Below are 81,188 nucleotides of genomic sequence, written 5' to 3'. Positions count from 1 at the left end.
AAAAAATCATCAATGGCAGCCTCAACCTGCAGTCTGGCTGGAGTGTGGACGGGGCACAAAGTGGCACCGCTGGTTTTGGCAGCTGGTCGGTGAACACCGATGGCACCTTCAGCTACACCCTGACCCAGGCAACGACGGACGTGGATGGCGTCGCAGAGACCGACAGTTTCAGCTACACCGCCACCGACGGCTTCGGCAACACGGTGACCAACACCGTGGTCATCACCATTGTGGATGACGAGCCGAATGTTTCTGCCCAAAATCTGACCATTGCCAATGTTGAAGGTGTGTATACGGTGGATTATCAGCTGCAGACTGGTGCAGATGAAAGTGGTGGTATAACCCTCTCCGGAGTGTCTCCTGATGGACTTACTTATAATGTCGTCTCCCAAACTGATGGAAGTCAGCAGCTGACAGCGACACTTGATGGCAGTGATGACATTTATTTTATTTTGACGGTGTATGAGAGTGGTCACTATGAATTTGAGCTGGTCAACCCTGAACCAGTTGTTGCTTTTACAAAAGAGTTGGTAGATCTGACGCCTGGTGGCCCGCAGCCCAGTGTTGTCCTGCCTATTAATGGCATTACAGCCACCTTTTCGGAGTTGTTGCCTACTCCAGACGAAGGCGGAGTTAATTCATCGTCTCCGGGGATGGGGGTGGATAATAATCACATTAACGATGATAACCTGATGAAAGTTTCATTTAGTGAGCCAGTTTATAATGTAAGCTTTAAAGTCAATAATCTTCGTTCTGGTGATATTTTGCTCTGGACTGTGCTTGGTGCCAGCGGCGATGTTATTGCCGAAGGTACCTGGACACCCCCATCAGGTACCAATCAAAATGAAAAAGTAAGTTTCAATATCCTTGATCCTATTGACGGCTCAGTACTTACTTATACAAGTGGTTCGGCTGATGACATTAAAGATGAAGGTATTTATGCATTAGAACTGGGCGCAGGTGAAGGAGACAAATACCGTCTTCTTGATATTACAGTTTATGAGCAAGTGTTACCCGAAGACAATGAACTCATATTCAACCTGGATGCTGAAGACGGTGACGGTGACACTGTTTCAACCAGTTTCACTGTTTTTGTAGAAGGTGGAGGCACCGTTGAAGATGGGTTTACGCTGACAGGTACCGACAGCGACGAGGTTCTATGGGGTAGTTCAGGTAATGACACCCTGCTTGGCGGAGCCGGAAACGATATTCTGAATGGCGGCCTTGGTGATAATATTCTGACCGGAGGTGAGGGTATAGATACCTTCCAGTTTACGGATGTAGATATAAACTCTGTTAATAAAATAACGGACTTTAATATTGGCGAGCAGGATGTAGTTGATATTAGTGAATTGTTAAGCGGTGCTGATAATACTAACCTGAACAGTTATCTGGAGTTCAGTCTGGACGGTAGCGATACGGTACTGACAGTTACCCCATCAGGTGCAGGAAGCGATACCCAGGAAATTCGTTTTGAAGGTGTTGACTTGCTGAACGGAATGTCCAGTGCAGATTTGATCCAGTCGATGGTGGATGATAATACGCTGCAGGTTGATAAAACCTGATTGGAGATAAGCCATGGCCAAAGTAACCACGGTAATGCTGCAGGGAATAAGTTATCACTGGAATGGTGAAGATATTCTGGTGGATGACGGCATCAGCTTGCCGTGGTCTCTGGCAGGTTCGGCGTTGGAACAAATAGAACTTTACAACGATGAGGGGGATTCATCGGGATCTTTTAGCATCGATTTTGAACAGCAAAACTGGCTGCTGCAAGGGGATAGTGCGCCGGGTGATGTGATTTTACTGGACGATAACGGCGCGGCGTTGGCTGCACTTTCTTCATTTTTGAGCAGTGAATTGACAGCAGGAGTCCAGCATTTGCCCGACAACCACCCTTTGCCGGTTAATATTGATGATATTCTGCTGGGAAGTGATGTGGCAGAACTTTATCCGGTTGCGACCATTGCTGACACACCTGCACTTGATACAGAGCTGATTGACGATGTGATCAATTGGCTCTCGGTGTATAGTCCTCCTGAGTAAATTTCATTTTGGAGGAGCGTCATGCGCCTGTTTCCTTTGTCAGCTTTGTGCAGCCTGCCGTTATTGTTCAGCTCTGCTTCCTTTGCCATTGCCGTGCCTGATGCGCCTCATCTGGTAACCGAAGGGGAGGCCAGTATCAGCGTGGTGCCCGATATGGCAACCCTGTCCCTGTTGGTAACCGCGGTCAAAGACGACAGCAGTGATGCAAAAACAGAGGTCGATACCAAAGTGGCGGCACTGTTCAGCGATCTGAACGGCCTGGGTATTAAAAAAGCAGATATAGACAGTGGTAATCTGGTGACCCGGCCTGATTATCACTACCCGAACAATGGTAAACGTGAGCTGAACGGCTACATGGCCGAGCGCACAGTTACTATTCGTTTATACCAGCTCGACAGCCTGAGCAAAGTGATTGATGCCGCACTGGGGCAAGGCCTGCAAAATGTACAAAACATTGTGTATGGTGTGCGTGAATCCGAGGAATATCAGCAAAAGGCCCGTCAGGCCGCTATAAAACGTGCCGCCGAGTTGGCCAGCGAGCTGGCAGCCGGCTTTGAACAGACGCTGAATGATGTTTATGCCATTGAATATGCTGAAAAGTCACCTGTACATCCTCGTCCTTTCGGCATGGCCAAAATGATGACAGCCGAGAGTGCGGCGGAAAGCTATCAGCAAAACGAGATAGAATTTACTGACAGGGTGCAGGTTGTTTACACCCTTAAATAAGCATGATTCGTCATACCGGGGCTGAACCGGCCTTGTTTGAAATCTCGCTTGCATTCCGTCCCTGAGCTTCGTTCAGGGCCGGAATGCCGGGCTTTTTCCTTCCTTGTCATGCTGTTTGTCTTCCACCCTCGTATTAAAAAAAAATTTATAAGTTAAAAAAACGTGACTTTGATGGCAAAAATTCCCTAAAGTCGATGTTTTTGGTACTTTATGAAAAACCCTAACGCAGTAGTCATAAAGGACCGGTAATGGCCAACTATTCTCTAGATAAAGATAAAATCAAAATTTTGTTGCTGGAAGGCGTGCATCAGGGCACGGTTGATTCCTTTAAAGCCGCCGGCTACGACAATATTGATTACCTCAAAACCTCTCTGGCCGAGGATGAGCTGAAAGAGCGCATTAAAGACGTTCATTTTGTCGGTCTTCGTTCCCGCACCCAGCTGACAGAGTCAGTTCTGGATGCGGCCGAGAAGCTGGTGGCCATTGGCTGTTTCTGCATTGGCACTAACCAGGTGGATCTGAACGCTGCGCAAATTCGTGGTATTCCGGTATTTAATGCGCCTTTCTCCAATACCCGCAGTGTTGCTGAGCTGGTGCTGGGTGAGCTGCTGCTGCTGCTGCGTGGCATTCCTGAGCGCAATGCCAAGGCACACCGTGGTGAGTGGCAGAAAACTGCGACTCATTCCTTTGAGGCCCGTGGCAAAAAGCTGGGAATTATCGGTTATGGCCACATTGGTACTCAGCTTGGCATTATCGCTGAAGGCATTGGTATGCAGGTGTATTACTACGATATTGAAAATAAGCTGTCGCTGGGTAATGCCATCCAGGTCGGCACTCTGAAAGAGCTGCTGAACATGGCAGACGTGGTGTCGTTGCATGTGCCGGAAACGCCTCAGACCAAAAACATGTTTGGTGCCGAGGAGATGGCCATGATGAAGCCCGGTGCCATTCTGATCAACGCCTCTCGCGGGACTGTGGTTGATATTGATGCACTGGCATCAGCCTTGTCTGCCAAACATATTGCCGGTGCCGCCATCGATGTGTTCCCGGTTGAGCCGAAGTCCAATGACGAAGAATTCGTTTCTCCGCTGCGTGAGTTCGATAACGTTATCCTCACGCCACATATCGGTGGTTCTACTCAGGAAGCACAAGAGAATATCGGCTATGAAGTGGCCGGCAAGCTTATCAAGTATTCCGATAACGGCTCTACGCTGTCCGCGGTGAACTTCCCTGAGGTATCTCTGCCAGGCCATGCCGGCACCAGCCGCCTGTTGCATATTCACCATAACAAGCCGGGTATTCTCAGTCAGATTGCGCAGGCCTTTGCCGGCGATGACATCAATATCGCGGCTCAATATCTGCAGACCTCACCGAAAATCGGTTATGTGGTGATCGACGTGGAAACGGCACAAAGCGAGCAGGCCCTGGCGAAACTCAAGGTTATTGAGGGCACAATTCGCGCCCGCATCCTGCACTGACAGCTGCAGTAGTCATGAATTTTTAAGGGGCGAAAGCCCCTTTTTGTTATTGGCGGCCTGAAGAGCGTCAGAGTCTGTGGCATATTGCCCCTGGCTGCGGATAAACTGCGGCCAACCACTTCAAAACGGATAACGGTATGAGCAGAGCGCTTGATGACTTATTAACCTTGCTGGCCCTGGAGCCACTGGATGATGGCCTTTATCGTGGTCAGAGCATGGATCTGGGGTTTGGTGCCGTATTTGGTGGCCAGGTAATGGGACAGGCGCTGGCGGCCGCCAAATATACCCTGCAGCCGGAGCGGCAGGTGCATTCTTTTCATTCCTACTTTCTGCGCCCGGGGGATGTCAACAAGCCGATTATTTACGATGTAGAAAACATTCGTGATGGCAAAACTACCTCTACCCGCCGGGTGCAGGCGCTGCAGTATGGTAAGCCGATTTTTTATATGACGGCATCGTTTCAGCTGCCGGCAGCAGGCTTTGAGCATCAGGCGCTGATGCCGGAAGTGTCGGGCCCTGAAGCGCTTATACCCGAAAGTGAGCGGCTGGCTGCTCTGGTGGACAAGGTTCCGGAAAAGCTGCGTAAAAAACTGCTGGCAGAAAACCCGATAGACATGCGTCAGGTGAATTATGTGGATCCGTTAAGTCCGGAAAAAGCCGATCCGCTGCGTTATATCTGGCTGAAGGCCAATGGCTCTCTGCCTGATGATCTCCGTATCCATAAATATCTGCTGACCTATGCCGCCGACTTTAACTTTCTGCCGACGGCGCTGATGCCCCACGGACGTTCTTTCTGGGAGCCACAGTTGCAGGTTGCCACCATTGATCACTCCATGTGGTTTCATGACGATTTTCGTTTTGACGATTGGATACTGTATGTGATGGAAAGCCCGAGAAGCATTGCCGGCCGGGGGCTGGTGCAGGGACGTTTTTATACCCGCGATGGCCGATTGGTGGCATCGGCCATGCAGGAAGGGCTGATCCGCCCGCGAGGAAAATAAGACATGAGTGTGACCTGGAGTGATGTTCTCGGCCCCGAGAAGCAAAAACCGTATTTTCAGCAGGCAATGCAGGCAGTAAGAGCAGCCCGAGATGCTGGTGCCGTGATTTATCCACCGAAAGAGGACATGTTTCGTGCCCTTGAGCTGACCGCACTGTCACAGGTAAAAGTGGTCATGTTGGGGCAGGATCCCTACCATGGTCCGGGTCAGGCTCACGGCCTGTGCTTTTCGGTGCGACCGGGCATTAAAGTGCCGCCTTCTTTACGCAATATGTATAAAGAGCTGGAAACGGATATTTCTGGCTTTATTACCCCGGAGCACGGGTTTCTGGAATCCTGGGCGAAACAGGGGGTGCTAATGCTGAATACGGTGCTGACCGTAGAACAAGGCAAGGCGCATTCTCATGCCGGACTGGGCTGGGAAACTTTTACCGACAGAGTGATCCAGGCGGTGAATGATCATTGTGAAGGCGTGGTGTTTTTGCTGTGGGGCAGCCATGCACAGAAAAAGGGAAGCCACATAGACAGACAGCGTCATCATGTGCTGAGCGGGCCTCATCCCAGTCCGTTGTCGGCATACCGGGGCTTTTTGGGCTGCAAACACTTTTCGCAGACCAATCAGTTGCTGCAAGACACGGGAAAAACCCCCATAGACTGGCAGCTGCCACTATCAGCACCGTGAAGCGCCTGCCTGCGGTGCGTTATGTATCTCATCGTGGCACTTTGCAGCAATAATAAAAAGGCGTCTTGCGACGCCTGAATTATGGTTGTGTTTTTAAAGTGTCAGTTCTTCTTCCGGCTCGAACGTGCAGTCGAGCTCCTGAAGTTCATCCCGTAAGCGCTTTCTGTCCATGAGAGCTTCAATTTCCCGCCATTTACGTTTTTTTGCTGGCTCACGCGAGGCGCGAGGTGCTTTTTCAACTACAAAACTCTGATCGAAGCATGACCTTTCCATAGGGCTCTCTCCTGTCGGTTTTCAGTTGCAGTCGCTATTCATATATCACAACGGGTTATAAAGTAGAACGTTGTTATTGCAGAATTATTAAGTTGCAACGCAAAAAAGGACTTTTTGCAGGAAGGAGCGGGGGCCGTGTTGCGGGAAGAGTGGGGAAGGGGATTAGCAGGTATGGTGAATTGCGTTTTATAAGGCGCAATTCACCATGGTATTAACACCGGAGCAGCACTGTGTTGCCGGATTTTATCTTAGTTTAGTAACGTCGCTGCACGGTTTGCCCGATTGAATGATTCGGGCCTGTTTACCTGCTTACTGTTCAGAGCATTGCCTGCAGCATGTTTTCCAGTTTGCCCTGGTCGATGGCGAAGTTACGAATGCCTTCAGCCAGCTTTTCAGTGGCCATGGCATCCTGGTTTTGTTCCCAGCGGAACTCGGCTTCGGTCATGGGGGCAGGGCGGGGCTGTGTGGGGCCGGTATCTTTCAGTTTTTGTACAACATCAGCATCAGACTGGTTCAGTTCTTCCAGCAGACCCGGGCCAATGGTAAGGCGGTCGCAGCCGGCAAGTTCCAGAATTTCTCCGGTGTTACGGAAGCTGGCACCCATAACGACGGTATGGTAGCCATGGGCTTTGTAGTAGTCATAAATACGGGTGACCGACAACACACCGGGATCCTCTGCTGAGGAGTATTCTGTTTTATCGGTATTGTTTTTGTACCAGTCGAGAATGCGACCGACAAACGGAGAAATCAGATAAGCACCGGCTTCGGCACAGGCGCGGGCCTGGGCAAAGCTGAACAGCAGCGTCAGGTTACAGTTGATGCCTTCTTTTTCCAGCACTTCGGCGGCGCGAATGCCTTCCCAGGTGGAGGCCAGTTTGATCAGGATCCGCTCTTTGCTGATACCGGCCTCGGCATACAGAGCAATAAGGCGGCGGGCTTTGGCAATGCTGGCCTCGGTATTGAATGACAACCGGGCATCCACTTCAGTTGAAATACGGCCGGGAATGAGCTTCAGAATTTCGCAGCCAATGTTAACGGCCAGCTTGTCGGAGGCATCTTCCAGTTGCTGCGCGGTATTCTGGCTTTGGCCTTTGGCCCAGGCGACGGCATCTTCCAGTAGCGGGCGGTACTCAGGGATCTGAGCTGCCTTCAGGATCAGTGACGGGTTAGTCGTGGCATCTTCGGGTTGATATTTGCGGATAGCTTCAATGTCGCCGGTGTCGGCCACAACAGTGGTCAGCGTGCGCAGTTGTGCGAGTGAGTTGGCCATGAACAGGTCCTTAGGAAGAGGATTTAGCGCTATATTCTAGTTTTAACAGGCGCAAAAGTCATTTGCATTGAATTGGGTTCGCATGGGGCTTGCAAAGGCAGTCATGCCTGCCACTGTGATCAATATCACGCGGCCTGAGTCTGCCGCTGTGTTACATTGCGCCGCTTCGTGTGGGACTCATGCAAATGACTGCCATTGAATTTTAGTAACGCAGAGGTGTTCATGGATTCCTTTATTGCTTTTATTAACAACCTGCTGTGGGGATCGGTACTGATCTACCTGCTGCTGGGTGTGGGAGTATTTTTTACCTTTCGGCTGGGGTTCATCCAGTTTCGCCATTTTGGCCATATGTTTTCGGTGCTCAAGCACAGCCGCCAGTCTGATGACGCGGGCATATCGTCCTTTCAGGCACTGTGCACCAGCCTGGCAGCCCGGGTCGGTACGGGGAACCTGGCAGGGGTAGCGGTGGCGCTGTACCTGGGGGGCCCAGGTGCCATTTTCTGGATGTGGCTGATAGCCCTTATTGGTATGGCCACGGCGTTTGCGGAAAGTGCGCTGGCCCAGCTTTATAAAGTGAAAGATGACGAGGGCAATTATCGCGGTGGCCCTGCCTATTATATGGAGCGCGGTCTGGGCATGCGCTGGATGGGCGTGTTGTTCGCCATTTTCCTGATCATTGCGTTTGGTCTGGTATTTAATGCGGTGCAGGCCAACTCCATCAGTGCCGCCATGCAGGTGGCCTTCAGTGTGCCTGAGTGGGCGACCGGAATCGTTCTGGTGGTGCTGGCCGGACTAATTATTTTTGGTGGATTACGCACGATTGCCCGTTTTGCCGAACTGGTGGTCCCGGTGATGGCGCTGGCCTATTTGCTGATAGCATTGGTGGTGGTGGCCATGAACATCACCGAGTTACCCGGTGTGCTGACGATGATCGTGAAATCGGCTTTTGGCCTGGAGCAGGCCGGTGGCGGCGCCATGGGATATGCCATTTCACAGGCGCTGATAAATGGCATCAAGCGAGGTCTTTTTTCAAACGAAGCAGGCATGGGCTCGGCACCGAACGCGGCAGCGTCAGCCACGCCTTATCCTCCTCATCCGGCCTCGCAGGGTTATGTGCAGATGCTGGGGGTGTTTGCTGATACCATTGTTATCTGTACCTGTACTGCTTCCATTATTTTGCTGTCGGGCCAGTTTGAGCCGGGCTCAGGCATTACCGGTATTGAGCTGACCCAGAAGGCGTTGTCGAATGAAGTGGGCGAGTGGGGCAATATTTTTATTGCTATTGCTATCTTGTTCTTTGCCTTTACCAGCATCGTGGCCAACTATGCCTACGCCGAGAACAATCTGGTGTTCCTGGAGCATAACCATGAGGGCGGCTTGCTGGTGTTCCGGTTGTTTGTGCTGGGTATGGTGATGTTCGGCTCTGTGGGCGAGCTGCCCATTATCTGGGCTATGGCTGATACGTCCATGGGTATGATGGCGCTGATTAACCTGGTGGCCATTTTGCTGCTCTCGGGCGTGGTGGTCAAGCTTGCAAAAGACTATAACAACCAGCGTAAACTGGGTCGCCTGCCCACCTTTGATGCCAGTAAATACCCCGAGCTGAGCAGTCAGCTGGAAGAAGGTATCTGGGATAAGAAAAAGTAAAGTATAGGCCCGGATAAACCCGGGCCTATAAACATTGCCATGGATACCTGCATGTTTTTAATGAACGTCTTGCTTGGTTAAAACTTCATGCCGGCTTCCAGCCAGAACTTGCGGCCGGCACTGAAATTGCCATTCAGGGCATCGAGCCGGCTGGTGGAGGTGTCGATCACTTCGTCAAACAGGTTGCTGACTTCAAACATCAGGTAGCCTTCCACACTGCTCAACAGCTGTGGCCGCCATTGTAGCCGGCTGTCCAGTGTCATCAGGCTGTCGAGCGTCACGTCTTCATAGATATCGTAGCGGGTGTTACTGCTATCTTGCCAGTTGTCTCCGCTGTCGCGGGCCTGGGTGCTGCCTTGGCGATAGTGTAAAAAGTTGGACCAGGTGACACGGGCTGCCGGAAATTGCGTGATGGTGGTCAGGCGGGCGCTGAATGGCGTGTTGTAGTCCCAGGCTGGCAGTTCGTCCAGGCTGACCAGCCGACCCTGGTAATATACCTTGTCAGCAGTCAGTGCATCGTCGTAGCCACCACCGTTGTTCAGGGTGCTGTTACCCTGCAGACTGCTGGTTGAGTTTTTCCAGTTAAAACCAAGTCGGGCCACTGTGCTGGTGCCAGCCAGCTCAAGCGGATGACGCTCGTGATCAAACTCCAGCGTCAGGCTATTGGTAATGCCAGTCGCACTGTTCACGTAGGCATAAAGTCCTTCATTGTTTTTCTTCCGAATAATTTCTTTTTCGCTTTCCCGCCGCACCAGTTTGAGCTGCCCATCAACGGGGCCCAGGTGTTGTACCCAACCCAGCATAAATTCATCGGCATAGGGTGTTTCCAGGTTTTGCGCTGCTGAACGATCGTCGTAGGTTATTTCACGAACAACATCGCCGTTTTTGTTGTAAAACCGCATGCTGTTCCAGCTGCGCACCGCATCGTTAACGGCATAGCGTAAAAAGCTGCGGCCATAATAGCGGTTGGCACCAAACTGCAGGCGTGTGTTGCCGTCACCCAACAGATCCCAGTCGGCACTGAAGCGGGGGGCCAGATCCCAGCTTTTCAGCCAGTTGTTGTGATCGGCACGCAGGCCGTAACGCAGGCTCCAGTTGTGCCACTGACTTTTCTGATCCAGATAAATCGCGGTGCTGACATAGTTAAGTGATACTTTTCCGGCACCATAGGTAGCATCCCGCTGCAGATATTCATCTCCTTCGTCACTGATGCCGTTACCATTCTGATCTGCACAGCCATTGGCACCGCTGGCATCAGTAACACAGGCATAGCTGAAGAATTCGACGTCTTCTGGGCGCTCATAATAAGAGCGGGTATGGCTGAGGTTACCTCCAAGGGTCAGCTGATGATGGCTGTTGCCCCATTGCCATTCAGGCAGTTGCCATTTGGGAGCCAGACTAATGCGGGTTTGCTGCTGCTCAACATCACCAAAACCACCGGTTTGCCTGGCCAGGGTACCTTCGCGGGATTCATGCTCTTCAAAGGTACGGCTAGCTGCCTTCATGGTATCGCTGAGCATATCCACGCTGGTATCCAGCGTTATCAGGTGTTCCTGAAAGCGATATTCTAGGTTGCTGCCAATGCCTATTCCCCGGTGTGACTTGCTGAAGCGATCGGCATAGCGGGGTGATGTGATGCCGTCGTGCTCCCGCTCGCTCAGGCGCAGGCTGGTACCTATCTCCAGATTATTAAAACCGGTGTAATCTATCCTGCCATGCAGGTTGTTGATGCTGTCCTGATAATCTACCGGCTGTTGCTGCCCCAATGCGTCAGTGTAATTTTGGCTGAAGCTGGACTCGCGCCGGCTAAGCCCAAGAGCAAGGCCCGTGTTCGTGCCTAGGCCCTGTTGCAGGCTGAGCTGATAGTTATTTTTTCGGTAATCGGGAGTAAATTCGGCATTAATGCCGCTTGCCTGCTCAAATTTTTGACGATCTTTCTCGGTAACATGAAATGACTCCCATTCATCACGTTCAATACCATAGTGTAAAGACAGGCTGTTTTTACCGTTGAAGCGCTTCATACGGGCATTAACGACGCCGCCGGTAAAGCCGCCAAAGCTTGCCGGTATATTGCTGTCGTAAATATCAACCTGTTCCAGCAAGTCTACATTCAGGTAATAGCCCTGAGGTGAGCTGCCACCTACAACATCGCTCAGACTGGGAGTAGAAAATACATCATTGTTTGAACCCGGATTAAGGTCGCTGCCGGTGTCTATGCCGTCAATCATAAACAGGTTCTGGTAAAAAGGCTGGCCATGAAAGGAGAACTCTTCCGGGCGCATTACGGCACTGCTGGCAGAGCTTTTACCGTGACGGGACACGTCTACTGCCGGGTTGATCTTCATCAGATCGGCCAGATTACCAGCGCCGGTGGGCAGCTCGGCAATGCGCTCTTCAGTTATGCTCTGCACGCCGGTAGCACTCTTTTCTTCGCTGCTAGTAACCAGAACATGGGGCAGAGTCGTGCATTTTTCTCCTGTGTATCCTCCGCATTCTTGTGCCGGTGCATGAGGCGAAACGGCGAGCCACAGCAAACTGACTGGCAGCCATGTGCTTGTGTAACGATAAACCTTGTCCACGTTAGTTATTTCCATGATGAGATTGAAAGATAATCAGGCAGTTTCGGCAAAGGACGCCGGTATGGCTGCTGGTTAAGCGCCGATAAAAAGGCTTCAAGAGCATCTAGCTCGGCGGAAGAAAGGTGCAATGGCTTAATATGTACTGACAAAGGCGGCAAGCCTGGGGGCAGGCGGGTATTGCCAATCATGCCGGCGTTATACATGTTGAGAATACCGCGTATCGACGGAAACAGGCCGTTGTGCATCCAGGGGCCGGTGTAGGCAAGGTCCCGCAACGAGGGTGTGCGAAATTTTCCTCTGTCTTCTGCCCGTCCGGTGACTTGCTCAAGGCCGGTGTCCTGATATTTTCTGCCGTAATAACTGAGGCCGGTATGATGAAAATCGCCGTCGGAATATAACGCACCGGAATGGCAGCTGATGCAGCCGGCTTTGGTGCGAAACAGGTGCAGTCCTTTAATCTGCTGATCAGTCAGAGCCTGATAGTTTCCGTTAATAAATCTGTCCAGCCGGTTGGGACGGGAAACAATACTACGCTCAAAGGCGGCCAGCGCCATGGCAAGGTGATCTGCGTTTATACGTTCGCTATTAAAGGCTTTGGCAAAGGCCTGTTGATAGCCGGGAATGGCATTAAGTCTGTCCAGTACTTCGGGCAGGGAAGCATTCATCTCCAGTGGATTACTGATCGGATCCAGAGCCTGATCAATCAGGCCTTTAGCTCTGCCATCCCAAAATAAGTGTTTAAAGTAAGCCGAGTTAAGAATGGACATGGTGTTACGAATGCCAGCCTGCCGGTTGTGACCGATGGCCACCTGGCGGCCATCGGCCCAGCCCAAATCCGGATCATGGCAGCTGGCACAGGCTATCTGGCCGGATCCGGAAAGCCTGGGGTCGAAAAAGAGCTGGTAGCCCAGCCGCTCTGTTCGTGGCGTATGCCAGGACACACGTGGCAGCCCGGGCAGCGGGGCTAGCTCCTTGGCTGACGGGTTGGAATGGTTCATGGCCGGCCAGAGTGCCGGCGGCTGGCGATATTGCTCGGGCGAAATGTCAGCATGCACAACTCCGGACGCAAGCAATATGCTGGCGCTGAGCAGTACCGCTAAAAAGCAGGTTATGGAAGGCATTAAAGTGTGCTTTAATAAGTTATTGAGAGTGATATTAATTGTTATTTAGATTTATTTCAATGGGGGTGACGTTTTAAAGGCCCGGTATAACGGGGCCTTTAAAAACGAATAATCGCGGGGAAAGGGGGGGGTAGAGAGCGGAGAAAGCCTAAGTCGGTTTTTTATAATCAGCACAGCTACTTATGACTTATCGCTCTCCGAAGGGGTTAAGGCTGATCGCCGACCAAAAACTGTTTGCTGATGGTTTTAAAGGTGTCGGTACCGGCCTGCTGCATCAGTTCAAAAACGACCATCTCCCGGCTGACAATCTGAGCGCCGGCATCACGCATGCGCTCAAGTCCAAGCTGGCGGTTTTCTTCCGTACGGCTGCCAACCACGTCGGCCACCACAAACACCTCTTTCCCATCGTGCAGCAGGTCCAGTACGGTCTGCAGTACGCAGACGTGGGTTTCCATGCCACAGACGATAACCTGGCTGTGATCTTGCCAGTGCCGGGGCAGGCAGCCACCGGCCACGGCGGAAAAGTGCACTTTTTTGGCAACTTCCGGGCGCTCTGTCAGACGGGTCAGGACTGGCAGTGTATGGCCCAGACCTCGAGGGTATTGTTCGGTGAACAGCGTGGGAATACCCAGGATCTGACAGGCCTGGATCAGCCATCCGGCACGGGCTGCCAGGGTGTCGCCCTGATGAATGGCAGGCACCAGTTTTTCCTGAATATCGATGACCATCAGCGCCGCTTTCTCGGGTTGCATCAGCATAGCTTCCTCCTTTATTAACAGCTGTATCAAGTATGCTACACCTTGAATCGGCCCAGCAACTGCTCTTGATGTTGCATTTGTTCGAGCATGCCGTGACATTTTTTCAGCTGGTCAAGGGCGCCGTTCGCTACATCCTGGCTGATATCCCGAATATTAGAGGTATTCTGGTTAATCTCTTCGCTGGTGGCGCTCTGCTCTTCTGCCGCGGTCGCAATCTGCAGGTTCATGTCATTGATTTGTGCAATGGCTTCCCGGATACGACTCAGTACCTCGTTGGCCTGTGCTGCGTCGGAAGCGGTGTGGGTAGCCAGATCGCGGCTTTGCTGCATTCTTTGCTCGGTTTGCTGGACCCCCTGCTGGAGCTGTTCGATCATATTGCCGATTTCGCGGGTGGACTGCTGCGTGCGGGAGGCCAGTGAGCGAACTTCATCGGCAACTACGGCAAAACCTCGTCCTGATTCGCCGGCACGGGCGGCTTCAATGGCAGCGTTGAGTGCCAGCAGGTTGGTTTGTTCGGCAATTCCGCTGATGACGGACAAAATGGATTCGATATTGCGGCTGACCTGAGCCAGCTCACTGACGGACAACATGGTTTTGTCCATATCGGCAGCCAGAGATTCAATGGCCCTGGTGGAGCGGGAGACCACTTCTGCCCCCTGCTCAGTTTCTTGATTGGCAGAGTTGGCGGCTTCGGCTGCATGCTGGGCATGGCGAGCGACATCATTGGCGGTGGCAGCCATCTCATGCATGGCGGTGGCCAGTTGATCCAGCTCCTGTAACTGCAGTTGCAGCTGTTGTTCAGCGAGCTCCGACTGCCCGGACGTTTCATTGATACGCGACTTGAGTGAATGCGCGCTGTTCATGATATTGGTGATCAGTTGCTGCAAATAAGACAGAAAGCCATTGAACTCACCGGCCACCAGCGCAAACTCGTCTTTCCTGGTAACGGGCAGCCGTTTGGTCAGATCACCTTCGCCACCGTTGATGTCGGTAAGTGAACGATGTAATCCACCCAGAGGTTTTAACTGATTCGTCATCAACAGCATTAAAATGGCCAGGCTGACGAGTACGCCCAGAGCAGAAATGATTATGGACTGCCATTGCAAACGGTTGGCCCGTGCCATAATGATGTCTTCATCAAGCGCAACCCCGATATACCAGTCAGTGCCCTGTAACTGTGTTAGTGGTGTAAAGGTGACCCAGTGGGGGCGCCCTTTCAGGGGGTAGGTGCGTAATCCTGTGGCGATGTCCGGGGTGATGCCGTCAAACATCTCGTTTAACTGCAGGCCATTGAGTGCACTGTCGGGATGAGAAATGATATTACCGTTTCCGGCGACCAGAAACGCATGTCCGGCACCGTTAAAGTCAATCACGTTGATTGAACGGGATACCGTCTCAAGGCTGAGATCTCCGCCAAATGCGCCGATAAAACGGCCATGAGAGGTCATTTGAGCCACCACTGAAATCAGTATCTCACCGGTGGCGGCGTCGGCATAAGGTTCGGTCAGGGTTGCGCTCCCGGCTTGCCGTGCCCGGGAGTACCAGGGGCGCTGGCGGGCGTCCCAGCCGTCGGGGTTCCACTCGGGATTGTTACTGATGGGCCGGCCACTCTCGCTTTCCAGACCACCAAAAAATAACATGAACTCTTGTTTAAGCAGCGGTAAGTCGAATGTTTTCTGTACATTTTCCCGGCTGAAATCAGTGCTTATTTGCTGTGCAGCCATATTCACAATGCCAAGCTTGCCATTCAGCCAGTTTTCAATCTGGTGGGCCAGGGTAGTGCTGACTTCATGAACGGTGGAGGCCGTTTGCTGGCGCAGGCTTTCCCGCACCTGGGACAACTGCAGCCAGGAAAGCAAGCCCACGGTAATTAGCAGTACCGCAGCAGCGGTCAGGCCCACTTTATGTGTGAGTTTCATACAACGTTTCCTTGTTGACACATGATGCCGATCTTCGACTAAAGGGGTATTGAACGGCGCTATTCCTGTAAAAACAACCATTGCTTTTTATTGTTTGCGCAAGTGCACATTTTTTTTAGCTAAGCTGACGGGAGGCGTTTTTTTTACTGCGGGACATGCGGATTTTCTTGCCGGAAAGTGCGTTTCGTTTTATTAATATTGTCCGTTTTCCATACTGTAAGGAGTCTCTACCGGCACGTCGCGTCGGGTTCTCTCCCGTTCGCCAGTTTCTTTCCCGCTGTTCTCATTTTCTGAGCTTTTCATTATCTGTTTTTCGTCACTGTGTTGTTTTGCCGGGAGGTAAGGCGTTGATGAGTGGTGGCAATCCCTGTCTGAATTGTGGTGCCTGCTGCGCGTTTTTTCGTGTGTCGTTTTACTGGGGGGAAGTACACAGCGATTATGCTGTGCCCGAAGCCCTGACCGAGCCTGTGTCTTTTGCTCGGCTGGCCATGCAGGGGACAAACCAGCCTGCTCCCCGTTGTGTAGCGTTACAGGGAGAAGTTGGTGGTTGTGTGGCGTGCAGTATTTATGAAAACCGGCCGGGACCGTGCCGGGAGTTTGATCCCTTTGATGCTGAAGGAGCCTGTAACCGGGCGAGAGAGGCGCATGGCCTGCCGCCGCTGGAGCCGCCATTAGTGGCTGCTTAGTGACGGAAATTATTGGTGTTTTTGGGGTTGTCAGGTAGTTTAGTTAACAGACAAACATAAGGAGACCGGTTATGGAAAAACTGTCTGTTCTGGAGCAACGTGTTATCGGCTGCCTGATTGAAAAGCAGGTATCCACACCCGATGTCTATCCGCTCACGCTGAACTCTTTAGTGAATGCCTGCAATCAGAAAAGCAACCGAGATCCTGTGATGAGCCTCACTGAGAGTGAGGTTCAGTCTGTACTCAACACCCTGGGAGCCCGGCGGCTGGTAAATAATGTGGCGGGTTTTAATGCCCGGGCAGCGAAGTATCAGCATCGTTTTTGCAACACCGAATTTGGTGAACTGCATCTCAGTTCCGGTGAGCTGGCCATTGTGTGCGAACTGCTGTTGCGCGGTCCGCAAACGCCGGGGGAACTGCGCAGTCGTTGTGCCCGCCTGCACCAGTTTGGTGATGTAAGCGAGGTTGATGGCTGTCTGCACAGTCTGATGGAAAAAGGTCCTTTTGTGGTTAAGCTGGAGCGCCTGCCGGGTAAACGGGAGTCACGTTATGCCCACCTGTTCGGTGATGCACCAGTCGCCGAGCCGGTCACGCCGGCGGAGATCACCAGTGGTGCCGGGGCGCGCATTGCTGAGCTGGAAGCGGAAGTGGAAAGGTTAAAGGCCCGTATCCGGGAGCTGGAAAGCGATCAGCTGTAAGTTGCCAAGTCTGGACTATCTTGAGTTGTGCCTGCAGATCCGCAATGGTCTGTGTGATGGGCTCGGGGTCAAGTCCGGCGCGACGTTCTGAATATGGTTATTCGGGCATCGAACCAGAGTTCATTCAGAAGCCGGTGGATACTTGCAGGCACCGCACTGGTTCAGCAAGCGGCACCACTTATGGCTGACAGCTTACGGCTTACAGTGTCATTAAAGTCCCATTTTTTCTATCACATCTTCTGGCCCGGCGGGGAGGCCGCTTTGCTGAAACAGCAATCGGCCTTGTTCGTCGAGAACCGTTATGGCGTTGGAGTGGGCAATCTCACCATTGGCCAGGCCCATATACCTGATGTTCAGTGCCATGGCCAGGGTACGTACCTGATCGTCATTGCCGCTTAACAGGGTCCAGTGCTGATCCAGCTGGCGCTGTTGTGCAAAGTGAGCCATGACTTTTGGGGTATCCGTGCCCGGAGTGAGGGACACCAGTACAAAGCCGGATTGCTGCTGTTGCTCGTGTGTCATTGCCTGCTGAATACGCTTTAAGTCGGAAACGATGACCGGGCAGGCGGTGGTGCAGTCAGTATAAATAAAGGCGATGATCTGCTTTTTACCCACCAGATCATGCATTTTTATTGTTTTTTCATCATGACTCTGCCATTCGTCCTTCAACTGATAAAGAGAGTCGCCTGGCAGGGCAGCCAGGGCGTTAAGGCTGAATAACATCAGTAATAAACCGAATATCTTCATTCAATGTCTCCTTGGCACAGCGAAAGCCCAGGTTACCCAAGGCATAGGTGGCTTTCAGACTGGAACGAAAGCCGTAGCGCATAAAGGCGGCATAGTCGGACGGATCGGCACTGCCGGCAGAAGCGGAGCCACAAAACAGGCTCTGATCCAGGCTGCTGTCGCCGCGGGATTCGCCGGTAACCAGTGCTGAGTTAAAGTCGTGCGTCCATTCCCATACCAGACCGTGCAGATCGTGGACTTGCCAGTAGTTGGCAGTGTGTTGGCCTACCTGACTCAGTTGTGCCGTGGCAGGCCGGGCATACCAGTCAAGAATATAACGGGTAAAGCCGGGCTCATTGGTGCCGTTGGCGGCCGTGGATGATGCCTGTGCAGCATATTCCCACTCGGCTACCGTGGGCAGCCGCTTGCCCTGAGCACGGCAATAGGCATCGGCGGCAAACCAGGATATAAAGGTAACAGGCTGTTGATGCTGCTCTGCCGCCGGAGCCGGGCCGGGCCAGTGTTGCAGATAGGCCGGTTCGGTAAACAGCGGGGCCGGTCGCCCCCGCTGCCATTGCGGGTGGGCGGCCACAAAGGCCGCAAATTGCTGGTTGGTAACCGGGGTTATATCAAGCTTAAAAGGCGCGACCGGTGTAAGCGGGCTTTCTTTGGTCAGATAGAGTGGTCTCACCTCCCCGGCGGGGAGTTCGGCCATTTGGCTCACCGAGGGTAATAAGGCCATACTCAGCAGCAGCGCCAGGCTCATTAGTGGGCACTCCCTTCCATAATGATGGTTTCGCCTTTTTCTCGACGTTCGGCCACCTCATCGGGAGTAATTTCTCCTCCTTTATTGTCCCAGCTGTTAAGCACATAAGTCAGGACGTTGGCGGTATCTTCATCCGACAGGCGCATGGCCGGCATGATGCTGTCAAATGCCTGGCCATTGACCTTGATAGGGCCTTTCAGGCCGTGCAGCACAACATCGATGGCACGGTTGCGATCTTTGTTGAGAAAGTCGGAGGCCGCCAGGGGAGGGAAGGCACCGGGAATACCCTGACCGGATCCCTGGTGACAGGCCTGGCAGTTTGCTTCATACACCCGCTGGCCATAAAGCATCTGCTCTTCCTTATTTTTGGCAGTGACTTTGGGGTGTCCATTGGGCATTACCTGCACGGCCGAGCCTTCGGGCAGATACACGTTTTCGGCTACTTTGCCGGAGTAAACAATCTTATCTTCGGGACCACTGACCTGCATCATACCCAGTGCCCCTTTGTTGAAGGCACGGAAGATGGAGTGATCCACCATGATAAAGTTGCCTGGTACATCAAGTTTGAATTCGGCCATGGCTGCGCCACCTGCCGGCACCAGGGTGGTTTGCACGTTCTCGTTAATGGCAGAGCCGCCTTCCACATTGACCTTGTCGAAAATCTCACCGATGACGTGGAATGAAGACACCAGGTTGGGACCGCCATTGCCGACGTAAAGGCGCACGGTTTCACCCACATTGGCAGTGAGGGCCTTGTCGCCGTTGAGTGCCCCTACGGCACCGTTAAACACCACGTAGTCGGCCTGCTCGCGAATGGCCTTGTCCATATCAAATGACTGCAGACCCTGCTCGCCGTATTCTCCTTTGGTATAAAAGTCGCCCTGCATCACATAATATTCCCGATCTACCGGTGGCAGACCTTCTTCCGGCTCCACCAGGATCAGGCCATACATGCCGTTGGCGATATGCATGCCCACAGGCGCAGTGGCACAGTGATATACATAGAGGCCGGGATTTAGTGCCTTGAAGTTAAAGACGGAAGTATGGCCAGGCGCGGTAAACGATGATGCTGCACCACCACCGGGACCGGTAACGGCGTGCAGATCGATATTATGGGGCATTTTGGAGCTGGGATGATTGGAAAGGTGAAACTCGACTTCATCACCTTCCCGCACCCGCAAAAACTGTCCGGGCACGGAGCCGCCAAAGGTCCAGAACATATACTCCACACCGTCTGCGATCTCCATGACCTTTTCCACGGTTTCCATTTTCACGACAACCTTGGCGGGATGATCCCGGGTGATGGGGGGGGGCACCACCGGCGGTGAAGTGAGCATGGCTTCTTCTACCGGTAGCTGGCTGGACTGGGCAGAAAAGGCGAATGTCAGAGCAAGGGCGGCAACAAGCTTACGTGGCTTCATAGGATACTCCCTGAGCTGAGTGCTGAATATTTACTTGTATCTCAAATGCAAGTTTGAGATATCTGTCACCGCACAGAGCTGATCTGGATCAAAAAATGATCCTGTTGCCCAATTTTATAGATACTTTCCTTTATATTCAGTGTGTTACAGAGTTTCTAAAAAGGTTTCAGTGACCAGGTTGGTACGCCGGCTGCGGGCGGTAATGACACAGAAGTGGGTAGTAAACCCCGGCTGCAAGGGCTTAAGCCGGCCGGCCTTTACCCAAGGGGCGGCGTAATGGTCGGGTAAATAGCCAAGGTAGCATCCGGTAAGCACCAAAAATAAAATACCTTCCCTGTCGTTAGCATGGGCACCCACCGTGTGTCGGGCATATAGGGTGGCGGCCTCGGCGGGCTGTTTGAAACGGGGTTGGACTACTTCATAACCGGTGATATCGGCCGAGGTGTCCGTGAACAGCGGGTGGGTATCGGCGCAATAAAGACGGGTTTTTTCTTCGTAGAGGGGCGAGTAGTTCAGTCCCGGCAAGTCTCGCACACGTGGAATAACTCCCACATTTAACCGGCCGTCGAGCACGCCCATCTCTATGTCGTCGGAAGGCTGCATGCGTAGATTAATATGTACCCCGGGCCCGCGTGCTTTGAGAGCCGCCAGACCATGGGTGATCTTCATTCCCGGGTGACTGACCAGGTTGTCGGTAATGCCAATCACCAGCGTTCCCTGCAGGTGCTGGTGTAACTCGTTCAACTCGGAACGAAAGTGCTCAACGGCACCAAACAGCCTGTCGCTGGCTTCCAGTACCCGTTTGCCTTCATCGGTCAGGGAAAATCCGGCCCGGCCGCGCTGGCACAGCTTGACGCCGAGCCGCTTTTCCAGATCCGACATCTGCATGCTGATGGCGGCCCGGCTGATGCCCAGGGCTACTTCAGCCGCCGCAAAACCGCCACAGGCCACGACCGTACGAAACACTTTAAGCAGTTTTAATTCAAAATCGCTGATCTGCCCGACGACGGTCATATCACCCTCCTGTTAATAACAGCGACCCGGCTTATTCTCTTTGTTCAGCTTAAGCTTAACTGAAGTTCATAAAGTTTATATTTAACAAGATTGTAACTGCAACCATGATGGCGTTATCGGGTCACATTTTGATACGGCGGGGAGTCTTGATGAATACCATGGTCAATGCAGACAGCAAGCAGGTAATGGGCGAGCAACTGAGTCTTGAGGCCTTCTGGATGCCGTTTACCGGTAACCGGGCTTTTAAGGCGCAACCGCGTTTGGTCACCGCGGCGGATGGTGCCTATTTTACCGATATGCAGGGACGCAGACTGTTCGACAGTCTGTCGGGATTGTGGTGTACCGGCTTGGGCCACGGGCATCCGAAAATTACGGAAGCCATTCACCATCAGCTGAAGACCCTGGATTACGCGCCGGGGTTCCAGACCGGACATCCGCTGGCGTTTGAACTGGCGGAGCGGCTGGCCGCGCTGGCGCCGGCGGATTTAAACCGCGTGTTTTTTACCAACTCCGGTTCTGAATGTGCCGACACGGCCTTGAAAATGGCCCGGGCTTACTGGCGTGCCAAAGGTAAGCCGGAAAAGACCCGCCTGATTGGCCGGGCCAGGGGCTACCACGGGGTGAACGTAGGGGGAACCAGCCTGGGAGGGATCGGTCCTAACCGTAAGCATTATGGCCAGTTGCTGGAGGCGGATCATCTGCCGCATACCTTGCTCACAGCCAATGCCTTCAGCCAGGGCCAGCCCGAACAGGGCGCTGAGCTTGCCGATCATTTGCTGCAGCTGATAGAGCTGCACGACGCGTCCAATATTGCGGCGGTGATTGTCGAGCCCATGTCGGGATCGGCGGGGGTCATTGTGCCTCCTGTCGGTTATCTGCAGCGGCTGCGCCAAATCTGTGATGACCACGATATTCTGTTGATTTTTGATGAGGTCATTACTGGCTTTGGCCGTATGGGAGAGATGTTTGGTGCCGATTTCTTCGGGGTGGTACCCGATATGATGAATGTGGCGAAACAACTGACCAATGGTGTGGTGCCAATGGGCGCGGTGATTGCCAAAGAACACATTTATCAGGCTTTTATGGAGCAACCCGGACCGGGCTATATGGTGGAGTTTGCTCACGGCTATACCTACTCCGGTCATCCGGTTGCCTGTGCAGCGGCCATGGCCTCACTGAGTGTACTGACAGAAGAGGAAATGCCGAAGCGGGTACGGGAGCTGATGCCGGTCTTTGAGGAGCAGATACACCGGCTTAAAGGGCTGCCTCATGTGGTGGATATTCGTAACTGTGGCCTGGCAGGGGCAGTGCAGCTGGCGCCTTATCCGGGTGAACCTGCGCGCCGGCCGATGGAGCTGGCCATTGAGTTGTGGCAGGCCGGCTATTATGTCCGTTTTGGCGGCGATACGCTGCAATTTGGCCCGCCTTTTATCTCAACACCCGATGAGCTGGAGCAGTTGTTTAATGCGGTGGCAACCGTGATGAAATGAAAGCGCATGGACAGCGTTAGCAGGTCGCCTGCGTTATCTGAATACGATTTACATCAAAATTAAAAACAAGGACTAACCATGAATACCATTCCTCACCTGATCAATGGCGAATGCCACCATGACAACCATCTGCTTGATGTGTTTAACCCGGCGACCGGCGAAAAATGCGCGCAGGTCACGGTGGCGGACGCCGCCACCGTGGACAAGGCGGTAGCCGCTGCCGAGGCGGCCTTCCCGGCCTGGCGTGACACCCCGCCGGCAAAACGGGCCCGGGTGATGTTTCGTTATCTTCAGTTGCTGGAAGAGCGGGCTGATGATATTTGCCAGCTGATATCCCGGGAGCATGGAAAAACCCTGGAAGATGCCCGGGGTGAGCTGCAACGCGGCATGGAAAATGTGGAATACGCCTGCGGTGTACCCGGCTTGCTGAAAGGGGACTTCACCCGCAATGTCGGCCCGGATATTGACGCCTGGTCCGATTTTCAGCCGCTGGGCGTGGTGGCGGGTATTACACCGTTCAACTTTCCGGCCATGGTGCCATTGTGGATGTTCCCGATGGCCGTTGCCTGTGGTAACTGCTTTGTGCTCAAACCCTCGGAAAAAGATCCCGGCTCATCCTTGCTGATAGCGCAGTTGCTGGAAGAGGCCGGTCTGCCCAAAGGGGTGATTAACGTGGTGCAGGGCGGTCGTGAGGCGGTGGATGCCTTGCTGGAGCACCGCGGTGTGAAAGCGGTGAGTTTTGTCGGCTCCACGCCGGTCGCAGAGCATATTTATGCCAGAGGAACCGCCAACGGCAAGCGGGTGCAGGCGCTGGGCGGAGCCAAGAATCACGCGGTGCTGCTGCCCGATGCGGATCTCGATAATGCGGTCAATGCGCTGATGGGCGCCGCTTATGGCTCTTGCGGTGAGCGCTGTATGGCGATTTCGGTGGCGGTGTGCGTGGGTGATAGCGTCGCCGATGCCCTGGTGGAAAAACTCAGCAGCAAAATTAAAGCGCTGAATATTGGTCCGGGTACCGAATATGGCCATGATATGGGCCCGGTTATCAGCCGTGAGCATCTGGACAAGATCGAGGGGTACCTTGAAGACGGAGTTGCCGCCGGGGCCAGCCTGGTGGTAGACGGCAGAGAGGTGAGCGTGCCCGGCTATGAAAACGGGTATTTCATTGGAGGGTGTCTGTTTGATCGGGTCACTGAAAATATGCGTATCTACCGGGAAGAGATCTTCGGCCCCGTGCTGTGTGTGGTACGGGTAAACAGCCTGGAAGAAGCCATTGCCATGGTCAATGCGCATGAATATGGTAATGGCACCTGTCTGTTTACCCGGGATGGCGAAGCCGCCCGCCTGTTTGGTGACCAGATAGAAGTGGGCATGGTAGGTATTAATGTGCCGCTGCCGGTACCGGTTTCGTACCACAGTTTCGGGGGCTGGAAACGTTCTTTGTTCGGTGACCTGGCCGCCTATGGTCCTGATGCCGTGCGGTTTTATACTCGCCGGAAAACCATTACCCAGAAATGGCCTGCCCGGGCCAGCCACCAGGCCTCTGACTTTACCTTTCCGAGTCTGTAAATCCTCGCCGTGCCGGGATTGTCCCGGCATTTTTTGCGGGCCAGTCTGCCCCTGATCCGGATGTCTGGACAATGTGGGCATAACAGGTTCTTTTCATGGCACGTCTTCGCCTCTTTTCATCCCCACAGCAAGCTGTCACAATATGCCCCAACTTGAGGGAGTAATCGTTCGGCACCCAGCCGAAACGGCTGTCAACAATCTCTGAGCAACATGCTTATGGCAGTCGTGTCCGTTTGGATTGATGAGACTCGGGGCGTAACCACCAACCGGGCGGGAGGTGGTGCGTCTCGTATGAATTGATCCCGCCCTTAAGAGCGTTTATGAATCTGTGTAATCCATCCTTTCTTTCCGTCTTCCCTGCGCCTGGGAGGAGATCATTATGCTGATGTCTGTTGCCGCCATTGTGCTTGGCCTTGCGGTGCTGGTATGGAGTGCCGATCGCTTTGTGGACGGCGCTTCTGCCACCGCACGTTATGCCGGCATGCCGCCGTTGTTGATTGGTATGGTGATTGTGGGCTTTGGTACCTCGGCACCGGAGATTGTGGTGTCGGTGATCTCCTCGCTGGAGGGGAACCCCGGCCTGGCGCTGGGGAATGCGTATGGCTCCAACATTGCCAATATTGGTCTGATTCTGGGGATTACCGCACTGATAAGCCCCATTGCCGTACACTCTCAGGTGCTGCGCAAAGAGTTGCCGGTATTACTGCTGATTACGCTGTTGTCGCTGAGTCTGCTGTGGAATGGCTGGTTAGGGCGCACTGATGCCATCATCTTGCTGGTGGTGTTTGTGTTGCTGATGGCCTGGAGCATTCGTCAGGGCTTGCGGGACGGTAATGACAGCATGGCCACGGACCAGGAAAAAGAGCTGGAAGACAATACGATGAGTCTGAAGCTGGCGCTGTTCTGGCTGATTGCTGGCCTGGTGTTGCTGATTATCAGCTCGCGTTTTCTGGTGTGGGGTGCGGTGAATGTGGCTCAGGCTTTTGGCGTCAGTGACCTGATTATCGGGTTGACCATTGTCGCGATTGGCACGTCACTGCCGGAGCTGGCCTCTTCCATTGCGGCCATTCGTAAAAATGAGCATGACCTGGCACTGGGCAATGTGATTGGTTCCAACCTGTTTAATACCCTGGCAGTGGTAGGGCTGGCCGGTGTTATCCATCCGCTGGAGGTGGCACCGGAGGTGATTAGCCGTGACTTTGTGGTGATGATTGCGCTGACCCTGTCGCTGTTTGTGCTGGGTTTTGGTCTGAAAGGGCGGCAGGGACGGATTAACCGGCTGGAAGGTGCCTGTTTGCTGGCAGTGTATGTTGCTTACTCCGGCTGGCTGGCCAGTAATGTCATTAACGCCTGAATCTCCTTAGCGGTCAGCTATGAGCTTCAAGTGGGAGGAGGCTGTTGTAAAACCTCCTCCCAAAAATGGGCGGTTTGTGTCGCCTTTCCATTCTGTTTTGATGATGTCTGTGCCTATACTCTCCCGAACAAGCCTTTTTATTCGGGGGAATATAATGATCGGACATCCCTTTCTGGCTGGATTACTGTTCGCTGCCTTGACGGTCCCGGCCATAGCGGCAGAGAAGCCTCTGTCAGCCAAAGACAGCGATCCCGATAAACTGGGCTGGATGCAGGGCTTTCCGCCTCCACCGGATAAGCGATTACGCGCTGCCGATGGCTCCTTTTTTGAATTTCCCGCCTTGCGCTACAGTGTGGCGCACATGCGTGAGTTTGTACCCACCATCAATGTTTCTCGCGGGACAGGTGCTCCCGTATCGCTGGACTATCGCCGTGATCCGTTGATCGACAAGTTGCGCTTTTTGCCCTGGGGCAGCAACGAGGCCATGACCTTTTCGGATGCGTTTGACCGGAATTATACCGATGGCCTGATAATTCTGCATCGGGGCGAGGTAGTTTACGAGCGTTATGCCGGTGCTTTGAAAGAAGATGGCCAGCATGCGGCCATGTCGGTGACCAAGTCGTTTACCGGTTTGCTGGCAGCGATACTGGCGGCTGAGGGCAAGCTGGATGAAATGGCAAAGGTGTCTGACACTGTGCCTGAACTTGCAGGTTCTGCTTTTGGCGACGCCACCGTGCGGCAGCTGATGGATATGACCACGGGGCTGCAATACAGTGAAGACTATGCCGATCCCAATGCCGAAGTATGGCAATACTCTGCTGCTGGGAGTCCTTGGCCCAAGCCTGAAGGCTACACAGGCCCGGTAGGCTATTTTGAATATCTGACCGGGGTACAAAAGCAGGGGAAACACGGTGACGCCTTTGGCTATAAAACCGTGAACAGCGATGCGCTGGGCTGGGTGATAGCCCGGGTTACCGGTCAGTCCGTGGCAGAATTATTGTCACAGCGTATCTGGCAGCGGCTGGGTATGGAGCAAAGTGCCTATTATCAGGTGGATGAGCTGGGCACCGCTTTTGCCGGGGGAGGGCTGAGTGCCGGATTGCGTGATATGGCCCGATTTGGTGAGCTGGTACGAAATAAGGGGCGCTGGCGGGGAGAGCAGATTATTCCGGTTGCAGCGATTGCAGACATTCAGCGTGGCGGCAACAGGGCGGCCTTTGCCAAGGCCGGCTTTGACAAATTAACGGGCTGGTCTTATCGAAACATGTGGTGGGTGACCCACAATGAAAATGGAGCTTTTGCTGCCCGAGGGGTGCATGGACAGACTGTTTATATCGATCCTGCTGCCGAAATGGTGCTGGTGCGTTTTGCCTCACACCCGGTGGCTGCCAACGGTGCCAATGACCCTTATTCGTTGCCGGCCTGGCAGGCGGTTGCCGATTATCTGATGTCGATTAAAACTCAGTAACAGGAGCATATATGAAACCAGCCGAATTGTTCGACCTGAGCGGTAAGGTCGCCATTATTACCGGTGGTGCAAACGGCATCGGCAAAGGCTGCAGTAAAATGCTGGCCGCCCACGGTGCCAGTGTGGTTGTGGCGGATCTCTGGCTGGAGGCGGCGCAAGCGACTGCTGCCGAAATTCGCCGGGCAGGGGGGCAAGCGATGGCGGTGGCCTGCAATGTGCTCAAAGACGAGGAGCTGACAGCGCTAGTGGATAATACCCTGGCCGAATACGGTCAGATCAATATCCTGGTGAATAACGTGGGTGGTGGTGGTGCCGGTCGTGAAAGTCCGGCCACCCTTACAGTGGAAGAGTTTGCCCGAACTTTTGAACTGAACGTCTTCAGTAACTGGCGGCTGGCACAGCTGTGTGCGCCTCATATGGAAAAGGCGGGTTATGGTTCCATCATCAATATATCGTCCATGAGTTCCATCAACAAAAGCCCGGCCATCAGTGCCTATGCTTCCTCCAAGGCGGCCATTAATCATATGACGGCCAACCTGGCATTTGATTATGGCCCTGCCGGTATCAGGGTAAACGCAGTCGGGCCCGGTGCGGTCCGTACTGATGCGCTGGCTTCGGTGCTCACGCCTGAAATTGAGGCGCGTATGCTTGCGCACACGCCGCTCAGGCGACTGGGTGAGGTGGAAGACATAGCCGGTGCTGTATTGTATTTTGCCGCACCGGTGTCGTGTTGGGTCAGTGGCCAGACCTTGTTTGTAAACGGCGGCGGGGTGCAGACGCTGGATTAACCGTTGGCGGGTTGCCAGCGGTATTCGTTGTTATAGTTCTGCAGCAGGCGGGCTGCCAGTTCACTCTGCGGGTTGTTGAGTACTTTATGACTGGGGCCGGCTTCCACCACGTTGCCTTCATGCATCAGAATCACCTGATCGCTGACATGGCGGACGACGCCCAGATCGTTGGCTACCAGCACATAAGACAGCCCCAGATCTTCCTGCAGGCTCAGCAGCAAATTAATGATCTGTGAACGCACCGAAATATCCAGATTGGAGATGGCTTCATCGGCGACAATGATATTAGGTGACAGGATCAGTGCCCGGGCCAGCGCCACCCGTTGTTTCTGGCCGGTAGAAAACATTTGCGGATAAAAGTGATAATGCTCCGCCAGCAACCCCACCATGCGTAATGTGTCCATCACCAGGGTTTCCCGCTGTTCTGCATCCAGGCTGGTATTCAGCAGCAAGGGCGCTTCCAGGATCTGGCCGATACGGCTGCGGGGGTTCAGCGCCGTGTTGGGATCCTGGAAGATCATGCGAATAAGCTGGCAGCGCTTTTTATAGTCATTGGCCTCAATTTTTTCTCCATCGATAAAAATGCTGCCTTTTGTTGGTGGCAATACGCCCGCCAGCACTTTGGCCAGGCTGCTTTTGCCCGAGCCGGCATCGCCCATCAGTGCCAGGGTTTGACCCCGATCCAGGGTGAAGGACAGCGGATGAAAAGCCGTTTTTACATTTTTACGAAACAGCCCGGCATGGTTCACATAGACCTTGCTCAGGTTATCTACCTTCAGCAGCGGAGCCTGGCTCATTTCTTTTTGCTCTCCGGCATATTAAGAGGAAAGTGGCAGTAATAGCTCTGGCCTTTATATTTGGACAGTGGCGGGGCCACCACACAATGGCGCTGGGCTCTTGGACAACGGGGTCCGAGCCGACAGCCGATAGGCAGGTTCTGCAGTGGTGGGATCACGCCCGGCAGGGTGTTGAGCCGGGATTTATGGGGCAGGCTGCCGTCGAGATCCGGCATCATACGCAGCAGGGCATCGGTGTAGGGGTGGTGAGGCAGCGACAGTAACTGGTCTCTCGGGCCGGACTCTACGGCCTGACCACAATACATAACGGTAATATTATGGGTAAGCTGGGCAAAGCTGGTGATGTCGTTGCCGATTAACAAAATGGAGGTGCCGGCCAGCTTGTTTACCCGCTCCAGCAACCGGAAAATTTGTGCCTGGTTGGTCGCTTCCATGGCGTTGGTAGGTTCATCTGCTACCAGCAGCTTGGGCTCGTTAGCAATGGCCATGGCAATCATTACTTTCTGGCACTCGCCGTCGGAGAGCTGAAACGGATAGGCGTTCATGACCATTTTGTGATCCCGTATGCCGACCCGGTGCAGCAGGCCAGTGGCCTGATCACGCCGCCAGTGCCAGCGCTGCCACCATTTTCCTTTAAAACTGCGGGCCGGAATAGCCTCTACCAGCTGAGCGCCGATTTTTTCTGAGGGATCCAGACTGGCTGACGGCTCCTGAAAGATCATCGCCATATCCCGCCCCATCAGCAAGCGGCGCTCTTTGGGCGACAGACTTTGCAGATCTACATTGTCGAGATACATACGATCGGCAGTCACCCGCCAAGTGTCGCGGTCAATGCCGGCAATAGTCTGAGCCACCAGGCTTTTGCCTGAACCGGACTCACCCACCAGGCCGCGAATTTCACCGTGAGCAAGAGTAAGGCTGAACTTGTCTACCGCTTTGACCATGCCCTGGGGCGTGTCGATTTCAATGGTAAGGTTGCGAATATCCAGCAGTGGCATCAGTCCATGACCTCATTAATGGCCTGGCGCAGGCCTTCTCCCACCATGTTGACGACCAGCACACTGAACAGGATGGCCAGGCCTGGCAGAGTGACGGTCCAGGGGGCCAGAAATACCAGATCTACTGCGTCTGACAACATGGCTCCCCACTCCGGCCGTGGAGGCTGTGCGCCCAGTCCCAGAAATCCCACGGCGGTAATATCCAGTATGGCTGCCGACAGAGCCCGGGTGGTCTGGCTAACCAGTGTGTCGCTCAGGTTGGGCACAATACCAAAACGAAGAATACGCCAGGAGTTGGCTCCGTCCATCCGGAGGGCGGTAATGTATTCCTTCTGCATTTCTTCCGACACGGCGTTATAGGTGGCGCGAATATATTGAGGGATCAGCGCCAGCGTAATGGCAATCAGGGTGTTAAACAGCCCAGGTCCCAGAATTGCCACAAAAATAATGGCCAGCAGCAAAGAGGGAATCGACATCAATGTGTCGAGCAAATGATTAAGAATACTGGCTTTCAGGCCTTTGCTCATACCGCCCATAATGCCAATGGCACTGCCAAGCAACAGCGCCACAGCGACAATCAGCACGGCATTACCAAACGTCAGCCGGGCACCGTTAATCAGCCTGGACAGCATGTCGCGGCCCAGATCGTCAGTCCCCAGGAAAAAGTCCACATTGCCGTGATCAGCCCAGGACGGCGGCAGCAGAAGAGCATGATTGAACTGTTCATAGGGGGCATAGGGGGCCAGCCAGGGGCCAATAAGAGTAAAGGCGCACAAAAAGCCCAGACCCCAGAGGCCGGCCATGGCCAGGGTATTCTTACGAAACAGCTGCCAGGCCCGCTCCCGGGGAGAACGTACGTGCAATTCGGGATAGATATTAGCCCTGGTTGGCATAAATGACCTTCCTTCTGCTGGGGTAGAGCAGGGTCGAGAGGATCTCCATGCTCACACTGGCGATGATGGTAAAGGTGGCAATGGCCAGTGTGCCTCCCTTGATGGCGGCATAGTCCTGCAATGAAATACTGGTGATCAGCCAGCGCCCCAGGCCTGGCCAGTCAAATACAATTTCTGTCATCATGGCCGAAGTCAACACGCTGCCAAATTGCAGCCCCAGCGTCGGAATGGCGATAGGGAAGGCATTGCGCAGGCCATGGCGCAGCACTACATGGGTATCACTGAATCCCTTGGTCAGTGCCGCGCGAATGTAGTTTTGCTTCAGCACTTCCAGCAGGGCGCTGCGAATTTGCCGGATGACTTCGGTGGTTGGCACGATGGCCAGCACCAGTGCCGGCAGGACCAGATGGCGCAGAGCGTCGAGAAATGACTCCCAGCGATAAGGATGGTCGGTGAGCAGGGTATCAATGGTCATAATGCCGGTCACCGGAGTGACTTCGTACAACAGGCTGAGTTGACCCGATACCGGCAGCCAGCCCAGGTGCAGTGAAAACAGCAGTACCAGCAGCAGCCCCAGCCAGAACACCGGTACCGAATAACCCAGCAGGGTACCGGTAAGAATAACGGTGTCCTGCCAGCGGCCCTGACGAATAGCCGCCAGGGTACCAATAGGCACGCCCACGGCTAATGAAATGATAAATGCGGCCAGACACAGCTCCAGAGTGGCAGGAAAATACTGTCCCAGCGCTCCCAGAACCGGCATGCCAGTGGCGCTGGAGATGCCGAAATCACCGGCTATCAGCGCCTGCAAGAACAGCCAGTAGCCGTGCCAGAAATCATCCCCCCCCTGTTGCAGCAGGCGATATTCCAGCCCGTAGGCGATCAGTGTCAGCAATATCAGCGTGCTTATCAGCAGATTTAAGCGTCGCAATAGATAAATCAGCATGGCTACTCCTTGTACGCCCGGTAAAGGACCACGCCGCCATAGGGCTGTAGCTGCAGCCCTTTGACCGTACGGCGGTGGGCCTGCTGTTTTAGAGTATGCGTAAGGGGAATTAGTGGCATATCGAGATGAACAATGTTCAGTGCGCGATGATAAAAGCCGATGCGTTCGCTCAGGTTGGGAGCGGTTAACGCGGCTGCCAGCTGTTGTTCAAACAGCGGGTTGCACCAGCGGCTGGCATTGGTGCCCACATCAATGGCCTGACAGCTCAGCAGATTATGCAGCATATTGTCGGGATCCGGGTTGTCTGCAGACCAGCCGGTAAGCACGGCATCCTGCCCGGCATTCTGCAGCTCCCGGCGCAGGATTTGTTCTTCCAGGCTTTGCAGCCGAACCTTGATGCCAATTTCTCCCAGCCGGCGCTGGATCAGCTGGCCGGTTTTCAGGCCGTCCGGGTTATAGCCCCGGGAGCCGGCAGGCACCAGCAGGGTCATGGTAAAGCCGTTGTTCAGGCCCGCCTGTTCCAGCAGCCAGCGGGCCCGGCCGGTATCGGGCAGGGGCATCAGAATATTGGGATCATATCCCCAGGATACTGGCGGCAGCACCGACTCGGCCTTGGAGCCAATGCCGAAAAATACGGCCTGCAGAATGTCGTTCCGGGACAGCGCCATTGCCATCGCCTTGCGTACCCGCACATCATCAAAGGGGGCTTTTTGGGTATTGAGAGCCAGCACCGACACATTCATGCCGGTGGCTTGGGATAGCACCAGTTCCGGGTGCTGTTTAATCACCGACATCTGGCTGGCACCGGGGTGCGCCATCACATCGCATTCACCGGTCAGCAGCTTGGCCAGCCGTTTTGATGACTTGGGGGTGATATCAAAGACCAGCTGTGACAGTGCCACATTGCCCCGCCAGTAACCCGGATGGCGGTAATAGCGAATGAAGTCATCAATACGATACTGGGCCAGATAAAATGGTCCTGTGCCCACGGGCTTTTGATCAATCAACTCGGGCGTGCCGGCGGCCAGTAACTGACCGGCATATTCTGCCGACAGGATCACCCCATAGTCGGTGGCCAGATTGGTAATAAAAGAGGCATTGGGCCGGCTGAGGACAAACTCAACCTCCTGCGGACCCAGCGCATGCACCTGAGTTACCAGCTTACTCAGACCAATGCTGTCGAAAAAGGGGTAGTGACCGCCGCTGACATGATGAAACGGATGCTGGCTATTAATCAGCCGCTGATAGCTGAAGACCACATCGTCAGCGTTTAGCGGGCGGGTGGGGGTAAACCAGTCGGTGCGGTGAAACGGCACGCCCGGGCGTAAGGTAAAACGATAGCGCAGGCCATCGTCACTGCGTTCCCAGTTGGTAGCCAGAGCGGGCATGGGTTGCAGGGTGTCGGGATTGATATCCAGCAGACGATCGTACAGCTGGTGGGCGGTGGCATCGAGGGTCTGGGTAGAGGCGGCCAGTTGCGGATTAAAGGTAAAAGGAGCGCCTTCTGCGCAATAAAGCAGGCTTTCCTTTACCAGCTGTTGGTCACTGTCATCACATCCTGTCAGCAGCAGGGCAATCAGCCAGCATAGCCAGTAACGCATGTTCAGTCCTTTCATGTCGCCGTGGTACCTGCAGAGGTGGCTACGGCATGTTTGCGCAGCAAACCACGCAATTGATGATAACTCAGTCCCAGCAGGGTTGCTGCCTCACGTTGATTGTAACGGGCCCGGGCCAGGGCTGTCTCAACCAGTGACCGTTCCTGTGATGCCAGATGCTGTTTCAGATCCAGTGGCCAGTGGCGAGTGCTGGCCGGCACCGGTGCAGCAGCGGGTTGCCAGGGCGACGCAAAGGGATCCAGGCATAACTGTGCCAGCGGTTGTTCGGGTTCACGTTGCCGGCACAGGCTGCGTTCCACTGCGCTTTTCAGTTCGCGCACATTGCCGGGCCAGTTGTGCTCCAGCAATTGCCGGCGGGCATCGGGGCCAAAACCGGCAAACAGGCTGTGGCCCAGTTCGGCGCACCATTTCACCGCAAAATGCTCAGCCAGGTGCAACACATCCTGCTCACGAGCATGCAGGGGCGGCAATGTAACCACATCAAAGGCCAGTCTATCAAGCAAATCGGCCCGGAATTCGCCTTTTTTGACCAGGGTGGGCAAGTCCTGGTTGGTGGCGCACAGCAAGCGTACGTTGACCTGCACCGGATGGGTGCCGCCCACCCGTTCGAATTCACCATATTCGATGACTCTGAGCAGCTTTTCCTGTACACGGGTGCTGGTGGTGGCCAGTTCATCCAGAAACAGAGTGCCGCCGTCAGCCCGTTCAAAGCGCCCGGCATGGCGTTTTTGTGCGCCGGTAAAGGCACCGGCTTCATGGCCGAATAATTCGGTTTCGAGCAGGCTTTCTGCCAGGGTGGCGCAATTGATGGACACAAATGGCTGCTGCCAGCGGGATGACAGGTAATGCAGACGGTGTGCAACCAGCTCTTTGCCGGTGCCGCGTTCACCCACCACCAGCACGGGCCGGTTAAGCGGTGCCAGGCGAGAAACTTCATCCAGTACGCCAAGCAATGCATTGGACTCACCAATCAATTCGTTCTCTGTCATCTGCGCTGCCCTTGGCGAAATTTGCCAAAGAATAGCCTTTTTAACTAACTGGTGCCATCTCGTATTATCGTCAAAAAATTAATTTATCATTTAAAACAAGGTGTTAATCTAAACATTCAAGCTGGCATGATAGTTGAATAAGTCAGGGTCAATGCATCGGGCATCTTGCCCGGCAATCAAAGGAGACGTTCAATGAGCATATTTTCCAGAATGGCTGACATTATTAATGCCAACCTTAATTCTCTGCTCGATAAGGCAGAAGATCCGGAAAAAATGGTGCGGCTGATTATTCAGGAGATGGAAGATGAGCTGGTGCGCGAACGCTCCAGTTTGGCCCGTATGCTGGCTGAGAAAAAAGATCTGCTGCGCCAGATTGACCGCCACCGGGAACGGGTGGAAGAGTGGCAGGGTAAAGCCGAGCTGGCCCTGACCAAACAGCGCGAAGAGCTGGCCCGGGCTGCGCTGTTGGAAAAGAAAAAGCAAAGTGATCTGCTTACCGCGCTGGAGCAGGAATGCAGCCTGGTAGAAGAAAGCATGGAAAAACTGGCCGATGCCATCAGCCGGCTGGAAGCCAAGCTGGGCGATGCCCGGGCCAGGCAACAGGCGATGCAGTTGCGTCAGCAAAGCGCCCAAAGCCGTATTAATGTGCAGGAGCGCGTGCGTCGCAGTGAAAACTCTGCCGCCATCGACAAGTTTGACCGCATGGAACGCAAAATTGATGAACTGGAGGCCCGTGCCGACCTTTACAGTCAGAGCAAGGGGCTTGATCAGGAGTTTGCCGAGCTGGAGGTAGACGAGACCATCAGCAAGGAACTGGAACGACTCAAGGCAAAAATGCACAACGATAAGGAATCCCAATGACCGAACTGGCCTGGGCCCTGGTGGCCCCGTTAAACATCTTTTTGTTTCTGGTAGTGCCGGTATGGCTGGTGCTGCACTATCGCAGCAAGCGCCGGCTGGGTGAAGGGCTGGACGATAATGCCCGTCAGCGCCTGGAGCAGGCGCTGCAACAATCGGAGCAGCTGGCTGAACGGGTGGAGACCCTGGAGCGGCTGCTTGATCAGGAGGTACCCGAATGGCGTCGACGTTGATAAATTTGTATCGGGATAAACGCAACGGCAAGCTGGGCGGTGTGTGTGCCGGCATTGCCCGCCGGCTGGAAGTAGAGCCCTGGCTGGTACGGGTACTGGCGTTCACCGGCCTGCTGTTTGCCAGTTTTCTGACTCTGGTATTGTATATTGCTGCCTGGTTGTTGCTGGATGATCTTCCCCGGGAGCAACATTCACCGGACACGCAGGAGCATGTAAAAGCGGCAGGGTGGCGATCGGGGCTGGCCCCCCGTGATGCGCTGGAGCGGCTGGAAAGCCGGCTTGAACGCCTGAATAGCCGGGTGGCAACCATGGAGCGGTTAATTACCTCCGGTGAATTTCGCCTGCGACGAGAATTCAATGATCTGCGCGAGGATAAATGAGCAAAACAGCCATGCGCCAGTGGCGCAACAAGGCCGAGTCCTGGGTACAGCGGGGTCTGGACCGGCGGCTCCGTCTGGCGGTAACCGGGCTCAGCCGGAGCGGCAAGACGGCCTTTATCACCAGTCTGGTTAATCAGCTGGAGCATGCCGGCCTGGATGCCCGGCTGCCGCACTGGCTACCGGCGGCAGAAGGCCGGATACTGGGCAGCCAGCGTGTGCCTGGCCGGCATCACCATGTGCCGGCTTTTGGCTATGAAGCGGCCCTGAGCCAGCTGGCGCAGACACCGCCGGTGTGGCCTGAGCCGACCCGGGGGATCAGTGAAATTACCCTGGCCATTCGTTATTGCCCGAAAAACCGGCTCAAACGCCGGCTGCAGGATACTGCCACCCTCTATCTTGAGCTGGTGGATTATCCCGGTGAATGGCTGCTGGACTTGCCGCTGCTCTCCATGAGCTATGCCGAATGGAGTGCCCAACAGCAGGAGTTGCTGCAGACCCCTGCGCTGGCCAGGCTGGCTCATCCCTGGCTGACGGCCGGCGCTGTCATTGCCCCCGACAGCCCGGCCGACGACGCCGTGCTGGCTCCTCTGGCGGCGGGTTACACCCAGTGGCTGCATGACATTAAGCGGGAGTGCGGTGCCTACCTGGTGCAACCGGGGCGTTTCGTGCTGCCCGGTGAATATCTGGGAGCGCCCATGCTTCAGTTTGTTCCCTGGGTGTGGGGTGCGGTGCCCGCGGGACTTGGTGAGCAACATCATTACGGCATGATGGAAACCCGCTTTGAGCACTACAAGAAGCATCTGGTAGCGGGGTTTTACCGGGAGCACTTTGCCGGTTTTGATCGTCAGATTGTGCTGGTGGACTGTCTCAGTGCGCTGAACCGAGGTACCGACAGCTTTGCTGATCTGAGCCGGGCGGTGAATGCCATTGTACAAAGCTTCGATTACGGCAAAACGGGGTGGTGGAGACGACTGTTTGCTCCCCGTATCGACAAGTTGCTGTTTGCTGCCACCAAGGCAGATCACCTTACTCCCGATCAGCACAGCCGGCTGGCACGGTTATTGTCTGGCCTGGTGCGTGCAGGTCATCGCCATGCCAGGCTTGCGGGCATCGACATTGACACCCTGGCGCTGGCTTCCATCAAGGCCACACACAGTGGGGAAGTTATCCATCGGGGAGAAACGATTCCTGCATTGCAGGGCCGCCGTCTCGATAACGGTGAGTCGGTGACGCTGTATCCCGGAGAAGTACCGGAAAACCTGCCCGATGCGGACTTCTGGCAGCAGCAGGGTTTTGACTTTACCGACTTTTCCCCTCCTGTCTGGCAGCCGGAGCAGCCACTGCCTCATTTGCGCCTTGATCAGGCGCTGGCCTTTTTACTGGGAGACAAACTCGCGTGACGCTGAAAACCAAAGTGATCCTCGACCAGCCGCTGGAGATTAAACAAAGTGATTCCCTGCGAGCAGGTAAGGCCCTGAACGACGACGACTTTCTGCAAGCAGATACCCCTTCTGCCGGTCATGCCAGTGCGCTGCGGCCGACACGTCGGCACCGGCTATGGTGGAGTGCGGTGAGCCTGATTGTGCTGTTATTGTTGGTGCACTCCGGTGTGTCACTGTGGCAGACCTGGCAGGAAAGCCAGTGGCTGGGCGCGGCCTGGAGTGTGGCGCTGGCGCTGCTGGCGCTGGCTGCCGGTGGCAGTATATGGCGGGAACTGGTGCAGTTGCGCAGGCTGGAGCGGGTATCCAGGCAACGACAGCAGGCGGAGCAATTACTGGCCGGCGACGGATGCGGGCAGGCAAAAGGATTCTGTGAAAACCTGGCCCGGTGCAGTGGCCTTGATAACAGCGACGCTTTTGCCAAGTGGCAGGCAGGACTGACCGGGGACGAGCAGGACGGTGAGGTGCTGAGCCTATACAGCCGTCAGGTACTGAACACGCAAGACCGGCAAGCCAGGGCCAGGGTATTGAAATGGTCCGGTGAGGCCGCGGTGATGGTGGCGGCAAGCCCGCTGGCTGCCGTAGATATGCTGCTGGTGCTGTGGCGCAATCTGAAAATGATCGAAGACATTACCCAGTGTTATGGTTTTCGTCTTGGCGCACTGAGCCGGCTCCGGCTACTGAAAAGCGTATTGCATCACATGTTGTATGTCGGGGTGTCTGAAGCCGCCATTGATGCAGGTATGGACTTACTCGGGCTTGAGCTGGCCGGACGTTTGTCGGCCCGTGCCGGGCAGGGCGTGGGCGCAGGCCTGCTGACTGCTCGTCTGGGTCTGCAAACCATGGATTTGTGTCGCCCCGTGCCCTGGCAGGGGGATGAGAAAAAACAGCTGGGTGGTATCCGCCGTGCTCTGATTGAACGGGTATCAGCTCTGCTTTCGTAGGTTTCATGTCACGCGTGGCAGTGCCTCACGCGAATAACAAGAGGAGTTTCATCATGGATGCAAACAAGTTGATTAAATCGTTTCTGGGGAATTCGTCGGGCTTCGGCAAGGGGGCTGCTACCGGTGGCATTCTGGGAGCGGTGCTGGGTAGTAAAAAGGGCCGAAAAATGGCGGGGGGTACCCTCAAATATGCTGGTCTTGCCGCTGCGGGGGTGATGGCCTGGAAGGCTTATCAGGGCTGGCAGCAGGGTAAGGCGCCCGAGCAGGCCGTTCCGGTACGGGAGCATGACTTTCAGCACATGGACGCCCGCTTTTCTCCGGAAGCGCCTGCGGCCGGAGGAGAGCCGTTTCAGCTGTCATTAATGCGCGCCATGATCGGTGCCGCTAAAGCCGATGGCCACGTCGATGCCAGCGAACAGCAACGTATTTTTGAGCAAGTGGAGCAAATGGGGCTGTCCGCCGATGACAAAGCGTTGATTTTTGACATGCTGTCAGCTCCGGTTTCCCTTCAGGATATTGTGGCATCGGCAAGGGGGCCGGAACAGGCTGCCGAGCTGTATCTCGCATCGCGGCTGGTGATCGATCCCGATGAGGCCTCGGAGCGGGCTTACCTGGAAGCGTTGGCTCACCGGCTGCAATTGCCTGCAGATCTGGTGGCGCATCTGGAGCAACAAGTCAGGAAAGGGGTGGAAAGGGAATAACCAATTATTTCCGGATGGCCATTATGCATGGCGTGGATCCGGTTAGGTTGAACTGACTGCGGGGCGATATTGGAAGATGGGGTGACCGACGGGGCTCGAACCCGCGACAACCGGAATCACAATCCGGGACTCTACCAACTGAGCTACGGTCACCACTGAATGGCGCGCCCTGCAGGACTCGAACCTGCGACCATCCGCTTAGAAGGCGGATGCTCTATCCAGCTGAGCTAAGGGCGCTGCATCACCCGCTTGGCGGGCAACGGGGCGGCATAATACCGGCTTGCGCCCGCAGGGTCAACGGCTTTATCGCTCAGGGCTTTGCTTATCAAAGCCCTGAAAAAATGCGACAATTATCGCAGGTTTATAAAGGTGAGAAATAACGCAGATGTCAGCTCAAATAATCGATGGAAAAGCGATTGCACAGGCGGTACGCAACCAGGTGGCCGAACGAGTAGCGGCCCGTAAAAGCGCCGGCAAGCGGGCCCCTGGCCTGGCGGTCATATTGGTGGGAGCGAATCCCGCCTCTCAGGTTTATGTGGGCAGCAAGCGCCGGGCCTGTGAAGAAGTCGGTTTTGTTTCCAAGTCTTATGATTTGTCTGACAATACCACCGAACAGCAATTGTTGGATCTTATCGATGAACTGAACAACGACACCAGCATAGACGGCATCCTGGTACAGCTGCCTCTGCCGGCACATATTGACTCTACTCTGGTGGTAGAGCGTATCCACCCCCACAAAGATGTTGACGGCTTTCACCCTTACAATGTGGGGCGGCTGGCCCAGCGTATTCCGGCACTGCGTCCCTGTACGCCCAAGGGAATCATGACCCTGATCGAACGCAGCCATATCAAAACGCATGGCCTGAACGCCGTGGTGGTGGGGGCATCCAATATTGTGGGCCGGCCCATGACGCTGGAGCTGTTGCTGGCCGGTTGCACCACAACGACCTGCCATCGCTTTACCGAAGATCTGCAGGCGCAGGTAGCCCGGGCCGATCTGCTGGTAGTAGCGGTAGGCAAGCCCAACTTTATCCCCGGCGACTGGATTAAACCCGGTGCCGTTGTGATTGATGTGGGTATTAACCGCCTGGATGACGGTCGCCTGGTAGGAGATGTGGAATATGCCGTGGCGGCTGAGCGCGCCGCCTATATTACCCCTGTGCCCGGCGGTGTTGGCCCGATGACGGTGGCTACGCTGATTGAAAATACCCTGATTGCCTGCGAGCGTTATCACGACAACGGATAAAGCCGGGGGGAGTGGCCGATGAAGTGGCTCGACAAGGATGTCCTGTATACGGTTATTTTTGGTACTGAAACTCCCGCCGGCCGTCGCTTTGATATTGCTCTTATCCTGGCCATATTGCTGTCAATGGTGGTGCTGCTGCTGGACTCTGTCGGCAGCATCCGGGCGGAATATGGCCTTCTGCTTTACCGGCTGGAGTGGGGGTTTACCCTGCTGTTTACGATTGAGTTCGCGCTCAGGGTATATTGCGCTCAAAGCCGGATAGCCTATTTACGCAGTTTTTACGGCATTATCGATCTGCTGGCGGTGTTACCTACCTACCTTGTTATTTTTATGCCTGGTGCCAGTTTTCTGCTGATGGTTCGCCTGCTGAGAGTATTGCGGGTGTTCAGGGTGCTTAAACTGCTGCGCTATGTAGACGAAGCGAATTTGCTGATGCGCTCGCTTAATCAGAGCCGGCGCAAAATCCTGGTGTTTTTCAGTAGCCTGTTTATTCTGGTTACCCTGTTTGGCTCGTTGCTTTATGTCGTCGAGGGGCCGGAAAACGGCTTTACCAGCATTCCCACCGGCATTTACTGGGCTATCGTGACCATTACTACCGTCGGCTTTGGCGATATAACACCGCAAACATGGCTGGGGCGGGGAATTGCTGCGGTGACCATGCTGATGGGGTATGCCATTATCGCAGTGCCGACCGGTATTATTACTGCCGAGCTTGGCCGGGAAATGCGCAAGGAGTATAACCGCCGCCACTGTCCTCAATGCGATCGCAGTGGCCACGAGCGGGATGCGAAGTTCTGCAATCATTGTGGTGCAGAGCTGGAGCCACCGGGAGAACCGACATAAAAAGAGGAGCCGCAGCTCCTCTTTTATTTGGCAGTGATGTAGCTTATTGCTCGCTTTCTTCAACCAGTTCGTTGACCTTGCGCTCGGCTTCGTCGGCAGCTTCTTCCATGGCTGCGGCGGCTGCATCGGTCTGCTCACTGGCAGCCTGAGAGATGTCGTTCATTGTGTTATCAACAGACTCGCCCAGTTCTTCCATCGCGCCTTGTTCTTCCATGCCGAGGGCTTCCTGCGCATCGTCAGCGGTCTGCTCGGCCTGATCCTGCACCTGCTCTACGGCGTTATCTACTTTTTCACCAGCCTGCTCAGCAGGCCCCTGGTTATCGCAGGCAGCAAGACCAAAAGTGGTAACGGAGGTAAAGAGTAAAACATTCAGCAGTGACTTGTTCATATTTTCTCCCTGGTTTGCAAGGTGCGGAGTATTCCGCTTTTGTGTTGGCATAAAGAGTAATAGCTTATGACTGGCAACAGCAATAGTCATGCGATTCCATTAATGATGCCGTATTTATTAAAACTCTTTTAAAATCATAAGTTAACAGAAAAAAGCGAAACAGGCTGACGTAACAAGTTTAAAAAAAACGCTTCAGCATATGACGAGGTCTGTCTTTAGTCCGTTATTCAGGCTCGGCAGTGGCATTCAAAATGGCATTGAGTTTGTCTTCTGCTTCTTTAGAAGCCTGTTCTACCACCTGCTGATGGTGCTTTTTCTGTTGCTCTATGACTTCCGGCTCGGGCTTCGCTTCTGCAGGTAATTCAGGAGTGGTCTCGGAATGAACCCCATTTTCTACCACTTCATCAATATGATCCCCTACATCGGCGACAGGCCCGGGCCCCTGAGTATCACAGCCGGTCAGAATGCCGAAAAACACGCCTATCACACACAAGGTTAACTTTTTCATCGCAGGCTCCAGTTGTGCTAATTAAAAATAAATAAATGTATAAAGGGCACCTTATGGGTGCCCTTTTAATTTATTTCAACCGTTATGGGTTATTTTCTGCGCCAGCGGGTACCTTCCGGACCATCTTCCAGCACAATGCCCATGGCGGTAAGAGAATCCCGTGCTGCATCAGCAGCAGCCCAGTCTTTATTCTGGCGGGCATCAAGACGGGCCTGGATCAGGCGTTCTATTTCGGCGACGTCGTCGTCGGCACCGGCATCGCCGCGCAGGAAGGCTTCGGGCTCCTGTGTCAGCAGCCCCAGAACCCCGGCCAGCTCACGCAGGCGGGCGGCCAGTCCGGCGGCCGCTGCGGCGTCCTGGCCTTTCTGGCGGTTGATTTCCCGAACCAGATCAAACAGCACGGAGTAGGCCTCGGGCGTATTGAAGTCATCATCCATGGCGGCATTGAAACGGGAAACAAACTCCTCGCCACCGGCGACGGGTACCTCGGGCAGATCCCGCAGTGCGGTATAGAGCCGCTCCAGAGCGGTGCGGGCCTGTTTCAGGTTCTCGTCGGAATAGTTGAGCTGGCTGCGATAGTGACCGGACAGCAAAAAGTAGCGAATGGTTTCACCATCGTAGTGGCTGAGTACGTCACGAATGGTAAAGAAGTTGCCCAGAGACTTGGACATCTTCTCCTGATCTACCATGACCATGCCGGAATGCATCCAGGTGTTCACGTAGGGGCTGTGGTTGGCGCAGCAGCTTTGGGCGATTTCGTTTTCGTGATGGGGGAACTGCAGATCCGAGCCACCGCCGTGAATGTCGAAGTGCTTGCCCAAATGCTTGCCATTCATGGCGGAGCATTCGATGTGCCAGCCCGGACGACCCGGACCCCAGGGGGAATCCCAGCTCGGCTCACCAGGCTTGGACTGCTTCCACAGCACAAAGTCGAGAGGGTTCCGCTTGCTCTGCTCCACTTCCACCCGGGCACCGGCTTGCAGTTGCTCCAGGTTCTGGCCAGAGAGTCTGCCATAGTCGGCAAAGCTGTTGACCTCAAACAGGACATCGCCATTGTCGGCGACATAGGCGTGACCGTTCTTTATCAGGTTTTCCACCATCTCAATGATTTCGGGAATATGGCCGGTAGCCCTGGGCTCGATATCGGGACGGGCAATGTTCAGGGCGTCGAAGTCCCGGTACATGTCGGCAGTCAGACGTTCGGTGAGAGCATCGCAGCTTTCCCCGTTCTCTGCTGCACGTTTGATGATTTTGTCGTCAATGTCGGTGATATTGCGTACAAATGTCAGATCGTATCCGGCATGGCGCAAATAACGGGTGACCACATCAAAGGCCACAAAGGTACGACCGTGGCCGATATGACAGAGATCATAAATGGTTACACCACACACATACATGCCAACCTTGCCGGGCACCAGGGGTTTGAATTCTTCTTTTTGACGGGTAAGAGAGTTGTATATTTTCAGCATTTTTTCGCGTCTTGTGGTGGTGAGTGGTAATTTAAATCGCCACCTATTGAACCGTTAATGACGGACGGGTGCAAGTCCAACTCCTTTTACATGCCGCCCTGTACCGGCTTTTGCAGCCGGACAGGAAGGTTGATGGATGCGGCCTCAGTTGATGTCGTGGTTGGCAGGTGGACGTTTGGTGCCGGTAATCATGGACTTAACCAGGTTTTCCCGGTGGCGCAGCCCGGTCAGTGCCACACCGGCAAGGTGCAGGGCCACCAGCGCCAGCAGGGCATTGGCGATAAACTCATGTACTTCTTCCAGCCAGTCGCCACCGGTATCAGAAACATACAGCCAGCCGCTGGCGGTCAGCGATATCAGAGCACCGAGCAAAGCCAGAACCATGGCCGCTCCTGCCGGATTATGGCCGATATAGCGCGGCTCGCGGTGGTGGCGTAGTTCATGCAGGTAGTGAAGGGTAACCGAGGGTGAGCGCACAAACTGGCTGAAACGGGCATAGTGTGAGCCCATCAGCCCCCAGATCAGCCGGATGGCAATCAGGCCCATGACGCCATAGCCCACCAGTTCATGGACCGACTGCCATTCATCGGCGGTAAGCCAGGCCGTGGCGAAGGCCGCCACCAGCGACCAGTGGAACACGCGAACCAGAGGATCCCATACCTTGATCAATTGCATTGCTATTCTCCCTTGATGGTGGCCAATACCGGCCTTGCTATCACTTTAAGGGAGCAAACTTAAGGCTACATTAAGTGTTATTGCGGTGGTTTAATAATATGCACTGCTGTGCCCGGCAGCATGGACCGAAGGAGAGTGAATGCGCATTCTGGTGGTAGAGGACAACCCGGATATTCTGGTCAATATCGTTGATTATCTCAGTCTTAAGGGATGTGTAGTGGATGCGCTGCACAACGGTACCGCCGCTGAGACCCTGCTGGGCCGTGAGGAATTTGATCTATTGGTGCTCGATCTTGGTCTGCCGGGACTCGACGGCCTGGAACTGTGCCGGCGCTTGCGCACCGGGCTGAATCCGCTGCCGGTATTAATGCTGACCGCCCGGGATACCCTGGATGACAAGCTGGCCGGCTTTGAGGTGGGGGCTGATGATTACCTGGTGAAACCCTTCGCGCTGCCAGAGCTGTGGTCGCGCATTCAGGCGGTGCTCAAGCGCAGCCAGCATCAGCTGGTGCGCCGGCTGACGGTGGGTGACCTGAGCCTGGACCTTGGTACCCTGAAGGTCAGCCGGTGCGGGCAGGACATCAGCCTCAACCCCAAATGTCTGAAGTTGCTGGAAGTGCTGATGAAGCATTCACCCGGCGTGGTCAGCCGGGCCACTCTGGCCAATGAGCTGTGGGCCGACGAGCCTCCCGACAGTGACGGCCTCAAGTCTCATATTTACCTGCTGCGCAGCGCTATTGATAAACCCTTTGCTCATCCTCTGCTGCACACCGTGCATGGCCGGGGTTACCGGCTGGTGGCTGACGATGATGCCACTGACCATTAATGCCCGCCTGCGCTGGGGGCTCAACCTGCTGATCGTGACCCTGAGCCTGGTCGCGACGGTGGCCATGGTGCTGCTGGTGTTCTGGTTTGAACGCAGCCTGTTTTACAACCATCTGCAAAGCGATCTGCTTGACCAGGTACGGGCCCACGCTGGCCTGGAGCAATCCTTGGTACAGCCGATGGCGGACACTACCTATTACAAGCTGCCCGCCGAGCAGCAGAGCTTGTTGCCGGAGCCCTTCCGGGGTTATCCGGAAGGGGGCCATGAGGTGCTGCTGGCGGACGGTGCCTATAACCTGTTTGTGCATTATGAGCCTGGCTGGGAGCATGTGCTGGTGCAGGATCAGAGCGAGTTTGAGCGTTACGAGCTGCGGGTGTTCGGGGGGGCCGCGCTGGCCGTGCTGGCGATATGGATACTGGGCTTCTGGCTGTCGCAGCGGCTCAGCCGGCAAATTCTGCAGCCGGTTTCCCGGCTGGCGGCAGAGGTAGCCCGGCTGCGCCATCAACCCGGTGCCCGTCTGCAGGGTGTTTACCCCCAGGACGAGGTAGGGCAGCTGGCACATACCTTTGAGGAATATGCCGGGCGGGTGCAGGAGTTGCTTACGCGGGAACAGCAGTTTTCCGCCAACGCCAGCCACGAATTGCGCACCCCTATGATGGTGATCCGCGGTGCCCTCGACATGTTGCGGGAGACCGGCAGTGGCACGGCGGAGGAAGTCCGGCAACTGGATCGCATGGCCGCAGCGCTGGACGACATGCAGCGGCAGGTCGAGCTGTTTTTGCAATTGTCACGGGCCCCCGAGGCGGCGGCCCGTCACGATACTTTTGTGCCCCTGGGCCAGCTTGCGGCTGCCTGTATCGAAATCTGGCAGGGGCAGGCCGGGGCCCGGGGGCTGACTCTGGCCCTGACGGTAGCGGCGGATGAGCATCCCCAGGTACCGGCCACTCTGGCCGGGGCGGTGATTAATAATCTGTTGCGCAATGCTCTGGCTCATACCAGCGAAGGTCGTATCGAGCTGTGCCTGGGGCCGGACTGGCTGGAGGTATGTGACAGCGGCGAGGGCATTGAGCCGGAGGTGCTGGCCCGGGTACGGGAGCGGGGCATAAGTCGCAGCGGTGGCTTTGGTCTGGGCCTGGCCATTGTGGAACGTATTTGCGAACATCAGGGCTGGCGGTTAAGCCTGGCGTCGAATCAGCCCAGAGGCACATGCGTACGTATCGTCTTTTGACTTTTTTTTCACTTCCCTCCGATTAACCTTGGTGGCAATGTCGCCGCTGCCGGCCTGGTGCCGTGACTGCGGCTTGTTCTGCTGTCGAGGTTGCTCATGGGTATGTCTTCTCAACCGGGTATTTCGTCCCGCCGGCTGGTGCTGCTGCTGGCGCTGTATTTCTTCTTTGTGCTCAACCTGCCACTCACCACCAAGCTGGCCGGCATACTGGAAAGCCTGGACGGCGTCAGCGCCGGCTTTGTGCTGTCCATTCCGGTATTTTTCGTGGCGGCGCTCAACCTGCTGTTTACCCTGGTGGCGGTGAAATACCTGGAAAAGGGTATTTTTATTGCGCTGTTGCTGCTGTCCTCCATGGTCAGCTACGCCATGTTCCAGTATGGGGTGGTGTTCGATCAGGACATGATGGCCAATATCATGCAGACCCACCAGGGGGAAGCCAAATCCTATCTGAACGCTGCTTCCCTGTTGTGGTTTGTGCTCACCGGTGTGGCGCCGGCCCTGCTGCTGGCCCGGGTGCGCATTGAGCACGGCGGCGTGCTTAAGGATCTGCTGTGGAAAGGGGTGTCGGTGCTGGGCTCGCTGGCTGCCATCGGAGTGATTGCCGTTGGTTACTATCAGGATTATGCCTCGGTCGGGCGCAACAACAGTTACCTGAGACAGCTGATCATTCCTACCTACTTTCTGTCCAGCGCCGGCGGTTATGTCAACCAGACTTATCTGAAGGAAGAGCTGCCCTGGCGTACCCTGGGAGAGGACGCACGGGTCGGGCGGCCGCATCACAACGGCAAGCCCAACCTGCTGGTGCTGATGGTAGGGGAAACCGCCAGGGGCATGAACTTCGAGCTCAACGGCTACCCGCGTGATACCAATGCCTTTACCCGTGAACAGGGGGTTGTGTCATTCCAGGCGGTCAGCTCCTGCGGCACCGCCACCTCAGTATCGGTGCCCTGCATGTTCTCGCGCCAGCCCAAGTCGGACTATGACGCCGAGCAGGCCGAGCGCCAGGACAACCTGCTGGACGTACTTGAGCACGCCGGACTCGATATTACCTGGCTTGAAAACGACGGCGGCTGTAAAGGAGTGTGTGAGCGGATACCCACCCAGTCGTTCCGTCCCGAAGACGGCGGCCAGCTGTGTGATGGTGACTACTGTCAGGATGGTGTGCTGCTGTCACCTTTGCGCCGGGCGCTGGACCGGCCAGGCCAGCAGGATCGGGTGCTGGTGCTGCATATGGTGGGCAGCCATGGCCCCACTTATTACCAGCGTTATCCGGCGGAGTTTGCCCATTTCACCCCCGACTGTCAGCGCAGCGACATTCAGAACTGCAGCGTCCGGGAACTGGTGAACACCTACGACAATACCCTTTACTACAGCGATTACATCATCAGCCAGGTGCTGGAAATGCTGAAACAGCATCAGGCGCAGTGGAATACCGGCCTGGTGTACCTGTCTGATCACGGCGAGTCCCTGGGTGAAAACGGGCTCTATCTGCACGGCCTGCCTTACGCGCTGGCACCCGTTCAGCAAACGCAAGTGCCCATGCTGATGTGGCTGTCTGCCGGTCTCGGCCGGGAAAACGGCCTCGATAACGGCTGTCTTAAGCAGCAGGCAAAAGAGGGCCGTTTTTCCCATGACAACCTGTTTGACTCGGTACTGGGACTGATGGGGGTGCATACCAGCCAATACCAGCCCAAACAGGATCTGTTGGCTCCCTGTCGTTCTGCCTGAAGTAGTGAAGCCGGGTTTTGACCTTTTTTCGACTTTGGTGCCCTTAGCATGGGTGTTTTAACCTGACTGGCACAGTGAACATGACGCGACTCAAACAACGGCTGGGGCCGCTATGGCCTTTTTTCTGTTTTTTGCTGCTGTGCCTGGCACTGCTCAGCCTCAGCCGGCTGGGGCTGGCATGGTGGCAGGCCGAGCGGGTAACCGGGGCCGATGGCTGGGGGCCTGTGCTGCTGCAGGGGCTGCGGGTGGATGTGTCGACCTTGTGCTGGTTATTTGGGGTGCCGGCGGTATTCACCTTGTTGCTGGCCGGCAAACACGGCCCGGGCCGCGTCTGGATGGGGCTGATGCGTTTGTGGCTGACCGCAGGCACCGGCCTGCTGCTGTTGCTGGAGCTGGCGACCCCGGCCTTTATCAACACCTATGATCTGCGCCCTAACCGGTTGTTTATTGAATACCTGATCTATCCGAAAGAAGTATTTGGCATGCTGTTGCAGGGGCACCTGCCGGCGCTGATGCTGGTGAGTGTGCTGGTGCCGGCGGCCCTGTGGGGCGGCTGGCGCTGGTCGGACCGGTTGTGTCGCGACTTAACCATGCCGGTCTGGTACTGGCGGCCGGTACTGGCGGTGCTGGTGCTGTCACTGGGGCTGCTCGGCGCCCGTTCTACCCTGGGGCACAGGGGGCTGAACCCGGCACTGGTGGCCTTTTCCACCGACCCGCTGGTGAATGGTCTGGTGCTCAACTCTGCCTATTCGGTGGGCTTTGCGGTGAAACAACTGGGTAAGGAGGAAAGCGCCGCCTCCCTCTATGGCCGGATGGACCGGCAGCAGTTGCTGGATACCCTGCGTCAGGCTCAGGGACGACCGGAGCATGAGTATGTGTCTCCGGCGTTGCCGAGCCTCACCCGCAACACCGCCAGTTATCGGGGCAAGCCTAGAAATCTGGTGATCATTCTGGAAGAAAGCCTGGGTGCTCAGTTTGTCGGTACCCTGGGCGGGCGGCCGCTGACCCCGGAATTTGACCGGCTGGCCCGGCAGGGCTGGCTGTTTGAACAGCTTTATGCCACCGGCACCCGTTCGGTGCGCGGCATTGAGGCAGTGATCACCGGCTTTACCCCCACGCCGTCCCGGGCCGTGGTCAAGCTCGACAAGAGCCAGACCGGCTTTTTCACCCTGGCACAACTGCTGCGTAAGCGGGGCTACCACACCCAGTTTATCTATGGTGGTGAAAGCCATTTCGATAACATGGCCAGCTTTTTTCTGGGCAATGGCTTTGAGCATATCGTTGATCAGCGGGACTTCGAGTCGCCGGTGTTTGAGGGATCCTGGGGAGTCAGCGACGAGGATCTGTTCGTGCGTGCCAATCAGGAATTTGAACAGCTGCACCGGAGCGACAAGCCCTTTTTTAGCCTGGTATTCAGCTCCAGTAATCACGATCCCTTTGAGTTTCCCGATGATCGTATCGTGCTGTATGAGCAGCCAAAGCAGACCCGTAATAACGCCGCCAAATATGCCGACTATGCGCTGGGGCGCTTCTTCGAGCTGGCGCAACAATCCGACTACTGGCAGGACACCCTGTTCCTGGTAGTAGCCGATCACGACTCCCGTACCTATGGCCCCGAGCTGGTGCCGGTGCCACACTTTCGCGTGCCGGCCCTGCTGTTGGGTGAGGGCATAGCACCGCGCCGTGACGACCGCCTGGTGAGCCAGATTGATTTGCCGCCGACTCTGCTGTCGCTGGCCGGTATCGACAGCGACAATCCCATGCTGGGACAGGATCTGACTCGTTATTCCCCCAACCGGGCCCTGATGCAGTTCGATCAGAATTTCGCCTTGCTGAAAGGACGCGACATGGTGGTATTGCAACCGGAGCAGGACGCCCTTGGCTTTCAATATGACGCCGGTCAGCAGTCGCTTACCCCGGTGCCGGCGGATGCCGGCCTGGCGCAGCAGGCTCAGGCCTATGCCTTGTGGGGCAGCCTGGCCTATCAGCAGGGGCTGTACCGGCTGCCGGCATCGTCTGACAGCGGCTTTATTGCCGGTCGGTAGCGGGCAGGGGTTCGCTATCGCTGCCGCTTGCGCTAAACTCGGCACCTGAACTTTAACACTCGGAAGCATGAACATGGTCACACTGCACACTACCTACGGCGATATTACTCTTCAGCTGTTTGCCGACAAGGCACCGGAAACCGTTGCCAACTTTCTGCAATATTGCCGCGACGGTCACTATGACAACACCCTGTTTCACCGGGTGATTGACGGCTTCATGATCCAGGGCGGCGGCTATGGTCCGGGCTTTGAAGAAAAGGAAACCCGTGCCACCATCAAAAATGAAGCAGACAACGGCCTGACCAACAAGGTGGGTGCCATTGCCATGGCCCGTACCATGGAGCCGCATTCTGCCACTGCTCAGTTCTTCATCAATGTAAATGACAATGATTTTCTGAACTTCAAGTCTGCCACCACTCAGGGCTACGGCTACTGCGTGTTTGGTGAAGTGAGCGAAGGCATGGACGTGGTCAATAAAATCAAGGGCGTGGCCACCGGCACCCGGGGTTACATGCACCAGGATGTGCCGGTAGACGACGTGCTGATCACTGGCGTAACTATCAGCGAGTAAGTCATATCGCACTGTGTTGCAATGCCCGCCTAGGCGGGCATTGTTGTGTCTGGAACCGGATCTGAGCCGATGCCCCATACCCTGTTTATTGCCGACCTGCATTTGAGTGATGGCCGGCCCGATATTACCCATGCCTTTCTTGAATTTATGCGTGACGAAGCGCCCGGGGCAGATGCCCTTTATGTGCTGGGCGACTTGTTTGAATTCTGGGTTGGCGACGATGAGCCCGTCGAGCTGAACCGGCAGGTGGCGGCGGCATTCCGTACCTGCAGTGAGGGCGGTACGCCGGTGTATTACATTCACGGCAACCGGGATTTCATGATTGGCCGGCGTTTTGCCGCCGAGGCGGGCATGACCCTGCTGCCTGAACATCATGTGATCGACCTGTACGGCGAACCTGTCCTCATTATGCATGGCGACACTCTGTGTACCGACGACGCCGGCTATCAGCGTTACCGCCGTATCACCCGTTGGCGCTGGCTGCAATGGCTGTTTCTGTGTTTGCCTCTCCGCAAGCGGCTGGACATCGCCGACGGCATTCGCGGCAAGAGTGCTCAGTCCAAACAGGGCAAAAACATCACCATTATGGATGTAAACCGGCAGGAGGTGGCCCGGCAAATGCGCAAGGCCGGGGTAAAGCGGCTGATCCACGGCCATACCCACAGGCCCGCCATGCATGATTTTATCCTTGATGGCCAGCCTGTTCAGCGGCTGGTGCTGGGTGACTGGTACACCCAGGGCAGTGTACTGCGCATCGGCCCGGATCATGCTGAGCTGCAGAGTCGTGAGCTGGAGGAAAACAGATGAAGCCAGGCAAAACCGGAATACGGCGGTTGGTGGCGGCGCTGGGTTATTCCCGTCAGGGGCTGGTCAGTGCTTACCGTTTTGAGGCAGCCTTTCGTCAGGAGCTATGGCTGGCGCTGGTGCTTGTGCCCTTTGCGCTCTGGCTGGATTTGTCACTGACGCATACCTTGTGGCTGCTGGTCAGTCTGGTCATGGTGCTGATTGTAGAGCTGATAAACTCCGCCATTGAAGCGGTGGTAGACCGCATCGGCCCCGAACATCATGAGCTGGCGGGGCGCGCCAAGGACATGGGGTCGGCGGCGGTACTGCTGACCTTGTTGCTGGCAGTACTGGTCTGGGGGCTGATACTGGCAGACCACCTGCTGTGAGCAGGGCCGCCGTCACCGCGCCTGCTGACTCATGCAACACCCGCCAGTATGGAAAATGGTGGCGTTATCCATATGCTCAGGGAACGGCCAATCGGTAGCCAATGCCTGGCTCTGTCAGCAAAATACGCGGGTGGGCTGGCTGGGCTTCGAGTTTCTGACGCAACTGTGACATATGCACTCGTACGTATTCATGGTGCTCTACGTGGGCCGGCCCCCAGACTGCGCTCAGGATCTGGCGATGGGTAACCACCTTTTCGGCATGGCGTAACAGGAACAGCAGCAGTTTGTACTCGGTAGGGGTCAGATGCAGCAATTCATTCTCCCGACATACCCGCCGGGCTGTCGGATCTATGCTGATATCCCCCAGCTGCACAGGGATCCCGGTGTCTCGTCCGGGACGGCGCAGGGCGACCCGGATCCGTGCCAGCAGCTCCTGAGCACCGAATGGCTTGGTCAGATAATCGTCGGCACCGGCATCCAGTGCTTCCACTTTTTCCGCTTCCCGCTCCCGGGCCGAGATCACGATCACCGGTATTTCTGACCAGGCCCTCAGCTCCTGCAGCAGTGCGACGCCGTCGATATCTCCCAGTCCCAGATCGAGCAACACCAGATCCGGTGTATGACGACTCAGGCAGCGGAGTCCTTCGGTACCACTCCCTGCGGCTTCGATTCCATACTGATGGCTGCGTAGCAGGGTCTGCAGAAAACGGGACATGGAGGTGTCATCTTCGATAATCAGGATATGGGGCTGGTTGGCCGTCATTGTTCTTTTCTCCAGGCAGGCCATACCAGGCGAGCCATCATGGTTTGTCCGTCATTATTTTCGGTTAGGTAGAACGTGCCCTGGTGCAGGTCCGCGACCGCCCGGCAGATGGGCATCCCCAGGCCCGCATTGCCGTCACTCTGTGGCCGGGATACCGGCCCGCAACAGCCGTTGTGCAGGACAAAGGCATACAGCTCGCCATGCCAGAGGCCTTCCAGGCGGAAGGGAGGTAAACCGTGTCGCACGGCATTTTCCAGCATATTGGCCAGGGCAATTTCCAGCAGGGTGGCGTCGCCCTGGACCGGAGTGGCATTCTCGATGGAAAAGTCGAAGTGGACGGCATCAAATAAAGCACCGCGCCGGCGCAGGGCAGCGCTGACCACCTCTTCCGGTATCAGTGCCTGATGAACCGGTTGCTCCTGACGCTGAACCCGGTTGAGTTCCATGACCTTATCAAAATGGCTGCTTAATACCCGGCTTTGCTGATAAATGGCTTCGGCGATTTCCCGGTATTCCTCTTCCTGCAGGCGGACCTGGGTATCTGCCAGCATACTGGCATTGCCCATGATGCTGGCGAGGGGCGTACGCAAATCATGGGACAGGGAACGCAGCAGGGTGTTACGGCCACTGGTCAGTTCGGCCTCCAGTCGTGCTTCCTGTTCGGCCCGGGCCAGACGAGCCCGGGTAAGAGACTGGCCCAGCAGCGAGGCCGCCACTTTCAGCAGAGTACGGTTGGTCTTGTAGGCGCGCTCAGGGCAGCAAAGGTAGACCGCCAGTTGCTGCCGGTCCCGTACTGGCAAGGCCTGGTGCCCGGCCGGCGGCCCGGAATGGATGCTGACCGGATGCCCCAGCCGCCGGCTCAGTAACCGGGTCATAAACTGGTACATGTCTTCGGGCCGGTTGTGGCCGGGCAGGCCCCGGGCCAGCAGAAACATGCCCCTTAGCTGGCGCAGCAACTGCCGTACCCGTTCAAGCTGGCTGCGTAGCTGGCCGCTGAGCCGGCTGATCAACAAGCCCACTGCCAGCATCACCGAGAAGGTGAGCAGGTAGTCCAGGTTATGGACGTCCAGGGTATAGTAAGGCTTCACAAAGAGCAGATCGAATAACAATACGCTTAATATGGTTGCCAGGCTGGCAAAACGGCTGCCCTGGCGGATCGCAATGACCGACACCACCAGCAGCAGCGCCATGGCGATGTCGGTGGTGGTGAGGAAGCGCCGCAGCGGCAGCAACAGCAATGCGGTCAGCAAAGGCCCCCCCAGGCCGGGCAGCCAGGGGGGAAAGCGTAAATTATCCGAGGGCAATACGGCCTCCTGCGTAGCGCAGCGGACGCTCCGGATTACCCGTCAGGGCGGTAAACAGATATACCGGGCTCAGCTTGCCAATGATCATGACCGCCATGATGAGTGTTTTGCCAGCCTGACTCAACTCTCCGGTGGCTCCCATGGAAAGACCGACAGTACCCAGGGCTGAAATCAGCTCGAAGATCATGGTGAAGGGCGCAGCGGAAGGCATCAGCCAGAACGCGATCAGTGACGCCAGCAATAGCAAGATCAGGGTAATAACCAGAATACCGGCCGCCCGCAGCATGGACTCGGTTCCTATCATCCGGCCCAGCATGCGGGTTTCGGTCCGGCCCTGCAACGCGGCGACCACGCCGGTGATCAGCAGCACGAATGTCGTTATCCGGATACCCCCTGCGGTGGAGCCAGAGCCGGCACCAATGCCCATGTTGAGCATCAGCCAGCTTTGTCCGGCCGTACTCATGGCGGCGATGTCCAGGCTGTTGAAGCCGGCGGTACGTGCGGTGGCGGTCTGGAAAAAGGCATGTAACAGGCGATCCTGCCAGTCAAGGCCCGCCAGGGTGTGGTTGTGCTCGAACAGCAGCAGTAACATCGTGCCTGCCACCAGCAAGGTCAGGGTGGCCCACAGCACCAGCCGGGTGTGAACACTGCGGCAACGGCGCAACACCAGCACCTCGTACATCACGGCGAATCCCAGACCACCGGTGATGAAACCCGCTGCATGAGCCAGAACCACCCATCCTGCCGATACCGACATCAGAGAATCGCTGAACAGGGCAAAGCCGGCATTATTAAAGGCTGATATGGCATGGAACAGACTGGTACCGAGCCCTTGCTGCCAGCCCAGTAACGGAACCCAGTGCAGGGCGAACAGGATGGTCAGCACCAGTTCGGTCCCCAGACTGAATAGCAGGGAAAAGCGGATGACGTCCGACAGCCTCAACTCGGGCCCCAGCTGCCAGAAGGAGCTGAGCATGGCCTGGTTGCGCAGACCCACACTGGCGTTGAATGACAGCATGGCGGCCGCGCCGAGGGCCATGTAGCCCAGGCCACCGAGCTGGATCAGCAGTCCGATAATGGTCTGGCCCAGCGCTGAATAGATGGTGCCGGTATCGACCACCACCAGCCCGGTTACGGTGACCGCCGAGACGGCCGTAAAAAGAGTATCAATCCAGCTGGTCGGCGTGTTCTGGGCGGCGGGTAACAGCAGTAGCAGGCTGCCGGCCAGCGCCAGAATCAGGTAGCCCTGTAACAGCAGCAGCGCCGGTGAGCCCAGCCGTTTGTGGGTCAGGACAAGTTGTGCAGACATGCTTCCAGTCGCTCCTTTTCAGCCAGCAGCAGTAATTTGTCACCTGGTTGCAGGCGGGAGATCTGAATCAATTGTTCGGATTGATAACTGTTGTAGCGGGTGATGCCCAGCAGCCGGATATGATGGCGACCGAGCAGGCCCGCCAGATTGTGCTCGAGGTGGGTGGCATTGACTTCCAGCTCCGCCATTACCTGGCCGGTAGACAGAGGCTGTCGTGTCAGCAGCTCGGGATGATCCATCCAGCTGGCTGCCATTTCGCCCATGGCCTGCTCCGGATTGATGGCCCGGGTCACCCCCATCTTCAGTGCCAGCTTGTAGTGGTAGTTATCACGGGTTTTGCACCAGATGGTTTCCACTCCCGCTTCTTTCAAATTAAGGATGGTCACCAGGCTGCTTTGCAGATCGGTACCGATGGCCACCACCACCGCGAAGAATTGCCGCCAGTCAATACTGGCCGTCACTTTGGGATCGGTGCTGTCGGCGATAATGGCTTCGGCCACGTCATCGGCAATGGCATTGACCCGTTTCTGATCCGAGTCCATTGCCATGATGTCAAACCCTGTTTTTTGTGCTGCCCGGCAGAAGGCGGAACCGAACCGGCCCAGGCCGATGACTGCAATACGTTTTTTTGCCATGGTTTTATGTCTCCGTAAGTGGGACTGCAAGCCTACGGAAGCGGGTGTAAAAAGGGTGTTTAGATTGGGGAGAGGGGTATAAAGAAAATATAAAGAGTGTGGGCCTGACCGGGGTTGCAGGGGATAAAGGCCTGAACTCAGTTGCCGCCCGGTCCGGGATACCGCCCTTAATGTAACGCATTTTGATTATTTGTGTTTCATATGTGTTTATTTAAAGTATTCATTTCTGTTATGTAACGCCAGCCTCTAGCATCAGGGACATGCGCTGAATCAGCCATTTATCGGGCGCAGTTAACCACCCTGTTACAGCTATAAGGAAGGAGTCTTACCATGCAGATGCCCAGCACCCTGACCATCCCCAACGGTGGAAAAGTTCGCGGCATGTTTTCCGAGGCGGAAATGCGTTCCCGCCAGCATAAACTGCGCCAGTATATGGCCGGCAATGATGTGGATGCCGTGTTGTTCACCTCCTATCACAACATCAACTACTTCAGTGATTTTGTGTATTGCCGTTTCGGTCGGGATTATGGTCTGGCGGTGACGCAGGATATTCACACCACCATTACCGCCAATATCGACGGTGGCCAGCCTTACCGCCGCAACGCCCTGGGCGACAACCTGGTATACACCGACTGGCAGAAGGACAACTTCTTCCGTGGTGTACAGCAGTTGATCGGCGGCGCCAGACGGGTGGGGGTGGAATTTGACCACCTGAGCCTGCAAAACCTCGACAAGCTGAAGGCCGCGCTGCCGGACGCCGAGTTTGTTGACATTGGCGTGCCTACCATGAAGATGCGCATGAGCAAGTCCGCCGAGGAAATTGCCCTGATCAAGCAGGGTGCCCGGGTGGCTGATGTGGGCGGTGCCGCCATCCGCGACGCCATTGGCGTAGGTGTGCCCGAGTACGAAGTGGCCCTGGCCGGTACTCAGGCCATGGTGCGCGAAATTGCCCGCACCTTCCCCCATGGCGAGCTGATGGACACCTGGGTCTGGTTTCAGTCCGGTATCAATACCGACGGTGCCCACAACCCGGTGACCAGCCGCAAGATTGAAGCCGGCGACATTCTCAGCCTGAATACTTTCCCGATGATTGGGGGTTACTACACCGCGCTGGAGCGGACCCTGTTCAGCGAGTTCGCCTCCGACCGTCACCTGGAGCTGTGGGAAATTAACTGCAAGGTACACCGTCGTGGTCTGGAGCTGATCAAGGCCGGCAACCGCTGCTGTGATATTGCCGCCGAGCTGAATGACATTTTCGCCGAGCACGATGTGCTGCAGTACCGCACCTTCGGTTACGGCCATTCCTTCGGCACCCTGAGCCACTATTACGGTCGTGAAGCGGGCCTGGAGCTGCGTGAAGATATTGAAACCGTACTGGAGCCGGGTCATGTAGTGTCCATGGAGCCGATGATCATGCTGCCGGAGGGCTTGCCGGGTGCCGGCGGTTACCGCGAGCACGACATCCTGGTGATCAGTGAAAGTGGTGTGGAAAATATCACCCGCTTCCCCTTCGGCCCCGAACACAACATCATCAAAGGCTGATGAAAGCAGGCTCGCCCACAAGGTGAGCCTGCTTTGTTTTAACGGCAGCGAAGGGAATATGTTGCCGTTCTGCTGAAGATGAGGCCGGCACGCCGGCAGCATCAGTAATATTAACCCCGCTTCGCAAGAAGCCGCGCAACGAGGTAGCAGTCATGTTGAATGCATCCTGGACCATGGAATGGTTTGTCTATCTGAACGTCACCATTATTGCCTGGGCCACCTTGTCCTACGTCTATCGGGAATACCTTCGTCAACCCGGCGATGAATGAAGGCACCAACCAAAGGGAGTTTGTGATGGAAAATTATGCATTGTTAAACTGGGCTCTGCTGTTGGGCTCTTTCGGTGTGCTGATCTTTATTGGCTATCTGTCCAGCCGGGTAGTCAAAGACAGTGATGAAACCGGCTTCCTGGTGGCCGGTCGCAGCCTGGGCCCGTTTGTGGGAGCCGGCACCATCGTTGCCACCGGCTTCAGTGGCTGGGGCTTTATGGGCTCTCCGGGCGTGGCTTACGAGTTCGGCTCGGTAGAAGTGCTGGGCAACTTCTTTTTTGCCCCGGCCATGGTGATTGCCGTGCTCTATTTTGCCCATTTTCTGCGCCGGCGCGCCGAGGAGCTGGGCAGTTGCACTATTCCCGAGTATGTATCCCAGCTGCACGGTGGCGGCCAGTTGCTGGAGCGCTGGGTCAAGGGCGTGGCCGCTACCATTACCATCGTACTGCTGCTGGTGTTCCTCACCAGCCAGATCAAGGCGGTGGGCCTGCTGGGTGCGTCCTGGCTGGGCATTGAATTGACCGAAAGCGCCTTGCTGATGATCTCGGTGATTATCCTCTACACTATGCTGGGTGGCCTGGCTGCCGTGGCCTGGACCGATACCCTGATGGTGGCGGGGATGGGCATAGGTGCCGTGGTGATGATGGTGCAGATCTTTACCGACGTCAGCCTGACCGAGATGATTGACCGGCTGAATGCGGTTGATCCCGAATTACTTAACCCGAGCACCTCGGCGCCCTATGGTGATAGCAAGGGGTCGGTTTTTCTGGTGCTGCCTTACGCCTTCCTGTTTACCGCCGTGCTGCCCTATATGGCGGTGCGCTTCCTGGCCTTCAAGCCGACCGTCAAAATGCATCAGGTCGCCATCTGGGTTGCCCCCATGGGCTGTCTGCTCAGTCTGGTTCCCATTGTGGGCATGTATGTGCGCATTGCGCACCCCGAGCTGGCGGAAGCCGATCAGGCCATGCCGGTGTATCTGGCGACCTTTCTGCACCCGGCACTGGCGGGTATTATCACCCTGTTTATTCTGTTTGCGATGAAGTCCACCGCCAACTCGTTGCTGCATACGGTGTCGAGCGCGGCCTCTCACGATCTGCGTACCGCCCTGTTCCCCAACAGCAAGGCGTCCGGTGCCCGTATTTTGTGGATTAACCGTATCTGGGTGGCCATTCTCGGCTTTGTCGGCTTCCTGATGATGCTGTATGCGCCGCCCTTTATGCTTTCCTGGCTGGGCATTCTCGGCTCCGGCACCCTGCTGGCGGTGATGATCGGGCCGGTGTTTATCTCGTCGTTCTGGCAGGGCAATGGCTATGGTGCTCTGGCTGCCATGCTGGCCGGCCTGATGACCAGCGGCAGTTTTCTGTTGTTCACTGAGGTAGGCTGGGTGGAGGGGCCACTCTATGGCTGTCTGGTATCGTCGGTGGTGTATGTGACGGTCAGCAAGCTGACACAGGTCGTGTCGGGTGGTGTTGTTGCTCGCAGTTGTTAAGTTCCAGTCGAATCCATTTTGAATCAGGGCCCGGTATATCCGGGCTTCTTCGTTTCTGGCAGCCGCGAACAGCGGTGGTCAGGATCACGTTTTGAGTATTGTCGTATACAACAGCTGCCCGGCTTTCTGATAAGCTCCCGCGCTTGATTTTAAACCCATGGCGGATGAAAGTATGGTTAAAGATGCCTTGCAGCAAGACAAGAGACTGAGCATCAAGGGATGGATATTGCTGGCCGATATCGCTCTGTTTGCCCTGTTACTGACGTTTCTGCCCTTTGAACCCGGTGTTAACAAGGGCCTAAGCCTGCTTATCTTCATTGCCGTGCTGTGGCTGACCGAAGCCGTGCACATCACCATTACCGCACTGATGGTACCGCTGCTGGCGTCGGTGATGGGGATTCTGTCCACCGGAGCGGCGCTGGGCAATTTCGCCAATCCCATCATTTTCCTGTTCCTGGGAGGCTTTGCGCTGGCGGCTGCCATGCATAGTCAGGGTCTGGACAAGCTGATCGCCAGCCGTATTCTGCGTCTGGCCAACGGTCGCCTGAGTCTTGCGGTGCTATTGATGTTCCTCACCGCTGCCTTTTTGTCGATGTGGATCAGTAATACCGCGACCGCCGCCATGATGCTGCCGCTGGCTTTGGGGTTGCTCAGCTGTCTGGACCAGCAACAGCACAGGGCTACCTATGTGTTTGTACTGCTCGGTATTGCCTACAGCGCCAGCATTGGCGGCATCGCTACCCTGGTGGGCAGCCCGCCCAATGCCATTGCCGCTGCGGAAGTGGGCCTGAGCTTCAGTGACTGGATGGCTCTTGGTCTGCCCATTACGCTGATGCTGTTGCCGCTGACCATCGTGCTTCTTTACCTGTTGTTCCGCCCGCAGCTTGGCCAGCGTATCGACCAGCCTGAAGAAAGCATTCACTGGACGGGAAAGCGGAAAATCACCTTGGGCATTTTTGCCCTGACGGTAGCACTGTGGATTTTTTCCAAGCCGGTCTCTGCCGCCCTGGGCGGGCTATCCGGCTTTGATACCCTGGTGGCCCTGCTGGCTATAACCCTGATTGGTCTGAGCAGGGTGGCCGAATGGCAGCACATTGCCAAGCATACCGACTGGGGCGTGTTGCTGCTGTTTGGTGGTGGCCTGACCCTGAGCAGTGTATTACGTGATACCGGTACCAGCCTGTTTCTGGCCAATGTGCTGGCGGATCTGCTGGAAAACGCCAGTCCGTTCGTGATTCTGCTGACCATTACTGCCTTTGTGGTGTTCCTGACCGAACTGGCCTCCAATACCGCCAGTGCGGCTCTGCTGGTACCGGTATTTGCTGCGGTAGCTGAAAGCCTGGGACTGACGCCTGTGATGGTGGCGTCGGTGATTGCGGTAGCGGCTTCCTGTGCCTTTATGCTGCCTGTGGCCACGCCACCCAACGCCATTGTATTCGGCAGTGGTCTTATCCGTCAGGGCCAGATGATGAAGGCAGGCTTCGTTCTTAACCTGGCCTGCATTGCCGTGCTCGCCTGTTATTTTTATCTGCTGGGTTAAAGCTGAACAGGTACGGGAGAAGGCTCAGAGGGTATTCAGCCCCTGCCTGAGGTAGTCCAGCAGCATCTTCCCGGCCGGGCTGAGTGTGTTGTTGTCGTAACGAAAACCGATGGATACACTGCCCAGATCCGGGCAATGGGCAAAACCCGGGGAGGCCTCCAGTCCTTCCGGCACCGTACTTTTCGCGAGCGCGCTGATACCGAGACCAGCCTTGATGGCGGACTGAATGCCCAGCAAGCTGGAGGTGCTGTAGACAATACGCCAGGGGATATTGGCTTTGCTCAGCGCCTCGATAATGGAGCGGCGATACAAACATCCCTTGGGGTAGAGGATCAGGGGCAGGGGATCTTCAGCAGCAAGCATCATATTGTTGTTGCGCACCCAGACCAATGGCTCCGTGATGTAATCGGTCAGTTGTGGCCGGGCCAGATGGCGTTCTTCAATGGCCATCACCAGATCGTAAGCGCCTTTCTGGTAATCACTGAGCAGGTTAGCACTGATGTCGCTGCTGACATCCAGTGTGACACCGGGATAAGCCTGGGCAAAGCGGCCCAGAGTGGCGGCCAGAAACGATACTTCAAAGTCAGTGGGGATGCCCAGACGCACCGAGCCGCTGACTCTGGGGGCTCCCAGGCGGGAAATCAGGGCATCGTTTAGTTCCAGCATTCGCTGAGCGCAGGTCAGCAGCAGCTGACCTTCTTCCGTCAGCTGAAGGCCCTGACCACGGTTAAACAGCTTGATATTCAGCAGCTCTTCCAGCCGTTTTATCTGCAGACTCACTGCTGGCTGCGAGCGCCCCAGCCGTTCACCGGCCTGGGTAAAGCCTCCCAGTTGGTTAATGGTCACAAAGGTACGCAGTAAGTCAGTAGGCAGGTTTTTCATATCTTGCCGCACCACCATAACAAAGTCTGATGTATCTTTTTTTAACATTAATTTAATAAATAAAAAAGGGCCGGCATTCCAACAGAATGCCGGCCCTTGCTTGGAAGTGCCCGGTTTATTCCTGCTCGGGTCTGGGCTTTTTACGCTTAAGCGGAGCCATGCCGTCGGCGGAGCCATCGCCACCACCGGTAAAGCCTTCCGGCCGCTTGGGTGAGGGCCTGGCGGCGGATTTGGCCGGGCCTTTACCTTTAACGTTGACAGCTTTCTTGCCGCCGGGCTTGCCTTTACCGGTTGGCTTGCGGACCGGGCGCAGCCCTTTGAACTTGCCTTGCAGACCGTCGATGACGCTGAGGGTCACGGTACGCTGTAGAAATGCTTCCACCCGTTTGAACGCCTCCCAGTCACGGGGACCTACCAGGGAAACGGCGGTGCCGCTGGCGCCGGCCCGCCCGGTGCGACCAATGCGGTGCACGTATTCTTCCGGCTGCTTGGGCATATCGAAGTTAATGACCAGAGACACTTGCAGCAGATCCAGTCCCCGAGAAGCCACGTCCGTGGTGATCAGCACCTTGTACTGTCCCCGGGCAAAGGCATCCATAATGCGGTTACGTTCGGCCTGGCTCATGTCGCCGTGCAGTGCTGCCGTGGTCAGCCCCTGCTGCTGCAAGCGCTCGGCCAGCCGCTCGGTATCGGAGCGGGTAGCGGTAAAGATAATGGCCTGCTGGTAAGGCTCGTTGGCCAGCAGGTGGTCCAGCAGCGCCTGTTTGTGATCCAGATGATCACCCAGCATAAAACGCTGCTCAATGTCCTGATGCTCTGCATGTGCTTCACCGATGGCGACCCGTTTGGGAGCGTTCAGCAGTTTACCAGCCATGGTGTTGGCTTCGGCATGATCCAGGGTGGCGGAGAACATCAGCGTCTGGCGGCGGCGATGATCGGCGGCCTGGTGAATGCGTTCCAGCTGAGGTGCAAAGCCCAGATCCAGCATCCGGTCAGCTTCATCCAGGATCAGCAGCTCAAGGCCATTGAGCATCAGTGAGCGAGCGTCCAGGTGGTTAGCCAGTCTTCCCGGCGTGGCCACAATCACATCGGGCTGACGGCGCAAGGCTTTTAACTGATCGTTAAAGTTTTCTCCGCCCAGCAGCAGGGCAATATTGAAATGGCTGCCGGCCAGCGCACGCAGTTGAGCATAGACCTGGCGGGCGAGTTCCCGGGTCGGGGCCAGGATCAGTGCACGTGGGTCTCGCTTGCTCAGCGCCCGGCTTTTCATCATTCGCTGCAGTGCCGGCAGCAAATAGGCCAGGGTTTTTCCCGAGCCGGTTTTGGAAGATGCCAGGAGATCATAGCCGGCCAGTACCACTGGCATGGCTTGTTGCTGGATCTCGGTGGGCATTTCAAGCCCTTGATGATCCAGTGCCCTGACAAGACGGATATCCAGTCCAAAATCACGAAAAGTGTCGTTATGTTGCGCCAAGTAGCTGCTCCGCATATATCGGGAAATGAGTGGCCATCAACCGGCCAGCGTAATTGCAGGATATTGTATAAGAAAGCGGGACGCTTGTAATGGCAAGCCGGCATTTGCCGTGTGACAGGCGGTCGAACTTGTGGCGGGATTTGGTTACTATTTAAACTTTCTTTGTCATGGAATGACCTTTATGACCATGCCTTTTGATACCCGATCTGGTAATCATCTGACTCGCGAGCTGATCGAGGTGCTGTTTCCCATGTTTGAGCAGGCCAGTGCCGGTGCCATCGCGGTGGACCGGCAGGGTCGTATCAGCTGGATTAATTCCCGTTATGCCCGGCTGCTGGGACTGTCGGATACACACTCGGTTATTGGCCGGCCGGTGTGCTCGGTGATAGCCCGCAGCCGCATGCCTGAGGTGGTGGAGAGCGGGAGGCCGTTGTTGCTGGATATTATGGAATATAAAACCCAGCAGCTGGTGGTGACCCGCCTGCCGTTGTTTGATGAGCAGGGAGAAGTGAGCGGGGCTGTGGCTTTTGTGCTCTATGATGACCTGCAACCTCTTACGCCGCTGGTCAGTAAATATCGCCGCCTGTATCAGGATCTGCAGGCGGCCAGGCGTGCTCTGGCCCGGCAAGGACGCAGTACCCGTTATCAACTGGCAGATTTCGCCGGAGCCACCCCGGCAGCACTGGAGGTAAAGCGCCGTGCCAGGCTGGCGGCAGGGCGGGAGATTCCGGTTTTACTGCTGGGAGAAACTGGTACCGGCAAGGAGGTACTGGCTCAGTCGATACATGCTTTGTCTGCCCGTGCCAGTGGTCCTTTTGTGGGGGTCAACCTGGCGGCCATACCTGAAAACTTGCTGGAAGCCGAGTTTTTCGGTGTGGCACCCGGTGCCTATACCGGTGCTGACAAGCGCAGCCGGGAAGGTAAATTTCAGCTGGCCAATGGTGGCACCCTGTTTCTGGATGAAGTGGGTGATATGCCGCAGGCGCTGCAGGCCAAGCTGCTACGAGCCCTGCAGGAACAAGAGGTTGAACCGCTGGGCTCCAATCAGGTGGTACCGGTGGATGTAAGGGTGCTGGCCGCCACCAGCCGTGATTTAACCGAAATGGTTGCTGACGGTCGCTTTCGCTCCGATCTCTATTATCGTCTGAATGTGCTGGAAGTACGTATTCCGCCACTGCGGGAGCGGCTGGGGGATCTGGGGGTGCTGTGCGAAGGGCTGCTGGAAGATATCTGCGCCGGCCACAGCCGGGTGGAAATTACCGATGATGCAGTGGCCCTGCTCGCCCATTATCACTGGCCGGGTAATATCCGCGAATTGCGCAATGTGCTGGAGCGGGCGTACACCATGAGTGAACAGGCCGAGCTGCTGGACGTGGAGCGGATCAACCGAGTGCTGCCTTTGCAAGAAAAAAGAGCGGGCGCGGTGAGCACAGCGACGGTAGCCATGGCGGTGCGTCCCCTTGCCGAGGTGCTGGCGGATGCCGAGGCTGCGGCTATTCAGGCGGCTTTGCAGCAGAGCGGGGGGAACCGTGCTCAGGCCGCCCGTTTGCTGGGTATTTCCCGGTCGGTATTTTATGAAAAACTGGCGCGTCATTCCTGAAAAGCGGACAGGTGTCCGGCAATCCACACACTTCTGTCGCCGATGTTGAGAGAAGTGTCCTGAAATCTGGAATCACTTTTTTTGATCATAATAAAAACCCTTTGTTAACATAAAGTTAACCACTCTGGCATGTTTTCTGTATAAAGTAACATTGAGCATATGGAACCGGTTTTTGGGAAACCGGGAATGTTATCAAGCAGAAGGAAGAACGCATGTCGATAAACAGCAAAGTGACCGCCTTAACCCTGAGCGCCGTGTTTTGTGCCGGCATGGCTGCCACACCGGCCATGGCAGAAAAAGTGCGCTGGCAGGTACCGCTGGCCTTCCCGTCTCACCTGGTCGGGCTGACCACACCGGTCAAGCACTTGTCCGAATCTCTGGCGGCCATTTCCGGTGGCGATGTGCAGCTGCGCTATTATGAGCCCGGCGAGCTGGTGCCCCCTTTTGAAATCATGGATGCGGTGGGCACGGGCAAATATCCCGCCGGTTACACCTGGGTGGGCTACGATCAGGGCACCATTCCGGCACTGCCACTCTACTCCGGTGCCCCCTTCAATATGGAGCCACCGGCTTACCTGGCCTGGTATTACGAGGGTGATGGCAAGGCGTTGCTGGAAGAGATCTACGCCGAGCGCAATATTCATCCCATGCTGTGCAGCATTATCGGGCCGGAAGGGGCGGGCTGGTTCAAGAATCAGATCACCAATCTGGATGACTTTGAAGGACTGCGCATTCGCTTTGCCGGTATTGGCGGCAAGGTACTGGAACAGCTGGGCGCCTCGGTGACCATGGTCCCCGGAGCCGAGATTTTCCAGTCGCTGGAGCGCAACACCATCGATGCCACCGAATTCTCTCAGCCCGCGATAGACAAAATGCTGGGTCTGGATCAGATCGTAAAGAACTACATTATGCCCGGCTGGCACCAGACCCTGACCACTTCTCACCTGCTGGTCAACAAGGATGTGTGGAACAAGCTCAAGCCTGAAACCCGTGCCCTGGTGGAAATGGGCTGTGAGTCGGCCACCCTCAAGGGCTTTGCCCAGAGTGAGTGGGCGCAGCCCACGGCACTCAGAGAATATGAAAAAGAAGGGGTAACCGCTCAGGTACTGCCCGGACCGGTGCTGAGAGAGCTGGAAAAAGTCACCAATCAGGTGATGGATGGCATTGCTGCCGAAGACGAAATGTTTAAGCGGGTGCTGACCAGCCAGCGCGAGTTTATGGAGCACCACTCCATCTGGCACGGCAAAGGTTATCTGCCCCGCGACTTCTATCAGTACGACTAATTAACCGCAGAGCGGGCACCGCCGTGCCCGCTCTGTGCGGATGCGACTGAGGAGGTTGTTATGTCAAAAGAACCCCGTTCCCCTGCCGTGCTGCCCCACAACCAGCTGTCATTATGGCTGGACCGGCTGGTGTCCGGCGTAGGCAGGCTCAGTGCCTGGCTGTGGCTGGCGGTGCTGGTGGTGGTGATCACCAATGTATTCAGCCGTTTTGTATTGTCGGCGGGCTCGATTGCACTGGAAGAGTTGTCCTGGCACTTGTTCGGCATCGCTACCATGCTCTCGCTGGGTTATGCGGTGGTCGAGGATGACCATGTGCGGGTGGACGTACTGAGAGAGCGCTTTTCCCTGCGCACTCAGGCCCGTATTGAGCTGGCGGGTATTCTACTGCTGGCGCTGCCGATTATGGCACTGATGATAGACACGCTCATCCCCTACGCCTGGAAGGCCTGGGTATATACGGAGCGTTCCCAAGCCCCCAGCGGCCTGCCTTACCGCTTTATTTTCAAGAGTGTATTGCCTCTGGGGCTGATGCTGGTTGCGCTGGCACTGTTTTCCCGCGGGCTGCGCTGCGCCACCTTGCTGTTTAACTTTCCACGCCGTATCGGCTCGCCTGAAAAAGTGAAGCGGGTCAGCTGGCTGCCAACCCCGGAGAAATGACCATGGAGCTGGAAACACTGCTGGTGGTGGCCATGTTCGCCACCTTTATGGGGCTTTTGCTGCTGGGTTTCCCGGTGGCGTGGGTACTGGCCGGCACCGGACTGCTGTTTGCCCTGGCCGGTTATGTGATGGTAGAGCAGTTTGATGCCAATCTCTGGTTCACCTGGAACGGCACCATAGGGGTACTGGATGCCCGCCTGTTCGGCATCATGGCCAATGAGCTGATGGTAGCACTGCCGTTGTTCATTTTTATGGGCATCATGCTGGATCGCTCCGGCATTGCCGAACGGCTGATGCACAGTCTGGTACGGGCCCTGGGGCCGCTGCGGGGTGGCTATGCACTCACCGTGGTGATTGTGGGTATGCTGCTGGCGGCTTCCACCGGCATTGTAGGGGCTTCTGTGGTGCTGCTGGGCATGCTGTCTATCGGCCCCATGTTGCAGGCCAACTATAACCGCAGCCTGGCCGTGGGCACTGCCTGCTCGGTGGGCACGTTGGGTATTCTGGTTCCCCCCAGCATTATGCTGGTGCTGATGGCCGACCGGCTGGGCACTCCCTCTGCCTCGGTGGGCAAGCTGTTTATGGCGGCGCTGCTGCCCGGCGTGATGCTGGGCGTCATGTATGTGCTTTATATCGTGCTGCTGGCCTGGTTTAAAAAAGACGCGGCACCGGCTCCCGAGCACAAGCAGGCCATGGACGCCCGTGCCTGGCTGGATGTGGCGATGGCCGTGCTGCCCCCGCTGGGGCTGATAGGGGTGGTGCTGGGCTCGATTTTTAATGGCATTGCCACGACCACCGAAGCCTCGGCGGTGGGGGCGCTCGGGGCCATGGTGCTGGCCTTGTGCAGCCGCCGGCTGAACTGGCAGGTGCTGCGCGATTCGCTTTATCAGACCAGCCGAACCACCGCCTTTATTTTCGGTATTTTCATCGGTGCCACCGTATTTGCCGCCGTGCTGCGGGGGCTGGGTGGCGACGATGTGATCCGTGCGGCCATCACCGGGCTGCCCTTTGGCACCACCGGGGTGATGCTCACCATCCTGTTTATTACATTTCTGCTGGGGTTCTTCCTCGACTGGGTGGAAATCACCCTGATCATTCTGCCGCTGGTCGCCCCGGTGGTGTTTTCTCTGGGGGTGGAGCCGGTGTGGTTTGCGGTGCTGTTTGCGCTTTGTCTGCAAACGTCCTTTCTGACGCCGCCGGTGGGGTTTGCCCTGTTCTACATCAAGGGGGTATGCCCGCCCGAGATTACCACCCAGGACATTTACCGGGGAGTCGCCCCTTTTATCTGCCTGCAGCTGCTGGGGCTGGGGCTGGTGTTTGTGTTTGAGCCCCTGGCAACCTGGCTGCCCGCTTATGTCTATGGCGGACAGTAACGATGCATATTACAAGGAGAGACAGTCATGCGTCTTGAAAACAAAGTGGCGTTGATTACCGGTGCCGGTCAGGGCATTGGCCGGGCTATTGCCCGGCATTATGCCCGGGAAGGAGCCCGGGTAGCGGTCGCCGATCTCAGCCTGGCCAGTGCCGAGCAAACCGTGCTTGGCATTGTGGCCGAAGGGGGCGAGGCCATTGCCCTGGAAATGGATGTGACCAATGAGCAGGCGGTCAATGCCAGTGTGGCCCGGGTCGTACAGCACTGGGGCCGGCTGGACATCGCCCTGGCCAATGCCGGAATTCAGCATATTGAACCGGTACACAAGCTGGATTATGCCGACTGGCAGCGAGTGCTGAATGTGCACCTTGACGGTGCCTTTCTGCTCACCCGGGCGGTGCTGACTCCCATGTATGCCAATGGGGGCGGTGTCATGCTCTATATGGGTTCGGTCCATTCTCTGGAGGCCTCGCCACTCAAGGCACCCTATGTGGCGGCCAAACACGGCATGCTGGGGCTGTGCCGCACCGTGGCCCGGGAAGGAGCCGAACAGGGTGTGCGCAGTAATATTATCTGTCCGGGCTTTGTGCGTACTCCTCTGGTGGACAAGCAAATTCCCGAGCAGGCCCGGGAACTGGGCCTGAGTGAAGCGGAAGTGGTGCGTAATGTCATGTTGAAACACACCGTGGATGGTGAATTTACCACCCTGGAAGACGTTTCCGAGCTGGCTGTTCATCTGGCGGCATTTCCGTCGGCGGCCCTGACCGGTCAGTCGGTGGTGGTCAGCCACGGCTGGCACATGCAATAGGTGGCGGCCATGGAGCATAACAAGGTGCTCTGGACACCCACTCAGGTCTTGTGTGAACACAGTCAGATGGCGCGTTATATCCGCAGGCTGGAACAGCGGGGGCTGGGCCGCTTTTCCGGCTATGAGGCCCTGCATGCCTGGTCTGTGACCGAGCCGGAAGCATTCTGGCAGTCGGTGTGGGACTTCTGTGAACTGTGTTGCCACACCCCGGCAGATCGGATGCTGGGCAGGCAGGAAATGCCGGGTGCTGAGTGGTTCCCAGGTATGCGCATGAACTTTGCCGGCAACCTGTTGCGCCATGGCACGGGGCCGCTGTCCGGTCAGGATGCCGTGGTGAGTCATGACGAAGGCGGCCGTCCGATCCGGCATAGCTTTGCCGATCTTTACCGGGATACCGGTGCGCTGGAAGCCTGGTTGCGCGCCAGCGGTGTGAAGCAGGGAGACCGGATTGCCGGGGTGGTGACGCATGGCTATGAGGCGCTGGTGGCGATGCTGGCGGCGACCAGCATGGGGGCGGTATGGAGTTCGGCCTCACCGGATTTCGGTGCCGACGCCATTATCGATCGCTTCGGCCAGATTGAACCGGCGGTATTACTGCTGGTGAACGGTTATCGCTACGGTGGCAAACAGTATGACCGGCGCGACGAGTTTGCCCGGGTGGTGCAGGCGCTGCCCGGCCTGAAAGCGGTACTAAGCGTGCCTTGTCTGCCGGAAACCGGCAACGGGAAAGCACAGCCGGTGACCGAGTGGCAGGACGCGCTGGCGCAGGGGTGGGGCAGCGAGCCGTCCTTTACGCCGCTGCCGCCGGATCATCCGGTTTATATTCTGTATTCCTCGGGGACCACCGGAAAACCCAAATGCATCGTGCACGGGGCGGCGGGGGTGCTGGTGAATCACGCCAAAGAGCTGATATTACATGGTGATATGAGGCCTGGCGACCGACTGATGTATTACACCACCTGCGGCTGGATGATGTGGAACTGGCAGGCGTCGGCGCTGCTGGCCGGGGTAACCCTGATCACCGTGGACGGTGCCCCCGGCTATCCGGATCTTAACCGGTTGTGGGCTCTGGCCGGGCAGGAGCGGGTAACCCACTTCGGGACCAGTGCCCGCTTTCTGGCAGAATGCCGCAAGGCCGCGCTGGCACCGGGTCAGCGTGTTGATCTGAGCGCCTTGCGGGTGCTGTTTTCCACCGGCTCGCCACTGTTGCCGGAAGATTACGACTGGGTGTATGGCACCTTGCCAGCGCAGGTGATGCTGGGATCCATTGCCGGCGGCACCGATATTTGTGGTTGTTTTGTGGGTTGCTGCCCGTTACTGCCGGTGCGACGGGGAGAAATACAATGCCGCTTGCTGGGCGTGGATGTGGTGGCGGTGAACGAACAGGGTCAGGAAACCCGTGACCGGGGCGAGATGGTGTGCCGGCAGCCATTACCCTCCATGCCGCTGGGGTTCTGGCAGGACCAGGATCATCAGCGCTATCGGGCCGCCTATTTTGACACTTTTCCCGGGGTGTGGGCCCATGGCGATTATGTGGCCTTTACCGAGCAGGGAGGTGCGGTGATCTATGGTCGTTCCGACGCAACGCTGAATCCGGGCGGCGTGCGCATCGGTACCGCGGAAATTTATCGGCAGGTCGAGCGGGATCCGGCCATCAGGGACAGCCTGGTGGCCGCTCGCCAGGCCGGAGGCGATGTGGAAGTGGTGTTGCTGGTGGTGGCGGATCAGACGTTGAATGAAGAGCAGCATCACATGCTGCGGCAGCGCATTCGTACCGGTGCCAGCCCCCGGCACATGCCCCGGCATATTGTGCAGGTGCCGGATATTCCCTATACCCGCAGTGGCAAAAAGGTGGAGTTGGCGGTAACCCGCTTGCTGAACGGCCATGCCGGCAGTGATAACCGGGATGCGCTGGCCAATCCCCAGGCGCTGGCAGCCATTCGCCGATGCCTGCAGCAGGCCGGTTTGCTGACATAAACCGGCGCTGTGCCCGCCAGCCACAGGTAGTATTTTCTGGAAAATGCTACCTTAACTGGCTGTCTTTACTGGCTCGGCGGTTAATGCTGCTGCTTTGATGCTGTCTTTCCTGTTTACTCTGGCATTCGATGCACAGCCGCACTCCCGGCACCGCCTGACGCCGGGCGTCGGGAATGGGAGCTTCGCATTCCTCGCAGTGGCTCAGGCTGTCGCCGGCACTGAGCCGGTTGCGGGCAGTTTGTACCGCATCCTCCACACTGGCATCTATTTGCTCCTGCACGGCACCGTCCCGTGACCATCCTCCGGCCATGTTGTCGTCCTGTTCATCGTGGATTGGAGCTGTCATCTTGGCACCGACAGGATCCGGTTGCCGTGCGCCGGGCGGCAAAAACGCTCAATGGCCGGTGTCACCGAACCAGCAGAACAAGCCGGCCTGCTTGTGCAGAATAGTGAGCGAGAGATGCTGATCACAGGCCCGGCCAGCCAGTCCGTAGCACAGGTGCAGGGGTAGCAAATGCTCTTCCCGCGGGTGGCAAAAACGGGCATAAGGTGCCTGTTCCCAGTGCACCAGGCGGTCCTTGCGTTCTTCCTCGGTCAACGCCGGATCGGTACAGGTTTGAGTCAGCCAGTGCTCAAAGGCCCGGTTTTTATCGTTTGCTTCGGGACGTTCAGTAAAGAATTCGTGCATATTGTGAAAGGAAAAACCGGAGCCGATCACCAGCAGGCGCTGGCCCTTCAGTGCTCGCAGCGCCTGTCCCATGGCCAGGTGAAAGCCGGCATCCATATGGCTGGCCAGCGACAGCTGCACACAGGGAATATCGGCCCCGGGATACATCAGTTTCAGCGGAACAAACATGCCGTGATCAAAACCGCGGTTGTCGTCCAGCCGGCATGGCAGACCGGCGGAATGCAGCGCCTGTTGTACCTGCTGCGCCAGGGCGGGGGCACCGGGGCAGGGGTATTCAATCTGATAGGACTCGGGCGGAAAGCCGTAATAGTCGTAGATAAGGCCGGGCCTGGCTCCGGAGGTCAGGGTGGGCTCGGTTTCTTCCCAGTGGGCGCTGACCAGCAGAATGGCGTCCGGCCGGGGCAGTTCGCTGGCCAGTTGAGTGAGGCTGGCGACCAGCTCGGCATGAGCGGGATCCCCGAGCAGCGGCAATGGGCCACCACCGTGGGAAAGAAAGACGATGTCGGTGAATGAGGTCATGGTGATCTCCTGGTGTTGGTCGCTGATTTTAGATATATGGGGCACTGGACTCCCGTCCCCGTCCATACGGGGATAACGCCTTTGCGGAAATAACGTATCTGACCATCCTCCGTCGCTCCCGCGGAGGCGGGAGCCCAGGGCAGAGATGCATACTCTTAACCAAAAGCGCCTTCTGGGGAGTGATGCTCCTAATGAAGAACGTATCTGACTATCCACCGTCGCTCTCGCGGAGGCGGGAGCCCAGGGCAGAGATGCATACTCTTAACCAAAAGCGCCTTCTGGGGAGTGATGCTCCTAATGAAGAACGTATCTGACTATCCACCGTCGCTCCCGCGAAGGCGGGAGCCCAGGGCTGATGTGCACGTTCTCAACCAAAAATGCCATCTGGCGAATTGGCTCCCGTCCCTGTCTGTACGGGGATGATGTTCCTTCGCGGAAGTGCCGGTGATCAGCCGCGGTTCTTGGCGGCCAGTTTGCTCAGCAGCCACTGGTCGAGGGAGTAGCGGCCGGCACCCTGAATGGCCAGAGCCGCGGTGGCGGCGAACAGCGCCAGGGCATACTCGTAACCATTGTTGGCCATGAACAGGCCGTTACCGATGTGTACGCTGAACAGGGCTACCAGCATGGTGAAGGCGGACACAATCGCTGCTGGCCGGGTCAGCAGACCCAGTGCCAGGGCCAGACCGCCGAAGAACTCGGCGCTGCCGGCGAGCAGGGCCATCAGAAAGCCGGGCTCAAGGCCGATACTGGCCATCCACTGTCCGGTACCGTCCAGGCCGTAGCCGCCAAACCAGCCAAACAATTTCTGAGCACCGTGTGCGGCGAGGATAATGCCGAGGGGCAAGCGCAGTACCAGGGCAGCCAGGCCGGAATCGGAACGCAGCAGGGTGTGAGTCAGTCGGGTGTTCATCATGGTCTCCTCCTCAGGATAATCGTTGTTCCCGTTTCAGCATCGGGGCATGGAGGACACTTTACTATCATCATATTGATAGATTAATCGGGCTGATATTGTTTTATTATAAACATATTGTTGATTATAAACTCCCGGGAGTCTGTTCATGGATCGTATTGATACCATGCGTGCCTTCGTTACTGTGGTCACCGAAGGCAGTTTTACCCGCGCTGCGGAGCGGCTCGGCTGGTCCCCCCAGCTGGTCAGCAAATACGTGGCCCGGCTGGAAGCCCGGCTGGCGACTCGCTTGCTGAACCGCTCTACCCGCAAGGTGCATGTGACCGAGGCAGGGCGGCGTTATGCCGAACGGGCACGGCAGGTGCTGGATAATCTCGACGAGATGGAACAAGGGTTGAGCGAGGATCAGCCCCGGGGCCGGTTGCGGATCAGTGCCCCGGTGTCGTTCGCCACCCGGCATCTGGCTCCCCTGCTGTGTGACTTTCAGCGTGCTCACGAGCATGTGAGTGTGGATTTGCAACTGAATGATCGCAAGGTGGATATTGTGGAGGAAGGCTTTGATATCGCGCTGCGTATCGGTCACCTTAAAAGCTCCTCGTTGATTGCCCGGCGCATGGCACCGGTGCGTCTGGTAATCTGCGCCTCGCCGGATTACCTGGTCCGCCATGGCACACCGGAGCATCTGTCGGAGCTGGGGCAGCATCGTTGTCTGCACTACAGCTATATGGAACAAGATATCGGCCTGGCACAGGAGGCGGCACTTTCCTGTAATAATGGGGATGTGCTGGTGGAAGCGGCCATTCAGGGGGCTGGTATCACGGTTCAGCCTACCTTTATTGTCGGCCCGGCCATTGCCGACGGGCGGCTGAAAGTGCTGCTGCCCGGGCAGGCACCTGCACCCATGGGGTTGTATGCGGTGTATGCTCACCGCACCCTGTTGCCGGGCAAGATCAGCCGTTTTATCGATTTTATGGACGGTTACTTTGGCGATCCGCCCTGGTGGGACGATTTTGAGCAGGGCTGAGGCGGTATTCTACCGCCTCGTTCCAGAACAGTGATTAACCGGTCTGACGTGCCGGCTGGCCGGCACGTTGCTGGTTTTGCCACTCGGGATCCAGGCCGATTTCTGCCTCGGACGGTGCCAGCGGGGTTTTTCCCCGGATCAGATCGGCGGCCCGCTCCGCCACCATGATGGTGGGGGCATTGAGGTTGCCGTTGGGAATGGTAGGGAAGACAGAAGAGTCCACCACGCGGAGGCCTTTGATGCCATGTACTTTGGCTTCCGGGTCGACCACCGCCAGTTTGTCTGTGCCCATTTTGCAGGTGCAGGAAGGGTGGTAGGCGCTTTCCACCGCCTCGCGCACAAAGGCATCGATTTGTTCATCGGTGTGAATATGCTCACCTGGCTGGATTTCCGCTTCCCGGTAGGCATCCATCGCCGGCTGATTGATAATTTCCCGGGTCAGCCTTACGCAGGCGCGGAAGCCTTCGCGGTCTGCTTCGTGCTCCAGATAATTGAAGCGAATGCGCGGCGCAGTGCCGGGATCGGCGCTGGCCACTTTTACATATCCCCGGCTTTGCGGCTTGTTGTGACCGATATGCACCTGAAAGCCATGGCCGTCAAACGCCTCACGGCCATCGTAGCGCATGGCAGCAGGCAAAAAGTGATACTGCAGATCGGGCCATTCCACTCCGGCTTTGGAACGGATAAAGCCGCAGGATTCAAAGTGGTTGGTGGCACCCAGGCCGTCTTTTTTGAGCAGCCAGCGGCTGCCAATCAGAAACTTGTTCCACGGATCCAGCTTGCCATTGAGAGAAATGGGCTGTTTGCAACGGAACTGGAAATAGAACTCCAGGTGATCCTGCAGGTTTTCGCCCACCCCGGGCAGCTCGTGCTGCACCTCAATGCCGGCGCTTTCCAGTGTTTCCCTGGCACCGATGCCGGACAGCTGCAGCAGGTGTGGTGAGCCGATGGAGCCGGCGCTGAGAATGACCTCCTTGCCGGCGCGCACGTCCTGTACCTGGCCGTTTTGTTCATAACGTACGCCTACCGCCTGTTTACCTTCCAGCAGTACCTTGTGCGCCAGGGCGTGGGTTACCACGGTCAGGTTGGGACGATCCATGGCCGGCCGCAGGTAGGCGTTGGCGGTAGACCAGCGCACGCCGTTTTTTACCGTCATGTGCATGGGGCCGAAGCCTTCCTGCTGGCGGCCATTGTAGTCGGGAGTGTGGAAGTAACCGGCTTCCACCCCGGCGTCCACAAAGGCCTGGTACAGGGGGTTTTTCATCTGATTGCCGTTATTTACCCCGAGCGGACCCTGTTCACCGCGATAGTCGTCACCGCCGAAGGCCCAGGTTTCCGCCTTCTTGAAATAGGGCAGGCAGTGGGCATAGTCCCAGCCGTCGGCACCGTGCTGTTGCCATTCGTCAAAGTCGCGGGCATGGCCACGCACATAGACCATGCCGTTGATGGAGGAGGAGCCGCCCAGCACCTTGCCACGCGGGCAATGCATGCGACGCTGATCGAGAAAGGGCTCAGGCTCGGTCTCGAACTGCCAGGCATACTTTTTGGTGTTCATGGGAATGGACAGGGCCGTTGGCATCTGAATAAAGATGCTCTTGTCGCTGCCGCCGGTTTCCAGCAGCAGCACGGAGTACTGACCGTCTTCAGTCAGGCGGTTGGCGAGCACACAGCCGGCGGAGCCGGCACCTACGATGATGTAGTCGAAAGTGGTATTCATGGTATTACCTCGAATTCGGTTTTCTGTTCGCACTATCACTGGTGGGCATGAAGGCCAGTGTTGTCACTCCCGCGCAGGCGGGAGTCCATGTATGTCCGCCGACTGGCCCTTCGTTATCACGGTTTAAAACGGGCTTTCCAGTTTGTTCATGCCCACATACACCGCTTTCAGCTGGGTGTAATGGTGCAGTGTGGTCAGTCCGTTCTCCCGGCCAACACCGGACAGCTTGTAACCGCCCACGGGCATTTCGGCGGGGGAAGCACCATAGGCATTAATCCAGCAGATACCTGCCTGCAGCTGGTGAATCATCCGGTGTGCCCGGCGGATGTCCCGGGTAAATACGCCGGCGGCCAGGCCGGTGTCGGTGTCATTGGCGCGCGCTACCACCTCCTCTTCGTCTTCAAAGGTCAGTACCGACATCACCGGGCCGAAGATCTCTTCCCGGCAGATGGTCATCTGGTCATGGCAGTGGGTGAAAATGGTGGGGGCTACAAAATAGCCATTGGGGGCGGATGCCGGGCGCAGCGCCTCGCCGCCGAGGGCCAGGGTGGCACCTTCTTCCACACCCTGGCGGATGTAGCCCAGCACTTTGTCCTGGTGGGCTTTCGAGATCAGCGCCCCGAAATTGGTGGCGGGATCCATGGGGTCACCGGCCACAATATTGTTGCGGGTGCGTTCCAGCAGTTGTTCCATAAAGGCCGGGTAAATGCGGTGATGTACAAACACCCGGGTGCCATTGGTGCAGATCTCGCCCTGGGTGTAGAAGTTACCGAGCATGGCGGCAGACACCGCATCATCCAGATCCGCATCATCAAAGATAATCAGCGGCGACTTGCCGCCCAGCTCCATAGTGACTTCCTTCAGGCTGCCGGCGGCAGCGGCCATGACCCTTTTGCCGGTGCTGACCTCACCGGTGAAGGACACCTTGGCGATATCCGGGTGGCCGGTCAGCCAGGCACCCACCGCCCCGTCGCCCTGCACCACGTTGAACACCCCGGCGGGTATCCCGGCTTCAATAAATATTTCGGCCAGTTTGAGTGCGCCCAGCGGGGTTTCTTCCGAGGGCTTGAAGATCATGGCGTTGCCGCAGGCCAGAGCCGGTGCGGATTTCCAGCAGGCGATCTGCAGCGGATAGTTCCAGGCACCGATGCCGGCGCAAATGCCGAGCGGCTCCCGGCGGGTATAGTAGAAATCGCCGCCTAGATCCTGCTGGTTGCCTTCGATGGAAGGGGCCAGACCGGCGAAGAATTCGATGCTGTCGGCACCGGTCACCACGTCCACCACTGAGGCTTCCTGCCAGGGCTTGCCGGTGTCCAGCACCTCAATACGTGCCAGCTCGTCGTTGCGCTCACGCAGCAGGGACACCGCCCGTTGCAGAACACGGGCCCGCTCCATGCCGGTCATGGCTGACCACTGCGCGAAGCCGCGCCGGGCGGAAGTGATGGCCAGTTCCTTGATGTGCTCGTCGGCGATTTCCACTTCATAGCTGACCTCGCCGGTGGCGGGATTGGCCACGTTGAAGGTATCGCCGGACCGGTTGGCCACATAGCGGCCGTCGACAAAGTTCAGGTGCCGGGTTAATGACATTGGAACACTCCATGTTGCTGTAGCAGATCGGTGATGAATTTTTTGCACAGTTGTTCGCCGTCGCGGAATTCCTGATCCGGGGCCGGGCTGAGCGCACTGCGCAGCCAGAAACCGTCGATCAGGGCGGCGGTCTGGTGGGCGGCAATTTTTGCCTGTTCCGGCCCCAGCAGGGGACGGAAGGAATAGCGCAGATTGCTGATCAACCGCTGGCTGTTCACCTGCTGCAACCGGGCCAGACGAGGGTCATGCATGGCCTGGGCCCAGAAACTCAGCCACGACTTGGTGGCCGGGCGCGAGCGCTGGAACTCGGTGAAGTTGGCTTCCACAATGCGCATCAGCCGTTGTTGCGGGCTGATGTCGGCACTGGCGCGACTGAGCAGGGCCTGCTTAAGCTCATCCAGCAACTGGCGAACGGTAGCTTCAATCAGCTCCTGTTTACCGCCGAAGTAGTGGCTGATGATGCCCGATGACATGCCGGCCAGCCGGCTGATGCTGTTAATGGTGGTGTTCTGCAGGCCGTATTCGGCAACCGAGGCCAGGGTGGCGTCGATCAGCTGTCTCCTGCGGGTATCCTTGATTCCGGTAATAGGCATAATTTTTTGTTGATTGATCGTTCAATAAAAATGAGCTTAAGGACAGACTTTCAAATGATCAAGTGAAATTTGTTGCTGAAATGAGCGGGGATGTATGCTTTTTCACGAGTTGAAGGGACTACCTTTTAACTTGAAAAAACCAACATTTAACAAATTATTGGCTTAGGTCGGTGCTTCCTTGCGCGGTACCGTAAAACGCCGTTATCGGCTTTACGACAGAAGGCATGTCTTGTTTGGATAAGTAGGTGTCTTAATCAGCAATGTTGCAAAAGGGTTTCGGCAGTCTACTGGGGGCTTGCCGGAGAAGGTGATTCTGCTTCCCGGCCTGGTACGTTCCGGCCCCTGCCGGGACGTCAAACCCGTTAAGCAAGAAGGATGCTGAACATGTGCGCGATACACGGTAACAGAGGTGTGGTTTACACCGGTCCCGGCAAGGTTGAAGTCCAGTCCATCGCCTTTCCCGAGTTGTCTCTCGGAAACCGGGCCTGCCACCACGGGGTTATCCTCAAGGTGGTGTCCACCAACATCTGCGGCAGCGACCAGCACATGGTGCGCGGCCGGACTACGGCACCCTCCGGCCTGGTGCTGGGCCATGAAATTACCGGTCAGATCATCGAGTGTGGCCGCGATGTGGAATTCCTCAAGGTGGGCGACATCGTGTCGGTGCCGTTCAATATTGCCTGTGGCCGCTGCCGCAACTGTAAAGAAGGAAAAACCGGCATTTGTCTGAATGTTAACCCGGCTCGCCCCGGCGCGGCTTATGGCTACGTCGACATGGGCGGCTGGGTCGGTGGCCAGTCTGAATACGTGATGGTGCCTTACGCCGATTTCAACCTGCTCAAGTTCCCGGATCAGGATCAGGCGCTGGAGAAAATCCGTGATCTGACTCTGCTGTCGGATATTTTCCCCACCGGTTTCCACGGTTGCGTCACTGCCGGCGTGGGCCCGGGTTCCACTGTCTACATTGCCGGTGCCGGTCCGGTCGGCCTGGCCGCCGCCGCTTCGGCACAGCTGTTGGGTGCGGCCTGCGTGATCGTGGGTGACATGAATCCGGAGCGTCTGGCCCAGGCCCGCAGCTTTGGCTGTGAGACCATTGACCTGCGTGAAGAAGGTTCAATGGAAGACAAGCTGGAAGTTATTCTCGGTGAGCGGGAAGTGGACGCCTTTGTCGATTGCGTTGGTTTCGAAGCCCATGCCTGTGGCTGTGATCATGGCAAAGAGGCACCGGCCAGCGTGCTCAACTCGGCCATGCAGATCACCCGTGCCGGCGGCCAGATTGGTATTCCCGGCCTGTACGTCACCGAAGATCCGGGTGCGGTGGATGCGGCGGCCAGAGAAGGTGCACTCAGTATGCGCTTTGGTCTGGGCTGGGCCAAGTCCCACTCCCTGCACACCGGTCAGTGCCCTGTGATGAAATATCACCGTCCTCTGATGCAGGCTATCCTGTTTGACAAGGTGCAGATTGCCAAGGCGGTCAACGTACAGGTGATTACTCTGGATCAGGCCGTGCAGGGCTATGCCGATTTCGATGGTGGCGTGGCCAAGAAGTTTGTTATCGACCCGCACGGTATGGTGGCCTGAGCTTCTTCCAGGGTTGGATAACACGGCCCGGTTCACCAGCGGTGAACCGGGCTGAAGCAATTGAGCAAGCAGACCGGTGCCCTTCGCGGCACCGGCTTTAATAACAACAAGGTGGATACGATGGAAGATAATCACACAGTCATGGACACCACCCTGGAGCAGTTGGTCGGCTCCCTCAAAGATACCCCCGGCGCCCTGTTGCCTATCTTGCACCGTATTCAGGAACAGTTCGGTTATGTACCGGACCGGGCCCTGCCGATTATTGCCAGGGCCCTGCGTTGCACCACTGCCGATGTACACGGCGTGATCAGCTTTTATCACCATTTTCGCCTTAGCCAGCCCGGCCGTCACCTGCTGGAAGTGTGCCGGGCTGAAGCCTGTCAGGCCCGGGGCGCGCGGGAGTTTGAGCGCCATGTGAAGGAAAAGCTCAATATCGGCTTCGATCAGACCACGGCAGACGGCGAATTCACCCTGAAGGCGGTGTATTGCCTGGGCAACTGTGCCACCGGGCCCTCGCTACGCCAGGGCAAACGGGTGCTGAGCCGCATGAATTCCGCGCGTTTCGACAAGCTGGTGGAGGATCTCACCACCTACAAACTGGAGCTGAAATAATGACCCTGCGTGTCTTTGTGCCTTACGAGACCACGGCGTTGTCCCTCGGCGCCGACGACGTGGCCACCCTGATCCAACGCGAGGCCGAGGCCCGCGGGCTCGATATCGAGCTGGTGCGCAACGGCTCCCGTGGCCTGTTCTTCCTGGAGCCATTGGTGGAAGTGGAGACCGGCTCCGGCCGTTATGCCTTTGGTCCGGTGGAACCGGCGGACGTGGCCTCATTATTTGAGGCCGGCCTGGAGCTGGGTGCCGCCGGGCACCCGCTGGCGCTGGGGCCGACCGAAGAGATCCCCTGGCTCAAGCGCCAGCAGCGGGTCACCTTTGCCCGTATCGGCGTGACCGATCCGGTGTCTGTTGAGGATTACCGCGATCACGGCGGTTTTGCCGGCCTGGAAAAAGCGGTGACCTGCACGCGCCAGCAGCTGGTGGATATGGTCAAGGCCTCGGGCCTGCGGGGCCGGGGGGGGGCGGCCTTTCCCACCGGCATCAAGTGGCAGACGGTGCTGGACGCTCAAGGCAAGCAGAAATACATCGTCTGTAATGCCGACGAAGGCGACTCCGGTACCTTTGCCGATCGCCTGGTGATGGAAAGCGATCCCTACATGCTGATTGAGGGCATGGTGATCGCGGGTCTCGCCGTGGGCGCGACCCAGGGCTATATCTATCTGCGGGAAGAATACCCGCTGGCGGACGAGCTGCTGGCGCTGGCCATTGAACGGGCCCGCGCCGCCGGTTATCTGGGTGACAACATTCTGGGCAGCGGTCAGCGCTTTGAACTGGAAGTGCGCCTCGGGGCCGGTGCCTATATCTGCGGTGAAGAAACCTCGTTGCTGGAAAGCCTGGAAGGCAAGCGAGGCCTGGTCCGTGCCAAGCCGCCGCTGCCCGCCATTGAGGGCCTGTTTGGTATGCCAACAGTGGTCAACAACGTGCTCAGCCTGGCCGCCGTGCCGTCCATTCTGAGCGAGGGGCCCGAGCATTACGCCAGCTTCGGCATTGACCGTTCCAAGGGCACGCTGCCGTTCCAGCTGGCGGGCAACCTCACGCGGGGCGGCCTGGTGGAGCTGGCCTTTGGCCATACCCTGCGTGAACTGATTGAAGACTTCGGCGGCGGTACCGCCTCCGGCCGGCCGGTACGGGCGGTGCAGGTGGGCGGCCCTCTCGGCGCTTATCTGTCACCGGAGCAGTTCGACACCCTGCTGGATTATGAAGCATTTTCCGCCATTGGTGCCGTGCTTGGTCACGGCGGCGTGGTGGTGTTTGACGACAGCGTCGACATGGCTGAGCAGGCCCGCTTTTCCATGGCGTTCTGCGTGGAGGAGTCCTGCGGCAAGTGCACCCCCTGCCGTATCGGTGCCGTGCGCGGCGTGGAGGTGATCGATCGCATCATGCAGGGCGAGAACCGGGATGCCAACCTGGCACTGCTGGACGACCTCTGCGACACCATGATGCAGGGCTCGCTGTGCGCCATGGGCGGCATGACCCCCTTCCCGGTGAAGAGCGCCATGACCCTGTTCCCCGAAGACTTTCACCGCCAGGGAGGCGAAGACTGATGGTTGAACATTTTTATCCGGAAAAGGATCTGGGCACCCCGGCCCGGGAGTCCGAAACCCTGGTGACCCTGAGCATTGACGGGGTTGAGGTGACGGTGCCGGAAGGCACCTCGGTGATGCGGGCCGCGGCCCTGGTGGACATCAATATCCCCAAGCTGTGCGCTTCCGACAACCTGGAGGCCTTTGGCTCCTGCCGCTTGTGCACCGTGGAGATCGAAGGCCGGCGCGGCTATCACGCTTCCTGTACCACGCCGGTGGGCGAGGGCATGGTGGTGCGCAGCCAGACCCAGGGGCTGGCCAAACTGCGCCGCAATGTCATGGAGCTGTACATCTCCGATCACCCCCTGGACTGCCTGACCTGCCCGGCCAACGGCGACTGCGAGCTGCAGGACATGGCAGGCAGTGTGGGCCTGCGCGAGGTGCGCTATGGCTTTGCCGGCGAAAACCACCTGAGCCTGGGCAAGGATGAGTCCAACCCGTATTTTACCTTTGATGCCAGCAAGTGCATCGTCTGCTCCCGCTGCGTGCGCG

General features: G+C 56.7%; 75 protein-coding genes and 2 tRNA genes (1 of these 77 only partly in view). 43 read left to right on the top strand and 34 right to left on the bottom strand.

The genetic code is table 11. The features are described 5' to 3' along the window. From B6S09_RS07825 to ung, 6 genes are all read left to right on the top strand, one after another. Positions 1-1,565, top strand: a 1,565-nt coding sequence (locus B6S09_RS07825) for a type I secretion C-terminal target domain-containing protein (RefSeq protein ID WP_141201989.1), incomplete at its 5' end; no start/stop codon positions are given. 13 nt (positions 1,566-1,578) lie between these two features. Beyond that, on the top strand, positions 1,579-2,046 hold the full coding sequence (locus tag B6S09_RS07820) for a hypothetical protein (protein WP_094277937.1): 468 nt from the start codon (positions 1,579-1,581) through the stop codon (positions 2,044-2,046). A 21-nt stretch (positions 2,047-2,067) separates the two neighbouring features. Continuing rightward, a complete protein-coding gene (locus B6S09_RS07815; RefSeq protein ID WP_094277936.1) occupies positions 2,068-2,772 on the top strand; it encodes an SIMPL domain-containing protein in 705 nt (234 codons plus the stop codon). Positions 2,773-3,020: 248 nt separating this feature from the next. Next, complete coding sequence (serA, locus tag B6S09_RS07810; protein WP_094277935.1) at positions 3,021-4,250, top strand: phosphoglycerate dehydrogenase; 1,230 nt, start codon at positions 3,021-3,023, stop codon at positions 4,248-4,250. A 137-nt stretch (positions 4,251-4,387) separates the two neighbouring features. Beyond that, a complete protein-coding gene (gene tesB / locus B6S09_RS07805) occupies positions 4,388-5,251 on the top strand; it encodes an acyl-CoA thioesterase II (RefSeq protein WP_094277934.1) in 864 nt (287 codons plus the stop codon). A 3-nt stretch (positions 5,252-5,254) separates the two neighbouring features. Next, positions 5,255-5,932, top strand: coding sequence for a uracil-DNA glycosylase (gene ung / locus B6S09_RS07800; RefSeq protein ID WP_094277933.1), 678 nt, complete (start codon positions 5,255-5,257; stop codon positions 5,930-5,932). A 93-nt stretch (positions 5,933-6,025) separates the two neighbouring features. On the opposite strand, the gene B6S09_RS07795 is transcribed toward ung, so the two are convergent. Together B6S09_RS07795 and tal are read right to left on the bottom strand one after the other, a co-directional pair. After that, a complete protein-coding gene (locus tag B6S09_RS07795; protein WP_094277932.1) occupies positions 6,026-6,205 on the bottom strand; it encodes a DUF3545 family protein in 180 nt (59 codons plus the stop codon). Between the two features lie 316 nt (positions 6,206-6,521). Further along, positions 6,522-7,475, bottom strand: a complete 954-nt coding sequence (gene tal / locus B6S09_RS07790; RefSeq protein ID WP_094277931.1) for a transaldolase — start codon at positions 7,473-7,475, stop codon at positions 6,522-6,524. A 222-nt stretch (positions 7,476-7,697) separates the two neighbouring features. Here tal and B6S09_RS07785 point away from each other — a divergent pair, with 222 nt between their 5' ends. Further along, positions 7,698-9,122, top strand: coding sequence for an alanine/glycine:cation symporter family protein (locus B6S09_RS07785; protein WP_094277930.1), 1,425 nt, complete (start codon positions 7,698-7,700; stop codon positions 9,120-9,122). A 77-nt stretch (positions 9,123-9,199) separates the two neighbouring features. Here B6S09_RS07785 and B6S09_RS07780 read toward each other — a convergent pair whose 3' ends face one another. From B6S09_RS07780 to B6S09_RS07765, 4 genes are all read right to left on the bottom strand, one after another. Continuing rightward, positions 9,200-11,716: a TonB-dependent receptor plug domain-containing protein gene (locus B6S09_RS07780; RefSeq protein ID WP_094277929.1), complete on the bottom strand. Its 2,517-nt coding sequence runs from the start codon at positions 11,714-11,716 to the stop codon at positions 9,200-9,202. Beyond that, positions 11,707-12,822 (bottom strand): cytochrome-c peroxidase, encoded by a 1,116-nt coding sequence (locus B6S09_RS07775; RefSeq protein ID WP_094277928.1) that lies wholly within the window; start codon positions 12,820-12,822, stop codon positions 11,707-11,709. Before B6S09_RS07775 ends, B6S09_RS07780 begins: the two co-directional genes overlap by 10 nt. Positions 12,823-13,028: 206 nt before the next feature. Beyond that, on the bottom strand, positions 13,029-13,580 hold the full coding sequence (locus tag B6S09_RS07770; RefSeq protein WP_094277927.1) for a hydrolase: 552 nt from the start codon (positions 13,578-13,580) through the stop codon (positions 13,029-13,031). Between the two features lie 35 nt (positions 13,581-13,615). Further along, on the bottom strand, positions 13,616-15,499 hold the full coding sequence (locus B6S09_RS07765) for a methyl-accepting chemotaxis protein (protein WP_094277926.1): 1,884 nt from the start codon (positions 15,497-15,499) through the stop codon (positions 13,616-13,618). 350 nt (positions 15,500-15,849) lie between these two features. On the opposite strand from B6S09_RS07765, the gene B6S09_RS07760 reads away from it, so the two are divergent. Both B6S09_RS07760 and B6S09_RS07755 read left to right on the top strand, forming a co-directional pair. Then, positions 15,850-16,185 (top strand): YkgJ family cysteine cluster protein, encoded by a 336-nt coding sequence (locus B6S09_RS07760; protein WP_094277925.1) that lies wholly within the window; start codon positions 15,850-15,852, stop codon positions 16,183-16,185. A 71-nt stretch (positions 16,186-16,256) separates the two neighbouring features. Next, positions 16,257-16,883, top strand: coding sequence for a YceH family protein (locus B6S09_RS07755; protein WP_094277924.1), 627 nt, complete (start codon positions 16,257-16,259; stop codon positions 16,881-16,883). Between the two features lie 210 nt (positions 16,884-17,093). Here B6S09_RS07755 and B6S09_RS07750 read toward each other — a convergent pair whose 3' ends face one another. The 4 genes from B6S09_RS07750 to B6S09_RS07735 all read right to left on the bottom strand — a co-directional run bounded on the left by B6S09_RS07750 (position 17,094) and on the right by B6S09_RS07735 (position 20,810). Next, positions 17,094-17,630: an SCO family protein gene (locus B6S09_RS07750; RefSeq protein WP_094277923.1), complete on the bottom strand. Its 537-nt coding sequence runs from the start codon at positions 17,628-17,630 to the stop codon at positions 17,094-17,096. Beyond that, positions 17,590-18,375: a formylglycine-generating enzyme family protein gene (locus B6S09_RS07745; RefSeq protein WP_094277922.1), complete on the bottom strand. Its 786-nt coding sequence runs from the start codon at positions 18,373-18,375 to the stop codon at positions 17,590-17,592. Before B6S09_RS07745 ends, B6S09_RS07750 begins: the two co-directional genes overlap by 41 nt. Next, positions 18,375-19,796 carry a copper-containing nitrite reductase gene (gene nirK / locus B6S09_RS07740; protein WP_094277921.1) on the bottom strand — a complete coding sequence of 474 codons (1,422 nt, stop codon included), beginning with the start codon at positions 19,794-19,796 and terminating at the stop codon, positions 18,375-18,377. The genes B6S09_RS07745 and nirK overlap by 1 nt, the downstream gene beginning before the upstream one ends. 144 nt (positions 19,797-19,940) lie before the next feature. Further along, on the bottom strand, positions 19,941-20,810 hold the full coding sequence (locus tag B6S09_RS07735; protein WP_094277920.1) for a LysR family transcriptional regulator: 870 nt from the start codon (positions 20,808-20,810) through the stop codon (positions 19,941-19,943). Positions 20,811-20,959: 149 nt separating this feature from the next. On the opposite strand from B6S09_RS07735, the gene aptA reads away from it, so the two are divergent. From aptA to B6S09_RS07710, 5 genes are all read left to right on the top strand, one after another. Then, positions 20,960-22,300 carry an omega-aminotransferase AptA gene (aptA, locus tag B6S09_RS07730; RefSeq protein WP_094277919.1) on the top strand — a complete coding sequence of 447 codons (1,341 nt, stop codon included), beginning with the start codon at positions 20,960-20,962 and terminating at the stop codon, positions 22,298-22,300. A 78-nt stretch (positions 22,301-22,378) separates the two neighbouring features. Continuing rightward, positions 22,379-23,869, top strand: a complete 1,491-nt coding sequence (locus B6S09_RS07725) for a CoA-acylating methylmalonate-semialdehyde dehydrogenase (RefSeq protein WP_094277918.1) — start codon at positions 22,379-22,381, stop codon at positions 23,867-23,869. A gap of 379 nt (positions 23,870-24,248) precedes the next feature. Then, positions 24,249-25,223, top strand: coding sequence for a calcium/sodium antiporter (locus B6S09_RS07720; protein ID WP_094277917.1), 975 nt, complete (start codon positions 24,249-24,251; stop codon positions 25,221-25,223). 154 nt (positions 25,224-25,377) lie between these two features. Beyond that, positions 25,378-26,691 carry a serine hydrolase domain-containing protein gene (locus B6S09_RS07715; RefSeq protein ID WP_094277916.1) on the top strand — a complete coding sequence of 438 codons (1,314 nt, stop codon included), beginning with the start codon at positions 25,378-25,380 and terminating at the stop codon, positions 26,689-26,691. A gap of 11 nt (positions 26,692-26,702) precedes the next feature. Next, complete coding sequence (locus B6S09_RS07710; protein WP_094277915.1) at positions 26,703-27,479, top strand: glucose 1-dehydrogenase; 777 nt, start codon at positions 26,703-26,705, stop codon at positions 27,477-27,479. Here the strand turns inward: B6S09_RS07710 and B6S09_RS07705 are convergent. Genes B6S09_RS07705 through pspF form a run of 6 tightly spaced genes read right to left on the bottom strand, consistent with a single transcriptional unit; the run spans position 27,476 to position 33,718 of the window. Next, complete coding sequence (locus B6S09_RS07705) at positions 27,476-28,276, bottom strand: peptide ABC transporter ATP-binding protein (protein WP_094277914.1); 801 nt, start codon at positions 28,274-28,276, stop codon at positions 27,476-27,478. The genes B6S09_RS07710 and B6S09_RS07705 overlap by 4 nt on opposite strands. Continuing rightward, a complete protein-coding gene (locus B6S09_RS07700; RefSeq protein WP_094277913.1) occupies positions 28,273-29,274 on the bottom strand; it encodes a peptide ABC transporter ATP-binding protein in 1,002 nt (333 codons plus the stop codon). The genes B6S09_RS07705 and B6S09_RS07700 overlap by 4 nt, the downstream gene beginning before the upstream one ends. After that, a complete protein-coding gene (locus B6S09_RS07695; RefSeq protein WP_094277912.1) occupies positions 29,274-30,167 on the bottom strand; it encodes an ABC transporter permease subunit in 894 nt (297 codons plus the stop codon). Before B6S09_RS07695 ends, B6S09_RS07700 begins: the two co-directional genes overlap by 1 nt. Then, positions 30,151-31,113 carry an ABC transporter permease gene (locus B6S09_RS07690; RefSeq protein ID WP_094277911.1) on the bottom strand — a complete coding sequence of 321 codons (963 nt, stop codon included), beginning with the start codon at positions 31,111-31,113 and terminating at the stop codon, positions 30,151-30,153. Before B6S09_RS07690 ends, B6S09_RS07695 begins: the two co-directional genes overlap by 17 nt. A 2-nt stretch (positions 31,114-31,115) precedes the next feature. After that, positions 31,116-32,714: an ABC transporter substrate-binding protein gene (locus B6S09_RS07685; RefSeq protein ID WP_094277958.1), complete on the bottom strand. Its 1,599-nt coding sequence runs from the start codon at positions 32,712-32,714 to the stop codon at positions 31,116-31,118. A gap of 11 nt (positions 32,715-32,725) precedes the next feature. Beyond that, positions 32,726-33,718: a phage shock protein operon transcriptional activator gene (gene pspF / locus B6S09_RS07680; protein ID WP_094277910.1), complete on the bottom strand. Its 993-nt coding sequence runs from the start codon at positions 33,716-33,718 to the stop codon at positions 32,726-32,728. Positions 33,719-33,910: 192 nt separating this feature from the next. Here pspF and pspA point away from each other — a divergent pair, with 192 nt between their 5' ends. From pspA to B6S09_RS07650, 6 genes are read left to right on the top strand one after another with little or no spacing between them, the layout of a single operon-like run. Then, entirely contained in the window at positions 33,911-34,579 is a 669-nt protein-coding gene (pspA, locus tag B6S09_RS07675; RefSeq protein WP_094277909.1) for a phage shock protein PspA, read from the top strand. Next, positions 34,576-34,809 (top strand): envelope stress response membrane protein PspB, encoded by a 234-nt coding sequence (pspB, locus tag B6S09_RS07670; protein WP_094277908.1) that lies wholly within the window; start codon positions 34,576-34,578, stop codon positions 34,807-34,809. The genes pspA and pspB overlap by 4 nt, the downstream gene beginning before the upstream one ends. Beyond that, positions 34,794-35,189 (top strand): envelope stress response membrane protein PspC, encoded by a 396-nt coding sequence (gene pspC / locus B6S09_RS07665; RefSeq protein ID WP_094277907.1) that lies wholly within the window; start codon positions 34,794-34,796, stop codon positions 35,187-35,189. Before pspB ends, pspC begins: the two co-directional genes overlap by 16 nt. Beyond that, positions 35,186-36,589: a YcjX family GTP-binding protein gene (locus tag B6S09_RS07660; RefSeq protein ID WP_094277906.1), complete on the top strand. Its 1,404-nt coding sequence runs from the start codon at positions 35,186-35,188 to the stop codon at positions 36,587-36,589. The genes pspC and B6S09_RS07660 overlap by 4 nt, the downstream gene beginning before the upstream one ends. Next, on the top strand, positions 36,586-37,572 hold the full coding sequence (locus B6S09_RS07655) for a YcjF family protein (protein WP_094277905.1): 987 nt from the start codon (positions 36,586-36,588) through the stop codon (positions 37,570-37,572). The genes B6S09_RS07660 and B6S09_RS07655 overlap by 4 nt, the downstream gene beginning before the upstream one ends. A gap of 53 nt (positions 37,573-37,625) precedes the next feature. Next, positions 37,626-38,273: a tellurite resistance TerB family protein gene (locus B6S09_RS07650; protein ID WP_094277904.1), complete on the top strand. Its 648-nt coding sequence runs from the start codon at positions 37,626-37,628 to the stop codon at positions 38,271-38,273. A gap of 77 nt (positions 38,274-38,350) precedes the next feature. Here the strand turns inward: B6S09_RS07650 and B6S09_RS07645 are convergent. Both B6S09_RS07645 and B6S09_RS07640 read right to left on the bottom strand, forming a co-directional pair. After that, positions 38,351-38,426: transfer RNA gene (locus B6S09_RS07645), tRNA-His, on the bottom strand. 7 nt (positions 38,427-38,433) lie between these two features. Next, positions 38,434-38,510, bottom strand: a tRNA-Arg gene (locus B6S09_RS07640). A gap of 148 nt (positions 38,511-38,658) precedes the next feature. On the opposite strand from B6S09_RS07640, the gene folD reads away from it, so the two are divergent. Together folD and B6S09_RS07630 are read left to right on the top strand one after the other, a co-directional pair. After that, positions 38,659-39,519 carry a bifunctional methylenetetrahydrofolate dehydrogenase/methenyltetrahydrofolate cyclohydrolase FolD gene (folD, locus tag B6S09_RS07635; protein ID WP_094277903.1) on the top strand — a complete coding sequence of 287 codons (861 nt, stop codon included), beginning with the start codon at positions 38,659-38,661 and terminating at the stop codon, positions 39,517-39,519. Positions 39,520-39,537: 18 nt separating this feature from the next. Then, the gene (locus B6S09_RS07630; RefSeq protein ID WP_094277902.1) at positions 39,538-40,362 is read left to right on the top strand and encodes an ion transporter; all 825 of its coding nucleotides are present in this window, start codon (positions 39,538-39,540) and stop codon (positions 40,360-40,362) included. A gap of 43 nt (positions 40,363-40,405) precedes the next feature. Here the strand turns inward: B6S09_RS07630 and B6S09_RS07625 are convergent, their stop codons facing one another. From B6S09_RS07625 to B6S09_RS07610, 4 genes are all read right to left on the bottom strand, one after another. Further along, positions 40,406-40,750, bottom strand: a complete 345-nt coding sequence (locus B6S09_RS07625) for a hypothetical protein (protein WP_094277901.1) — start codon at positions 40,748-40,750, stop codon at positions 40,406-40,408. Positions 40,751-40,973: 223 nt separating this feature from the next. Beyond that, a complete protein-coding gene (locus tag B6S09_RS07620) occupies positions 40,974-41,258 on the bottom strand; it encodes a hypothetical protein (RefSeq protein ID WP_094277900.1) in 285 nt (94 codons plus the stop codon). 89 nt (positions 41,259-41,347) lie between these two features. Beyond that, positions 41,348-42,727 carry a cysteine--tRNA ligase gene (gene cysS / locus B6S09_RS07615; RefSeq protein WP_094277899.1) on the bottom strand — a complete coding sequence of 460 codons (1,380 nt, stop codon included), beginning with the start codon at positions 42,725-42,727 and terminating at the stop codon, positions 41,348-41,350. Positions 42,728-42,871: 144 nt separating this feature from the next. Continuing rightward, the gene (locus B6S09_RS07610; protein ID WP_094277898.1) at positions 42,872-43,402 is read right to left on the bottom strand and encodes a cytochrome b/b6 domain-containing protein; all 531 of its coding nucleotides are present in this window, start codon (positions 43,400-43,402) and stop codon (positions 42,872-42,874) included. Between the two features lie 139 nt (positions 43,403-43,541). On the opposite strand from B6S09_RS07610, the gene B6S09_RS07605 reads away from it, so the two are divergent. From B6S09_RS07605 to B6S09_RS07575, 7 genes are all read left to right on the top strand, one after another. Then, on the top strand, positions 43,542-44,228 hold the full coding sequence (locus tag B6S09_RS07605) for a response regulator transcription factor (protein WP_094277897.1): 687 nt from the start codon (positions 43,542-43,544) through the stop codon (positions 44,226-44,228). Next, positions 44,209-45,456: a sensor histidine kinase gene (locus tag B6S09_RS07600; protein ID WP_166670290.1), complete on the top strand. Its 1,248-nt coding sequence runs from the start codon at positions 44,209-44,211 to the stop codon at positions 45,454-45,456. Before B6S09_RS07605 ends, B6S09_RS07600 begins: the two co-directional genes overlap by 20 nt. 102 nt (positions 45,457-45,558) lie before the next feature. Then, positions 45,559-47,184: a phosphoethanolamine transferase gene (locus tag B6S09_RS07595; protein ID WP_208321709.1), complete on the top strand. Its 1,626-nt coding sequence runs from the start codon at positions 45,559-45,561 to the stop codon at positions 47,182-47,184. A gap of 80 nt (positions 47,185-47,264) precedes the next feature. Beyond that, positions 47,265-49,229: an LTA synthase family protein gene (locus B6S09_RS07590; protein WP_094277894.1), complete on the top strand. Its 1,965-nt coding sequence runs from the start codon at positions 47,265-47,267 to the stop codon at positions 49,227-49,229. Between the two features lie 73 nt (positions 49,230-49,302). Continuing rightward, positions 49,303-49,800: a peptidylprolyl isomerase gene (locus tag B6S09_RS07585; RefSeq protein WP_094277957.1), complete on the top strand. Its 498-nt coding sequence runs from the start codon at positions 49,303-49,305 to the stop codon at positions 49,798-49,800. 69 nt (positions 49,801-49,869) lie between these two features. Continuing rightward, positions 49,870-50,607, top strand: a complete 738-nt coding sequence (lpxH, locus tag B6S09_RS07580) for a UDP-2,3-diacylglucosamine diphosphatase (RefSeq protein ID WP_094277893.1) — start codon at positions 49,870-49,872, stop codon at positions 50,605-50,607. Further along, on the top strand, positions 50,604-50,972 hold the full coding sequence (locus B6S09_RS07575) for a diacylglycerol kinase (protein ID WP_094277892.1): 369 nt from the start codon (positions 50,604-50,606) through the stop codon (positions 50,970-50,972). The genes lpxH and B6S09_RS07575 overlap by 4 nt, the downstream gene beginning before the upstream one ends. 76 nt (positions 50,973-51,048) lie before the next feature. On the opposite strand, the gene B6S09_RS07570 is transcribed toward B6S09_RS07575, so the two are convergent. Genes B6S09_RS07570 through B6S09_RS07555 form a run of 4 tightly spaced genes read right to left on the bottom strand, consistent with a single transcriptional unit; the run spans position 51,049 to position 54,983 of the window. Continuing rightward, positions 51,049-51,735, bottom strand: a complete 687-nt coding sequence (locus B6S09_RS07570) for a response regulator (RefSeq protein WP_094277891.1) — start codon at positions 51,733-51,735, stop codon at positions 51,049-51,051. Next, positions 51,732-53,039: a DUF4118 domain-containing protein gene (locus B6S09_RS07565; RefSeq protein WP_094277890.1), complete on the bottom strand. Its 1,308-nt coding sequence runs from the start codon at positions 53,037-53,039 to the stop codon at positions 51,732-51,734. The genes B6S09_RS07570 and B6S09_RS07565 overlap by 4 nt, the downstream gene beginning before the upstream one ends. Continuing rightward, positions 53,026-54,348, bottom strand: a complete 1,323-nt coding sequence (locus tag B6S09_RS07560) for a potassium transporter TrkG (RefSeq protein ID WP_094277889.1) — start codon at positions 54,346-54,348, stop codon at positions 53,026-53,028. The genes B6S09_RS07565 and B6S09_RS07560 overlap by 14 nt, the downstream gene beginning before the upstream one ends. Then, positions 54,327-54,983 carry a potassium channel family protein gene (locus tag B6S09_RS07555; protein WP_094277888.1) on the bottom strand — a complete coding sequence of 219 codons (657 nt, stop codon included), beginning with the start codon at positions 54,981-54,983 and terminating at the stop codon, positions 54,327-54,329. Before B6S09_RS07555 ends, B6S09_RS07560 begins: the two co-directional genes overlap by 22 nt. Before the next feature lie 330 nt (positions 54,984-55,313). Between B6S09_RS07555 and B6S09_RS07550 the strand changes: the two genes are divergently transcribed. The 3 genes from B6S09_RS07550 to B6S09_RS07540 all read left to right on the top strand — a co-directional run bounded on the left by B6S09_RS07550 (position 55,314) and on the right by B6S09_RS07540 (position 59,823). Then, on the top strand, positions 55,314-56,525 hold the full coding sequence (locus tag B6S09_RS07550) for a M24 family metallopeptidase (RefSeq protein ID WP_094277887.1): 1,212 nt from the start codon (positions 55,314-55,316) through the stop codon (positions 56,523-56,525). 294 nt (positions 56,526-56,819) lie between these two features. Continuing rightward, positions 56,820-58,283 (top strand): sodium:solute symporter family protein, encoded by a 1,464-nt coding sequence (locus B6S09_RS07545; RefSeq protein WP_094277956.1) that lies wholly within the window; start codon positions 56,820-56,822, stop codon positions 58,281-58,283. Positions 58,284-58,455: 172 nt separating this feature from the next. After that, positions 58,456-59,823, top strand: a complete 1,368-nt coding sequence (locus B6S09_RS07540) for a DASS family sodium-coupled anion symporter (protein ID WP_094277955.1) — start codon at positions 58,456-58,458, stop codon at positions 59,821-59,823. 24 nt (positions 59,824-59,847) lie between these two features. Here the strand turns inward: B6S09_RS07540 and B6S09_RS07535 are convergent, their stop codons facing one another. Together B6S09_RS07535 and B6S09_RS07530 are read right to left on the bottom strand one after the other, a co-directional pair. Next, the gene (locus tag B6S09_RS07535; RefSeq protein ID WP_094277954.1) at positions 59,848-60,705 is read right to left on the bottom strand and encodes a LysR family transcriptional regulator; all 858 of its coding nucleotides are present in this window, start codon (positions 60,703-60,705) and stop codon (positions 59,848-59,850) included. 115 nt (positions 60,706-60,820) lie between these two features. Further along, positions 60,821-62,179, bottom strand: a complete 1,359-nt coding sequence (locus B6S09_RS07530; RefSeq protein WP_094277886.1) for a DEAD/DEAH box helicase — start codon at positions 62,177-62,179, stop codon at positions 60,821-60,823. 181 nt (positions 62,180-62,360) lie between these two features. Here B6S09_RS07530 and B6S09_RS07525 point away from each other — a divergent pair, with 181 nt between their 5' ends. The 6 genes from B6S09_RS07525 (at position 62,361) to B6S09_RS07500 (ending at position 69,876) form a co-directional block, all read left to right on the top strand. Then, positions 62,361-63,779, top strand: coding sequence for a sigma-54 interaction domain-containing protein (locus B6S09_RS07525; protein WP_094277885.1), 1,419 nt, complete (start codon positions 62,361-62,363; stop codon positions 63,777-63,779). Between the two features lie 212 nt (positions 63,780-63,991). Then, on the top strand, positions 63,992-65,062 hold the full coding sequence (locus B6S09_RS07520; RefSeq protein ID WP_094277884.1) for a TRAP transporter substrate-binding protein: 1,071 nt from the start codon (positions 63,992-63,994) through the stop codon (positions 65,060-65,062). 60 nt (positions 65,063-65,122) lie between these two features. Next, on the top strand, positions 65,123-65,719 hold the full coding sequence (locus B6S09_RS07515; protein WP_094277883.1) for a TRAP transporter small permease subunit: 597 nt from the start codon (positions 65,123-65,125) through the stop codon (positions 65,717-65,719). A 2-nt stretch (positions 65,720-65,721) separates the two neighbouring features. Next, positions 65,722-67,092: a TRAP transporter large permease gene (locus B6S09_RS07510; protein ID WP_094277882.1), complete on the top strand. Its 1,371-nt coding sequence runs from the start codon at positions 65,722-65,724 to the stop codon at positions 67,090-67,092. Between the two features lie 27 nt (positions 67,093-67,119). After that, a complete protein-coding gene (locus tag B6S09_RS07505) occupies positions 67,120-67,899 on the top strand; it encodes a 3-hydroxybutyrate dehydrogenase (RefSeq protein WP_094277881.1) in 780 nt (259 codons plus the stop codon). Positions 67,900-67,908: 9 nt separating this feature from the next. Beyond that, a complete protein-coding gene (locus tag B6S09_RS07500) occupies positions 67,909-69,876 on the top strand; it encodes an acetoacetate--CoA ligase (protein ID WP_208321708.1) in 1,968 nt (655 codons plus the stop codon). Between the two features lie 46 nt (positions 69,877-69,922). Here the strand turns inward: B6S09_RS07500 and B6S09_RS07495 are convergent, their stop codons facing one another. The 3 genes from B6S09_RS07495 to B6S09_RS07485 form a co-directional block, all read right to left on the bottom strand. Beyond that, positions 69,923-70,222: a DksA/TraR family C4-type zinc finger protein gene (locus B6S09_RS07495; RefSeq protein WP_439331557.1), complete on the bottom strand. Its 300-nt coding sequence runs from the start codon at positions 70,220-70,222 to the stop codon at positions 69,923-69,925. Between the two features lie 48 nt (positions 70,223-70,270). After that, on the bottom strand, positions 70,271-71,083 hold the full coding sequence (locus tag B6S09_RS07490; RefSeq protein ID WP_094277878.1) for a DODA-type extradiol aromatic ring-opening family dioxygenase: 813 nt from the start codon (positions 71,081-71,083) through the stop codon (positions 70,271-70,273). Between the two features lie 448 nt (positions 71,084-71,531). Next, entirely contained in the window at positions 71,532-71,996 is a 465-nt protein-coding gene (locus tag B6S09_RS07485; protein ID WP_243832807.1) for a DoxX family protein, read from the bottom strand. A 145-nt stretch (positions 71,997-72,141) separates the two neighbouring features. Between B6S09_RS07485 and B6S09_RS07480 the strand changes: the two genes are divergently transcribed. Beyond that, positions 72,142-73,017: a LysR family transcriptional regulator gene (locus B6S09_RS07480; RefSeq protein ID WP_094277877.1), complete on the top strand. Its 876-nt coding sequence runs from the start codon at positions 72,142-72,144 to the stop codon at positions 73,015-73,017. A 34-nt stretch (positions 73,018-73,051) separates the two neighbouring features. On the opposite strand, the gene betA is transcribed toward B6S09_RS07480, so the two are convergent. The 3 genes from betA to betI form a co-directional block, all read right to left on the bottom strand. After that, entirely contained in the window at positions 73,052-74,734 is a 1,683-nt protein-coding gene (gene betA / locus B6S09_RS07475; protein WP_094277876.1) for a choline dehydrogenase, read from the bottom strand. Positions 74,735-74,857: 123 nt separating this feature from the next. Next, on the bottom strand, positions 74,858-76,321 hold the full coding sequence (betB, locus tag B6S09_RS07470) for a betaine-aldehyde dehydrogenase (RefSeq protein WP_094277875.1): 1,464 nt from the start codon (positions 76,319-76,321) through the stop codon (positions 74,858-74,860). Continuing rightward, positions 76,312-76,914, bottom strand: coding sequence for a transcriptional regulator BetI (betI, locus tag B6S09_RS07465; protein ID WP_094277874.1), 603 nt, complete (start codon positions 76,912-76,914; stop codon positions 76,312-76,314). Before betI ends, betB begins: the two co-directional genes overlap by 10 nt. 384 nt (positions 76,915-77,298) lie before the next feature. Here betI and fdhA point away from each other — a divergent pair, with 384 nt between their 5' ends. The 4 genes in view from fdhA to fdhF are tightly spaced (at most 60 nt apart) and all read left to right on the top strand, a layout consistent with a single transcriptional unit that may run on beyond the window. Continuing rightward, positions 77,299-78,495, top strand: a complete 1,197-nt coding sequence (fdhA, locus tag B6S09_RS07460; RefSeq protein WP_094277952.1) for a formaldehyde dehydrogenase, glutathione-independent — start codon at positions 77,299-77,301, stop codon at positions 78,493-78,495. Positions 78,496-78,555: 60 nt separating this feature from the next. Continuing rightward, positions 78,556-79,107: a formate dehydrogenase subunit gamma gene (locus tag B6S09_RS07455; protein ID WP_243832806.1), complete on the top strand. Its 552-nt coding sequence runs from the start codon at positions 78,556-78,558 to the stop codon at positions 79,105-79,107. Next, positions 79,107-80,657 (top strand): formate dehydrogenase beta subunit, encoded by a 1,551-nt coding sequence (locus tag B6S09_RS07450; protein ID WP_094277873.1) that lies wholly within the window; start codon positions 79,107-79,109, stop codon positions 80,655-80,657. Before B6S09_RS07455 ends, B6S09_RS07450 begins: the two co-directional genes overlap by 1 nt. Continuing rightward, positions 80,657-81,188, top strand: the beginning of a protein-coding gene (gene fdhF, locus B6S09_RS07445) for a formate dehydrogenase subunit alpha (RefSeq protein ID WP_094277872.1). The gene runs 2,333 nt beyond the window's last position; 532 of the gene's 2,865 nt are visible here — the first part of the coding sequence; it begins with the start codon at positions 80,657-80,659; the stop codon falls past the right edge of the window. Before B6S09_RS07450 ends, fdhF begins: the two co-directional genes overlap by 1 nt.

Origin of the sequence: Oceanimonas baumannii, assembly GCF_002245495.1 — a bacterium.
In the GTDB taxonomy this organism is placed as follows: Bacteria; Pseudomonadota; Gammaproteobacteria; order Enterobacterales; family Aeromonadaceae; genus Oceanimonas; species Oceanimonas baumannii.
The sequence above is the reverse complement of the archived record's forward strand: the minus strand, read 5'-3'. Positions and strand labels throughout refer to the sequence as shown.

Coding starts and splice junctions, on each gene's coding strand:
- B6S09_RS07820 (WP_094277937.1), top strand. CDS start 1,579: ATGGCCAAAGTAACCACGGTAATGCTGCAGGGAATAAGTTATCACTGG.
- B6S09_RS07815 (WP_094277936.1), top strand. CDS start 2,068: ATGCGCCTGTTTCCTTTGTCAGCTTTGTGCAGCCTGCCGTTATTGTTC.
- serA (WP_094277935.1), top strand. CDS start 3,021: ATGGCCAACTATTCTCTAGATAAAGATAAAATCAAAATTTTGTTGCTG.
- tesB (WP_094277934.1), top strand. CDS start 4,388: ATGAGCAGAGCGCTTGATGACTTATTAACCTTGCTGGCCCTGGAGCCA.
- ung (WP_094277933.1), top strand. CDS start 5,255: ATGAGTGTGACCTGGAGTGATGTTCTCGGCCCCGAGAAGCAAAAACCG.
- B6S09_RS07795 (WP_094277932.1), bottom strand. CDS start 6,205: ATGGAAAGGTCATGCTTCGATCAGAGTTTTGTAGTTGAAAAAGCACCT.
- tal (WP_094277931.1), bottom strand. CDS start 7,475: ATGGCCAACTCACTCGCACAACTGCGCACGCTGACCACTGTTGTGGCC.
- B6S09_RS07785 (WP_094277930.1), top strand. CDS start 7,698: ATGGATTCCTTTATTGCTTTTATTAACAACCTGCTGTGGGGATCGGTA.
- B6S09_RS07780 (WP_094277929.1), bottom strand. CDS start 11,716: ATGGAAATAACTAACGTGGACAAGGTTTATCGTTACACAAGCACATGG.
- B6S09_RS07775 (WP_094277928.1), bottom strand. CDS start 12,822: ATGCCTTCCATAACCTGCTTTTTAGCGGTACTGCTCAGCGCCAGCATA.
- B6S09_RS07770 (WP_094277927.1), bottom strand. CDS start 13,580: ATGCTGATGCAACCCGAGAAAGCGGCGCTGATGGTCATCGATATTCAG.
- B6S09_RS07765 (WP_094277926.1), bottom strand. CDS start 15,499: ATGAAACTCACACATAAAGTGGGCCTGACCGCTGCTGCGGTACTGCTA.
- B6S09_RS07760 (WP_094277925.1), top strand. CDS start 15,850: ATGAGTGGTGGCAATCCCTGTCTGAATTGTGGTGCCTGCTGCGCGTTT.
- B6S09_RS07755 (WP_094277924.1), top strand. CDS start 16,257: ATGGAAAAACTGTCTGTTCTGGAGCAACGTGTTATCGGCTGCCTGATT.
- B6S09_RS07750 (WP_094277923.1), bottom strand. CDS start 17,630: ATGAAGATATTCGGTTTATTACTGATGTTATTCAGCCTTAACGCCCTG.
- B6S09_RS07745 (WP_094277922.1), bottom strand. CDS start 18,375: ATGAGCCTGGCGCTGCTGCTGAGTATGGCCTTATTACCCTCGGTGAGC.
- nirK (WP_094277921.1), bottom strand. CDS start 19,796: ATGAAGCCACGTAAGCTTGTTGCCGCCCTTGCTCTGACATTCGCCTTT.
- B6S09_RS07735 (WP_094277920.1), bottom strand. CDS start 20,810: ATGACCGTCGTCGGGCAGATCAGCGATTTTGAATTAAAACTGCTTAAA.
- aptA (WP_094277919.1), top strand. CDS start 20,960: ATGAATACCATGGTCAATGCAGACAGCAAGCAGGTAATGGGCGAGCAA.
- B6S09_RS07725 (WP_094277918.1), top strand. CDS start 22,379: ATGAATACCATTCCTCACCTGATCAATGGCGAATGCCACCATGACAAC.
- B6S09_RS07720 (WP_094277917.1), top strand. CDS start 24,249: ATGCTGATGTCTGTTGCCGCCATTGTGCTTGGCCTTGCGGTGCTGGTA.
- B6S09_RS07715 (WP_094277916.1), top strand. CDS start 25,378: ATGATCGGACATCCCTTTCTGGCTGGATTACTGTTCGCTGCCTTGACG.
- B6S09_RS07710 (WP_094277915.1), top strand. CDS start 26,703: ATGAAACCAGCCGAATTGTTCGACCTGAGCGGTAAGGTCGCCATTATT.
- B6S09_RS07705 (WP_094277914.1), bottom strand. CDS start 28,276: ATGAGCCAGGCTCCGCTGCTGAAGGTAGATAACCTGAGCAAGGTCTAT.
- B6S09_RS07700 (WP_094277913.1), bottom strand. CDS start 29,274: ATGCCACTGCTGGATATTCGCAACCTTACCATTGAAATCGACACGCCC.
- B6S09_RS07695 (WP_094277912.1), bottom strand. CDS start 30,167: ATGCCAACCAGGGCTAATATCTATCCCGAATTGCACGTACGTTCTCCC.
- B6S09_RS07690 (WP_094277911.1), bottom strand. CDS start 31,113: ATGCTGATTTATCTATTGCGACGCTTAAATCTGCTGATAAGCACGCTG.
- B6S09_RS07685 (WP_094277958.1), bottom strand. CDS start 32,714: ATGCGTTACTGGCTATGCTGGCTGATTGCCCTGCTGCTGACAGGATGT.
- pspF (WP_094277910.1), bottom strand. CDS start 33,718: ATGACAGAGAACGAATTGATTGGTGAGTCCAATGCATTGCTTGGCGTA.
- pspA (WP_094277909.1), top strand. CDS start 33,911: ATGAGCATATTTTCCAGAATGGCTGACATTATTAATGCCAACCTTAAT.
- pspB (WP_094277908.1), top strand. CDS start 34,576: ATGACCGAACTGGCCTGGGCCCTGGTGGCCCCGTTAAACATCTTTTTG.
- pspC (WP_094277907.1), top strand. CDS start 34,794: ATGGCGTCGACGTTGATAAATTTGTATCGGGATAAACGCAACGGCAAG.
- B6S09_RS07660 (WP_094277906.1), top strand. CDS start 35,186: ATGAGCAAAACAGCCATGCGCCAGTGGCGCAACAAGGCCGAGTCCTGG.
- B6S09_RS07650 (WP_094277904.1), top strand. CDS start 37,626: ATGGATGCAAACAAGTTGATTAAATCGTTTCTGGGGAATTCGTCGGGC.
- folD (WP_094277903.1), top strand. CDS start 38,659: ATGTCAGCTCAAATAATCGATGGAAAAGCGATTGCACAGGCGGTACGC.
- B6S09_RS07630 (WP_094277902.1), top strand. CDS start 39,538: ATGAAGTGGCTCGACAAGGATGTCCTGTATACGGTTATTTTTGGTACT.
- B6S09_RS07625 (WP_094277901.1), bottom strand. CDS start 40,750: ATGAACAAGTCACTGCTGAATGTTTTACTCTTTACCTCCGTTACCACT.
- B6S09_RS07620 (WP_094277900.1), bottom strand. CDS start 41,258: ATGAAAAAGTTAACCTTGTGTGTGATAGGCGTGTTTTTCGGCATTCTG.
- cysS (WP_094277899.1), bottom strand. CDS start 42,727: ATGCTGAAAATATACAACTCTCTTACCCGTCAAAAAGAAGAATTCAAA.
- B6S09_RS07610 (WP_094277898.1), bottom strand. CDS start 43,402: ATGCAATTGATCAAGGTATGGGATCCTCTGGTTCGCGTGTTCCACTGG.
- B6S09_RS07605 (WP_094277897.1), top strand. CDS start 43,542: ATGCGCATTCTGGTGGTAGAGGACAACCCGGATATTCTGGTCAATATC.
- B6S09_RS07600 (WP_166670290.1), top strand. CDS start 44,209: ATGATGCCACTGACCATTAATGCCCGCCTGCGCTGGGGGCTCAACCTG.
- B6S09_RS07595 (WP_208321709.1), top strand. CDS start 45,559: ATGTCTTCTCAACCGGGTATTTCGTCCCGCCGGCTGGTGCTGCTGCTG.
- B6S09_RS07590 (WP_094277894.1), top strand. CDS start 47,265: ATGACGCGACTCAAACAACGGCTGGGGCCGCTATGGCCTTTTTTCTGT.
- B6S09_RS07585 (WP_094277957.1), top strand. CDS start 49,303: ATGGTCACACTGCACACTACCTACGGCGATATTACTCTTCAGCTGTTT.
- lpxH (WP_094277893.1), top strand. CDS start 49,870: ATGCCCCATACCCTGTTTATTGCCGACCTGCATTTGAGTGATGGCCGG.
- B6S09_RS07575 (WP_094277892.1), top strand. CDS start 50,604: ATGAAGCCAGGCAAAACCGGAATACGGCGGTTGGTGGCGGCGCTGGGT.
- B6S09_RS07570 (WP_094277891.1), bottom strand. CDS start 51,735: ATGACGGCCAACCAGCCCCATATCCTGATTATCGAAGATGACACCTCC.
- B6S09_RS07560 (WP_094277889.1), bottom strand. CDS start 54,348: ATGTCTGCACAACTTGTCCTGACCCACAAACGGCTGGGCTCACCGGCG.
- B6S09_RS07555 (WP_094277888.1), bottom strand. CDS start 54,983: ATGGCAAAAAAACGTATTGCAGTCATCGGCCTGGGCCGGTTCGGTTCC.
- B6S09_RS07550 (WP_094277887.1), top strand. CDS start 55,314: ATGCAGATGCCCAGCACCCTGACCATCCCCAACGGTGGAAAAGTTCGC.
- B6S09_RS07545 (WP_094277956.1), top strand. CDS start 56,820: ATGGAAAATTATGCATTGTTAAACTGGGCTCTGCTGTTGGGCTCTTTC.
- B6S09_RS07540 (WP_094277955.1), top strand. CDS start 58,456: ATGGTTAAAGATGCCTTGCAGCAAGACAAGAGACTGAGCATCAAGGGA.
- B6S09_RS07535 (WP_094277954.1), bottom strand. CDS start 60,705: ATGAAAAACCTGCCTACTGACTTACTGCGTACCTTTGTGACCATTAAC.
- B6S09_RS07525 (WP_094277885.1), top strand. CDS start 62,361: ATGACCATGCCTTTTGATACCCGATCTGGTAATCATCTGACTCGCGAG.
- B6S09_RS07520 (WP_094277884.1), top strand. CDS start 63,992: ATGTCGATAAACAGCAAAGTGACCGCCTTAACCCTGAGCGCCGTGTTT.
- B6S09_RS07515 (WP_094277883.1), top strand. CDS start 65,123: ATGTCAAAAGAACCCCGTTCCCCTGCCGTGCTGCCCCACAACCAGCTG.
- B6S09_RS07510 (WP_094277882.1), top strand. CDS start 65,722: ATGGAGCTGGAAACACTGCTGGTGGTGGCCATGTTCGCCACCTTTATG.
- B6S09_RS07505 (WP_094277881.1), top strand. CDS start 67,120: ATGCGTCTTGAAAACAAAGTGGCGTTGATTACCGGTGCCGGTCAGGGC.
- B6S09_RS07500 (WP_208321708.1), top strand. CDS start 67,909: ATGGAGCATAACAAGGTGCTCTGGACACCCACTCAGGTCTTGTGTGAA.
- B6S09_RS07495 (WP_439331557.1), bottom strand. CDS start 70,222: ATGACAGCTCCAATCCACGATGAACAGGACGACAACATGGCCGGAGGA.
- B6S09_RS07490 (WP_094277878.1), bottom strand. CDS start 71,083: ATGACCTCATTCACCGACATCGTCTTTCTTTCCCACGGTGGTGGCCCA.
- B6S09_RS07485 (WP_243832807.1), bottom strand. CDS start 71,996: ATGATGAACACCCGACTGACTCACACCCTGCTGCGTTCCGATTCCGGC.
- B6S09_RS07480 (WP_094277877.1), top strand. CDS start 72,142: ATGGATCGTATTGATACCATGCGTGCCTTCGTTACTGTGGTCACCGAA.
- betA (WP_094277876.1), bottom strand. CDS start 74,734: ATGAATACCACTTTCGACTACATCATCGTAGGTGCCGGCTCCGCCGGC.
- betB (WP_094277875.1), bottom strand. CDS start 76,321: ATGTCATTAACCCGGCACCTGAACTTTGTCGACGGCCGCTATGTGGCC.
- betI (WP_094277874.1), bottom strand. CDS start 76,914: ATGCCTATTACCGGAATCAAGGATACCCGCAGGAGACAGCTGATCGAC.
- fdhA (WP_094277952.1), top strand. CDS start 77,299: ATGTGCGCGATACACGGTAACAGAGGTGTGGTTTACACCGGTCCCGGC.
- B6S09_RS07450 (WP_094277873.1), top strand. CDS start 79,107: ATGACCCTGCGTGTCTTTGTGCCTTACGAGACCACGGCGTTGTCCCTC.